This window comes from Sphingopyxis sp. Geo48 (assembly GCF_949769155.1).
Taxonomy (GTDB): domain Bacteria; phylum Pseudomonadota; class Alphaproteobacteria; order Sphingomonadales; family Sphingomonadaceae; genus Sphingopyxis.
The window spans coordinates 166,741-276,321 of the sequence record NZ_CATKPA010000003.1 but is presented as its reverse complement, the minus strand read 5'-3'; the positions used below and the strand labels follow the sequence as shown (position 1 = coordinate 276,321).

At 66.8% G+C, this 109,581-nt stretch carries 115 protein-coding genes (2 of these 115 cut by a window edge); 61 read left to right on the top strand and 54 right to left on the bottom strand.

Annotation, left to right across the window (positions count from 1 at the left end; translation table 11 throughout):
• The 5 genes from QOL79_RS12855 to QOL79_RS12835 form a co-directional block, all read right to left on the bottom strand.
• Window positions 1-942: the 5' portion of an enoyl-CoA hydratase/isomerase family protein gene (locus QOL79_RS12855; protein ID WP_283419848.1), read on the bottom strand. The gene continues 105 nt to the left of window position 1, outside the view; 942 of the gene's 1,047 nt are visible here — the first part of the coding sequence; the start codon lies at window positions 940-942; its stop codon lies beyond the left edge, outside the window.
• Complete coding sequence (locus QOL79_RS12850) at window positions 939-2,084, bottom strand: acyl-CoA dehydrogenase family protein (protein ID WP_283419847.1); 1,146 nt, start codon at window positions 2,082-2,084, stop codon at window positions 939-941. The genes QOL79_RS12855 and QOL79_RS12850 overlap by 4 nt, the downstream gene beginning before the upstream one ends.
• Window positions 2,081-2,482: a RidA family protein gene (locus QOL79_RS12845; protein ID WP_204992167.1), complete on the bottom strand. Its 402-nt coding sequence runs from the start codon at window positions 2,480-2,482 to the stop codon at window positions 2,081-2,083. The genes QOL79_RS12850 and QOL79_RS12845 overlap by 4 nt, the downstream gene beginning before the upstream one ends.
• Window positions 2,475-2,774 (bottom strand): I78 family peptidase inhibitor, encoded by a 300-nt coding sequence (locus tag QOL79_RS12840; protein ID WP_283419846.1) that lies wholly within the window; start codon window positions 2,772-2,774, stop codon window positions 2,475-2,477. The genes QOL79_RS12845 and QOL79_RS12840 overlap by 8 nt, the downstream gene beginning before the upstream one ends.
• A 100-nt stretch (window positions 2,775-2,874) precedes the next feature.
• Entirely contained in the window at window positions 2,875-4,380 is a 1,506-nt protein-coding gene (locus QOL79_RS12835; protein ID WP_283419845.1) for a CoA-acylating methylmalonate-semialdehyde dehydrogenase, read from the bottom strand.
• 97 nt (window positions 4,381-4,477) lie between these two features.
• Between QOL79_RS12835 and QOL79_RS12830 the strand changes: the two genes are divergently transcribed.
• From QOL79_RS12830 to QOL79_RS12800, 7 genes are all read left to right on the top strand, one after another.
• Complete coding sequence (locus QOL79_RS12830) at window positions 4,478-5,365, top strand: LysR family transcriptional regulator (RefSeq protein WP_283419844.1); 888 nt, start codon at window positions 4,478-4,480, stop codon at window positions 5,363-5,365.
• A 138-nt stretch (window positions 5,366-5,503) separates the two neighbouring features.
• On the top strand, window positions 5,504-6,709 hold the full coding sequence (locus QOL79_RS12825; RefSeq protein WP_283419843.1) for an efflux RND transporter periplasmic adaptor subunit: 1,206 nt from the start codon (window positions 5,504-5,506) through the stop codon (window positions 6,707-6,709).
• A gap of 6 nt (window positions 6,710-6,715) precedes the next feature.
• Entirely contained in the window at window positions 6,716-9,913 is a 3,198-nt protein-coding gene (locus tag QOL79_RS12820; RefSeq protein ID WP_283419842.1) for an efflux RND transporter permease subunit, read from the top strand.
• Complete coding sequence (locus tag QOL79_RS12815) at window positions 9,910-11,307, top strand: efflux transporter outer membrane subunit (RefSeq protein ID WP_283419841.1); 1,398 nt, start codon at window positions 9,910-9,912, stop codon at window positions 11,305-11,307. Before QOL79_RS12820 ends, QOL79_RS12815 begins: the two co-directional genes overlap by 4 nt.
• 152 nt (window positions 11,308-11,459) lie before the next feature.
• A complete protein-coding gene (locus QOL79_RS12810; RefSeq protein WP_058456367.1) occupies window positions 11,460-12,260 on the top strand; it encodes an ImuA family protein in 801 nt (266 codons plus the stop codon).
• On the top strand, window positions 12,172-13,701 hold the full coding sequence (locus QOL79_RS12805) for a Y-family DNA polymerase (protein ID WP_283419840.1): 1,530 nt from the start codon (window positions 12,172-12,174) through the stop codon (window positions 13,699-13,701). The genes QOL79_RS12810 and QOL79_RS12805 overlap by 89 nt, the downstream gene beginning before the upstream one ends.
• Window positions 13,698-16,985 carry an error-prone DNA polymerase gene (locus QOL79_RS12800; RefSeq protein WP_283419839.1) on the top strand — a complete coding sequence of 1,096 codons (3,288 nt, stop codon included), beginning with the start codon at window positions 13,698-13,700 and terminating at the stop codon, window positions 16,983-16,985. Before QOL79_RS12805 ends, QOL79_RS12800 begins: the two co-directional genes overlap by 4 nt.
• Window positions 16,986-17,216: 231 nt before the next feature.
• On the opposite strand, the gene QOL79_RS12795 is transcribed toward QOL79_RS12800, so the two are convergent.
• Window positions 17,217-18,038 carry a flagellin N-terminal helical domain-containing protein gene (locus tag QOL79_RS12795; protein ID WP_058456370.1) on the bottom strand — a complete coding sequence of 274 codons (822 nt, stop codon included), beginning with the start codon at window positions 18,036-18,038 and terminating at the stop codon, window positions 17,217-17,219.
• Between the two features lie 247 nt (window positions 18,039-18,285).
• Here QOL79_RS12795 and fliE point away from each other — a divergent pair, with 247 nt between their 5' ends.
• The 17 genes from fliE to QOL79_RS12710 are packed head-to-tail and all read left to right on the top strand — an operon-like array spanning window position 18,286 to window position 31,997.
• Complete coding sequence (fliE, locus tag QOL79_RS12790; protein WP_058456371.1) at window positions 18,286-18,630, top strand: flagellar hook-basal body complex protein FliE; 345 nt, start codon at window positions 18,286-18,288, stop codon at window positions 18,628-18,630.
• Window positions 18,631-18,633: 3 nt separating this feature from the next.
• Window positions 18,634-20,295, top strand: a complete 1,662-nt coding sequence (fliF, locus tag QOL79_RS12785; RefSeq protein WP_283419838.1) for a flagellar basal-body MS-ring/collar protein FliF — start codon at window positions 18,634-18,636, stop codon at window positions 20,293-20,295.
• Window positions 20,288-21,325 carry a flagellar motor switch protein FliG gene (locus QOL79_RS12780; protein ID WP_283419837.1) on the top strand — a complete coding sequence of 346 codons (1,038 nt, stop codon included), beginning with the start codon at window positions 20,288-20,290 and terminating at the stop codon, window positions 21,323-21,325. Before fliF ends, QOL79_RS12780 begins: the two co-directional genes overlap by 8 nt.
• Window positions 21,318-21,920, top strand: a complete 603-nt coding sequence (locus QOL79_RS12775; RefSeq protein ID WP_283419836.1) for a FliH/SctL family protein — start codon at window positions 21,318-21,320, stop codon at window positions 21,918-21,920. The genes QOL79_RS12780 and QOL79_RS12775 overlap by 8 nt, the downstream gene beginning before the upstream one ends.
• On the top strand, window positions 21,917-23,248 hold the full coding sequence (locus QOL79_RS12770; RefSeq protein WP_058456375.1) for a FliI/YscN family ATPase: 1,332 nt from the start codon (window positions 21,917-21,919) through the stop codon (window positions 23,246-23,248). Before QOL79_RS12775 ends, QOL79_RS12770 begins: the two co-directional genes overlap by 4 nt.
• Complete coding sequence (locus QOL79_RS12765; protein ID WP_058456376.1) at window positions 23,245-23,688, top strand: hypothetical protein; 444 nt, start codon at window positions 23,245-23,247, stop codon at window positions 23,686-23,688. The genes QOL79_RS12770 and QOL79_RS12765 overlap by 4 nt, the downstream gene beginning before the upstream one ends.
• Window positions 23,685-25,013 carry a flagellar hook-length control protein FliK gene (locus QOL79_RS12760; protein WP_283419835.1) on the top strand — a complete coding sequence of 443 codons (1,329 nt, stop codon included), beginning with the start codon at window positions 23,685-23,687 and terminating at the stop codon, window positions 25,011-25,013. The genes QOL79_RS12765 and QOL79_RS12760 overlap by 4 nt, the downstream gene beginning before the upstream one ends.
• 17 nt (window positions 25,014-25,030) lie before the next feature.
• Entirely contained in the window at window positions 25,031-25,648 is a 618-nt protein-coding gene (locus QOL79_RS12755) for a flagellar basal body-associated FliL family protein (protein ID WP_282949356.1), read from the top strand.
• Window positions 25,645-26,559, top strand: a complete 915-nt coding sequence (locus QOL79_RS12750) for a FliM/FliN family flagellar motor switch protein (RefSeq protein ID WP_058456578.1) — start codon at window positions 25,645-25,647, stop codon at window positions 26,557-26,559. Before QOL79_RS12755 ends, QOL79_RS12750 begins: the two co-directional genes overlap by 4 nt.
• Window positions 26,552-26,884 carry a flagellar motor switch protein FliN gene (gene fliN, locus QOL79_RS12745; protein ID WP_058456577.1) on the top strand — a complete coding sequence of 111 codons (333 nt, stop codon included), beginning with the start codon at window positions 26,552-26,554 and terminating at the stop codon, window positions 26,882-26,884. The genes QOL79_RS12750 and fliN overlap by 8 nt, the downstream gene beginning before the upstream one ends.
• Entirely contained in the window at window positions 26,884-27,165 is a 282-nt protein-coding gene (locus QOL79_RS12740; RefSeq protein ID WP_058456576.1) for a flagellar biosynthetic protein FliO, read from the top strand. The genes fliN and QOL79_RS12740 overlap by 1 nt, the downstream gene beginning before the upstream one ends.
• A complete protein-coding gene (gene fliP, locus QOL79_RS12735; protein WP_283419834.1) occupies window positions 27,155-27,955 on the top strand; it encodes a flagellar type III secretion system pore protein FliP in 801 nt (266 codons plus the stop codon). The genes QOL79_RS12740 and fliP overlap by 11 nt, the downstream gene beginning before the upstream one ends.
• 3 nt (window positions 27,956-27,958) lie before the next feature.
• Window positions 27,959-28,228 carry a flagellar biosynthetic protein FliQ gene (locus QOL79_RS12730; protein WP_058456574.1) on the top strand — a complete coding sequence of 90 codons (270 nt, stop codon included), beginning with the start codon at window positions 27,959-27,961 and terminating at the stop codon, window positions 28,226-28,228.
• Window positions 28,229-28,237: 9 nt separating this feature from the next.
• Window positions 28,238-29,020, top strand: a complete 783-nt coding sequence (gene fliR, locus QOL79_RS12725; protein WP_204992153.1) for a flagellar biosynthetic protein FliR — start codon at window positions 28,238-28,240, stop codon at window positions 29,018-29,020.
• A gap of 3 nt (window positions 29,021-29,023) precedes the next feature.
• Complete coding sequence (flhB, locus tag QOL79_RS12720; protein ID WP_283419833.1) at window positions 29,024-30,163, top strand: flagellar type III secretion system protein FlhB; 1,140 nt, start codon at window positions 29,024-29,026, stop codon at window positions 30,161-30,163.
• Between the two features lie 59 nt (window positions 30,164-30,222).
• A complete protein-coding gene (fliD, locus tag QOL79_RS12715) occupies window positions 30,223-31,593 on the top strand; it encodes a flagellar filament capping protein FliD (protein ID WP_204992151.1) in 1,371 nt (456 codons plus the stop codon).
• An 8-nt stretch (window positions 31,594-31,601) separates the two neighbouring features.
• Window positions 31,602-31,997 (top strand): flagellar export chaperone FliS, encoded by a 396-nt coding sequence (locus QOL79_RS12710; RefSeq protein ID WP_058456590.1) that lies wholly within the window; start codon window positions 31,602-31,604, stop codon window positions 31,995-31,997.
• Between the two features lie 129 nt (window positions 31,998-32,126).
• Here QOL79_RS12710 and QOL79_RS12705 read toward each other — a convergent pair whose 3' ends face one another.
• The 14 genes from QOL79_RS12705 to QOL79_RS12640 all read right to left on the bottom strand — a co-directional run bounded on the left by QOL79_RS12705 (window position 32,127) and on the right by QOL79_RS12640 (window position 42,940).
• Window positions 32,127-33,191 carry a sigma-54 interaction domain-containing protein gene (locus QOL79_RS12705; protein WP_283419832.1) on the bottom strand — a complete coding sequence of 355 codons (1,065 nt, stop codon included), beginning with the start codon at window positions 33,189-33,191 and terminating at the stop codon, window positions 32,127-32,129.
• A 181-nt stretch (window positions 33,192-33,372) separates the two neighbouring features.
• Window positions 33,373-34,230, bottom strand: a complete 858-nt coding sequence (locus QOL79_RS12700) for a flagellar motor protein MotB (RefSeq protein WP_283419831.1) — start codon at window positions 34,228-34,230, stop codon at window positions 33,373-33,375.
• Complete coding sequence (gene motA, locus QOL79_RS12695; protein ID WP_204992149.1) at window positions 34,230-35,093, bottom strand: flagellar motor stator protein MotA; 864 nt, start codon at window positions 35,091-35,093, stop codon at window positions 34,230-34,232. The genes QOL79_RS12700 and motA overlap by 1 nt, the downstream gene beginning before the upstream one ends.
• Before the next feature lie 91 nt (window positions 35,094-35,184).
• Window positions 35,185-36,015 (bottom strand): flagellin N-terminal helical domain-containing protein, encoded by an 831-nt coding sequence (locus tag QOL79_RS12690; protein ID WP_204992148.1) that lies wholly within the window; start codon window positions 36,013-36,015, stop codon window positions 35,185-35,187.
• Window positions 36,016-36,028: 13 nt separating this feature from the next.
• Entirely contained in the window at window positions 36,029-37,354 is a 1,326-nt protein-coding gene (gene flgK / locus QOL79_RS12685) for a flagellar hook-associated protein FlgK (protein ID WP_204992147.1), read from the bottom strand.
• Window positions 37,351-37,668, bottom strand: coding sequence for a rod-binding protein (locus tag QOL79_RS12680; protein ID WP_283419830.1), 318 nt, complete (start codon window positions 37,666-37,668; stop codon window positions 37,351-37,353). Before QOL79_RS12680 ends, flgK begins: the two co-directional genes overlap by 4 nt.
• A complete protein-coding gene (locus QOL79_RS12675) occupies window positions 37,665-38,774 on the bottom strand; it encodes a flagellar basal body P-ring protein FlgI (RefSeq protein ID WP_502957491.1) in 1,110 nt (369 codons plus the stop codon). The genes QOL79_RS12680 and QOL79_RS12675 overlap by 4 nt, the downstream gene beginning before the upstream one ends.
• 14 nt (window positions 38,775-38,788) lie before the next feature.
• Window positions 38,789-39,448, bottom strand: a complete 660-nt coding sequence (locus QOL79_RS12670) for a flagellar basal body L-ring protein FlgH (RefSeq protein WP_283419829.1) — start codon at window positions 39,446-39,448, stop codon at window positions 38,789-38,791.
• Window positions 39,429-40,217, bottom strand: a complete 789-nt coding sequence (gene flgG, locus QOL79_RS12665) for a flagellar basal-body rod protein FlgG (protein ID WP_058456564.1) — start codon at window positions 40,215-40,217, stop codon at window positions 39,429-39,431. Before flgG ends, QOL79_RS12670 begins: the two co-directional genes overlap by 20 nt.
• A 30-nt stretch (window positions 40,218-40,247) precedes the next feature.
• Window positions 40,248-40,991, bottom strand: coding sequence for a flagellar basal-body rod protein FlgF (gene flgF / locus QOL79_RS12660; protein WP_283419828.1), 744 nt, complete (start codon window positions 40,989-40,991; stop codon window positions 40,248-40,250).
• A gap of 34 nt (window positions 40,992-41,025) precedes the next feature.
• Window positions 41,026-41,856 (bottom strand): flagellar hook-basal body complex protein, encoded by an 831-nt coding sequence (locus QOL79_RS12655; RefSeq protein ID WP_058456562.1) that lies wholly within the window; start codon window positions 41,854-41,856, stop codon window positions 41,026-41,028.
• 24 nt (window positions 41,857-41,880) lie between these two features.
• Window positions 41,881-42,192, bottom strand: a complete 312-nt coding sequence (locus QOL79_RS12650; RefSeq protein WP_283419827.1) for a flagellar hook assembly protein FlgD — start codon at window positions 42,190-42,192, stop codon at window positions 41,881-41,883.
• Window positions 42,193-42,194: 2 nt separating this feature from the next.
• Entirely contained in the window at window positions 42,195-42,602 is a 408-nt protein-coding gene (flgC, locus tag QOL79_RS12645; RefSeq protein WP_058456560.1) for a flagellar basal body rod protein FlgC, read from the bottom strand.
• Window positions 42,599-42,940 (bottom strand): flagellar basal body rod protein FlgB, encoded by a 342-nt coding sequence (locus QOL79_RS12640; RefSeq protein WP_283420014.1) that lies wholly within the window; start codon window positions 42,938-42,940, stop codon window positions 42,599-42,601. Before QOL79_RS12640 ends, flgC begins: the two co-directional genes overlap by 4 nt.
• Before the next feature lie 278 nt (window positions 42,941-43,218).
• Here QOL79_RS12640 and QOL79_RS12635 point away from each other — a divergent pair, with 278 nt between their 5' ends.
• The 6 genes from QOL79_RS12635 (at window position 43,219) to QOL79_RS12610 (ending at window position 48,263) form a co-directional block, all read left to right on the top strand.
• Window positions 43,219-43,725 carry a flagella basal body P-ring formation protein FlgA gene (locus QOL79_RS12635; protein WP_283419826.1) on the top strand — a complete coding sequence of 169 codons (507 nt, stop codon included), beginning with the start codon at window positions 43,219-43,221 and terminating at the stop codon, window positions 43,723-43,725.
• Between the two features lie 170 nt (window positions 43,726-43,895).
• Window positions 43,896-44,192 carry a flagellar biosynthesis anti-sigma factor FlgM gene (flgM, locus tag QOL79_RS12630; protein WP_204992141.1) on the top strand — a complete coding sequence of 99 codons (297 nt, stop codon included), beginning with the start codon at window positions 43,896-43,898 and terminating at the stop codon, window positions 44,190-44,192.
• Complete coding sequence (locus tag QOL79_RS12625) at window positions 44,192-44,491, top strand: hypothetical protein (protein ID WP_058456557.1); 300 nt, start codon at window positions 44,192-44,194, stop codon at window positions 44,489-44,491. Before flgM ends, QOL79_RS12625 begins: the two co-directional genes overlap by 1 nt.
• A 79-nt stretch (window positions 44,492-44,570) precedes the next feature.
• Window positions 44,571-45,410: a transglycosylase SLT domain-containing protein gene (locus QOL79_RS12620; protein ID WP_283419825.1), complete on the top strand. Its 840-nt coding sequence runs from the start codon at window positions 44,571-44,573 to the stop codon at window positions 45,408-45,410.
• The gene (gene flhA, locus QOL79_RS12615) at window positions 45,410-47,527 is read left to right on the top strand and encodes a flagellar biosynthesis protein FlhA (RefSeq protein WP_283419824.1); all 2,118 of its coding nucleotides are present in this window, start codon (window positions 45,410-45,412) and stop codon (window positions 47,525-47,527) included. The genes QOL79_RS12620 and flhA overlap by 1 nt, the downstream gene beginning before the upstream one ends.
• Window positions 47,517-48,263: a sigma-70 family RNA polymerase sigma factor gene (locus QOL79_RS12610; RefSeq protein ID WP_204992138.1), complete on the top strand. Its 747-nt coding sequence runs from the start codon at window positions 47,517-47,519 to the stop codon at window positions 48,261-48,263. The genes flhA and QOL79_RS12610 overlap by 11 nt, the downstream gene beginning before the upstream one ends.
• 43 nt (window positions 48,264-48,306) lie before the next feature.
• Here the strand turns inward: QOL79_RS12610 and QOL79_RS12605 are convergent, their stop codons facing one another.
• The 4 genes from QOL79_RS12605 to QOL79_RS12590 are packed head-to-tail and all read right to left on the bottom strand — an operon-like array spanning window position 48,307 to window position 50,190.
• Window positions 48,307-48,804 carry a MarR family winged helix-turn-helix transcriptional regulator gene (locus QOL79_RS12605; protein WP_058456553.1) on the bottom strand — a complete coding sequence of 166 codons (498 nt, stop codon included), beginning with the start codon at window positions 48,802-48,804 and terminating at the stop codon, window positions 48,307-48,309.
• Between the two features lie 20 nt (window positions 48,805-48,824).
• Complete coding sequence (locus tag QOL79_RS12600; protein ID WP_058456552.1) at window positions 48,825-49,244, bottom strand: hypothetical protein; 420 nt, start codon at window positions 49,242-49,244, stop codon at window positions 48,825-48,827.
• 22 nt (window positions 49,245-49,266) lie between these two features.
• Window positions 49,267-49,644 carry a hypothetical protein gene (locus QOL79_RS12595; RefSeq protein WP_283419823.1) on the bottom strand — a complete coding sequence of 126 codons (378 nt, stop codon included), beginning with the start codon at window positions 49,642-49,644 and terminating at the stop codon, window positions 49,267-49,269.
• Window positions 49,645-49,692: 48 nt separating this feature from the next.
• On the bottom strand, window positions 49,693-50,190 hold the full coding sequence (locus QOL79_RS12590) for a response regulator transcription factor (RefSeq protein WP_283419822.1): 498 nt from the start codon (window positions 50,188-50,190) through the stop codon (window positions 49,693-49,695).
• 170 nt (window positions 50,191-50,360) lie between these two features.
• Here QOL79_RS12590 and QOL79_RS12585 point away from each other — a divergent pair, with 170 nt between their 5' ends.
• On the top strand, window positions 50,361-51,497 hold the full coding sequence (locus QOL79_RS12585; protein ID WP_283419821.1) for an aminotransferase class V-fold PLP-dependent enzyme: 1,137 nt from the start codon (window positions 50,361-50,363) through the stop codon (window positions 51,495-51,497).
• 208 nt (window positions 51,498-51,705) lie between these two features.
• Here the strand turns inward: QOL79_RS12585 and QOL79_RS12580 are convergent, their stop codons facing one another.
• Genes QOL79_RS12580 through QOL79_RS12570 form a run of 3 tightly spaced genes read right to left on the bottom strand, consistent with a single transcriptional unit; the run spans window position 51,706 to window position 53,326 of the window.
• The gene (locus QOL79_RS12580) at window positions 51,706-52,134 is read right to left on the bottom strand and encodes a thioesterase family protein (RefSeq protein ID WP_283419820.1); all 429 of its coding nucleotides are present in this window, start codon (window positions 52,132-52,134) and stop codon (window positions 51,706-51,708) included.
• 12 nt (window positions 52,135-52,146) lie between these two features.
• Window positions 52,147-52,593, bottom strand: a complete 447-nt coding sequence (locus QOL79_RS12575) for an acyl-CoA thioesterase (RefSeq protein WP_283419819.1) — start codon at window positions 52,591-52,593, stop codon at window positions 52,147-52,149.
• 13 nt (window positions 52,594-52,606) lie between these two features.
• Window positions 52,607-53,326, bottom strand: a complete 720-nt coding sequence (locus tag QOL79_RS12570) for a nitroreductase (protein ID WP_197410190.1) — start codon at window positions 53,324-53,326, stop codon at window positions 52,607-52,609.
• A gap of 104 nt (window positions 53,327-53,430) precedes the next feature.
• Between QOL79_RS12570 and QOL79_RS12565 the strand changes: the two genes are divergently transcribed.
• A complete protein-coding gene (locus tag QOL79_RS12565; RefSeq protein WP_282949345.1) occupies window positions 53,431-54,066 on the top strand; it encodes a TetR/AcrR family transcriptional regulator in 636 nt (211 codons plus the stop codon).
• On the opposite strand, the gene QOL79_RS12560 is transcribed toward QOL79_RS12565, so the two are convergent.
• From QOL79_RS12560 to QOL79_RS12535, 6 genes are all read right to left on the bottom strand, one after another.
• Window positions 54,056-55,534 carry an AMP-binding protein gene (locus tag QOL79_RS12560; protein ID WP_282949344.1) on the bottom strand — a complete coding sequence of 493 codons (1,479 nt, stop codon included), beginning with the start codon at window positions 55,532-55,534 and terminating at the stop codon, window positions 54,056-54,058. The genes QOL79_RS12565 and QOL79_RS12560 overlap by 11 nt on opposite strands.
• 1 nt (window position 55,535) lies before the next feature.
• Entirely contained in the window at window positions 55,536-56,720 is a 1,185-nt protein-coding gene (locus QOL79_RS12555; protein WP_283419818.1) for a serine hydrolase domain-containing protein, read from the bottom strand.
• A 110-nt stretch (window positions 56,721-56,830) separates the two neighbouring features.
• Complete coding sequence (locus QOL79_RS12550; RefSeq protein WP_283419817.1) at window positions 56,831-58,147, bottom strand: spinster family MFS transporter; 1,317 nt, start codon at window positions 58,145-58,147, stop codon at window positions 56,831-56,833.
• Window positions 58,144-59,424 (bottom strand): serine hydrolase domain-containing protein, encoded by a 1,281-nt coding sequence (locus QOL79_RS12545; RefSeq protein WP_283419816.1) that lies wholly within the window; start codon window positions 59,422-59,424, stop codon window positions 58,144-58,146. The genes QOL79_RS12550 and QOL79_RS12545 overlap by 4 nt, the downstream gene beginning before the upstream one ends.
• A 1-nt stretch (window position 59,425) precedes the next feature.
• Window positions 59,426-61,693 (bottom strand): TonB-dependent receptor, encoded by a 2,268-nt coding sequence (locus QOL79_RS12540; protein ID WP_283419815.1) that lies wholly within the window; start codon window positions 61,691-61,693, stop codon window positions 59,426-59,428.
• Window positions 61,694-61,890: 197 nt separating this feature from the next.
• Window positions 61,891-62,955 carry a GlxA family transcriptional regulator gene (locus QOL79_RS12535; protein WP_283419814.1) on the bottom strand — a complete coding sequence of 355 codons (1,065 nt, stop codon included), beginning with the start codon at window positions 62,953-62,955 and terminating at the stop codon, window positions 61,891-61,893.
• 134 nt (window positions 62,956-63,089) lie between these two features.
• Between QOL79_RS12535 and QOL79_RS12530 the strand changes: the two genes are divergently transcribed.
• Window positions 63,090-64,376 (top strand): TetR/AcrR family transcriptional regulator, encoded by a 1,287-nt coding sequence (locus QOL79_RS12530; RefSeq protein WP_283419813.1) that lies wholly within the window; start codon window positions 63,090-63,092, stop codon window positions 64,374-64,376.
• 55 nt (window positions 64,377-64,431) lie between these two features.
• A complete protein-coding gene (fdhD, locus tag QOL79_RS12525) occupies window positions 64,432-65,259 on the top strand; it encodes a formate dehydrogenase accessory sulfurtransferase FdhD (RefSeq protein ID WP_058456540.1) in 828 nt (275 codons plus the stop codon).
• Here the strand turns inward: fdhD and QOL79_RS12520 are convergent.
• Window positions 65,256-65,906: a DUF1345 domain-containing protein gene (locus QOL79_RS12520; protein WP_058456539.1), complete on the bottom strand. Its 651-nt coding sequence runs from the start codon at window positions 65,904-65,906 to the stop codon at window positions 65,256-65,258. The two genes, fdhD and QOL79_RS12520, sit on opposite strands and share 4 nt — an antisense overlap.
• Before the next feature lie 8 nt (window positions 65,907-65,914).
• Window positions 65,915-68,188 (bottom strand): FdhF/YdeP family oxidoreductase, encoded by a 2,274-nt coding sequence (locus tag QOL79_RS12515; RefSeq protein WP_283419812.1) that lies wholly within the window; start codon window positions 68,186-68,188, stop codon window positions 65,915-65,917.
• Between the two features lie 340 nt (window positions 68,189-68,528).
• Here QOL79_RS12515 and QOL79_RS12510 point away from each other — a divergent pair, with 340 nt between their 5' ends.
• From QOL79_RS12510 to QOL79_RS12480, 7 genes are all read left to right on the top strand, one after another.
• Window positions 68,529-69,269: an AcvB/VirJ family lysyl-phosphatidylglycerol hydrolase gene (locus QOL79_RS12510; RefSeq protein ID WP_283419811.1), complete on the top strand. Its 741-nt coding sequence runs from the start codon at window positions 68,529-68,531 to the stop codon at window positions 69,267-69,269.
• Complete coding sequence (locus QOL79_RS12505; protein WP_283419810.1) at window positions 69,266-69,673, top strand: DUF2147 domain-containing protein; 408 nt, start codon at window positions 69,266-69,268, stop codon at window positions 69,671-69,673. The genes QOL79_RS12510 and QOL79_RS12505 overlap by 4 nt, the downstream gene beginning before the upstream one ends.
• Window positions 69,670-72,258, top strand: coding sequence for a bifunctional lysylphosphatidylglycerol flippase/synthetase MprF (gene mprF / locus QOL79_RS12500; RefSeq protein WP_283419809.1), 2,589 nt, complete (start codon window positions 69,670-69,672; stop codon window positions 72,256-72,258). Before QOL79_RS12505 ends, mprF begins: the two co-directional genes overlap by 4 nt.
• Window positions 72,258-72,680, top strand: coding sequence for a PDZ domain-containing protein (locus QOL79_RS12495; protein WP_283419808.1), 423 nt, complete (start codon window positions 72,258-72,260; stop codon window positions 72,678-72,680). Before mprF ends, QOL79_RS12495 begins: the two co-directional genes overlap by 1 nt.
• Window positions 72,649-73,335, top strand: a complete 687-nt coding sequence (locus QOL79_RS12490; RefSeq protein ID WP_204992118.1) for a winged helix-turn-helix domain-containing protein — start codon at window positions 72,649-72,651, stop codon at window positions 73,333-73,335. Before QOL79_RS12495 ends, QOL79_RS12490 begins: the two co-directional genes overlap by 32 nt.
• Window positions 73,336-73,341: 6 nt before the next feature.
• Window positions 73,342-74,709 carry a sensor histidine kinase gene (locus tag QOL79_RS12485; RefSeq protein WP_283419807.1) on the top strand — a complete coding sequence of 456 codons (1,368 nt, stop codon included), beginning with the start codon at window positions 73,342-73,344 and terminating at the stop codon, window positions 74,707-74,709.
• 72 nt (window positions 74,710-74,781) lie between these two features.
• Window positions 74,782-75,426, top strand: coding sequence for a response regulator transcription factor (locus tag QOL79_RS12480; protein ID WP_283419806.1), 645 nt, complete (start codon window positions 74,782-74,784; stop codon window positions 75,424-75,426).
• Between the two features lie 194 nt (window positions 75,427-75,620).
• On the opposite strand, the gene QOL79_RS12475 is transcribed toward QOL79_RS12480, so the two are convergent.
• Both QOL79_RS12475 and QOL79_RS12470 read right to left on the bottom strand, forming a co-directional pair.
• Complete coding sequence (locus tag QOL79_RS12475) at window positions 75,621-76,670, bottom strand: ACP S-malonyltransferase (RefSeq protein ID WP_283419805.1); 1,050 nt, start codon at window positions 76,668-76,670, stop codon at window positions 75,621-75,623.
• Between the two features lie 145 nt (window positions 76,671-76,815).
• The gene (locus QOL79_RS12470) at window positions 76,816-79,020 is read right to left on the bottom strand and encodes a thiamine pyrophosphate-dependent enzyme (RefSeq protein ID WP_283419804.1); all 2,205 of its coding nucleotides are present in this window, start codon (window positions 79,018-79,020) and stop codon (window positions 76,816-76,818) included.
• Between the two features lie 166 nt (window positions 79,021-79,186).
• On the opposite strand from QOL79_RS12470, the gene QOL79_RS12465 reads away from it, so the two are divergent.
• From QOL79_RS12465 to QOL79_RS12430, 8 genes are read left to right on the top strand one after another with little or no spacing between them, the layout of a single operon-like run.
• Window positions 79,187-79,873: a DUF4129 domain-containing protein gene (locus QOL79_RS12465; protein WP_058456528.1), complete on the top strand. Its 687-nt coding sequence runs from the start codon at window positions 79,187-79,189 to the stop codon at window positions 79,871-79,873.
• A complete protein-coding gene (locus QOL79_RS12460) occupies window positions 79,870-81,102 on the top strand; it encodes a DUF4350 domain-containing protein (RefSeq protein WP_283419803.1) in 1,233 nt (410 codons plus the stop codon). Before QOL79_RS12465 ends, QOL79_RS12460 begins: the two co-directional genes overlap by 4 nt.
• Window positions 81,092-82,054, top strand: coding sequence for an AAA family ATPase (locus QOL79_RS12455; RefSeq protein WP_283419802.1), 963 nt, complete (start codon window positions 81,092-81,094; stop codon window positions 82,052-82,054). Before QOL79_RS12460 ends, QOL79_RS12455 begins: the two co-directional genes overlap by 11 nt.
• On the top strand, window positions 82,051-83,367 hold the full coding sequence (locus tag QOL79_RS12450; RefSeq protein WP_058456525.1) for a DUF58 domain-containing protein: 1,317 nt from the start codon (window positions 82,051-82,053) through the stop codon (window positions 83,365-83,367). The genes QOL79_RS12455 and QOL79_RS12450 overlap by 4 nt, the downstream gene beginning before the upstream one ends.
• Entirely contained in the window at window positions 83,364-84,380 is a 1,017-nt protein-coding gene (locus QOL79_RS12445) for a stage II sporulation protein M (protein ID WP_283419801.1), read from the top strand. Before QOL79_RS12450 ends, QOL79_RS12445 begins: the two co-directional genes overlap by 4 nt.
• Window positions 84,377-85,243 carry an RDD family protein gene (locus QOL79_RS12440; protein WP_283419800.1) on the top strand — a complete coding sequence of 289 codons (867 nt, stop codon included), beginning with the start codon at window positions 84,377-84,379 and terminating at the stop codon, window positions 85,241-85,243. Before QOL79_RS12445 ends, QOL79_RS12440 begins: the two co-directional genes overlap by 4 nt.
• Window positions 85,230-85,925: a nitroreductase gene (locus QOL79_RS12435; protein WP_283419799.1), complete on the top strand. Its 696-nt coding sequence runs from the start codon at window positions 85,230-85,232 to the stop codon at window positions 85,923-85,925. Before QOL79_RS12440 ends, QOL79_RS12435 begins: the two co-directional genes overlap by 14 nt.
• A complete protein-coding gene (locus tag QOL79_RS12430; protein WP_283419798.1) occupies window positions 85,922-86,419 on the top strand; it encodes a hypothetical protein in 498 nt (165 codons plus the stop codon). Before QOL79_RS12435 ends, QOL79_RS12430 begins: the two co-directional genes overlap by 4 nt.
• A 530-nt stretch (window positions 86,420-86,949) precedes the next feature.
• On the opposite strand, the gene QOL79_RS12425 is transcribed toward QOL79_RS12430, so the two are convergent.
• Entirely contained in the window at window positions 86,950-87,372 is a 423-nt protein-coding gene (locus tag QOL79_RS12425; RefSeq protein WP_282949317.1) for a hypothetical protein, read from the bottom strand.
• Window positions 87,373-87,479: 107 nt separating this feature from the next.
• Here QOL79_RS12425 and gyrB point away from each other — a divergent pair, with 107 nt between their 5' ends.
• The gene (gene gyrB / locus QOL79_RS12420) at window positions 87,480-90,023 is read left to right on the top strand and encodes a DNA topoisomerase (ATP-hydrolyzing) subunit B (protein WP_283419797.1); all 2,544 of its coding nucleotides are present in this window, start codon (window positions 87,480-87,482) and stop codon (window positions 90,021-90,023) included.
• Window positions 90,024-90,111: 88 nt separating this feature from the next.
• Window positions 90,112-90,495, top strand: a complete 384-nt coding sequence (locus QOL79_RS12415) for a septal ring lytic transglycosylase RlpA family protein (protein WP_058456518.1) — start codon at window positions 90,112-90,114, stop codon at window positions 90,493-90,495.
• Between the two features lie 12 nt (window positions 90,496-90,507).
• On the opposite strand, the gene QOL79_RS12410 is transcribed toward QOL79_RS12415, so the two are convergent.
• Window positions 90,508-91,446, bottom strand: coding sequence for a glutaminase (locus QOL79_RS12410; protein ID WP_283419796.1), 939 nt, complete (start codon window positions 91,444-91,446; stop codon window positions 90,508-90,510).
• 99 nt (window positions 91,447-91,545) lie between these two features.
• Here QOL79_RS12410 and QOL79_RS12405 point away from each other — a divergent pair, with 99 nt between their 5' ends.
• From QOL79_RS12405 to QOL79_RS12395, 3 genes are read left to right on the top strand one after another with little or no spacing between them, the layout of a single operon-like run.
• Window positions 91,546-92,019: a VOC family protein gene (locus QOL79_RS12405; protein WP_283419795.1), complete on the top strand. Its 474-nt coding sequence runs from the start codon at window positions 91,546-91,548 to the stop codon at window positions 92,017-92,019.
• A complete protein-coding gene (locus QOL79_RS12400; protein ID WP_283419794.1) occupies window positions 92,016-92,342 on the top strand; it encodes an ArsR/SmtB family transcription factor in 327 nt (108 codons plus the stop codon). Before QOL79_RS12405 ends, QOL79_RS12400 begins: the two co-directional genes overlap by 4 nt.
• The gene (locus QOL79_RS12395; protein WP_283419793.1) at window positions 92,339-92,806 is read left to right on the top strand and encodes an SRPBCC domain-containing protein; all 468 of its coding nucleotides are present in this window, start codon (window positions 92,339-92,341) and stop codon (window positions 92,804-92,806) included. Before QOL79_RS12400 ends, QOL79_RS12395 begins: the two co-directional genes overlap by 4 nt.
• 360 nt (window positions 92,807-93,166) lie before the next feature.
• On the opposite strand, the gene QOL79_RS12390 is transcribed toward QOL79_RS12395, so the two are convergent.
• The 12 genes from QOL79_RS12390 to QOL79_RS12330 form a co-directional block, all read right to left on the bottom strand.
• The gene (locus QOL79_RS12390; protein WP_283419792.1) at window positions 93,167-93,955 is read right to left on the bottom strand and encodes a COG3904 family protein; all 789 of its coding nucleotides are present in this window, start codon (window positions 93,953-93,955) and stop codon (window positions 93,167-93,169) included.
• 188 nt (window positions 93,956-94,143) lie between these two features.
• A complete protein-coding gene (locus QOL79_RS12385) occupies window positions 94,144-94,608 on the bottom strand; it encodes an SRPBCC domain-containing protein (RefSeq protein WP_502957490.1) in 465 nt (154 codons plus the stop codon).
• Window positions 94,609-94,626: 18 nt separating this feature from the next.
• The gene (locus QOL79_RS12380) at window positions 94,627-95,280 is read right to left on the bottom strand and encodes a glutathione S-transferase family protein (protein ID WP_283419791.1); all 654 of its coding nucleotides are present in this window, start codon (window positions 95,278-95,280) and stop codon (window positions 94,627-94,629) included.
• A complete protein-coding gene (locus QOL79_RS12375) occupies window positions 95,280-95,729 on the bottom strand; it encodes a hypothetical protein (protein WP_283419790.1) in 450 nt (149 codons plus the stop codon). Before QOL79_RS12375 ends, QOL79_RS12380 begins: the two co-directional genes overlap by 1 nt.
• On the bottom strand, window positions 95,716-96,213 hold the full coding sequence (locus QOL79_RS12370; RefSeq protein WP_283420012.1) for a VOC family protein: 498 nt from the start codon (window positions 96,211-96,213) through the stop codon (window positions 95,716-95,718). Before QOL79_RS12370 ends, QOL79_RS12375 begins: the two co-directional genes overlap by 14 nt.
• The gene (locus QOL79_RS12365) at window positions 96,213-96,632 is read right to left on the bottom strand and encodes a VOC family protein (protein WP_283419789.1); all 420 of its coding nucleotides are present in this window, start codon (window positions 96,630-96,632) and stop codon (window positions 96,213-96,215) included. The genes QOL79_RS12370 and QOL79_RS12365 overlap by 1 nt, the downstream gene beginning before the upstream one ends.
• Before the next feature lie 11 nt (window positions 96,633-96,643).
• Complete coding sequence (locus tag QOL79_RS12360; protein ID WP_283419788.1) at window positions 96,644-97,438, bottom strand: VOC family protein; 795 nt, start codon at window positions 97,436-97,438, stop codon at window positions 96,644-96,646.
• A gap of 235 nt (window positions 97,439-97,673) precedes the next feature.
• A complete protein-coding gene (locus QOL79_RS19605) occupies window positions 97,674-98,393 on the bottom strand; it encodes a DUF1428 domain-containing protein (protein ID WP_502957489.1) in 720 nt (239 codons plus the stop codon).
• 29 nt (window positions 98,394-98,422) lie between these two features.
• Entirely contained in the window at window positions 98,423-99,097 is a 675-nt protein-coding gene (locus tag QOL79_RS12345; protein ID WP_283419787.1) for a glutathione S-transferase family protein, read from the bottom strand.
• A 2-nt stretch (window positions 99,098-99,099) separates the two neighbouring features.
• Window positions 99,100-99,318, bottom strand: coding sequence for a DUF4287 domain-containing protein (locus QOL79_RS12340; RefSeq protein WP_283419786.1), 219 nt, complete (start codon window positions 99,316-99,318; stop codon window positions 99,100-99,102).
• Between the two features lie 13 nt (window positions 99,319-99,331).
• Window positions 99,332-99,772, bottom strand: a complete 441-nt coding sequence (locus QOL79_RS12335) for a VOC family protein (RefSeq protein WP_283419785.1) — start codon at window positions 99,770-99,772, stop codon at window positions 99,332-99,334.
• 11 nt (window positions 99,773-99,783) lie between these two features.
• The gene (locus tag QOL79_RS12330; RefSeq protein ID WP_283419784.1) at window positions 99,784-100,419 is read right to left on the bottom strand and encodes a TetR/AcrR family transcriptional regulator; all 636 of its coding nucleotides are present in this window, start codon (window positions 100,417-100,419) and stop codon (window positions 99,784-99,786) included.
• Between the two features lie 127 nt (window positions 100,420-100,546).
• On the opposite strand from QOL79_RS12330, the gene QOL79_RS12325 reads away from it, so the two are divergent.
• The 6 genes from QOL79_RS12325 (at window position 100,547) to QOL79_RS12300 (ending at window position 106,298) form a co-directional block, all read left to right on the top strand.
• Window positions 100,547-102,055: a YifB family Mg chelatase-like AAA ATPase gene (locus QOL79_RS12325; RefSeq protein ID WP_283419783.1), complete on the top strand. Its 1,509-nt coding sequence runs from the start codon at window positions 100,547-100,549 to the stop codon at window positions 102,053-102,055.
• Window positions 102,056-102,058: 3 nt separating this feature from the next.
• A complete protein-coding gene (locus tag QOL79_RS12320; RefSeq protein ID WP_283419782.1) occupies window positions 102,059-102,361 on the top strand; it encodes a DUF1905 domain-containing protein in 303 nt (100 codons plus the stop codon).
• Window positions 102,362-102,404: 43 nt separating this feature from the next.
• Window positions 102,405-104,177 (top strand): sensor domain-containing diguanylate cyclase, encoded by a 1,773-nt coding sequence (locus QOL79_RS12315; RefSeq protein WP_283419781.1) that lies wholly within the window; start codon window positions 102,405-102,407, stop codon window positions 104,175-104,177.
• A gap of 657 nt (window positions 104,178-104,834) precedes the next feature.
• Window positions 104,835-105,443 (top strand): hypothetical protein, encoded by a 609-nt coding sequence (locus QOL79_RS12310; RefSeq protein ID WP_058457413.1) that lies wholly within the window; start codon window positions 104,835-104,837, stop codon window positions 105,441-105,443.
• Window positions 105,391-105,978 carry an RNA polymerase sigma factor gene (locus QOL79_RS12305; protein ID WP_349306420.1) on the top strand — a complete coding sequence of 196 codons (588 nt, stop codon included), beginning with the start codon at window positions 105,391-105,393 and terminating at the stop codon, window positions 105,976-105,978. The genes QOL79_RS12310 and QOL79_RS12305 overlap by 53 nt, the downstream gene beginning before the upstream one ends.
• On the top strand, window positions 105,975-106,298 hold the full coding sequence (locus QOL79_RS12300; protein WP_283419780.1) for a hypothetical protein: 324 nt from the start codon (window positions 105,975-105,977) through the stop codon (window positions 106,296-106,298). The genes QOL79_RS12305 and QOL79_RS12300 overlap by 4 nt, the downstream gene beginning before the upstream one ends.
• 34 nt (window positions 106,299-106,332) lie before the next feature.
• Here the strand turns inward: QOL79_RS12300 and QOL79_RS12295 are convergent, their stop codons facing one another.
• From QOL79_RS12295 to QOL79_RS12285, 3 genes are all read right to left on the bottom strand, one after another.
• On the bottom strand, window positions 106,333-107,070 hold the full coding sequence (locus QOL79_RS12295; protein WP_283419779.1) for a hypothetical protein: 738 nt from the start codon (window positions 107,068-107,070) through the stop codon (window positions 106,333-106,335).
• A 2-nt stretch (window positions 107,071-107,072) separates the two neighbouring features.
• The gene (locus QOL79_RS12290; protein WP_283419778.1) at window positions 107,073-108,284 is read right to left on the bottom strand and encodes a toxic anion resistance protein; all 1,212 of its coding nucleotides are present in this window, start codon (window positions 108,282-108,284) and stop codon (window positions 107,073-107,075) included.
• Between the two features lie 64 nt (window positions 108,285-108,348).
• Window positions 108,349-109,308, bottom strand: a complete 960-nt coding sequence (locus QOL79_RS12285; RefSeq protein WP_283419777.1) for a bile acid:sodium symporter family protein — start codon at window positions 109,306-109,308, stop codon at window positions 108,349-108,351.
• Window positions 109,309-109,444: 136 nt separating this feature from the next.
• Between QOL79_RS12285 and QOL79_RS12280 the strand changes: the two genes are divergently transcribed.
• Window positions 109,445-109,581, top strand: partial view of a helicase HerA-like domain-containing protein gene (locus QOL79_RS12280; protein WP_502957488.1) — the 5' end (the start) only. 1,459 nt of this gene lie beyond the right edge of the window; the window shows 137 of its 1,596 coding nt (coding positions 1-137); its start codon is at window positions 109,445-109,447; its stop codon lies beyond the right edge, outside the window.

Genomic DNA, 109,581 nt, shown 5'->3' with positions numbered 1-109,581 from the left:
GTTGTCCTTGTCGACGATCAGCGCGCGGACGCCCTCGATGAAGTCGTGCATCTGGACGACGCGGGCGCCAATCGCATATTCCTGCGTCATCTCGGCCGCGAAGTCGTGCATCTCGCCGCCTTCCTTGAGCTGACGCAGCGCGACCTTGCAGGTCTGTGGCGACTTGCTGTGCAGCGCCGCGAGTTCCTTTTCCGCCCATTCGCCGCCATCGGCTTCGAGCGCGGCGAGGATATCCTCATAGGTGTCGCTGGCGAAGAGGCGGTTGATCTTGTCAATCTGGTGGGTGATCGCGGCGGGGGGCGCGGTGACCGACAGTTCGCCCAATATGCCACCGATGCGGTCGGGGTGCTGCGCGATGCGCTCTTTCGCCTCGGCGAGCTTCTCCGACGGCAGATAATGCGTCGCGAGGCCGAGCGCGAGGCAGTCCGCCCCGTCGAGCCGCGCGCCGGTGAGCGCGAGGAAGACGCCGACGCGCCCCTCGAGCCGCGGCAGATACCAGCCGCCGCCGACGTCGGGGAACAGGCCGATCGCGGTCTCGGGCATGGCGAAACGCGTATGCTCGGTCGCCACGCGATACTTCGCCGGCTGCGAAATGCCGACGCCGCCGCCCATGGTGATGCCGTCCATGAAGGCGACGACGGGCTTGGGGTAGGTGAAGAGCAGATGGTTCAGGCGATATTCGGTGTGGAAGAATAGCCGCGCCTCGATGCCGTCCTTCGCACCGCTTGTCGCAAGCATACGGATGTCGCCGCCGGCGCAGAAGCCGCGACCCTCGCTATGATCGATGATCACAGCCTCGACGGCGTCGGCCTCGCGCCACGCCAGCAGGGCATCGATCATCGCCTCGCACATCGGCAAGTTGAGCGCGTGGATCGCCTTCGGGCGGTTGAGCGACAGATGGCCGACGCGGCCCTCGACGCTGATCAGTACATCGTCCGTCATTGGCGCAACAGGTCCCTTCCGACGATCATCCGCATCACCTGGTTGGTGCCTTCGAGGATCGAATGGACGCGCAGGTCGCGCCAGAAGCGCTCGATCGGATAGTCCTTCAAATAACCATAGCCGCCGAACAGCTGCAACGCGTCGTTGACGATCTTGCTGCCGCTATCGGTCGCGAGCCGCTTTGCCATCGCCGAAAAGCGCGACTTGTCGGGGGCGTTCGCGGTGACTTTTGCGGCCGCCATGTAAAGCAAGGCGCGCGCGGCTTCGAGGTCGGTCGCCATGTCGGCGAGCATGAACTGGGTGTTCTGGAAGTCGGCGATCGGTTGCCCGAACTGCTGGCGGTCCTTGGTGTAGGCGATCGCTTCGTCGAGGCAGCGCTGTGCGCCGCCGAGCGAACAGGCGCCGATGTTGAGGCGCCCACCGTCGAGCCCCGCCATCGCGAAGCGGAAACCGTCGCCCTCGGCGCCGACGAGGTTTTCGACGGGCACGCGGCAGTCCTCGAAGATCACCTGCGCGGTGGGGGACGCGTTCCAGCCGAGCTTCTTCTCCGGCGCGCCGAAACTGAGGCCCGGCGTGTCCTTTCCGATGACGAGGCAGGAGATGCCCTTCGCCTTTTCCTCGCCCGTGCGGACCATGCAGACATAGATGTCGTTGACCCCGGCGCCCGAGATGAACTGCTTGGTGCCGTTTAGGATATAATGGTCGCCATCCTTCCTCGCGGTCGTCTTGAGCGCCGCGGCGTCGGAGCCCGACCCCGGTTCGGTCAGGCAATAGCTCGCGATCTTTTCCATGCTGACGAGGTTGGGCAGGAAGCGCGCCTTGATTTGGGCGCCGCCGAAGCGGTCGATCATCCACGCCGCCATATTGTGGATCGAGATATAGGCCGACGTCGCGGGGCAACCATAGGCCATCGCCTCCATGATCAGCGCTGCCTCGAGCCGGCCGAGCCCGATGCCGCCCGATTCTTCGGACACGTAAATCGCGCCGAAGCCGAGTTCGCCCGCGGCCTTCCACACGTCGACAGGATAGTGGCTTTTCTCGTCCCACTCGGCCGCGAAGGGCGTGATGCGGTCGGCGGTGAACTTGCGCGCCATATCCTGGATAGCGAGCTGGTCGTCGGTAAGCTGGAACTGGTCGGTCATGTCTCTGTCTCTAAAATGGCCTCGGCTTCGATTTCGACCTTCCACTCGGGGCGGATCAGCGCGGGGATGACGAGCATCGTCGACGCGGGGCGAATGTCGCCGAACATCGCGCCATGCGCGCGGCCGACGAGATCGGCGTCGGCGGGATCGGTAATGTACATGCGGGTGCGCACGACGTCGGCAGGCGAGCCGCCGAGCGCTTCGAGTGCCTCGCGAATGATCGTCAGGCAGCGCGCCGCTTGCGCGCCCGCGTCGCCCGGCGTCGAGGCACCGTCGGGCTCGATCGGCGCGCAGCCCGCGACGTCGATGCGGTTCCCCACCCGAACCGCGCGGCTGTAGCCATAGACGGGTTCGAAGGGCGAGGCAGAGCTGTGGTTGCGACGCGCCGGATCAGCCACAGGTGATGCGCTCGATCTTGTAGGCGTCGTCGTACATGATGTTCACGCGGTCCTGGCGGTAATCCATCGTCATCGCCGAGCGCGGCGGGCCCCAGCGCAGCGTGCGGGCACCGGTTGCCTTGAGTACCGCAGCGCCGACCTCGGGCGTTGCAGTCTGGCCGACGAAGGAAGTGCCGCTGTCGGCATTGCACGTCATCGGGTCAGCCGCGGACGCCGGTTCGGTTCCACCACCCATCGTGGCGCAGGCGGCAAGCGGCAGCATGGCGGCGGCGGCGGCAAAGCGAATATCCATGTCTGTTCTCCCCTGATGGCGCCGCCCCGATGGCGGCAGCGCAACCATAGCCCGGCCGCCCTCCCGCGTCGATGACGGGAAAGCGCCGAACCGGCCCGGCTTACCCCATCGTCGGGATGACGAAGGCGTTGCCGCCATCAGGCGAGCCGTCGGGCCAGCGCGCGGTGACGGTCTTGACCTTGGTCCAGAACTTCACGCCTTCCATGCCGTGCTGGTTGGTGTCGCCGAACGCCGACCGCTTCCAGCCGCCGAACGTATGGTACGCGACCGGCACCGGAATCGGCACGTTGATGCCGACCATGCCGACGTTGACGCGCGCCGCGAATTCGCGCGCCGCGTGGCCGTTGCGGGTGAAGATCGCGACGCCGTTGCCATATTGGTGCTTCGACGGCAGTTCGAGCGCGGTCTCGAAATCGGGGGCACGGACGATCTGGAGCACCGGGCCGAAGATTTCTTCCTTGTAGCTTTCCATGTCGGTCGTGACATGGTCGAACAGCGTCGGGCCGACGAAGAAGCCCTTTTCATGCCCCTGCAGCGTGAAGCCGCGGCCGTCGACGACGAGCTCGGCGCCCTCGTCGGCGCATTTCGCGATCCAGCCTTCGACCTTTTCCTTGTGCGCCTGCGTCACCACGGGGCCGTAATGCGCCTCGGCATCGGTCGACACGCCGACGCGCAGCGCCTCGATCGCAGGAACCAGCTTTTCGCGCAGGCGGTTTGCGGTGTCCTCGCCGACGGGAACGACGACCGGCAGCGCCATGCAGCGCTCGCCCGCCGAGCCGAAGGCGGCGCCGGTCAGATCGTTCACGACCTGGTCGAGATCGGCATCGGGCATCACGATGCCGTGGTTCTTCGCGCCGCCCATCGCCTGTACGCGCTTGCCGTTCGCGACGCCGCGATTGTAGACATAATGCGCGATATCCGACGAACCGACGAAGCTGACCGCGCCGATGTCGGGATGATCGAGGATCGCGTCGACCATTTCCTTGTCGCCATGGACGGTCTGGAAAATGCCTTCGGGCATACCCGCTTCGAGAAAGAGTTCCGACAGGCGCACGGGGACCGAGGGGTCGCGCTCGCTGGGCTTCAGAATGAAGGCATTGCCGACCGCGGTCGCGACGCCGCCCATCCAAAGCGGAATCATCGCGGGGAAGTTGAACGGGGTGATACCCGCGCCGATGCCGATCGGCTGGCGCATCGAATAGACGTCGATGCCCGGCCCGGCGCCCTGCGTATATTCGCCCTTCAGCACATGCGGGATGCCGCAACAGAATTCGATGACTTCGAGACCGCGCTGGATATCGCCCTTCGAGTCCGCGATCACCTTGCCATGCTCGGCCGAGAGCATCTCGGCGAGCTGGTTCATATTGGCTTCGACGAGGCGCTTGAATTCGAACATCACGCGCGCGCGGCGCTGCGGGTTGGTCGCGGCCCAGGCGGGCTGCGCGGCCTTCGCGGCGGCCACCGCGCGATCGAGGATGGCGCTGTCGCCGAGCGCGACCTGCGCCTGTACGCCGCCGTTGTTCGGGTCGAGGACATCGCCGAAGCGCCCGGAACCTCTTGCGCCGCCGCCGGCGCCGCCGACGATGTGGTGGTCGATCTGTCGCATATCCGAGTCTCCCGTATGACGTTGCCGCTGCCACAGACCAGTTGCGCCGCGATTGCAAGGGATAGACTTGCAGGCATATCCTGCATATTTGCAGCTCATGGACTGGGATAAGCTGCAATATTTCCTGTTCGTCGCGCGCCACGGCACGCTCGCGCGCGCCGGCGCGGCGCTGCATGTCGATGCGACGACCGTCAGCCGACAGGTCAGCGCGCTCGAGGCCGCGCTGCAGCAGACTTTGTTCGAACGCGCGCCGACGGGGTTCGTTCTGACCGCGGCGGGCCGGGCGCTCGTTCCGCACGCCGAAGCGATGGCGGCGGCGGCGGCGCGCATCCATTCGGCGCAGCCGGGCGGGTCGGCGCTGTCGGGGCAACTCCGCGTCAGCGTCTCCGAAGGGTTCGGCAACAGCTTCATCGCCCCGCGCCTGGGCAGTTTCGTCGCCGCGCATCCCGAGCTCGAGATCGACCTCGTCGCTTCGTCGGGCTTCCTCAACCCGTCGCGGCGCGAGGCCGATATGGCGGTGCTGCTTGCGCGGCCGCGCAAGGGCCCGCTGATCACGCGCAAGCTCGCCGACTACAGCCTCGGCCTCTACGCCCCCGCCGATCGCCCCGACTGGCAGGATGCGGTCGCCGCGGCACCGCTGTCGCGCGCGGGCATCCCGGTGATCGGCTATATGCCCGACATCCTCTATGCCCCCGAACTCGACTATCTGGGCGAGATCGAGCCGGGCCTCCGCGCGAACGTCCGCTCCTCGTCAATCCTCGCGCAGCGGCGAATGATCGCCGGCGGCGCAGGGGTTGGCGTGTTGCCCTGCTTCCTCGCGGGGGACGATCCCGCGCTGGTCCGCGTGCGCCCCGATCAGACGATCGCGCGCGCTTTCTGGCTTGCGCTCCACCGCGACGTCGCACCGCAGCCACGCATCCGCGCCTTTATCGACTGGCTCGACGTCGAGGTGCGCGAGAGCCGGGCGCTTCTCGTCCCCGCCTGATTGCCCGCGCATCCAAATTGTCGCACTTTGTCGCAAGTGCCTGAAAGCGCTTGCATGGTGCAATGCGATGGGCTGAATAGCCCGAATCCGACGCTTTGCTCCCCCGCCGGCCGGCCTAACCCGAGACGGATTTTTCGAATGACGATGACGAAGCCGCCGCTCCTGATCGGAGCCTTGTGCGCCCTGACGCTTTCGCTCGGCGCCTGTTCGGGCAAGGAAGACGAAGGGCGCGGCAACCGCGCCGCGCAGGTCGGCTATGTCGTCGTCCGGCAGGAGGCCGTTCCGCTCACCACGTCGCTCGGCGGCCGCACCGTCGCCTTCGAGACGAGCGAGGTCCGGCCGCAGGTGAACGGCATCATCCGCCGCCGCCTGTTCACCGAGGGCGGCTTCGTGCGCGCCGGCCAGCCGCTCTACCAGATCGACGCCAGCCTCTACCGCGCCGCGGTCGATCAGGCGGAGGCAAACCTCGCCAGCGCGCGCGCCAGTGCGCAGGCGGCCGACGAGAAAGCGAAGCGTTTCGAACCGCTCGCAAAGATTCAAGCGGTCGCGCAGCAGGATTACAGCGACGCGCTCGCGCAGGCACGCAGCGCGCGCGCCGCGGTCGCGCAAAATGCCGCCGCGCTCGAAACCGCGCGGATCAACCTGCGCTACACCAGCCTGTCGGCGCCGATCAGCGGGCGTATCGGGCGCAGCCTGGTGACGCCGGGCGGGCTCGCGAGCGCGAACCAGGCGACCCCGCTGGCGGTGATCCAGCAGACCGACCCGATCTATGTCGACATGCAGCAATCGAGCGCCGACCTCACGCGCCTCCGTCAGGCGCTGGCGAGCGGCGGGGTGACCCCCGGCAGTACCTCCGTGCGGCTGAAGCTCGAGGACGGCAGCGATTATGGCTTCGCCGGCACGGTGCAATTCTCCGAAGTCACCGTCAACGAAGGCACCGGCACCGTGACCCTGCGCGCGCGCTTCCCCAATCCGCAGGGGCTGCTGCTGCCCGGCATGTTCGTGACCGCGCTGTTCGATCAGGCGATCAATCCGACCGCTATTCTGGTCCCGCAAGCCGCGGTGCAGCGCGACTTCGACGGATCGGCCTTCGTCTATCTGGTCGGCAAGGACAACAAGGCGGCGCGGCGCAAGATCGTCGCCGAGCGCACCGTCGGCCCGAACTGGGTCGTCACCGACGGGCTGAAGCCCGGCGACAAGGTCATCACGCAGGGGGTCGGCAACCTCAAGGCAGGGGCGCCGGTCAAGCCGGTTCCGGCGAGCAGTCCGCAGCGGTTGGGGACACCCGCTGGCAAAGCTGCGGACGGGGGCTCGGATAAGGGCGCTGCGGCGAAAGGAAACTAGCCCCCCATGTCGCGTCTCTTCATCGACCGGCCGATCTTTGCCTGGGTGCTGGCGATCATCGTCATGCTCGGCGGGCTCGGCGCGCTGCGCGCGCTGCCGATCGAGCAATATCCCGACATCGCCCCCGCGCAGGTCAACATCCGCGCGACCTATCCGGGCGCCTCCGCCGAAGCGATCGAGAACAGCGTCACCCAGGTGCTCGAGCAGCAGCTGACCGGGATCGACGGCCTGCTCTATTTCAGCTCGCAGTCGAGCTCGCGTGGGCAGGCGACCATCACCGCGATCTTTGCCAAGGGAACCGACCCCGACATCGCGCAGGTGCAGGTGCAGAACAAGATCGCCTCGGCGATCTCGCGCCTGCCGGCACAGGTGCAGAGCCAGGGCATCCGCGTCACCAAAGCCAATTCGGACACGCTGCTGCTCGTCGGCGTCTATGACACCACCGACACGCGCTCGTTTCAGGACGTGTCGGACTTCCTGTCGTCGAACATCCAGGATCCGCTGTCGCGCGTCGAGGGGGTCGGCGACGTCAACGTCTTCGGTTCGCCGCACGCGATGCGCATCTGGCTCAACCCGCAGCGGCTCGCCGCGGTGTCGCTGATGCCCGGCGATGTCGTCACCGCGATCACCGCCCAAAATGCCGAGGTCGCGGCGGGCGAGGTCGGCGGCACGCCGGCGCCGCAAGGCCAGATGCTCAACGCGACGGTCACCGCGCAGTCGCGCCTCCAGACCGCCGAGCAGTTCGAGAATATCGTGCTGAAGACGCTCCCCGACGGATCGAGCGTGCGGATCAAGGACATCGCGCGGGTCGAGATCGGCGCCGAAAGCTATGCGACGATCGTCCGCATCAACGGTCATCCGGGCGCGGGCATGTCGATCTCGCTCTCGCCCGGCTCCGACGCGCTCGAGACCGCCGACCGCGTCAAGGCGCGGATGCAGGAACTCTCGGCCGACTTCCCCGACGGCCTCACCTACAGCTACGCCAACGACGCGACCGCCTTCATCAAACTGTCGGTGAGCGAAGTGCAAAAGTCGCTGTTTGAGGCAATCCTGCTCGTCATCGTCGTGATGTTCGTCTTCCTGCAAAGCTGGCGCGCGGTGCTGATTCCCGCGATCGCGGTGCCCGTCGTGCTGCTCGGCACCTTCGGCGTCTTTTACATATTGGGCTTCAGCATCAACACGATGACCCTGTTCGGGCTGACCCTTGCGATCGGCCTGCTCGTCGACGACGCGATCGTCGTCGTCGAGAATGTCGAGCGGTTGATGGAAGAGAATCCCGGCATGTCGGCGCGCGAGGCGACGATCCAGTCAATGAAGGAGTTGCAGGTCGCGCTGATCGCGATCGCGCTCGTGCTGTCGGCGGTGTTTCTGCCGATGGCCTTCTTCGGCGGCTCGACCGGGGTCATCTATCGCCAATTCTCGGTCACGATCGTCTCGGCGATGGCGCTGTCGGTGCTCGTCGCGCTGATCCTGAGCCCCGCGCTGACCTCGACCTTGCTCAAGCCCCCGCAGCATGGCGACGTGCCCGAAAAGCCGCACCGTTTCCCGCGCGCCCACGCCGCGATGAAGCGCGCGCAGGACGGCTTCAACAATTGGTTCGACCGCTCCGTGAATGCCTATGTCGGCAGCGTGACCAAGGTCGTCGACCGCAAATGGCTGTTCCTCGGCATCTATGCGCTGATCCTCGCCCTGCTCGCGGTGATGTTCCTGCGGCTGCCGAGCGGCTTCCTGCCCAACGAGGATCAGGGCCGCGTCCAGATCCAGTTCCGCCTGCCCGCCGGCGCGACGCAGGAACGCACGCTGCAGGTGCGCGACCAGATCGAGAAATATCTGCTGACGCAGGAAAAGGCGAATGTCGGCGCGCTCTTCCTCGTCGCGGGCGGCGGCGGGGGCGGCGGCGCGGTCGGCCAGAATACCGGTCAGGGCTTCATCAACCTGGTCGACTGGGACAGCCGGCCGGGCAAGGAAAATACCGCCGACGCGATCGCCGAGCGCACGCGCAAGGCTTTGTCGGGAATCCGCGATGCGCAGGTATTCGCGCTCGTCCCGGGCGCAGTCCGCGGGCTCGGCGATGCCTCGGGCTTCACGATGGAGTTCCAGAACCGCAGCGGGATGAGCCGCGATGAGTTCGTGGCGGCGCGCGAAAAGCTGCTCGCCGCGGCCAGCGCCAATCCGAAGCTCACCTCGGTGCGCCTCTCCGACCTTCCCGACGTCGCGACGCTCAAGATCGACATCGATTCGCAGCGGCTCACCGCTTACGGCCTCACCAACAGCGACGTGAACAACACGCTCGCGACCGCGTGGGGCGGCCGCTATGTCAACGACTTCATCGACAAGGGCCGCGTCAAGCGCGTCTATGTCCAGGGCGACGCGCAATATCGCGCCAAGCCCGAGGATCTCGGCCAGTGGTATGTCCGCTCGTCGAACGGCGAGATGTCACCCTTCTCGGCCTTCGCCGACCTCGGCTGGTCGACGACGCCCAGCAGCACCTCGCGCTTCCAGGGTGTCCCCGCCTTCGAAATCTCGGGCCAGCCCGCCCCCGGCACCAGTTCGGGCGAGGCGATGGACGAGATGGAGCGAATGGCGAACGAAATTCCCGGCACCAGCGTCGCCTGGGCTGGCTCCTCCTATCAGGAACGGCTGTCGTCGGGGCAGGCGTCCTTGCTCTATGCGCTGTCGCTGCTCGTCGTCTTCCTCTGTCTCGCGGCGCTTTACGAAAGCTGGTCGATCCCGCTCGCGGTGCTGCTCGTCATTCCGCTCGGCCTCGTCGGCTCGGTGTTTGCGGTGACGCTGCGCGGGCTCGAGAATGACGTCTATCTGCAGATCGGCCTGCTCACCACGATGGGGCTAGCGGCGAAGAATGCGATCCTGATGATCGAATTCGCCGAGCAGGAAGAGAAAAAGGGCAAGCGCGTGATCGAGGCTGCGGTCGAGGCGGCGCGCATCCGTCTCCGTCCGATCCTGATGACGAGCTTTGCCTTCATCTTCGGTGTGCTACCGCTTGCGATTGCGACCGGCGGCGGCGCGAACAGCCGCGTCGCGATCGGCACCGCGGTGATCGGCGGGATGCTGACCGCCGCGCTGCTTGCGATCTTCTTCATCCCGCTCTTCTTCGTCCTCGTCCGCCGCGGCGTTCGCGACGGGCTCGCGGCGCTGCGCCAACGGTTCGGCAAGAAGGACGGCGGCGCGGAGGTGGCGGCATGAATCGCGCCTCGCTCCTGATCGCGGCCCCGTTGCTCCTCGCCGGCTGCTCGCTCACGCCGAAGACGGTGCTGCCCGCGCCGCCGGTGCCGCAGAGCTGGCCCGCGGGCGACGCCTATCTGCTCCAGAACGAGGCGGCGCTGCCGGTGCTGTCGTACAAGACGGTGTTCACCGACGCGCGGCTACAGCGCCTCGTCGAACAGGCGCTGGTCAACAACCGCGACCTCCGCGTCGCCTATGCCAATCTCGCCGCCGCGCGGGCGCAGGCGCGCGTCAGCCGCGCCGGGCAGTTCCCCGAACTCGGCGTCAGCGCGGGCGCGGGCTATTCGGACAATGGAGGCACGGGCAGCGGGAGCGGCGATTTCTCGCTGCGCGGCGGGATTACCGCCTTCGAACTCGACCTGTTCGGCCGGCTCGCCAACGCCGCCGAATCCGACCGCAACAGCGCACTCGCAACCGAGGCGGCATCGCGCACCGTGCGCCTCGCGTTGATTGCGGACCTTGCGAGCGCCTGGGCCACCTATGGCGCCGACCGCGACCTGCTCAAGATCGCCGAGGATACCGCCGCCAACGCGCGCGAAAGCGTCCGTCTGACCAGGGCGCGGCTCGACGGCGGGGTCGCGCCGCGCACCGACCTCAGCCAGGCCGAACAGATCCTCGCCACCGCCGAGGATTCGATCGCACAGCAGAAAACCCGGCTCGCGCAGGACGAGAATCTGATCCGCCTGCTCGTCGGCGCCGAGTTCGACCGTGCGCAGCTCCCCGCTGGCCTCGCCGAAGTGACGCCGGGGATCGTCCAGCTTCCCGCCGGGGTCAGCTCGGAAATCCTGCTTCGCCGTCCTGATGTGATCGAGGCCGAATATCGCCTGCGCGCCGCCAATGCCGATATCGGCATCGCGCGTGCGCGGCTGTTCCCGACGATCTCGCTCACCGGGCTGCTCGGCTTCGCGAGCGACGCGCTCGGAAGCCTCTTCGACAGCGGATCCTTCAACTGGTCGGTCGGCGGCGACGCCAGCGCGACGATCTTCGACTTCGGCGGCCGCCGCGCCGGGGTCGATGTGACCAAGGCGCAGCGTGATGCCGCGCTCGCGAGCTATGAAGGCGCAATCCAGACCGCCTTCCGCGAGGTCGCCGACGCGCTCGCGGTGCAGGGGACGATGTCGGAACGCGTCCGCGCCGCCGCTGCCAATACCGAAGCCGCCGCCGATACCGCGATGCTCACCGACGCCCGGTACAAGGGCGGCGTTGACAGCTTCCTTTCCAGCTTGGATGCCCAGCGCAGCCTCTATGCGGCACGGCGAAGCGAGATCGGGACGCAGTTGCTGCTCGTGAGCACGCGCATCGCACTGTTCCGCGCGCTGGGTGGGGATAGCAACGCGGGCGTTACGGCGCCCTAATAGCCTTTCGTCACCCCGGACTTGATCCGGGGCCCATGCTTCGTCGGCGGAATGGATGCCGGATCAAGTCCGGCATGACGAAATGAGCAATGGTTGACTCAACTTGACAATCGCCCCCGCTCGCGCGCTAATAGAACAAATCAGGAACATATATGCACGAGTCGTCCCAATCTCTCGCCGGGTTGCGCAAGCATATCGCCCGGCTGGCCGCCGATGGTGGCCAGACAAGCCGCCCGGCCGAGGGCTGGCTGGCGAGCGGACATGCGGGCTTCGACGCCGCGCTCGGCGGCGGGTTCGCGGTCGGGCGGACGCATGAATTTTTCGCCGCCGACGCGCTCGACGGGACGAGCGCCGCGGCCTTCGCTGCGCTGCTGGCGCTGCGTACCCCCGGCAAGATGCCGCTGATCTGGCTGCGCACCGCCGACGCCGGAGGGCGCGCCGGGCATATTTACGCCCCCGGAATCGCCGAACTCGGCGGCGACCCCGACCGGCTGCTGCTCGTCGAGACTCCCGATCCCAAGATGCTGCTTGCCTGCGCGAACGATGCGATCCGCTGCGCCGGATCGGCGGCGGTGATCGTCGAGAGCTGGGGGAAATTCCCCTTGCTCGACCTCACCGCGGGCCGCCGTCTCGCGCTCGGCGCGCGCGATGCAGGCACGACCCTGTTAATGCTCCGCCTCAACGCTGTCCCCGCACCGAGCGTCGCCGAAACGCGGTGGAGCGTCGCCGCGGCGGCGTCGCGCGAACTTGAGGCCAATGCGCCGGGCGCCCCCGCCTTCGACCTCGAACTGCTGCGCTGGCGCGCCGGCCCCGCGGGCGGCCGCTGGCGACTGGACTGGAACCATGACAACAAAAGTTTCGGGCATGCCTGCGGGGAGCCGGCGCTATCTGGCGCTGTTCTTCCCGTACCTGCCCGCCGAGCGGCTTTGCCGCACGGCGCCGCGGCCGCCTGACGCCCCGCTGGTCTTCACCGAGAAGATACGCGGCGCACTGCGCATCGCGAGCGTCGACCCGGCCGCGCAGGCGGTCGGACTCGCCGTCGGCATGCCGCTTGCGGACGCGCGCGCGCGGGTTCCCGAGCTGATCGCCGTCCAGCACGACCCGGTCGCCGACCACGCCTGGCTCGACCGGCTCGCCTTGGGATGCAACCGCTACACGCCGCTCGTCGCGCTCGACGCTCCCGACGGGCTGATCCTCGACATCGCAGGCGCCGAGCATCTGGCAGGTGGCGAGGCGAGCCTGATCTTCGATGCCGAAATGCGTCTGTCGCGGCTCGGCATGAGCGTCCGCCACGCCTTCGGCCCGACCGCCGACGCAGCGCGTGCGCTCGCGCGCTACCAGACGCGCCCCGCCCCGGACGAAGCCAGCGCGGTCCGCCGACTGCCCGTGCTCGCGCTCGAACTCGGGCCCGAGGCGACGACAGCACTCGTTCGCGCGGGACTGAAGACGATCGGCGACCTCGCGAGCCGCCCGATGGCGAATATCGCCGCGCGTTTCGGCGCCGGCGCCGCGATGGCGCTCCGCCGTATTCTCGGCGACGCGCCGAGCCCGCTCGACCCGCGCATCGCGCCGCCGCCGGTCGCGGTCGAACGCCGCTTCGCCGAACCGATCGGCAGCACGGCGCATGCGACCAAGGTGCTGGCCGAACTCGCGAACGAAGCGATCAAGGAGTTGCTCGATCGCGGCAAAGGCGGCCGCCATTTCCGCGCGACCTTCTTTCGCAGCGACGGGCTGGCGCGCGGCATCGATATCGAAACCGGCCATGCGACCCGCGACGCGCGCCTCGTCATGCGGCTGTTTGCCGAGCGGATGGACGGGCTTGCCGACCCGCTCGACCCCGGCTTCGGCTTCGACATGATCCGCCTCACGGTGCCGCGGCTCGACCCGCTCGGCGCCACGCAGCTGAAACTCGAAGGCGGCGAAGTCCGTGAAGCGGCGATGGACGAGCTCGTCGACCGGATGACGACGCGGCTCGGGCGGCGACGTGTCAAAAAATTGATAGCCGAGGACACGCATATCCCCGAACAGGCGCAGCTCGCGCTTCCCGCGATCGACGCGCCGCAACCCGCGCCCTGGATCGCGCCCGAACCCGGCGAACCCCCGACACGCCCCTTCCACCTCTTCGACCCGCCGCAGCCGATCGAGGTGATCGCCGAGGTCCCCGACGGCCCCCCGCACCAGTTCCGCTGGCGCCGCGCGACGCATGCGGTGCGCCGCTACGAAGGCCCCGAACGCATCGCCGCCGAATGGTGGCGCCGCCGCGACAATGGTGGGCTGACACGCGACTATTACCGCGTCGAGGACGTCCACGGCCGCCGCTACTGGCTCTTCCGCCACGGCCTGTACGACGAAAAGCCCGACCCGCGCTGGTATATCCACGGGGTTTTCGCATGAGCGACGAGTCCGCTGATCCTGGCTTCGCGGAACTGGTCGCCGCGACCAACTACAGCTTCCTGCGGGGAGCGTCGCATCCCGCCGACATGGTGGCCGAGGCGATCGCGCTCGGCATGACCGGCATCGGCATCGCCGATCGGAATAGTGTGGCCGGGGTAGTGCGGGCATGGGCTTTTCTGAAAGAGCTGCGGGTCAAAAATCCCGGGGCAGTAGAGGGCTTCCGGCTCGTGGTCGGTGCAAGGCTCGTCTTCGCCGACGGCACGCCCGACATCGTCACCTATCCCGTCAGCCGCCACGGCTGGGGCCGACTGACCCGCCTTCTGTCGATCGGCAATCTGCGCACGCAAAAGGGCAGCTGCATTCTCGAACTGGGCGACCTGCTCGACCATTGCGAGGATCTGCTACTGATCGCGATGGAGGGGGATGAGGAATTGCTTCGCACCCTCAAACGCAAACGGCCGAAATCGGTCTGGCTGGCCGCCACAATGCCGCTGTCGGGTGCCGACACTCGGCGCTTGGCCGAACTCCAACGCTTATCGGCAGCGACAAATGTCCCGCTGCTCGCCACCAATGACGCCTTTTATGCGACATCCGCCCAACGCCCGCTTCACGACATCATCACCTGTATCCGGGAAGGCGTGACCCTTCAGAAGGCCGGCAAGCGACTCCGCGCCAATGGCGAGCGCCATTTGAAAGCGCCTGCCGAAATGAAGCGACTGTTCGCACAAAGCCCGAAGGCGATTGATGCCAGCACCAAGCTGCTCGCCCGCATCAATTTCGACCTCGAAGATTTGCGCTACGAATATCCGCACGAGCCGGTGCCGCCGGGCTGGAAGCCGTTCAACTATCTCCACCATCTGGTGAAGACAGCCGCGGAGAAACGCTATGGCGCACCGCTGAAGCCCAAAATCCGCAAGATGATCGGCAACGAACTCCGTCTGATCCGACGGCGGAATTATGTCTATTATTTTCTGACCGTTTACGATCTTGTCCGCTTCGCACGCGCGCAGGAGCCGCCGATCCTGTGTCAGGGGCGCGGATCGGCCGCCAATTCGATCGTCTGTTTTCTGCTCGGCGTCACCTCGGTCGATCCGGACGAGCACAAGCTGCTCTTCTCCCGCTTCGTCTCGGCCGAGCGTGACGAACCTCCCGACATCGATGTCGATTTCGAACATGAGCGGCGCGAGGAGGTCATTCAGTATATTTACGACCGCTACACGCGCGATCGCACCGCGATTGCCGCAACCGTCATCCACTATCGCCCGCGCAGCACGATCCGCGAGGTCGGCAAGGCGCTGGGGCTGAGCGAAGATGTCACTGCGCGGCTCGCCGACACGAGCTGGGGAAGCTGGGGGGACGAGGTGCCCGTCGAGCGGCTGGTCGAAGCAGGGCTTAACCCGCACAATGGCGAAATCGAGCGCCTGCACCGCTTTGTAAGCGAACTGCTGAAAGCGCCGCGCCATCTGTCGCAGCATGTCGGCGGCTTCGTCCTCACCGAAGGGCGGCTCGACGAACTGGTCCCCATCCATAATGCCGCGATGGAGGATCGCACCTTTATCGAATGGGACAAGGACGACATCGACGCATTGGGACTGATGAAGGTCGACGTGCTCGCACTCGGAATGCTCACCTGCATCCGCAAATGCTACGACCTGATGCGCGAACATGGGCTGGGCGACCACACGCTGGAGCTCGACATCGATTCCAAGGATCCGGCCGTTTACGACATGCTGTGCAAGGGCGACAGCATCGGCGTCTTTCAGGTCGAGAGCCGCGCGCAAATCAATATGCTCCCGCGTCTGCGGCCCCGGAAGCTCTATGATCTGGTCGTGCAGGTTGCGATCGTCCGTCCCGGACCGATCGAGGGCGATATGGTGCATCCCTATCTGCGCCGCCGGAACGGGGAGGAGGAGGTCGAGTATCCCTCGCCGGCGCCGCCTCACGATCCGAACGAGCTTAAGGAGGTGCTGGGTCATACTTTTGGCGTGCCACTCTTTCAGGAGCAGGCGATGAATCTGGCGATCACCGCCGCCGGTTTTACGCCCGAAGAGGCCAATGGACTGCGGCGCGCGATGGCGACCTTTCGCAATGTCGGCACGATCGACAATTTCCGCGACAAGATGGTCGGCGGCATGGTCGCGCGCGGATACAAGCAGGATTTCGCCGAACGCTGCTTCAAACAGATCGAGGGTTTCGGCAGCTATGGCTTTCCCGAAAGCCATGCCCAATCCTTCGCTCGGCTCGTCTATGTCTCGTCATGGATCAAACATTACCACCCTGCCGTCTTCGCCTGCGGCATCCTCAATTCGCAACCGATGGGTTTCTACGCCCCCGCGCAGCTTGTGCGCGACGCGCGCGATCATGGCGTCGAGGTGCGCGCGGTCGATGTCAACGCCAGCGGTTGGGACAATAGTCTCGAACGGCGCGATGATGGCAGCCTCGCTCTCCGGCTCGGTTTCCGGCAGGTCGACGGGTTTCGCGAGGAGTGGGCGAAGGCGATCGCCGATGCGCGCGCCACCTCGGCTTTCACTTCGGTCGAGGAACTCGCGCGCCGCGCCAACCTGCCCTCGCGCGCGCTGCGCCTCATCGCCGATGCCGATGCGTGCCGGTCGATGGGGCTCGACCGACGGCCGGCGCTGTGGGATGCGCGGCGCGTGCGGCAGGGGGTGCTGCCGCTGTTCGGCGCCGCCGAGGCGAATGAACTGGGCTTCGAGGAAGACGCACAGCTGCCGCCGACCCCGATGGTCGAGCATGTGCTCACCGATTACCAGACGACGCGGCTGTCGCTGAAAGGCCATCCGATGGCGTTCCTGCGCGCCGACCTGGCGCGCGAGGGCATATTGAGCGCTACCGAGGTCGCGGCGGCCAAGAACGGGGCGATCGTCCGCACCGCAGGCGTGGTGCTGGTCCGCCAGCGGCCGGGCAAAGGCAATGCGATCTTCATCACGCTCGAGGACGAGGGCGGGATCGTCAACATATTGCTGTGGGCGCGCCATTTCGAACGCTATCGCCGCGCGGTGATGGCGTCGCGGCTGATGCTCGCCGAGGGCGAAGTGCAGCGAAGCAAGGAGGGTGTCATCCACCTAATGGCAACGCGGATCGTCGACCGCACGGCAATGCTCGACGCGCTTGGCGACGACCGGCGTTTCGTACCCGACCTTTGCCGTGCCGACGAGGTCAAGCATCCGCAAGTGCCGCGCGGACGGTCCGAAGGCGACTATGCGCAGCGCCACGGCCATCCGCGCAACGTCCGCATCCTGCCCAAGTCGCGGGATTTCCATTGAAGAGCTTTGTCCCGGCTGACGCCGGGAACGGTTCCAGCCCGCTCCCCCTCCCAGCCTCCCATAGGATACGATGTCGGGAGGCTGGGAGGGGGAGCGGGCTGGAACCGCGCCTGTTTCGGTCACGCCGAAACAGAATACAAAGATGCCCCGGCTGTGGGGAGCCGGGGCATCGGATCAGGCCAATAAAGGGACCAACCAAAGTTGGCCTGAACTGTTTGCGATGGTTATCTTTTAGCCGCGGAGCAGGTTCATCACGCCCTGCGCGCTCTGGTTCGCCTGCGCGAGCATCGCGGTCGACGCCTGCGACAGGATCTGGGCAGCGGCCAGCTTGGTCGATTCCGCCGAGAAGTCGGTGTCTTCGATGCGCGAGCGCGATTCGTCGAGGTTGGTGACGCGGGCCGACAGATTGTCGACGGCCGCGGTCAGGCGGTTCTGCTGCGCACCGAGGTTGGCGCGTTCGCCGGCGACCGTGGTGATCGCGGTGTCGAGCGTCGCCAGCGCGCCGGTGGCACCCGCCGCAGTCGCAACCGACAGAGCGTTGACGCCGAGCGTCGTGGCGGTGAGGTTGCCGATCGTGATGTTCACGACTTCGGTCGAGTTGATGCCGGTCTGGATGTCGAAGCCGGCGGCAACGCTACCGTCGAGCAGCTTGTTGCCGTTGAAGGTCGTCTGCGTCGTGATATCGCCGATCTGCGAGATCAGCGCCGTGACTTCCTTCTGCACCAGCGCGCGGTCGGCGTCGGCCAGCGTGCCGTTCGAGGCCTGCATGGCCAGTTCACGCATACGGACGAGGATGTCCGAAATGCTGGCGGCGCCGCTGTCGGCGGTCTGAGCGAGCGAAATACCGTCGTTCGCGTTGCGGATCGCCTGCGTGAAGCCCTTCGAAGCGGCGTTCATGCGGGTTGCGACGGCGAGGCCGGCGGCATCGTCCTTCGCGCTGTTGATGCGCTTGCCCGACGACAGGCGTTCCATCGCCTGCGACTGCATGCGCTCGGCAACACGCGAGCTGTTCTGGGCGCGGAGCGCGCTCACATTGGTGTTGATGACAGTCATGTTGTTCCTTTCCGGCCTCGATGGCCATTCCCGTGATGTGAGGGCTCGAGGAGCGGTCACGGATGCAGTAACGGCGGGCGGCGGCGGCGATTAAGCCGGCGTGTCAAAAAAATGCCGAAGGCAGCGTTAAGCCTGATCCGCATTCATATATCCTGCTGGAAAAGTGCCATAAAATTTTTTGGCACGCGCTTTGCATTACTCTTTGGGCGTGCGGTCGACCGCTGCGCACCAGGACGGATGAAAGCTTATGAGCACGATTGACCCGAGCCGGCTGTTGCAGATGCGCAGCACGATTCTCAATCAGAACCAGGCGCTGCAGCGCGCCGCGGGCCGCGGTGCCGCGGACGGCATCGAGGGCGGCGTCGGGGGAACCCCCGATTTCGGCGCCGCCATCAGCAACGCCCTGCAACAGGTCAACAACCAGCAGGCAAAGGCCAGCGAACTCAGCGAAGCCTATGAGCGCGGCGACACGCATGACATCGTCAGCGTGATGATCGAGCGCCAGAAGGCCTCGCTGGGCTTCGAGACCACGCTGCAGGTCCGCAACAAGCTGCTCTCCGCCTATCGCGACATCATGAACATGCCGGTATAATCCATGGCCGATACCCAGACCCTCGTCCCCGTCGATCCCACCCCGAACCGCCTGCCGGTCCCCGGCCTCGGCGGCCGCTTTGCGCCGGTGCAGGATTTCGTCCGCCAGCCCGCCGTGCAGCGCGCGCTGCCGATGATCGCGACCAGCGCCGCCATCGGTATCGCCGCGCTCGCCTATTTCATGACGACCACCGCCCCGCAGGCCCAGCTCTTCGCCGGGCTCGACGACAGCGACAAGGCGGCCGTCGCCGACGCGCTGCAGTCGCAGGGGATCGCGCACGCGATCGATCCGACCACCGGATCGCTGACCGTCGACGCCGACAAGCTCTATCAGGCGCGCATCGCGCTCGCCGGCCAGGGTCTGCCCAAGGCGCAGCCGAGCGGCGACAGCCTGATCGCCTCGCTGCCGATGGGATCGAGCCGCGCGATCGAAGGCGAAACGCTGCGCTCGGCGCGCGAGGCGGACCTCTCGCGCACGATCGAGACGATCGACGCGGTCAAGGTCGCGCGCGTTCATATCGCCGCCGCCGAACCCAGCCTCTTCGTCCGCGAGGACAAGCCCGCGACCGCATCGGTGATGCTGACGCTGCAGAACGGCCGCTCGCTTTCGGACGGGCAGGTCCAGGCCATCCGCTTTCTCGTCGCGTCGTCGGTTCCCGGAATGAACGCCGACGAGGTGCAGGTGATCGACCAGCGCGGGTCGCTGCTGAGCGACGGCGTGTCGAACGCCGACATGAAATCCTTCCAGCTCCAGACGCAGATGGAGGAGCGCTTCCGCCGCGCGCTCGACACTTTGCTCGGGCCGATGCTCGGCGCCGGCAACTATAGCGTCGAGGTCCACGCCGATGTCGACATGTCGGAAAGCCAGGCGACGCGCGAAAGCTTTCCCAAGGACGACCGGGCACTGACCAGCGAACAGGTCACGCGCACCGTCAGCGGCGAAGGCAATGCGCCCGCCGTCGGCATTCCCGGCGCACTTTCGAACCAGCCGCCGCAGGCGTCGACCGTCACCGACACCGCGCCGCTGCCCTCGGCACCGGGCGCGCCGGCTCCGACGCAAACGAACAGCAACGAGAATGCGACCCGTGCCTATGAGGTCGGCCGCGAGATTTCGGTCACGCACCAGCCGCAGGGCCAGCTTCGCCGCGTTTCGGTCGCGGTCGCGCTCAACCAGGGCAAGAAGGCGCTGACGCAGGCCGACATCGCGAAAATCGATGCGCTGGTGAAGGGCGCGGTCGGTTATGACGCGACGCGCGGCGACCAGGTCGCGATCAGCCAGCGTCCATTCGCCACGGTCGAGGACGCGGCCCCCGCTTTCTACGACGCCCCCTGGTTCCTGCCGCTGCTGAAGCAGGTCGGCGCGGTGCTCGCCGCGATCCTCGCCTTCTTCTTCATCGGGCGGCCGATGATCAAGGCCGCGAAGACGCGCGCCGTCCAACGCGCCGAGCGCGAGACCCAGCTCGAAGAGACGCTGCTGGCGGTCGCCGACAATCAGGCGACGCGCGCCGCGAGCCAGCGCCCGAGCAACGAGATCACGCTCGAGATGATCGAGGCGGCGCCGAGCTATGAGGCACGCGCCAACCTTGTCCGTGCCTTTGTCCGTCAGGACTCGGCGCGCGCCGCGCTCGTCGTCCGCCAGCTGATGCAGGAGGGTGCCCGTGGCTGACGAAATCGACACCCTCGACAACCCCGTCAGCGCCAAGCCGACGATCGAGGGCGCCTCGGCCGCCGCGATTTTGCTGATGCTGCTCGACGAAAGCGAAGCGGCGACGATCCTCAAGCATCTCGATGCCGACGAGGTTCGCCAGCTCGCGCGCTCGATGTTCGACTCGGCGAACGCCAGCGAGACGCAGATCGACCTCGCACTCAGCCATTTCGTGTCCGAAAGCCGCAACGTCAGCGCGCTCGCCGTCGGCGCCGACACGCGCATCCGCACCGTGATCCACGAAGCGGTCGGCAACGTCCGCGCCGACAACATCCTCGCCGCCGTCGCGCCGCAGTCGAGCGCCGCGTCGCTCGAAATGCTGCGCTGGATGGACGTCGATGCGATCAGCGCGCTGCTCGCCAACGAACATCCGCAGGTCGGCGCGCTGATCCTGTCGGTGCTCGTTCCCGATGTCGCGGCGCGCGCGATCGAGACCCTCGACGAGGCGCTGCAGTCCGAACTGGTCCTGCGCGCGGCGCAACTCACCGCAGTTCCCGCCGCCGCGATCGAAGATCTCGAATCGGTCCTCGCCGCCGCCAATGTCAGCGGCCAGCGCGTCGCGAAGCAGCCGATCGGCGGCCCGAGCGACGTCGCGAAGATCATGAAGAAGATGCCGAAGCAGCTCAGCGAACGTACGATCCGCGCGCTCAAGAAGCAGGACAAGCTGCTCGCCCAGATCATCGAAGAGGAAATGTTCATTTTCGAAAACCTTCGCGATCTCGATGCCAAGAGCCTCGGCACCGTGCTCCGTTCGGTCGACGCGGCGCAGCTCGCGATCGCGCTCAAGGGCACCGACGCCGATATGGTCGACCGCTGCCTCGCCACCATGTCGAAGCGCGCGTCGGAAACGATCCGCGACGAAATGGCGGAGATGACGATGGTCAAGCGCGTCGACGTCGACGAGGCGCAGAAGGCGATCATGCAGGTTGTGCGCCAGATGGCGTCATCGGGCGAGATCATGATCGCGGGCGCCGGAGACGATTATGTCTGACCGCGCCGCCGAAACCACCGCCATCTCGCTGGCCGCCGTCATGGCGCAGAGCCGCGGCTTCCGCCCGATGCAATTCGGCATGGCGCGCGCCGCCGAGATCGTGCCGGTCGAACGCTTCGATGCCGAAGGAGCCCCCGCCGACGATCCGTTCGCGCTCGGCTTGGCCGAGGGCCAGCGCCTCGCCGAAGCGGGCTTTGCGATCGAACGCGACCATCTGCTCGCACTCGTCGCCGGCGCCGAGGCGCTGCAGGACGAACCGAGCGAGGAGCTTGCGCAGCTCATCGCCGAAACGGTCGAGCGGCTCGTCCGTCAGATCGTCGAAAGCGCGCCGATCGACGGCGACTGGCTCCGCGCGCAGGCCGAAACCGCCGCGGCGATGGTCGCCGAAGCCGACAAGGCGCGCACCCTGTGGGTCAATCCCGCCGATGCCGCGCTGCTGATGGACGCGCCGATCGCGCTGCCGATCGAAGCCGATCCGTCGATGACGCGCGGCACCGTGCGCATCGAAACCTCGGCCGGCTGGATCGAACATGGCCGCGCCGTCTATTTGAACGAATTGCGCGCCGCGCTCGGCAGCGACGGACCCGCCGCATGACGCGCCGCCTCGCCATGACCGCGCAGCAGCTTCTGACGCCCGTCGAACTCGGCGACGCGAGCCCGCGCCGCATCGGCACGCTCGTCGCGCACGAAGGCATCATGCTCGAGGTGTCGGGTTTCCCTCAGCCGCTCGGCAGCAATGTTCGCATCAAGTCGGCGAACAATGACTATGTCTATGGCGAGGTCGTCGGCTTTCGCGGTCACCGCAGCCTCGTCCTGCCGTTCGACACTAATATGCCGCTCGTCACCGGCGCGCCGGTCGAGCCGCACGGCGCCTCCTCGATGGTCACCGTCGGCAAGGCGCTGCTCGGCCGCATTATCGATGCGCAGGGCAATCCGCTCGACGGCCGCCCGCCGGTCAAGTCGCATTTCCAGTGGCCGCTCGCCGGCCGCAAGGTCAATCCGCTGCGCCGCGGCCGCGTGACCAGGCCGCTCAACATGGGCGTGCGCGCGATCAACGGCCTGCTCACCGTCGGCGAAGGCCAGCGCGTCGCGATCATCGCGGGCTCGGGCGTCGGCAAGTCAGTGCTGATGGGCCAGATGATCGCGGGTACCGAATGCGACGTGATCGTCGTCGGCCTGATCGGCGAGCGCAGCCGCGAGGTCAGCGACTTCGTCGAAACCAAGCTGCCGCCCGCGGTCCGCAAGAAGTCGGTCGTCGTCGCGGTTCCCGCCGACCATCCGCCGCTGCTGCGCCTCCGCGCCGCAATGCGCGCAACCGCGATTGCCGAAAGCTTCCGCGCCGACGGCAAGAAGGTGCTGCTGCTGATCGACAGCCTGACCCGCGTCGCGCACGCGCAGCGCGAGATCGGCCTGACGCTCGGCGAACCGCCGACGATGAAGGGCTATCCGCCATCGACCTTCGCGCTGATCCCCTCGCTCGTCGAGCGCGCGGGCAACGACAATGCGACCGGCGGCTCGATCACCGCGCTCTACACCGTCCTTGCCGACGGCGGCGACATCGACGACCCCGTCGTCGACTCGGCGCGCGCGATCGTCGATGGTCACATCATCCTGTCGCGCCAGCTCGCCGAACAGGGCGTCTATCCCGCGATCGACGTCGCCCGGTCGCTGTCGCGCACGATGGCCGATTCGGTCGATCCCGACCATGCGCTCGCCGCCGCCCGCTTTCGCCAGCTCTGGTCGGCGTATGAAGAGAATCGCGATCTGATGCTGATGGGCGCTTATGTCGCCGGCGCCGATCCGGTGCTCGACGAAGCGATCGCGCGCCGCGCCGACCAGCTCGCCTTCGTATGCCAGGCCGCCAGCGGCCAGATCGATTTTGCCTCCTCCCGCCAAGCCCTGATTGAAGGATTTTCCGCATGAACGCCCGCACCGCACGCCGCAAACGTATCATCCGCGTGCGCACCGTCGAACATCAGATGGCGGAAGCCAATCTCGCGCGCGCTACCGGCGAGCTCGCGAGCCTCGTCGAACTGTCGAAGCGTCTCGAAACGCTGCGCGCCGACCTCGCGATGGCCAAGGGCGAAGTCGCGGGCCGCGCCCTCAACACGATTGGAGAGCTCGGGATGCGGCTCGACATGGCGAAGGAAAATCTCGTCGCGCCGCTCGTCAATGCGAGCAGCCGCCGCGACCAGGCCGGAGTCGTGGCGCAGAGCGCGATGGTGAAGGAAGAATCGGCGGTTCGCCTCTACGAGCGCAGCCGCCTGTCCGACGTGCGTGAGCAGGAACGCCGCACCGACGCGAACCGCCCGCATCGCCGCCGCGCGATGAGCCTGCGCCTGCTCGACGGCGGTGCGGCATGATGGCCTCGCTTCCCCAGACCCCGGCGCACCACGGCGTCGCCTCGATCCTCGCCGCGCTCGGCGCCGCCGCGCCCGCGAACGAGAGCGGCGTCGATGGCGGTTTCGGCCAACTTCTCGCGAATATGCCGACCGCGACATCGGCCGCACCGGTCGCCGCCAATCTCTTCGGCGCCCAGACTCCCGTTGAGTCCGGCGCCCCGGCCGCGCTGCCGGTCTTCGTCGTATCTGCCGACGCCAACAGGTTGCCCACCCCCGCAACGACCCCCGCAACGCCCTCCGCCCCGCCCGCGGCGGCACTGTTCGGGCTGCCGCAACTCGCCGTCGATACACCGGTCGACGCCGCGCTTCCGGACCAGCCGACCGTCAAGGTTCCGACGGCAGCGACTGCCGAGGCGGCCTCCACCGCCGATGCCGCTGCAGCGGCCGCCAGCCTGCTGATCGCGGCCGCCACGCCGGTCAAGGCGGCGACCCCCGCGAACGACAAGGCCGCGCCGACCGCGCAGGACGAAACCGACGGGTCCGTCGATGGCGCAGCAGGGACCGCCACGCCCGCTCCGGTCCTTCCTCCGGTCGCTGTGACCGTCGAAACGCCGGCCGTCGCCACCGTGATCGCCGCCTCGATGCCTACAGCGGACAAGACGGTCGCAGAAAAGGTTTCGAAGCCTGCCGCGCCCACGTCGCCGTCGCGCGCGGCCGACCCGGTGCTGCCGGCGGCTGCAGGCAAGGCCGCCGAGACCGCACCGACCCAGCTCACCACCGCCGTCACCGTCGAACCCAAGGCCGCCAAGCCGGTGGTCGATGCCGGCGCCTCGATGGCCGTGCTCTTCGCCCAGCCCGACCTCCAGGGGGCCGCGCCGCTGACCGAGGCCGCGAAGGCCGCGCCGGTCGCCGAGCGCGTGCTCGACACCGCCAGCGACGACCAATGGATCGCGCAGCTCGCCGCCGACATCGCAGCGACCAAATCCGACAAGGGCGAACTCAGCTTCCGCCTGATGCCGCGCCATCTCGGCCGCCTCGATGTGTCGATGCTGGCGGGCGACGAGGGCGTCACGCTGCGCCTCGACACGCAGCATGAAGCGACCGCGACGATCGTCCAGACCGCACAGCCGCGCCTCGTCGAGGATCTGCGCCAGCAGGGCGTGCGCGTCGCCGAAGCGCAAGTGACGCACACCCCGGCCGACGCCGGGCGCCAGCAGATGCAGCAGCACCAGGGTCAGGGCCGCGGCCCCGCCCCTGATGCGAGCCACCTCATCGAAACCGCCGCCGAGCGGCACGACAGCGAAACCGACGAACGCACCGCGGGCCACCGCGGCCGCTTTGCCTGACCAGGAAGGACCTGACCATGAGCAAGGAAAAAGCCCCTGAGGGCGCCGAACCCAAAAAGGGCGGCAAGATGAAAAAACTGCTGATGCTTGGCATCGGCGGCACCGCGCTGATCAGCGCGGGCGCGGGCGCCGGCATCTATCTGGGCGGCGGCCTTGGCGGCCATGAAGCGAAGCCCGAGGATCATTATCCGAAGCTTGTCGTGCGCACCGAGGGCGAGGAAGCCGCCGCTGCCGAAGGCGAAGAGGGCAAGGAACCCGCGCCGAAGGTCGGCACCGTCTCGGTCCCGAACGACCGCTTCAAGGTCGATCCGCGCAAATATGAGATCACCTATTACCCGATGACCGATGCCTTCACGACCAACCTCGCCGACGGCTCGGGCTTCCTGCAGGTCGGGATCAGCCTGTCGACCTTCTACGACGGCAAGGTGATCAGCAACATCAAGCGCCAGCAGGTGCCGATCCGTTCGGCGGTACTGATGGTGCTCGCCGAACAGGATCCGGCCCTGCTATCGACCTCGCAGGGCAAGCAGCAGCTCCAGCGCCAGCTGACCAATGCGATCAACGACGTCCTTCGCGACAAGGAAGGCTTTGGCGGGATCGACAATGTCTATTTCACGAGCCTGGTGATCCAGTGAGCCTCGAACCGAAACCCGTCGACACCTCGGCGAAGCTGGCGGCCGACGCAAAGGCGTCGCTGCTGCTCCGCAAGGCGGAGGACAGCTATGCCTTCCCGGTGCTCGACAGCGTCGGCAACCAGTTCGCGCGTAGCTTGCGCGATCTTGTCCGTGCGCTGGGCGCGCCGACGGTCAATGTCGAACGCGCGCCCGCGGTGCAGATGCGGTTCGCCGACTGGTGTCAGGAAGTTTCGCCGGGCCTGTTCTGGCGCTATCACGCCCCGCCCCTCAAAGGTCCGGTGCTGCTCGCCGCGACGCGCCCGCTCGTCCTCCAGCTCGTCGATATCTTCTATGGCGGCAAGGGCCAGCTCGGCAGCGAACGCGAAGAACTGACCGACGCCGAAGAGCGTTTCGCCGCGCGCCTCGGCCGCGACATGGGCATGCAGCTCGCCGCGGCGTGGAAAGCCGGGATCGAACCCGAACTCGACTGCGTCACCAGCGATCCTGCAAAGCTTGCGGCGGTCCGCGCCGACGACGAGCTGCTCGTCCAGCGCTTCACGCTCCGCGGCGGGGTTTTCGAGGGCCGCACCATTCTCTGCGCCTATCCGCAGGCCGCGCTGCGCGGAATCGCCGGCGCCGACCCTCTGCCCGAGATGCGCGATGCGCCCGCGATCGACCCCGAATGGACCGCGACTCTCAACAAGGCTCTCAAGACCGTGCGTCTTCCGGTGCGTTCGGTGCTCGCGCGCCCCGAGATTCCGCTCGTAAAATTATTGTCGCTAGAGGTCGGCGATATCATTCCGTTAACCATTCCGCGCAATGTTCCGGTAACCGTCGCCGGCCGCAGTTTCGCGTCCGGCAGCATCGGGGAAGCCAATGGGAATGCTGCCATCATGATTGAGACTATCGAAAAGGGATCGGACCATGACTGACATGAGCGAAGCCCCCGGCCGCACCGACCGCCGCGACAGCCGGACGATCGCCGGCGCGCCCAATTTCGACCTGCTCGCGGGCGTCTCGCTGCGCGTCTCGGTCGAGGTCGGATCGACCTCGATGACGCTCGCCGAACTGCTCGCGCTCTCCGACGGCAGCGTCGTCGAACTCGACCGCGCCGCGAACGAACTCCTCGACATCTATGCCAATGGCACGCTGATCGCGAAGGGCGAGATCGTCAGCGTCGACGGGCGATACGGCATTCAGGTCGCCGAACTCGTCGCGCCCGACCGCGGCATCGCGGGATTCGAGCGGAGAGGCTGATGTTCGAATATATTCTTCGGCTGCTCATCCTGCTGCCGCTCGTCGGCGGCATGGCGTGGGGCAGCCTGTGGCTCTGGAAACGCGTCCAGATGGGCGTGCCGTTGACGCCCGGCGGCGCCAAGCAGGCGCGGCCGGTCGAAATGATCGGCGTGCTGCCGCTCGGCCCCGGCACCAAGCTCGCGGTCGTCGAATTCGCCGGACAGCAGATTCTGCTCGCGGTCTCGCGTGGCAATGTCACCCGCCTCGCCGACAACAGCCAGGGCGACTTCCATGTCGGCTAAGACGCCCGTCAAGGGATTGACGCCGCGTGCCCGCTGGCTGCGCCGTGCCGCGATTGCGGGCGGCATCGCGCTGCTCGCGGCGGCCGCGCCTGCGCTCGCGCAGGAAGCCGAGGCGAGCGGGCTGACCCGCGCGGTCAACGAAATCGGCGGCAACGGCCGCCCGCTGTCGTTGTCGCTGCAAATCCTCGTCCTGATGAGCCTGCTGACGGTGCTGCCGTCGCTGCTCCTGATGATGACCAGCTTCACGCGCATCATCATCGTGCTGTCGATCCTGCGCCACGCGCTCGGGCTCCAGCAGACGCCGCCGAACCAGGTACTCGTCGGCCTCAGCCTTTTCCTGTCGCTGTTCGTGATGCAGCCGGTGATCAGCGAGGTGAACCGCGTCGCGATCGAGCCCTATGGCCAGGAACAGATCGATATCGGCACCGCCGTCACCCGCTCGGGCGACGCGCTGCACGGTTTCATGATGACCCAGACGCGCAAGTCCGACCTGATGATGTTCGCGAAGATCGCCAAGGCGCCGACCTATGCGAGCCCGAAGGACGTGCCCTTCTCGATCCTGCTGCCCGCCTTCGTCACCAGCGAGCTCAAGACCGCCTTCCAGATCGGCTTCCTGATCTTCCTGCCCTTTCTCGTCATCGACCTGATCGTCGCCTCGGCGCTGATGTCGCTGGGCATGATGATGCTGTCGCCGACAGTCATCTCGATGCCCTTCAAGCTGTTGCTCTTCGTCCTCGTCGACGGCTGGGCGCTGACCATGGGCTCGCTTGCCTCCTCTTTCGGGACATAGCCGGTGGAAGCCGATTATTTCGTCGGACTTGCGCAGCAATCCCTTTGGGTACTCGCGCTCGCCTCGGCGCCGATCCTCATCCCGATCCTCGTCGTCGGCGTGCTGCTCGGTATGGTGCAGGCGGCCACCTCGATCAACGAACAGACGTTGAGCTTCGTGCCCAAGCTGATCGTCACCGCGATCTGCCTCGCGATCTTCGGCAGCAGCATCCTCGTGCTGCTCACCGATTTCACCCGCGACTTGTTCGCGGAGATCCCGAATCTGGTCCGCTAGGGCCGCCCGATGGTCCCGGCCGAAATCCCGAATGTCGAAGCGATGCTCCAGCTCTGGATGCTGGGGATGATCCGCCCCGGTGCGGCCTTCATCGCCGCGCCGGTGTTCGGCGCCGCCAATGTGCCGGTGCAGCTTCGCCTCGTCATCGCGCTCGCGGTCGGGGTTCCCGCCGTTGCCGCGTCGGGGATGACGCTGCCGCCCGAAGGCATTGTCTCGGTCCCCGGTTTCCTGATGATCGTCGGCGAGGTCGTGATCGGCCTCGCGATCGGTTTCGTGCTCCAGATGGGGCTCGCCGCCGCGCTGCTCGCGGGCGAAACGATCAGCAACACGATGGGCCTCGGCTTCGCATCGATGGTCGATCCGCTGAGCGGCACGTCGAGCAGCGTCGTCGGGCAATTTCTCTCGATGCTCGCGACCGCGCTCTTCCTTGCCGCCGACGGGCATCTGCTGCTGATCCAGATCATCGTCGACAGCTATAATGCGCTGCCCCCCGGCAACGCCTTTCCGTCCTTCTCCGCGATTGGCGGGTTGCTGCGCTTTGCGAGCCTGATGTTCGCCGCCGGGCTGACGATCGCGTTGCCGGTCGGCTTCGTGCTCGTGCTCGTCCAGATGATCATGGGCGTGATCGGACGATCGGCACCCGCGATGAACCTGTTCGCGGTCGGCCTGCCCGCGACTTTGCTCGCCGGCGTCATCCTGCTCGGGATCGCGACCCCAGCAATGGCCGAGGCGATCGCCCGTTTCCTGTCTGACGCGCTCGACATGGCGCGCGTCCTCGCGGCGGGGCGCTGAGCCATGGCGGGAACGACCGAACGCGACCAGAAGACCGAACAGCCAACCGCCAAGAAGCTCGCCGATTCGGCGCGCGAAGGCGATGTGCTGATGTCGAAGGAGCTCGCGACCGCGCTGATGATGCTCGCGGGCGCCGGATGGCTGTTCGCCGCGGGCGGCTGGCTCGTCCAGTCGGCGGGCGAGCTGTTGAAGCGCGGGCTGACGCTGGGCGCCGACGACGTCGCGCATTTCGCGCCCGGCGAGGCGCTGATGCGCAACGGCGTCGAGATCCTGTTGCCGCTTTCGAGCCTCTTCGCGCTTGCGCTCGTCGCGAGTGTCGCCGCCCCGGCGATGCTCGGTTCGCTCGGTTGGCGTGGCAAGGCGATCGCCTTCAAGGGCAACCGGATGAACCCGCTTTCGGGAATCAAGCGCATCTTCGGTCCGCAAGGCCTGATCGAACTGGTCAAATCGCTCGCCAAGGTGCTGCTGCTCGGCACGATCGGCTATTGGCTCGTCGCGAACAGCCTGCCCGCGATCATGTCGATGGCGCAGGCCGACCTCAACGGCGCGATCGGGCTGGCGGGCAAGTCGGTCGGCCATGCGATGCTCGCAATGGCGGGCGGCCTCGTCGTCATCGCGCTGATCGACGTCCCCGCGCAATGGTATCAGCGCAGCCGCCGCCTGATGATGAGCAAGCAGGAGGTGAAGCAGGAGATGCGCGAATCCGACGGCGCTCCCGAGCTCAAGCAGGCGCAGCGCCAGCGGCAGCACGAAATCCTGAGCGGGTCGGCGCGCAAAGCGGTGGCCGAAGCGACCGTCGTCCTGACCAACCCGACCCATTTCTCGGTCGCGCTCCGCTATCGGCCCGGCCAGGATGCCGCGCCGGTGGTGGTCGCGCGCGGCCGCGGCGACGTCGCGCTGTCGATCCGCGAACTGGCGCGCGGCGCCCGTGTGCCAATCCTCGAATATCCGGCGCTGACCCGCGCGATCTACTTCACCGCGCGCGCCGGGCGGGCGATCCCCGAGGAATTGTTCGTCGCGGTCGCGACCGTCCTCGCCTTCGTCTTCCAGCTCGAACGCGCGGTCGCCGAAGGGCTCTCGAAGCCATCGGTCGATGTGCCGCCGTCGCACCGCTTCGACCCCGAAGGCCGCCGACAAAATTGATCCTTCGGCGCTTAAGACACCGGAATTCCGGCCGTTAAGAAGCTCGAAGGATATTCGTCATGGTTACATCGATCGCCTCTTCGCTCGGCGCCGGGTCGGGAATTGACATCGCAAAGCTGGTCAGCGACCTGTCGTCGGCATCGCGCGAGCCGAAGGTCGCGCGTCTAGGCGGCCTGATCACCGCCAACACGGCGCGGATCAGCGCGGTATCGCAGGCGCGGTCGGATCTTGTCGGCTTTGCCGATTCGCTTGAACAGATGATTTCCGACGGGTCGCTGCGGAGCAAGCCGACAGTGTCGGACGAGAGCGTCCTCTCCGCAACCGCCCGCGCGGGCCTGCAGGCCGACAAATTCGCCGCAACGATTGTCGTCAACAGCCTTGCCCGCGCCCAGAGCAGCTATTCGGGCGTCGTCGCCGACAAGACGGCAGCGATCGGCACCGGCACGATGACCCTGACCGTCAACGGGGTTGCAAAGACGATCACCGTCGGCGCGACGAACAACAGCCTCGAGGGGCTCGCCACCGCGATCAACGCCAGCGGCGCCGGCGTGACCGCGTCGATCATCTCCGACCAGGGCGGCAGCCGCCTGATCCTGAAAGGCGCGACGGGCGCCGCCAACGCCTTCACGCTCACCGCCGACGGCGGCGCCGATCCGGGGCTTGGCGCCTTTGCGACCAATGGCGGCCTCTCGGTCGGCCAGACCGCCGCGAACGCCGAATTCACGCTCGACGGCGTCGCCTTCAGCCGCGCGTCGAACACGATCGACGACGTCGTGCCCGGCATATCGCTGACGCTCAAGAAAGCCGCTCCCGGTCAACCGGTCGACCTTGGGGCGAGCCGCCCGCTCGATCTGATCAAGCAGACCGTTGGCGACTTCGTCGACGTCTATAACCAGCTCAAGAAAAGCCTGCAGGCGGCGTCGAAACTATCGGGGGCAACGACGGGCCTGCGCGAGCTCGAACGCGAGCTCAATACGCTCGTCACCAAGGTGCTCACCAGCCATGGCAGCATCAACCAGCTCTCCGACATCGGCGTCTCGACCACGAAAGACGGGACGCTGACGCTCGACAAGGTCAAGCTCGACGCGGTGCTGGCGTCGGACGCCGGCGCGGTCGAGGGGTTGTTCAATCCCCTTCGCGACGGCACGCACAATCCGGTCAGCGACCCGGGCATCGCGGGCGCGCTCGACGCAATCCGCGACAAGGCGGTGGCGACCGACGGCGCGATCGGCCGGCTCGAGAAATCGCTGGCCGACAAGGGCACCTCGCTGTCGAAGGAACTCGAAAAGGTCGAGACGCGCGAAGCGGCGTACAAGGCACGGCTCGAGAAGCAATATTCGCAGCTCGACGTCAAGCTGAACGCCTTCAAGGCGACGCAGGCCTATCTCGAGCAGCAGATCAAGCTGTGGTCCAATTCCAATAACGATTGATGGTACCGATGACGACCGCCACCGCCTCGACCGTCCGCGCGACCGGACTCTATCGCCGCCTGCAGAACGAAAGCCGGGCAAACGCGGCAGACCCGATCGAACTCGTGACCATGCTCTATGACGAGCTGGAGACGGCGGTGGGCGTACTCGCGGCGATGGTGCGCCAGGGGCAGCGCGTGTCGGCGACCGAACCCGCGCACCGCGCCCGCGCGATCCTGATCGGCCTCGACGTCGGGCTCGATCACGAGAATGGCGGCGACGTCGCCGAGGCACTCGCCCGCGTCTATCGCAGTATGCGGCGCAAGCTCGACAATGCCGTCGCCGCGAACGATGCCGAAGAGCTCGACGAGCTGCTCAAGGGCATCGTCACCGTCAGCTCGGCCTGGCGTCAGCTGCGCCAGTAATGTCTCTCGACCCTGAAAAGGGTTCGGCACCGGCCGCTTCCCTGCTGCCGCCAAAGGTGGGGACAGGCGTCAGAGGGAGGAGTGCGGCCGGTGCCGAATTCAGCGGCGCCGAAACTGGTGGGGTAGTTATCAGGCGGCCTGCTGCTGAACTCCATATTTGCGCATCTTCTCGATCAGCGTCGTGCGCTTGAGGGTCAGGAGGCGTGCGGCCTCCGAGATGATGCCGTCGGCGAGGTCGAGCGCATTGTGGATCTGTTCGAGCTCGATGCTTTCGATTTCGCGCTTAAGGTCGATCGGGCGGCCCGGAGCCGGCGTTTTGGCGAAGGGCATCGGTGCCGACTGTTCGTCGCCGCTGGTTGCGGTGACGGGAGCGGCGGGACGCGGCGCGAAAGCCGCGGTCGGGTTCAACAGGATGGCGACATCGTCGGCGCCGAGCGTTTCGCCGCCATAGAGCACGCTGGCGCGCTCGACGAAGTTCCTGAGTTCGCGGACATTGCCCGGCCAACGATGCTGCATCAGCACCGCGAGCGAAGCGTCATCATAGCGGCATTTGGTTTCGCCGGGCATGTTGCGCTGGAAATGGCGGATCAGCGCCGGAATGTCCTCGACCCGCGCCGCGAGGCTCGGAACCTGCAGGACAACGACGCCGAGGCGGAAGAAAAGATCCTCCCGGAAGCGGCCGTCTGCAATCGCAGTGCCCATATCCTGGTGGGTCGCCGAAATGACGCGGACGTCGACCTTCTTCATCTCGCTGCTGCCGACGCGGACGATCGTCCGGTCTTCGAGCACGCGGAGAAGTTTGACCTGCATGTCGAAGCGCATGTCGCCGATTTCGTCGAGGAAGAGCGTACCGCCCTCGCTGGCTTCGAAATGCCCGATGCGGCGGGCGTGGGCGCCGGTGAAGCTGCCCTTTTCATGCCCGAACAGCTCGGATTCGATGAGGTCGGCGGGAATGGCGCCGCAGTTGATCGCCGAGAAGGCCCTGCCCGAACGGACGCCTTCATCGTGGATCGCGCGGGCGACCAGTTCCTTGCCCGAGCCCGAGGGGCCGCAGAGCATGACCGATGCATTGGAGCGGGCGACCCGCCGGATCATTTCGCGAAGCTGGACCACCGCCGGGCTGTGCCCGATGATCAGCGCCTCAAGCGCCGAGCGATCCTCCCCATTCTGTCCAACAGTCTGCCCCACGGTCATTTTCGTCTCCACCGCGCCCCCCATTCGGCGCCCTCTTGATGGAGACAGAAATTGAGGAAAATGGTAAACGAATGATTATCCAAATTAACACAAGCCATTGAAAATAAAGCATTATTGCCATATTGGCAGCGATGTTGGCGCAATTTGGATGTTTACGAATTCCAATGCTGCCAGATTGGCTCTATTTCTCGTCCCCGACCCGCCAGCCGAGGGTGATCGAGATGCGACGGTTGCGCGGATCGAGCCGGTCGACAGGGTTATAGGGCTCGCGATCGGCGACTCCTTCGATGCGCGCGTAGCGGCTGCCGTCGACCCCCCGATACTCCAGGAAGTTGCGAACCACCTCGGCGCGGTCAACCGACAGGCGCCAGTTGTTCATGCCCGTTTTCGCCGACCAGGGCGCGGCATCGGTATGGCCGCGGATCATCACCCGGTTCGGGGTCTCGGCAATCGGCTTGGCGATCTCGCTGAACAGCTTCGCGCCGGCGGGCGTCAACTGGCTGGTGCCCATTGCGAACATCGAGAAGTCGGCATCGTCGACGACGTCGATGCGCATCCCCTCGGTCGTCACGGTGAAGCGCAGGTTGCGCGCCAGGCGCTTGAGCTCGCCCTTCTTCTGGACCCGCTCCATCATCGATTTCGCGACCTGCGCGAATTTTTCCTTCTCGCGCTCGCGCCCCGCCGCTTCCTTCGGGCCGCCGACCGCGTCCTTGGGGATGGTCAGCGAGCGCGTGCCCGTCTGGCCCGCGCGGTGCGGATAGCGGTCGGCCGAGACGATCGAATCGCCGCCGAACAGGCTTGCGCCGCCGGCGCTCTCCTGCTTGGTCTTGACGATCGTCGGCGCGAAATAGTCGGCGAGCGCCTTGCGCTGCTTCTCGGTCGTCGCGCCGAGCAGCCACATCAGCAGGAAGAAGGCCATCATCGCGGTCACGAAGTCGGCATAGGCGACCTTCCACGCGCCGCCGTGGTGGCCGCCATGGGCTTCCTCGATCACCTTCTTGACGATGATCGGCCGGACGAGGTTGGGACGCGCAGCCACTACCGCCCTCGCATTCCGTCGAAGACTTCGGCAAAGCTCGGCTGGTTATGGTGATCGACACCCGAGCGCGCCGCCTCGATCACCAGCGGCTGCGGATGGCCGTGGAGCGACGCGATGATGAGCTGCTTCACCGTGTGGTAGATGGCGGCGTCGCTTTCGATCACCGCCTTGGCGCGGTTCGCGAACGGGCCGACGAGACCATAGGCCAAGAGTACGCCGAGGAAGGTGCCGACGAGCGCCGATCCGATCATGCCGCCGAGGATCGCCGGCGGCTTGTCGATCGAACCCATCGTCTTCACAACGCCAAGCACTGCGGCGACGATGCCGAGCGCGGGCAGCGCGTCGGCGAGGCCCTGCAGCCCTTCGGCGGGCTTCAGCGCATGGTGGCGATGGCTCTTCAGCGCATTGTCCATGACATCCTCGACCGCGTGCGGATCGAGCGTACCCGACGACACGACGACGAGGCGCAGCGTGTCGCAGATCAGATGGACGAGCGTGTCGTCCTTCAGAAGCCTGGGATACTGCTGGAAGAGCGGCGAAGACTTGGGATCCTCGATGTGCGGCTCGACCGCGACCGGCCCCTCGGTCCGCATCATCTTCATGAGCGTCGAGACGAGCAGGATGACGTCGAGATAGTCCTGCTTCTTGTATTTCGGGCCCTTGAACACAGCACCAAGACCGCCGCCGAGCGCTTTCAGCTCGGCACCCGAATTGCCGATGATCAGCGAGCCGACCGCGGCACCGCCGATGATGAGCATTTCGTGGGGTAGTGCGTGCATGACTGGGCCGAGGTTGCCGCCCGTCAACGCAAAGCCCCCGAAGACCAGCAGGATCAGTACGACGATGCCGACGACGGGAAACATGCGCGCTCAACTCCGTTCGGGCTGGCAGCCCGGAAAATTCAGGGGACGTCTATTAAGCTTAACGGCAGCCGGCCGGAGAAATTGAGACCGCTCAGTTCAAAAGATCGAACATTGTCTGCCGGTTGATCTTGGCGAAGGCGGCCTGCGCGGCGCTGAGCGTCAGATCCTGGGCGTTGAGAAGCGCGATCGCGCTCTCGAGATCGGTGTCCTCGACCGACTTGCGTTCGTCCGCGATCTCGATCCCCCGCGCCGCAAGCCCTTCGCCGATCCGTTCGAGCCGCCCGGCGGCGAGGCCGATGACGGCATTCTGGTTGGCGACATGATCGATTGCGGCGGTCAGCGTGTCGAGACCGGCGGTCATCGCGGGCTTGTTCCCGGCTCCGACCGCGGTCGCGACGTCGCGGAGGCTGGTCGACAGGCTGTTGCCGCCGATGACGAAGACATCGGCTGCCGACGGCACCGCCGCGAAGCTGACGTCCGAATCGAACCGGATGACGCGCGCGTTCCCGGAGGCGAACAGCGGTTCGCCGTTCGAATCGCGCGTTGCCGCCAGCCCGTCGATTTCGTCGGCGATCGCGTTCAGCTCGGCGGCGATCGTCGCCCGGTCGGCGGGCGCCAGCGTGTCGGTCGAGGCCGAAAGCGTCAACTCCCGCGCGCGTGTCAGCAGTCCGCTGACCGACTGGAGCACGCCGTCGGCCTGCGCGGTCTGCGCTTCGGCCGATTTGATATTCGCCGCCCAGCTCGCCATGCTCGCCTGCGTCGTGCCGATCGTCTGGATGCGGCGCGCGGCGACGGGATCGTCGGACATGCGCTGGAGCCGCTTGCCGGTCGAGATCTGGATCTGCGTCCGTTCGAGCGCCTCGGCGAGCTTGCCCTGGCGGGCGATTTCGCGGGTCATCTTGTTGCCAACGGCGTTAATCATCTTGTCCGCCCCCTTAAATCGAGCTCAGCAGCGTCTGCATCGTCTCGCGCGCGACCTGGATCGTGCGTGCCGCGGCCGAATAGGCCTGTTGGAAACGGATCAGCTCCGACGCTTCCTTGTCGAGGTCTACCTGGCTGACATTGTCGCGTGCTGCGGCGGCCGCGTCGGCGCGCGTCGCCGCCGCCGCATCCTGCGCGCGCGCCGAAGCGGTCGCCTGCGCCTGCGTCGCCATATGCCCCGACCAGACCGTCTCGGGTCCGGTCGCGCCGCGCATCGTGCCGAACGCCAGCATATTGCCGTTGGTGCTCGTCGCATTCGCTGCGGCAACCTGTTCCGGCGTAAGGGTCGTTGCAGTGAGCGTCGCAGCGCTGGTGCCGGTGAAAAGCGGCTGCCCGCCCGCGCCGTTCGCGTCGATGCCGGCCTGGTGCGCCGCGTTGAGCTGGCTCGCGAACTGCGCCGCCATCGTGTCGAGCCCGGCGCGCTGATCGGCGACATGGTCGGACGCCTGCGCGAACCCGGCAAGCTCGCCGGTGGCGGTCGCGAAGGGCGAACCGCCGACCGAATAGGAAAGGCGCCCGTCCGCCGCCGTCGTGACCGCGATCGGGGTGACTACACCGCCGCCGACGAGCAGGTCGCCGCTGCCCGCGACGCGCAGCGTCACCGCGCCGTGCGTGTCGAACGTCGCGCTGACCCCCGCCTGCGATGACAGCTGGTCGAGCAGCCGGTCGCGCTCGTCGAGCAGCGCCGCCTCGTTGGTCGAGCCCGGCCGCGCCTTGCGCAGCCCGACGTTGATCTGTTCGAGCGCGGTCAGATTGGCATTGAACTTGTCGACACCGGCTGCTGCCGCGCCCGAAACGCCGTCGGAAAGACCCGACAGCTGGCCGGCCGCCGTGCGGAAACCCGATGCGACGTCGTCGACCGCCTGCAGGAACTGGCTGCGCAGCGTCTTGTTCGACGGATCGGCGGTCAGCAGGTCGGCTGTCGTGTAAAGCTTGTTGAGTGCGGTCTTGATGCCGTTGGTGTCGTCGCTCAGTGCCCCCTCGACGCGGTTCATCCAATCGAGCTTGGTCGCCGCTCGCTCCGAATCGCCGCCCGAGATGCGTGCATCCTCGATCAGCCACTGGTCAACCGAGCGCACCACGCCCTTGATATTGACCCCGCCCGGGGTGACCGACCCGCTGTAGAGCACCATGTTGCTGCCCGCAGGCACCTCGCCGAGCTCGAGCCGCCGCCGCGCATAGCCCGGCGTCTGGGCGTTGGCGATATTGTCGCCGACCATCGAGAGCGCCTTCGAATAGGCGCGCAGCCCCGTATAGCCGATGCTGAGAAGGTCGCTCATTGGACGCCTCCGCCAAGCGACGTCGGACCGCCGCCGAGACCGCGGAACTGACGCTCGACCATGTCGGCGATGCCGAACTGGCGAAGCGCCGCCATCGCATCGGCGGTCTTGGCGTCGGCCATCTCGCGGAAATTGTCGGTCGCGCTCGACCCGAAAATGTCGTCGGCAAGCTTCGCCTGCCGCATCGACGCCATCAGCTGGCGCAGGATCACGGCCTCAAAAGCCTCGGCCGCCTTGCGCAGCCCGCCGTCGCCGCCGCCGGCCGCAGCGGGCGTGGGCGTCGGCGCACGGGTGGAGGAAATGGGCGTCGTCATATGATCACCAGTTCCGCAGTCAGCGCGCCGGCCTGGCTCAGCGCTTCGAGGATGGCGACAAGGTCGCCGGGAGGGACGCCCATGCGGTTGATCGCATCGACGAGCTGCGAAAGCGAAGCCGTGGGCTTGATCATCATCACCGGGCGATACTCCTGGTCGACGCCGATTTCGCTCGACGGCTCGATCGCGGTCTCGCCGCGGCTGAACGGCGCGGGCTGCACCACCGTCGACGATTCCTTGATCGAGACGGTCAGCTTGCCCTGCGTCACCGCCGCGGTCCCCACGCGAACCGCGCCGTTAATAACGACCGTTCCGGTGCGGGCATTAACAATGACTTTCGCGGGCGGTTCGGCGCGGATTACGTCGAGATTCTCGATTCGGGACATCAGACGCATCCGCTCGTCGCCGCCACCCGAGGCGCGGATCGCGATGCTGGCGCCGTCGATCATGACGGCCGAGCCCGGCAGCGCCTGATTGATCGCGTCGGTGACGCGCTTTGCATTGGTCGCGTCGAACTGGTGGAGGTTGAAGGTCAGCTGGTCGGTCGCGGTGAACCCTGTATCGACCGCGCGTTCGACCGTCGCGCCGCCGGCGATGCGGCCGCTCGACGGCACATTGACCGTCAGCTTCGATCCGTCGGCGGCATCGACGCCGAGCCCGCCGATGACGAGATTGCCCTGCGCCATCGCATAGATCTGGCCGTCGGCGCCATAGAGCGGCGCGAGCACCAGCGTGCCGCCGCGCAGACTTTTCGCCTTGCCGATCGCCGACACCGTGATGTCGAGGCGCTGGCCGGGTTTCGAGAAAGCGGGCAGCTCGGCGGTGATCATCACCGCCGCGGCATTCTTGAGCGCCGGGTTGACCCCGGCGGGCAGCGTCAGGCCGAAGCGCGAGACCGCGCCCTTCATCCCCAGCGTCGAATAGTCGAGGCTGTCGTCGCCCGTCCCCGCGAGGCCGACGACGATGCCGTAACCGGTGAGCTGGTTCGCGCGCAGGCCCTGGAACTGGCCCATATCCTTGATCCGTTCGGCCTGCGCCGGCGCGGAAAAGCCAAGGCTCGCCAGAAGCAGCAGGAAGAAAGTGATGAGGGTCGGACGCCTGGTCACTGGATTATCCTCTTTCAGAACGGGCTGATGATCGAGAAGAAGCGCTGCAGCCAGCCTTGCTTGCTGGCGCGCGCGATCTCGCCCTTGCCCACGTAGCGGATGTTGGCATTGGCGACGCGCGTCGACAGGACGCGGTTGTCGGGACTGATGTCGATCGCGCGGACGATGCCCGAAATCTGCACACGTTCGTCGCCGCGGTTGAGCGTCAGCAATTTCTCGCCCTTCACCAGCATGGTGCCGTTCGGATAGACAGCGGCGACGGTCACGCTGACCTCGCCCGACAGCGCGTTCGACTGCGACGCGTCGCCCTTGCCCTTGAACTGCTGTGTGCCGCTCGCGCCGACATCGCTCGGGTCGAACAGCGAGAACGGGCCGGTCGCGGGCGGCGTCAGGCCGATGCTGCCGTCGCGCTGGGTGTTGGCGGCGTTGCTTTTCGTCGCTGCGGTGCGCTCGACGAGCTGGATCGTGATGATGTCGCCGACCTGCCCGGCGCGTCCGCCCGAGGTGAGCGGGGTGTAACCGCTCTGGAAGATCGCGCCATTCGACGGCGGCGCGGGCGGCGGCGGGGGCATCGACACCGAAAAGGCGTCGGGCGCGACCTTGTCCTTCGCGGCCGCCGGAGCCGCCACAAGCGCCAAGGCGATCAGGCCGAGTTTAGAGAGTCTGCGCGGCATTTTTCATCATCTCGTCGGTGGCCGAGATCATCTTCGAATTGACCTCATAGGCGCGCTGCGTCTCGATCATGTCGACGAGTTCCTCGACGACATTGACGTTCGATCCTTCGAGCATCCCGCCGCGCAGCGAGCCACGGCCTTCCTCGCCGGCGCCGCCGACGAGCGGCGCGCCCGAGGCCTGCGTCTCGACGAGCAGGTTGTTGCCGATCGCCTGCAGCCCCGCGGGGTTGGAGAAGCGCGCGATCTCGATGCGGCCGAGCTCGGTCGCGCCCTCCTGTCCCGGCACGCTCGCCGACACGGTGCCGTCGGCGCCGATGGTGATGCTCGACGCATCCTCGGGGATCTGGATTTGCGGCTGGAGCGGCTTGCCGTCCGAGGTCACGATCGTGCCGTCGGGCGAGCGGCCGAAGTTGCCGGCGCGGGTGTAGCCGATGCGCCCGTCGGGCATCTGCACCTGAAAATAGCCGGCACCGTCGATCGCAACGTCGAGGCCGTTGCCGGTCGTCGCGAACGTGCCCTGCGTATCGATGCGCGCGGTGCCGCTGAGCGCGACACCGGTGCCGAGGTTGAGGCCGGTCGCATAGCGGTTTTCCGCTGTCGACGGCGCACCCGGCTGCGTCATCATCTGATAGCTCAGCGTCTCGAAGCTCGCGCGGTCGCGCTTGAAGCCCGTCGTGTTGACGTTGGCGAGGTTGTTCGCGATCACCTGCATCCGGAAGCCCTGGGCATCCAGACCGGTCCGCGCGACGTGAAGGGCACCGAAGCTCATCTTTGTTCTCCTTAACGGGGCAACTGCATCTTAACGGGGCAGCTGCATCAGATTGGCCGTCGCGCTGTCCATGTCGCGCGCGTCGGTGATCATCTTGAGCTGCGTATCCCAGCTCCGGCTCGCCTCGATCATCTCGACGAGCGCAGTGGTGGCGGCGACGTTCGACCCTTCGATCGAGCGGGTGACGAGCCGTGCCTCGGGGTCGTCGGGAAGAATCCCGCCTCCCTTCACGCGGAACAGCCCGTCGATCCCCTTGACGACATCCGAACCCGCCGGGGTCGCGAGCCGCAGCCGGTCGACCTCCTGCGGATTCTGCGGGTCGCCACCGTTCGGCACGACCCAGATCCGGCCCTCGGCATCGATGCTGATCGAGTCGGCGGGCGGGATCGTGATCGGCCCCTGCGCGCCCTGTACCGGGCTGCCGTCGCCGGTCGTCAGAAGGCCGCTCGGCGACAGCTGCAGGTCGCCGCGGCGGGTATAGGCTTCCTCGCCATTTTTCGCCTGAACGACGAGCAGCGCATCGCCCTGTACCGCGACATCGAGATCGCGGCCGGTCTGGGTGATCGTCCCCGCCTTCATATCGGCGCCGAGCACCTCTTCCGAGGCGACGGCGCGCGTATCGAACCCCTCGCCTTTCAGCCACAGCGACTGGGCCTCGGCCATGTCGGCGCGGAAACCCGGGGTCTGGGCGTTGGCGAGATTGTTCGCGATCGCCGTCTGCCGGGCCATGCTGCCCCGCATCGCGGTCAGGCTGGTGTAGATGAGGCGGTCCATCTGGATACTCCCGGCAGGCGGTCAGTCGCGCGTCTTACGTGCGCATGTTGATGACGGTCTGGGTCAGCGTCGAAGCGCCCTCGATCGCCTTGGCGTTCGCCTGGAAGTTGCGCTGCGCGGCGATCAGCATCACTAGCTCCTCGGTGATATCGACGTTCGAGCGTTCGAGCGTCCCCGAGCGGATCGTGCCCATCGGGCCGTTGGTCGCGGCATCGATCGTCGGCGGTCCGCTTTCGCCGGTGGACTGCCAATGCGCATCACCGATGGGGCGCAGGCCCTCCATCGCGGGAAAAGTCGCCATCGCGACCTTGCCGAGCACCTGGTCTTCGCCGTTCGCAAAGGTCGCCGTGACGAGGCCGTCGAGGTCGACCGAGACGTTGATCAGCGAGGCCGTCGGATCGCTCGGTGCACCATCGGGCAGAACGAAGTCATAAGCGCCGGCGAGCGTGCGGTCGGTGACGTTGCCCGCAGCATCGACGGGAAGCAACTGGAGTTTCTGGCCGGTCGAATCGATGACGGTGCCATCGGGCAGCGGCGAGAAAGCGCCGTTCCGCGTATAGGTGACCTGGTTGCGCGGCGGCTCGCCCTTGACGATGAACAGCCCCTCGCCGACGATCGCGAGGTCGAGCGTCTTTTCGCTCGTCTCGTACGACCCCTGGGTGAACTGCTGGGTGATCCCGATCAGGCGCTGGCCCTGGCCCGCGACGGTTTTCGACGACTGCGTCGGCGACGAGGCGAAGATGTCACCGAATTGCGCCTTGCTGCGCTTGAAGCCGATCGAGTTGGCGTTGGCGATATTGTTCGAGATGACCGACATGTCGGTCTGGGCGCCCTTGAGGCCCGAAAGCGAAGTATAGAACGACATGGACTTATCCTTCCTGCGAAATGATTAGGTGGTCGGAGTGGCCGGCGGCGTCGCCGGGGGTGTCTGGGCGGCCTTGATGTCCTTGAGCAGCGCGGTCTGTGCCGCGAGCTGTTCGGAAATGCTCTTCAGCACCGTGTTGGTCTCGCTGACCCCGGCAAGGCTCGAGAATTGCGCCATCTGCGCAACCATCTGTTGGTTATCGACCGGGTTGAACGGATCCTGCTGCGACAGCTGCGCCGTCATCAGACGCAGGAAGTCCTTCTGGTCGAGCTGCTGGCCCTTGAGCTGCGTCGGCGAGTAGTTCTGATACTGTGTACCAATGGAATCGACGGCCATGATTATTGTCCCAACCGCAGCGTTTCGTTGATCAGGCCCTTTGCGGTTTCGAGGACCTGGACATTGTTCTGATACTGGCGCGCCGTCTCGACCATCTCGACCAGCTCGGCGGCGCTATCGACCGCCGCCTCCCACACATTGCCGTCCTTGTCGGCGAGCGGGTTCGACGGATCATGGCGCTTCGAGGGCGCCATCTTGCCCGTCGTGACCTGGTCGACCTGCACGGTCGCGCGGCCCTGCGCGTCCATCACGGTGCGGAACACGGGTTTCAGCGAGCGGAAGGCTTCCTTCTCGCTGCCCGCGACCGTCCCCGCGTTGGCGAGGTTCGAGGCAGTGGTGTTGAGGCGAACGAGCTGCGCCGACATCGCGCGGCCCGAAATATCGAAGACCGAGAAATTGCTCATCGTCATTCGCCCTTGATCGCACGCGTCAGCGTGTTGACGCGGCCCTGGAGGAAGGAGAGGCTCGAGCGATAGGCGAGCGCATTCTCGGCGAAAGCGGTCTGTTCGGTCGCCATCTCGACGGTGTTGCCGTCGAGCGAGGGCTGGACGGGCACGCGATAGGCGATCGCGCCTTCGGTCGAGGCGCCCTGGCTTGCAAGGTCGAGCGCCTTCGAAAAGTCGAGGTCGCGCGCCTTGTAGTTGGGCGTGGCGGCGTTGGCGATGTTCGACGCGAGCATCATCATGCGCTGGCTGCGCAGCTGGAGCGCCGTCGCGTGCAGGCCAAAGAGCTTCTCGGTTGCCATCATCATCTTCCCTTGCTTGCCGCGGTGGACGGGCTGGCCGGCCGGCGCGGGCACGCGGAATAACACCAAGGCATGATGCAATCGCCGTGCCAAAATCTATTTATCTTTGTTTTTCAAATATATGCGCCGGTCGCTCGATCATCCGCCGCGGCCCCGGACGGCAGCTCGTCAAAAGATTGACGTGGCGCTGTGCCACCACACGGAATTCCGCGGGAAACCCCGACTGGCACGCATCCTGCAGTTCGATTCCGTGGAATTTTGGACCAACAAGGATTGTCGCCATGACCCGCATGATCGTCGCCTGCCTTGCCGCAAGCCTGACCGCACTTCCCGCTGCCCAAGCACAGCAGGCGATGCAGGACTGGCAGCCCATCGACGCGATGGCACAGGCCGTCGCCAATGCGATGGGCCGCGCCGCCGTGCCGATCGATCGCCGCATCAAGCTTGCGCGCTGCCCCGAACAGCCGGCCGTCACCGCGCTCGACGTTCAGACGCTCGCCGTCCGCTGTGCGCCGCTCGGATGGCGCCTGCGCGTCCCGCTCACCGGTCCGGCGGGCGCGGCGCCCATGCAAGCAGGCTTTGCCGCCCCCGCGGCGACGGCACCCGTCGTCCGCCGCGGCGACAATGTCCGCGTGACAATCGAAAGCGAGACTTTCACGGTCAGCTATTCGGCCATCGCGACGCAGGACGGCCGCCTTGGCGAGACGATCGCGCTGCGCGGCAATGACGCGAAAAACATGTTGAGCGCAATCGTCACGGGCCCCGGCCGCGCGCGGATGACCGACTGACACGCTTCACACGACCAAGCCCCACTGGCCCGGCTGCGTCGGCATTCCGACACGCCGGGTTTCTTTTTTCATTTTTTCGGTAACCACCCCTTAATCTCCGGACGCGCCGTCCGTTAAAGCCTTGTGAGACGCATCCGCCGTTCGTTCGGGCGGGGCAGATGGAGGCAGCTATGTCGAGTGACGGCAAGATCGGACAGGTGGGCGGCGTCAGCCGCACGGCCCCCGTGCGCAAGATCGCAGACAGCACGCTTGCGGCTGGCGCGACGCCGCTTCGCACGGCCGCGCCGGACGCGCTGGCGGGCGCCAGCCTGATCCGCATCGCGAGCGACCTCGCATCGATGCCGCCGCCGGTGGACAGCGCACGCGTCGCCTCGCTGCGCACCGCCATCAACCAGGGCGGCTACCGCGTCGACGCGGCGACGATCGCGCTCGCGATGCTGAACTATGCACAAGGGCGCACCGAATAATGCCGATCGAGGATGTCCAGGCCAAGCTCGACCTGCTGGTCGGCGCGCTCGACGGGCAGGACGCCGGCGCGATCATCGCCGCGACCGAGGAACTGGCGACGGCGGTGATCCTGTTTCGCGGCGCCGCGATCCCGGCGGGCAGCGAAGCCGAGGCGCGGACGCTGATCACCCGGACGCTGGCGCAGCTCGAAGCCGCCGCGATGCGGATCAACCTGCTCAAGGACTGGACGCGTCAGAGGATTGACATGAACCATGCGATCCGCGGCACCCGGCCTCGAGGGCTCGCCTTAACCTACTGACAAACCGTATTTTCCGGCCAGCTTCCGGAAAATGGCACGATGATTGCTTTTGGTTCCCTGAAAGAGCGGAACCCAAGGCATGAACCTGATCAACCCTTCTGCGACACCTGCTCCTGTTTCCGGGGCGCCCGGCGCCGTTCCCGTACTGGATGCCGTGCAGAATGCATCGGCGCGAACCGGGGTCGATTTCGACTATCTGGTCGATGTCGCGCGGGTTGAAAGCCGTTTCAACCCGACCGCCAAGGCACCGACCTCGTCGGCGCGCGGGCTGTACCAGTTCACCAGGCAGACCTGGCTCGCGACTTTGCATCGCCACGGCGCCAACCATGGGCTCGGCTGGGCCGCGAATGCGATCGGTAAGGATGCATCGGGGCGGTTCAGCATTGCCGACCCGATGCTGCGCGACCAGATCCTCGGTCTGCGCGACGACCCTGTTGCCGCGTCGAACATGGCGGCGGCACTGACCTCCGACAATCAGGACTATATCGAAAGCCGCACCGGGCGCGCCGCCGAGCCGGTCGACCTGTATCTTGCGCATTTTCTGGGGAGCGCGGGCGCCGCCCGCTTCCTCGGCGCGTGGAGCGACAATCCCGACCAGCCCGGCGCGACGATGTTGCCCGACGCCGCAGCAGCCAACCGCCCGGTCTTCTACAACGCCGACGGCAGTATGCGCAGCCTCGGTGAAATCCGCGAATTCTTCCGCGCCAAGCTCGAAGCCGATGGCGGCGCCGGCATGATGCCCGGCCTGCCCGCTCCGACCTCCGGCTGGCGCATGCAGATGGCGAGCGCCAGCGGCGCCAATGGCGGCGGGCGCCCGCCGCTCCCGATGATGGATATCCAGCCCATGCCGAAGAAATTGTCGATGGACTTCGCCGCGAGCGCGTATCGCCGCCTCGCCTCGCTGGGGGGGGGCGCCTGATGGGCGACCTGAAACTCGGCAACTGGCCCCGCATCGCGGGCGCCGCGGCCTTGCCCGCGGCGATGTTGATTCTCGTCGCGCTGATGGTGATCCCGGTATCGCCGATCCTGCTCGATATCAGTTTCGTCGCCAACATCATGCTCAGCCTCGCGATCCTGATGGTGGCGATGCAGGCGTCGAAACCACTCGATTTCTCGTCCTTTCCGACCGTGCTGCTGCTCGCGACGCTGTTCCGCCTGTCGCTGAACGTCGCCTCGACGCGCGTGGTGCTCGTTCACGGACACCAGGGTACGGCATCGGCGGGGCATGTCATCGAGGCGTTCGGCCAAGTGCTGATCGGCGGCGATTATGTCGTCGGGTTGTTCGTCTTTTTCGTGCTGATGATCATCAACCTGGTCGTCATTACCAAGGGTGCGGGCCGTGTCTCCGAAGTGTCGGCACGCTTCACCCTCGACGCCTTGCCCGGCAAGCAGATGGCGATCGACGCCGACCTCAACGCCGGCCTGCTCACCCCCGACGAAGCGAAGGCGCGCCGGCAGGAAGTGGCGACCGAAGCCGACTTCTATGGCTCGATGGACGGCGCCTCGAAATTCGTGAAGGGCGACGCCGTTGCCGGCTTGCTGATCCTGTTCGTCAATATCGTCGGCGGGTTGATCCTCGGCATTTTCAGCCACGGCCTCTCCTTCTCCGAGGCCGGCAGCACCTATGTCACGCTCGCGATCGGCGATGCACTCGTCGCGCAGATTCCCGCGCTGCTCCTCTCGATCGCCGCCGCGGCGATCGTCACCCGCGTTTCGTCGCCGCACGATCTGTCGGGCCAGATCGGCAGCCAGTTCGCTTCGCCGCACGTGTGGTTCGCGGTGAGCGGCGTGCTTTTCGTGCTCGGCCTCGTCCCCGCGATGCCGCAGTTGCTGATCCTTCCCGCCTCGGCCATCGCCGGCACGATCGGCTGGCAGCTGCGCAAGGCCGCACAGGTCGCCGAAGCCGCCCCGCCGCCCGCCGCGCCCGCGCCCGACCCGCACCATATCGAATGGGCGGACGTCAGCGACGTCGGGCCGTGCCAGCTCGAAATCGGCTATGCGCTCGTTGCGCTCGTCGACGAGCGCAAGGGCGCGCCGCTGATGACCCGCATCACCGGTATCCGTCGCCAGCTGTCGAAGGAGCTGGGTTTCGTGATCCCGCCGGTGAAGGTCACCGACGACCTGTCGCTGCCGGGCAACGCCTATCGCATCGCGGTTGCCGGGGTGATCGTCGGCGAGGACGAGGTCTATCCCAATGAGATGCTCGCGCTTGACGCCGGCGACCTCGTCACCACGGTACCCGGCCGACCGTGCAAGGATCCCACCTTCGGGCTCGACGCGCTGTGGATTCCCAAGGCGTCGCAGAATGACGCGATCGCCGCGGGCTATACCGTCGTCGATCCGTCGACGGTCGTCGCGACGCACCTCAACAACAGCATTGTCGCCTCCGCGTCCGAGCTGTTCGGGCTCGACGATGCGCAGGCGTTGATCGACAATCTGAAGACGCATTATCCGCAGCTCGCGCAGAGCCTGAGCCCGCAGGGCTATGCGCTGCCGCGCGTCGCCGCGCTGTGCAAGGCGCTGCTCGTCGAGCGCATCCCGCTGCGCGACTTCCGCAAGATAGCCGAGGCGATGGTGGCGATCGCCGGCCAGCAACTGGGCGATGCCGACCTGATCGAGGCGGTGCGCCAGCGCATCGGCGCGCTGATCGTCCAGACGATCGTGCCCAGCCGGATGCCGCTGCCCGTGGTGACCTTCGCCCCCGAGATCGAGGTGCTGCTGAACCAGGCGGTCCGCGCTAATCCGGGTGCCGAATGGCCGTTCGAGCATGGCATGGCGATGAAGATCATCGAACAGATCGGCGACGCTGTCGAACCGCTGCTGCTCTCGACACGCAGTTTTGCGCTCGTCGCCTCGCCGCTCTGCCGTTCGGCGCTGTCACGGCTGGTACGAGCGACCTTCCCCGACGTCGCGGTCATTTCATACCTCGAAATCCCGGCAAACAAGGCGACCGAGATCGTCGCGACGATCGGCGCCGAAATCCCGCGCCTGAACGCTCCCGATGCCCAGATGAAGGACGAGCCCCATGAAAACTGAGCCCGCCGATCAATTTGCGGCGGCCAAGGCCCGCGCTCCGCGCCTCGGCGGTTATGGCGAGAGCGCCGAGACGCTGATCGAGGAATATGCGCCGCTGGTGCGCAAGATCGCCTGGCAGGTGCATTCGCGCGTGTCGCGCACGAGTGACCTTGAGGATCTGATCCAGGTCGGCCTGATGGCCTTGATCGAGGCGAGCCGGACCTATGAGGAGCGCGGCTTCGCCTTCACCACCTATGCCACTACGCGCATTCGCGGCGCGATGATCGACCAGCAGCGGCGCGAGGCCGATGTCGGGCGTTCGGCGATGGCGGCGGCGCGGCGATTGCAGCAGACGCGCGCCACGCTCGAACAGAAGCTGATGCGCGCGCCAACGGCGGCGGAGATGGCCGAGGCGTTCGGTCTCTCGGCCGAGGACTATTTCGCACTGGAAAAGAGCGCGACGCACGGCCGCTCGACGTCGCTCGACGAGCTCGTCGACGAGGGGAGCTTCCTCTTTGCCGACGACCGGCCGGGCGCCGGTGAAGCGATCGAGCAGGACGGCCTGCTCAGGGCATTGCAATTATGCGTCGGCCGGCTTGGCGAGCGCGAACAGATGATCCTGCAGCTCTATTTCTTCGAAGAGCTGAATCTGCAGGAGATCGGGCTGACGCTTGACGTCAGCGCGGCACGCGTCTGCCAGATCAAACGCGATGCGATGGCGAAGATCGAACGGATGATGCGCGACATGACCGAATGAGGCCGGCGGCGGGAGGGGTGTGCCGCCAACCTCACCCCGGCAATCACGCGGCGCGGGTGTACCCGTTGCGCATCGCCGTACCGAATTTCTCGAAATAGCTGGCCATCTTCTCGGTGCCTGCCTCGGTCAGGCGGACGAGCGATCGACGACGATCGCGCTCGTCGATCGACCGTTTGACGAGACCCTGCGCTTCGAGCGCCGCGATCATCCGCAGCCCCGACGACAGGGGAACGCCCGCGCCGGTCGCAAGGTCGCTGGCGCTGAGCGTGCGGCCGTTCGCGTTAGCGAGCATGAGGTCGAGCATCATGTCCCACGTCGGCCCGGACATTTGCGCGGTGCCAAAGTGCGTCCGGCGCATTCGCCGGACCTGGATGCTGAGCGCGAGCTGGTCGACCAGCCGCGGCTGCGCCTCGGCTGTCGGCAGGACGAAGCCTGAAACCGCCGCTTGCGCCTGCTCGTCGCCACCCTTCGCCAGCATGTCGTGAATCTGGTCGATGCGCGAGCGTATTTCCGCAATTTCCTGATTCGAGAATTGCTGCATGTATCAAGACCCCTCGGGCACTAAATTCGAGCCCTGGTATCCTCTCTCCGTCTGGTCGAACCCGATGCGTACAGAATGACAAAAAGGATCGGGTAAGAGATATACATTGAAAGCAGCGCGTAGGGACGCGCCAATATCTCCGAAAACATCAGCTTCTGGACGTGACCGAAAATGGCGATCAACTGCCATCCGGTTATCCAATAGGGCCAGAAACGCTGCGTTTTCAACGCGATGACCCAGAAGCTCGCCAAGGCGACGACGTCTATCGCGAAGATACTATATTCAATATGCGACCAGTTCGGTTTCGGTGCCAGAACGGTGGTGCAGACCGAGGCGAGCAATGCGGTGTACGCTGCCCAGCGTTCCAGGGGGCCGCCGCGCCACATCGCGACGGCCACCGTGAGCAGCAGAACCCCATAATAAATCGCCACGGTCCACATGTGGTTTGGTCCACCCAGTTGCTTAGGAAGCCTTCGCCAGCGGGAAGTGCGCGATCTCGGCCATGCCGCGATCTTCACCTGCCTCGACGAGCGACGCTTCGGGCGGCTTGACGCCGGCACCGAACATGCGCGTGCCAAGGCCCACCTGCTTCTGCGTCGCGGTGAGCGCGATGTGCGCGTCGGTCAGCAGCTGGCGAACCTCGCCCGCGGCGGCCAGCGCATTGGCAACCTTAGCCATCGCTTCCTGGCCGACGATCGCCGACATGTTGATATCGCGCCGGGCGGTCGGTAGCGTCGCCGCGAGCTGGGCGATGCGGATCATCGTTTCGTCGATGGCGTCTTCGGCCTCGTGGAGTTCGGAGGCGATCTTCTTCGCCGCGGAAAGTCGTTCGTTCAGCATGTCTTCGGTCCTTGAAAGCGAATGCCGACGGTTTCCCCCCCGCAGCATTCAGGTCAAAACACGACCAAGACCAACAAGGATCGAATAGAGAGCGGAAAATGCCAATATGGTCGCGAAGGCGATCAGGATCGGCCAGATAATCCTTTCCATCAACCCGTGCCGGTTGGCCGGCTGGGACGCGGTAGGAAATGGCGAACCGATGTCGAAAAGCCGCCGGATCGAACTGCGCCCCGCACCGGCTTCATCGGCGGGGACGGCATCGCCTAGGTCGAACAATTGATATGTCAAAGGCTGATATGGCGTAACCTGGTCGAATACACCGTTACGAGCCAGGATCGTCGCGGCCTCTATTCTGTTGGAAACATTAAGTTTTTTTAGGGCGCGCCGCACGCGCTCGTCGACCGTATGCGGCGAAACATCCATAATGCGAGCGATTTCCTTGGAATTTTTGTGCTCGAAAACATGCCGCAACGTTTCAATTTGCGCGGCCGAAAGGAAGCTGATGTAATTGTCTGGATCACCCTGCACGCCTTGGCAATAGAGCATCAGGGGTCGAAATCAAGTTACGCGGAAGCATGATTCGCGTATCATGTTACCCTAAAGTCATCCGGCGAACAGTTTCGCAAACGGGCCTACCGTGAACGCAAATTCTGGCTTTGATCAGCCCAAGCAATGGTTCGCTGCGCATACCGGACGGGACTGCTAGAGCATCGCGCATGCCGAACCTCTCCTGTCGCGCCCTTTTCGACATCCCCGACGATGTCGCCTATTTCAACACCGCGTATAATGCGCCGCTGCTCCGCGCTTCGCGCGACGCGCTCGTATGCGCGGCAGGCGCGAAGTTGCGGCCTTGGGAGCGCGCCCCCGCGGATTTCTTCGCCGATGCCGAAACCCTGCGCGACGTCTCCGCGGCGCTCTTCGGCACCGCCGCTGAGAACTTCGCCATCGTGCCCGCCGCAAGCTATGGCATCAGTACCGCCGCGCGCATTCTCGAGCCGCGGTTGCAAGCGGGCGACCATATCCTGGTGGCCGCGCAGGAATTCCCGTCGAATATATTCCCCTGGCAGCGGATCGCCGCCGAGCGCGGCGCGGCCATCCGGACCGCCGGGCGTCCGGCCGATGGCGACTGGACGCGGGCGGTGCTCGCCGCACTCGATCGGTCGGTCCGTATCGCCGCACTCTCGGCGTGTCACTGGACCGACGGCGCCACCTTCGACCTTGTCGCGATCGGCGCGGCATGCCGCGCGAACGGTACGGTCCTCGTTCTAGACGTCACCCAGTCGCTCGGCGCGGCGCCGCTCGACCTCGCTGCCGTACGGCCCGACTTCATGGTTGCGGCAGGCTATAAATGGCTGCTTTGCCCCTATGGCTTTTCGCTGCTCTACGTCGATCCGCGTTGGCACGGCGAACGTCCGCTCGAGGAAAGCTGGCTGGCGCGAAGCAATGCGCAGGATTTCACGCGCCTCGCCGATTATTGCGCCGAGTATCGCGCCGGCGCGCGGCGGTACGACGTCGGCGAGACCTGTGTGACGACCGTGTTGCCGGGCGCGATTGCGGCGCTTCGTCAGATCGAACAATGGGGGATTGCGGGTATCGTGGCGCGATTGGGCGCGATCACCGACCGGATCGCGGCCGCCGTCGCGCCGCTCGGCTACGAAATATTGGCCCCGCACTTCCGCAGCCGGCACATCCTTGGCTTGTCGGTTGCCGGAGACCCGCAGGACCTGATCGGGCTTCTGCGTGCGCGCAACATCCATGTCAGCCAGCGCGGGGACGCGATCCGCATCGCGCCGCACCTGCATGTGACGGACTCCGACGTCGATCGTCTGATCGAGGCGCTCGCCGGCGATTAGTCGCGCATAAGGCCGGGACGCGCGGCAAAAGCGCGGACCGATGCCGGCGCAGACCAAAATGTCGCCCGAAATCGCGCGGGCTCTTGCATGCCGCACGGGAAGGTTTTGGGGCTATTCCTTGGCCGTGCCGGACGAGAAGGCGGACCAGAATCAACGCAAACGGGATCAACCCCGCATGATGCAACGCCCGATAATGCCGTGCGCTTTCCTATCCCGTCACCCCGCCCGACGCCAGCTTTGCCGAAGTCCGGGCCGAGAATGCGGCGCCATCGATGACGGCACGCTCGTGAAACCCTTCGCCGATCAGATGGGCTTCGTCGGAACAACAAACCCGGAAGCGAAGCTTGCGCCGTTCGAGGGCCTCGAGCACCACCTCGGCGGTCACACGCATGCCAACCGGCGTCGCCGCGGCGTGACTGATATCGACATGCGTGCCCACCGTCGCTTCGCCCTCGCCCAGATAGGGCGCCAGCGCCTCGATGCAGGTCGCCTCGACAAAGGCGATCATATAGGCGGTCGCAAAGACCGGCGGCATGTTCGCCATGACGCCGAGCGGCAGCGGGATTTGCGGCACCGTCAGCTTTGCGTCGACCATGATCGTCGACCGGAACGACAAACCGATGGGTGGGGGTCTCATCTTCGTCTCCTTCTACACCGGATCGGCTGTATGCCCTCCGATCATCGCTGCCGCTCGGCAACGAATATCCTCTTCGAAAGCGCACGCCTTACGCAGCGCCGTGTCGAGGTGAACCCCGGTGATCGCCGATGTAGCCGCGAGGATGCCGTCGGTCGTCCGGACCATCGAATGCTCGAATCGCAGCACCTTTTCGCGCACCTCGACGAGGCGCGAGGTGATGGTGACCGTGTCACCCGCAACCAGCTCTCGCAGATATCGCGTCGTCTGTTCGACCGCCGCCATCCCGCGTCCGTTCGCGGCCAGATAGGCCTGCGTTAGGCCCAGTTCGGCAAAGAGGTTCCACGTCGCTTCGTCGAATTTTCCGGTGTACCACATGACGTTCATGTGGCCCATCTGATCGCAGTGCCATGGATAGACGACGCCGCGGTAGCTCAGCACTTGCGGGGATTCGTCGGTCATTCGGGTCTTGTCCTCATTCACAAAAGGTGGCGAAATCCTCGATCGGGGCGCGGCCCAGATCGAGGTTGTTTTCGGGCGCGGCTTCGTCGGCCCAGCCGAGCGACATGCCGCACACCAGCATCTCGCCTTCGGGGATGCCGAGTTCGGCGCGGATCACGCGGTGGAATTGACACCAGCTCTGCTGCGCGCAGGTGTCAAGGCCGCGCACCTTGGCGGCGAGCATGACGTTCTGCAGGAAGCAGCCATAGTCGAGGAAACTGCCGAGTTCGAGTGCGCGGTCCATCGTGAAGATGATCCCGACCGGCGCATCGAAGAAGAGGAACTGGCGCGCCATCGCGCGCATCCGGCCGTTCATGTCGTCGTGCGCGATGCCGAGTGCGGCGCCGAAGGCCGCCCCGAACGCCATGCGACGCGCAAGGATCGCCTCGGGAAACTCGGTGGGGTAATATCTATACTCTTCTTCCTGCGGCTGCGGGCCGCTGGCGAGCAAAGCGTCCACCGTCGCAGCGCACAACCGGTCGCGCGCGGTGCCGGTGACGACCCACGCCCGCCACGGCTGGATGTTCGTCCCGCTCGGCGCATAGCGTGCCACGTCGAGGATATCGCGAACCATAGCCGCTGGCACCGGGTCTTTGCGGAAGCGGCGGGCGGCATGGCGTGCTCTGATCGTCGCATCGACCATGTCGGTGGCGCCTTCGACGGAGTGCGGTTTCAATTCGGCGGCGGCAAGCATCGGAAATGTCTCCTGAGCGCATAATGTATAGTGGACGCTATACATTGATTCGTATTAAATGTAAAGTGATTGCTATACTTCCGGGGTTCGACGTGACCGAAACGATGAAAAGGGGTGATGCGAAGCGCGCGGCGCTGATCGAGGCGGCGGCGGCGCTGCTGATCGAAAAGGGGCTCGCCGGAATGACGACACGCGAGATCGCCGAGCGCGCGAAGAGCACGGAGCGCACATTGTTCAAGCAGTTCGGCAGCAAAGAAGGGCTGCTCACCGAAGTGCTCGACCGCGTCGCGATCGAACAGCTCGACCAGTCGCTGTTCATGCAGCTCGAGACCGACCCGCCGCGTACGTGGGACGACTTCGAGCAGTGGAACCGGGCGGTGATCGTCGAGCGCGCGAAGGCGCAGGGCACGGGATCGGACGCCGGCCGCATGTTTCTGGTCGAAATCCTTCAGAATCCGACCTTCAAGGCGCGCTACAGCCCGGTGTGGCTGTCGCGGCTGTGGCGACCGCTTGTCGCTTGTCTCGACAGGCTCAAAGCGGACGGGGCGATTGCGGCCGATGCCGACACCGCTTTTCTCGCGCGCTCTTTCCTCAGCCTTCATCTCGGCTATCTGGTCACGCGGCTCAACATCGCTCCGGGCCCCCATTGGGACAGCGAACGCGATGCGGCGCAGCTGGCCGCTCTGTTCCGCGCCGCCGCCGAACGCCCCCAGCCGGGCCACCGCGCGGTCAGGCGATAACCGTCGCTGCGATCCGCGCTTCGCGAAGCGCGCTCCGCCGCACCTTGCCGGCATCGTCGCGTAATTCCTCGGCGGTGAATTCAATCGAGCGCGGCATCTTGTAGCGCACCAGCCGGTCGCCGAGGAATGCGAGCAGCGCGTCCGCGTTCGGCGTCCGACGCGCGGCGGGGTCGGGACGCACGATCGCGTGGACGCGCGCGCCCATATCGTCATCGGGCAGACCGATCACGACCGCGCATTCGACGCCCGGATATTCCATCAACGCATTTTCGATCTCGGCCGGATAGATGTTCGCGCCCCCCGAAACGATCATGTCGGTGCGCCGGTCGGCGAGATAGAGATAGCCTTCTTCATCGAGCCAGCCATGATCGCCGATCGATTCATAGCCTCCCCCCGCCTGCTTCGCCGCGGCGCCGAGATAGTGATAGGTTGAGCCCAGACCACCCGGCGGGAGCAGGAATATTTCGCCGATCTCGCCCTGCGGCACCGGCTGCCCGTCCTCACCGAGAATGCAAATCTCGCACTCGACGGCGCGGCCCACCGAGCCCCGATGCGCCAGCCATTCCTCGCCGCTGATCACCGTCGCTCCCTGGCGTTCGGTGCCGCCATAATATTCCCAGATCTTCTCGGCCCCGATCCAGTCGATCCATTCCTGCTTGAGCCACGGCGGCATCGGTGCCGCCATATGCCACACCCGTTCGAGCGACGAGAGATCGGCGCCCGCGCGAACTTCGTCGGGAAGCTTCGCGATGCGGTTCATCATTGTCGGGACGAACACGACCCACGCGACCTTGTGCGATTCGATCAATGCAAGCGCCTGCGCCGCGTCGAATTTGGTCATGCCAACCAGGCTGTTCCCGCGGCCCAGCGCGATGTGCGAGAATGCAAAGGGGGCATTGTGATGGCACGGACCGGGGTTCAGCACGACCTTGCCCTCGGGCAGCCCCATCGCCGGCGCGACCGACAGGTCGACGACACCGGGCTGATGATCGACGATGATTTTCGGCCGGCCTGTCGATCCGCCCGAGGGCATCGCTTTCCAATGTTTGGGAACCCGCGTCGGAAAGGGAAGGTCGCAGCCGCCGTCGAGCCCGAACGAGACGGGCATCGCGTCGATCGCGAACGCCAGCGTTGCATCTGCCGCAATGATCAACCGCGGGCGGGCAAGGGCGACGATCGCCTTGATCTCGGCGAGCGGCAGCTTTGACGAGACGACGCACGGCGTGGCGCCGCATTTCCAGATCGCGAAGGTCAGCTCGTACAGCGCATTGCCGTTCGGCAGCGACAGCATGACGATATCGTCGTCGCGGACTCCTTGCGCGGCAAGCGCCCAGGCGCGCCGGTTCGCGCGCCGTTCGAGCTCGGCCCATGTCATGACCTCGCCATTATGTTCGAGCGCCCAGCGATCGGGGCCGAACTGGCGCGCATAGTGGCCGGGAACATCGCCGATCGGAAGCAGGTCGCCCACGTCAGCGCCCCAGGCTCTGATAGGCCGCCTCGATGATGCGGCTACCGCGGACCGATTCGCCCGGGCCTTCGACGAAGCGGTTCATCACGAAGGCGACCGACATGCGCTCGTCGAAATCGACAAGGCAGGACGAGCCGCCCTGGCCGCCCCAATAGGCGACGCGGTGCCCCGGACGATTCTGGCGCAGCGGCGATTCGAGCGCGAAGCCCATGCCCCATTTGACCGGCAATCCAAGGAGCAAATCGATGCCGTCGGCCTGCACTTCGAGCGCCCGCAAGCGCCCGGCATCGGACAACAGCGTGACGCCGTTGGCGCTGCCGCAGGCGAGCGCCGAATGGACCGTCGCGACCGACCGCGCGTTCCCCTGCCCGTTCGCAGCGCCGATTTCGGCGCGTCGCCAGTCGCTGGTCGTCGCGAGTCGGGGGTTGAGGACCGGATTGAGTCCGACACGCTCGGCGATTGGATTGCCCGATGGCAATTGCTTCGGCGTCGCCTGGACGAAGCTGGCGATGCGATGATCCTCGCTGGCATCGATGCCGATATGATAATCAGCGCCAAGCGGACCCGCGACATGGTCCGCGAAATAGCGGCCGAGCGTCTTGCCGGTAATACGTTCGATCACCCCGCTGATGAGATGCCCCTGCGTGATCCCGTGATAGCCCGACGCAGTACCCGGTTTCCACCAGGGCGCCTGCGCAGCAAGCAGCGCCGTGCTTTTTTCAAGGTCATAGACGTCGGCCCAGCTGACATCTTCGGTCCATCCGGCGAGGCCCGACGTATGGCCGAGCAGCCAGCGAACGGAGATTTCAGCTTTTCCTTCGGCCGCGAATTCGGGCCAATATCTGGCGACCGGCGCGTCGAGATCGAGCTCGCCGCTGTCTGCGAGGACGAGCGCCGCCATCGCGGTCATCGTCTTCGTCGTCGAATGGGTCGTAATGATCGTGTCGCGATCCCAGGGCCGATCGAAATCGGCGTCGAAATAGCCACCCCAGATGTCGACGACCGGTTCCCCGTCGATGAACACCGCGACCGACGCGCCGACGTCCTCGCCCATCGCGAAGCTCATCTCGAGCGCCTGCCAGACCGGCTCGAAACGCGTGTCGCAATGCCCCTTGATCTTCGCATTATCGATATGCGGATAGCTTTCAGGCGCCGTCGACATCGACGGATTCCACTTGGCAGTCACGTGTCGTCTCCCATTGCGCCGCGCATCCAAGCGGGCGCTATCCGATCGAAAGCTGGCTCGCGGGGGCTGCCGCCGCCACGCCAATCACCCGACGCTTTTTGCCAAAGCGGTCACGCCTCGAAGTCGCGCACCAGCGCCGGGCGACCCGCCCAGAAGGCGACCGCCGCCAGCGGACCGCCGATTGCCGACCAGGCGAGAGCGAGGCGCAAGCCGTCGGCGCCGCCGATCGCGTCGCTGAGGATGCCGACGCTGAGCGGCCCTACTCCGAGCGCGACGAAGTTGACGATCAGGAACAGCACGGCAGAGGTCGTCGCCCGCATCCGCACGGGCACGATGCTTTGCGCACCGGCCAGCACCGGCGCCATCGCAAAGCTCGATATGACGATCCCCAGCGAGAGGAAGCCGAGCGCGGTGAGCGGCGCGGCGATCATTGCTGCTGCGACGAAGCAAGGGGTGCTCGCAAGCGAAGCCAGCGCGGGGACGCCGAGGTAAGCAGCGGGGTCGCGCGCGCGCAGCCGATCGGCGATCATTCCGCCGACGATGACCCCCAACGCGCCGGCTGCTCCGAACGCGAGGGCGAGCATGGCGCCGACGACGCTCGTCGCGCCGAGGCCGGGACTGAAGCGCGCAGCCAGCGCCTCGAGTTCGGGCGTGTGGTTGCGGATCAGCAGCGAACCGAAAAAGGCACCGAAAGCGAGCGTCGTCGTCGAAACGAAGGACGAACCCGTGACGAACATCCAGAAGCTGAACTTGCGCCCGAGCACGCCGAGCGCCTCGCGCGCCGACGGCACCGCATCGTCGGCGCCGATCGCGGGCCGCGGATCGCGCAGCGTGAACAGCATCAGGAGCGCGAGGACAATACCGGGGAAACCCGCGAGTACAAACGCCCAGCGCCAGCCGAAAGCGTCGGCCGCAATCCCGCCGCACGCAAGCCCGATCAGCGCCCCGAGCGGCTGGCCCGAACCGACGAGCGCGAGCGCTCGGGCACGCTTTTCGGGCGGCGTGATGTCGGTGACGAGCGCATGCGACGCGGGGCCGCTTCCGGCCTCGCCGACCCCGACCAGGACGCGCGCGACGAACAACTGGACAAAGCTCTGCGCCGCACCGCAGACCATCGTGAACAGACTCCACAGCGCCATGCAGCCGCCGAGCAACAGCGGCCGCCGCATCCGTTCGGCGAGCCGCGCGAGCGGCAGCGCCATCGTCGCGTAGAAGAGCGCGAAGGCGAGCCCGGTCATCAGCCCGATCTGCGTATCCGATAAACTGAGATCGCGGCGGATCGGTTCGACGAGGACGTTGAGGATCTGGCGATCGACGGCGCTGAGCGTGCTCGCGGCGAGCAGGAGCGCGAGCGCATAGCGGTGGCCGCCTGCCTGTGCCGGAACCATCGTGGCAACCTTTTCCATGGGGAGATCGGGTGTGCTCATCGCGCGCTCCCCGCACGCAAGGCTTCATAAACGAAGCGCGAGAAGGGCGCAAAATAGGGTGCGGGCGAGTTGATGGTCTGGGTGAAGAAGACCGCCGCGAGCTCGAGTTCGGGATCGACCCAGAAACGCGTTCCCGCCGAGCCGCCGAAGCTGAAGCTTCCCTGCCCGCCTGCGTCCCTCGCAAGCTCGGGTTCACGCACGACGACAACGCCCATCCCCATGTCGAGGCCGATGCCGCGTTCGTCGAGCGGCATCTTCATCATGGCATGTCTGCCGAGCCGGTCGATGACGCGTCCGCGGCGGAGTTCGGCGACGCTTTCGGGCTTCAATACGCGCGCCTCGCCGAGTGCGCCCTTTCCGGCAAGCATCATCGCAAAGCGCAATACGTCGTCGACCGTCCCTGCGAGCCCCGCGCCGCCGAGGTCAGCGCCCGGTTGCCGCGTCACGTCGAGTGGATGGAAGGTCGGACCGCCCGGCCGCGGAAAGCGCATCGTCGTGCATTCTTCGAGCCCGCCGGTGAAGGGCTGCGCAGCGTAGAGCTGGACCAGCCGGTGCTGCTCGTCGTGCGGCACGAAAAAGCCGGTGTCTGTGGCGCCGATCGGATCGAAGAGATACGTCTTCAGAAAATCGGCATAGCGCATCCCGCTGACGATCTCGACGATCCGGCCGAGGACCGCGAGACCCTCGCTGTAGTTCCACGCCGTGCCGGGTTCGGCGATCAGGGGCAATGACGCCAGCTTGTCGACATACTCCGCGAGCGTCGGCTGCTGCGCCTCGCGTGTCCCTTCCTGCAGGCCGTTCGCAAGATAGAAATCGGGGACGAGCCCAGCGAAGAAGCCCGAGGTCAGCCCCGACATATGCGTGACGAGATGTTCGATCGTGATCGCCGTCCTGGCCGGAGCCAGCCCCGTATCGGTCCAGACCTTCATGTTCGCGAAGGCGGGAATATAGTCGGCGACCGGATCGTCGACACGGATCAGCCCCGCCTCGACGAGAATCATCGCCGCGACCCCCGAATAGGCCTTGGTCAGCGACAGCAGCCGGTAGATGCTGTCGGCCTCTATCGGCCGGCCGGTCTCGCGATCGGCCCAGCCCATATGTCCGCGGGCGAAGACCTGACCCTTGCGCGCCAGCGCATAGGCCATGTTGGGCATCAACCCGCCCCCGACCATTTCGCCATAGAAACGATCGATACGGCCGAGCGCGTCGGGACAGAAGCCCGCCGAGCGCGCGTTGCTTGTCGGCAATTGCACGGCGGGCTCCAGCAAGGTCGCCATTTTAGAAGGTCGCGCCGAAGCGAACGCCCCAGGTGCGTGGCGGCAGATAGGTGCCACGCGGCAGGAAGAGCGCGAAGGAGGGGTTCGTCTCCTTGTCCGCGGCGACGTCGTTATTCTCCAGATTGTCGACATAGCCGGTGACCGAGAAGCGCTTGGACCGGTCGGTCCACACGATGCGCGCACCGCTCCGCCAATAGGAGCCGATGACATAGGGCTGGTCGTTGAACGGCCGCGTGAACTGCTTGCCGACCCAGGAGGTGTTGAAGCGCGCCGTCAGCGTGCCGACCGACCCCAGATCGAAGCTCTGTTCGAGCCCACCGCTCAATTTCCATTCGGGCGAACGGGTGAGGCGGTTCCCCGCAACATTGATCGGACAGGCGGTCGCCGGCGGCACGGGCGTGCAGGCAAAGGGCGTTCCCGTCGCCAGCGGATTGGTTTCGTCGACCGACGAGAAATCCTTATATTTGGCGCTGAGGTAGGTGAGCGCGAATTCGAAGCGGGTCCGGTCCACCGGCTCGGCGTTGAATTCGACCTCTACCCCTTTCGATACCGCCGAGGCGGCGTTTTCGAGGAAGCTCACCCCGACCGGCGGGCGGCGATATTCCTGCTTGTTCTTGTAATCGTATCGGAAGGCCGAAAGATTGAAGGTGACGCGCCGGTCGAACCACTGGCTCTTCAGGCCGATCTCGACTGCGTCGACCGTTTCGGGGTCATAATCATTGCCGTTCGAGCCGCCCGCCTGGTAGCCGCCCGCCTTGTAGCCGGTCGAGTAGCTGCCATAGAGCATCAGGTCGCTGGTCGGATACCAGTTGACGCCGAGCTTGTAGTTGAACTGGTCCCAATGCTTTTTGTACGGCCCCGAATGGATCGGTCCGCCCGTCGCAGGGTCGAACAGCCCCAGACCCGGCGCAAACGTATCTTCCTCGAGCCGCTTCTTGTCGTATGTGTAGCGCGCACCCGCAACGACCTGCAGCTTGTCGGTGAGATAATAGTCGGCCTGACCGTAGGCGGCGTAGGACGAGCTGTCGAAGACGTTGGGCCCGAAGGTCAGGATCTGCCCGTTCGGGATGATCAGCCCCAGATAGTTGAACAGGACGGGCAGCGTATATTGCGAGTTTTCGCGATAATAGAAGAGCCCGCCGACCCACGAAAGCGGCCCATTGCCGTTGGAGGCCAGCTGCAACTCCTGCGTAAGCGTCTCGAAATCGAGCGTGATGTCCTGTTCGGCAATGTTCAGCGGCGACAGGTCGAGATCGAAGTCCAGATTCTTGAGGCTGTTGTTGCTGTACCCGGTAATCGACTTCAGCGTCGCGAAGCCGAGATCCCAGCTGGTATCCGCGAAGAATCCATAAGTCACATCTTCCTTCGTGGGATCGATGTTGAAGGCAACGACCTGGCCATCGGCTATCGAAGGGTTCACCGTGGTCGCCGCCGCCGGGTAGAGTGCGTAGATGAGTGGCGACCAAGTGTAGGGCGCCTGCGGGCTGAGCGTCGCCGACGTGCTGTCGTCATGATAATAGAAGCCGCTGACATTGATCTGGAGCCGCTCGGACAGGTCGAAGGACAATGCGCCGCGGATGCTCGTATAGTCGCTGTCGTTGAGGTCGCGGCCGGTGACGATGTTCGTGATATAGCCGTCGCGCTTTTCGTTCGACAATGCGAGCCGGAAGCGCAGCCGATCGGAGATCGGACCGCCGACGGCCGCCTGGAACAGCCGCTTGTCATAATTGCCGAGCGTCAGCGACACGCTGCCCTCGAACACGTCGCTCGGCTTCTTGGTGATGATGTTCACCGCCCCGCCGACGGCATTGCGCCCATAGAGCGTGCCCTGCGGCCCGCGCAGCACCTCGATCCGCTCGATGTCGAACAGGTCGCGGGTCAGGAAGCTGCCCGCCTGGAGATAATGACCGTCCATGTTGAGCGAGACGCCGGGATCGCCGCCGATCACCGGATTTTCCGCTCCCACGCCGCGCAGGATGAGGCGCGAGTTGTTGAGCGTATTCGCCGACATCGTCAAACCGGGGGTCGAATATTGAAGATCCTCGATGGTGCGAATGCCGCGCATCTCGAGCTGCTTTTCGTCGAGCGCGGTGATCGCGATCGGTACGTCCTGCAGCGACTGCGCGCGCTTCTGCGCGGTCACGACGATTTCAGTGTCGCGGCTGTCGGCAGCATCGGCGGTGTCAGCCGCTTCGGCGGCTGCCGCCTGCGGAACAAGCGCCGCGACGGTCGCGAGCAACAGGAATTTCTTGTGCGAAAAGGCACGCATATCACCACTCCCCAAAGTTTATCGGTTTCGCGGGATGGTGCGGCGAGCAAGGCCTGGCGACAACGCCAACTATCCGACCTTTTGCGCCGAAGACATGGCGCAAATGCGTCGATTCCGGGGGCATGGCGACCCACCGGGGAAAGCCGACGAAGCTATCGGAAAAGGATCGCGCCAGCCCGGCGCCAAGGCGTTGCCGGTCAGGCCGCGACGGGTGTTTCACGACATGTCGCGCGAAACTCGCGCGGCGCCTTGCCCATGTGGCGCAGAAATACGCGGCGAAACACGTCGGCCGACGAAAAGCCGAAGCGATGCGCGATGCATTCGATCCGCCCGTCGCCCGCTTCGAGCGCCTGCCGCGCCGCCTCGACGCGCATACGCTCGACCGTCTTGGCAGGGGAGCTGCCGACGACTTCGGTATAGCGGCGCACGAAATTGCGCGTGCTCATGCCGACATGCGCCGCAAGCTGTTCGAGGCGGAGATCGGCGCCGAGATTGTCGGCGATCCACTGGTGCAGCCCGTCGAAGATATCCTCCTCGACCGATTGCGCGCGAAGCAATGTGCTGATCTGCGGCTGGTCGGCGCCGCGCCGGTTGACGACGACGAGCTGGCGCGCGATCCGCATCGCGACGCCGCGCCCCAGATCTTCCTCGACCATCGCGAGCCCGACATCGACTGCCGAGCTGCTGCCCGCCGCCGTCCAGAACCGGCCGTCGCGGACGAAGGTGGTGCCATGCTCGACCCGCGTTTCGGGATAATCGGCCTCGAGCGTCGCCGCGACGTCCCAACGCGTCACCGCGCGCCGACCCTCGAGCAGACGCGCCGCGGCGAGCAGAAACACCCCGCCGCCTGTCGCGCAGACGCGCCGCGCGGCGAGGGAATGGCGCCGCATCCACGCCAGCGTTCCGTCCTGCACGCTCCAAGGGACGATCCCTGCGCCGCCGGGAATGATCAGCGTATCGATCGGGTCTGCGGGATCGGGCTCGCCGAGTTTCTCGGTGACGACATGGCCGCCCGAAATCATCCGTACCGTTCCGGCGGAGGGCGCGACGATCGAGAGCCGGTACGGCCATTCGTCGCCGAAAATGAGGTCGGCGGGCTTCCCGCGCCCCAGGATTTCGCTGGCGCGTGCAAAGGGTTCGCTGATCCCGAATATGTCTAGCGCATTCGCGCCGTCATAGGCGAGAATCGCGATCCGCCGGGCGCGGACGGGTTCGCAGGCGGCGAGCCCCGCGTCGGGTTGCCTTTTCCTGCGGTCGTGCATGGATGTGTTCATCGCTTGCAGCCTGTTTGCTTGCACCTTACTCCCGCAGCAATTAATATCACAAAATATCCTTTATGCAATGAAACGAAAATAAATAGGGCAAGCGATTGGATGAACAGGTAAATTCTCCCGCGATGGCGAAGGACGGAAGCGCGCCCAAGCGCAAACGCGGCGCGCCGCGCAAGGCGACTCGCGGGCAGGTGCTCGACATCGCGACGCGGCTGATCAACCGCCGCGGCGTCGTCGCGACGCTGCTCGCCGACGTCGCGCGCGAGATCGGGGTGACGCGCATGGCGATGTACCAGCATGTCGCCGACCGCGAGGATCTGGTCTTCCAATGCTATGTGCAAAGCTGCGACCGGCTCGACGACGAGGTCGCGCAGGCGGCAAGCACCGCGGGCGGCGCGATCGAACAGATACGCGTGATGCTCCGGCGTCTGCTCGGCCCCGAAGCCCCCGCGCTGTGCGCGATCGTCGAGCCGGGCCTGCTGCCGGAGGATAAAAGGCGTGAGGTCGAACGGCGGTTCGACGCGGTGATCGCGCGCATCGTCGCCCTGCTCGACGCCGGGCATCGCGACGGGATCGTGCGCGCCTGCGATTTCGAGATCGTCGCGCGTGCACTGATCAACACGCTCTTCTGGGCGCCGCTTGCCATGCTGTGGAACCGGCGGCGGCTCGAGATCACCGGTCCGTCGATGCTGCAATCGGCCGAGTGCCTGTTTTTCCACGGCTGGGCGAGCGATCGCAGCGCGGCGGTCGATTACCGGCCGCTCGATATCGAGTCGTTGACCAGCCCGGTCGCCGATGCGTTCGATCGTGCCGCCGTAGGCGACGCGAAGCGCGAGCGGATTCTGGCCGCGGCATCGCGCCTCTTCAACAGCAAGGGAATCGATTCGACGACGCTTGAGGACATCGCGGCCGCCATCGGGGCGACCCCACGCACCCTCTATCACAATGTCGGCGACAAGGAGACTTTGGTCGCCGAATGCTATTTCAGGATGATGCGGATGGGCATCCATCTGCAATCGGCGGCGTTCGATCAGCCGGGGCCGAAATTGCCCGGCTACATCGCCTTCCAGAAAGCCTGGGCGCTGACGCAGATGCGCGCGGACCTGTCGCCGCTGATGCCACTTGCCGGTTTCGAAATGCTTAGCGCGAAGCATCAGGCGCGTTTCTATGGCTACGCCGACGAGCTCACGGTGCTGACGCTGGCGCACGTCCAGCAGGGCGTCGTCGATGGGAGTATGCGGCCGATCGGCACCTTCGCGACGGCACTGCAAGCGGGCGTCCTCGGCTGGCTTGCGCGGGCGAGTTATACAGATGCTGCCCAGCAGGAACATGTCGCGCGCGAAATCGCGATGCTGCTCGCGGTCGGGATCAGGGCGATCGAACGCGAGCCGGCCAACGCGGTGCATTTCTGACCGGCATGTTCCGCTGGTCCGCGCGCGGCGCGCCGCCTATAGGCTGGACCCTATAATGAGCGCGCAGGACAGCAAAGCCGGCCCCGTCGGCGCATCGACCACCGACCGCGGCGTCCGCCGGATCGGTCTTGCCGAGCGCGGCGATTCGGACCTGACGCGCGCGCTCGCGATCGAGGCGCCGGTGTCGGTCGAGGTCTCCGGCATCGGCTACGCGGTGATGATGGCGACCCCCGCCGATCTCGAGGACTATGCGCTCGGCTTCGCGCTCGCCGAGGGGCTGGTCGAGACGCCCGCGCAGCTCACCAAGATCGGCGTCCACCCGATCGAGGGCGGCTGGGCGCTACGCCTCTGGCTCGCCCCCGATCGCGCGCATCTGGCGCTCGAACGCGCGCGCCGCCGGGTCAGCGAAAGCAGTTGCGGCCTGTGCGGGATCGAGAATATCGAGGCGGTGCTGCGCCCGCTGCCGAGCGTCATCGCACACATCGACGTCGACCGGTCCGCGATCGCGCGGGCGCTCGCCGCGCTCGCCGATCACCAGCCGCTAGGCCGCGCGACCGGCGCGGTTCATGCCGCCGCCTTCTGTACGCCGGCGGGCGAGATTCTCTGCGCGCGCGAGGATGTCGGGCGGCACAATGCACTCGACAAACTGGTCGGCGCCCTCGCGCGCGCGGCGATCGATCCGGCGGGCGGCTTCATCCTGCTCTCGGCGCGGTGCAGCTATGAGCTGGTCGAAAAGACCGTGCGCGCGGGCTGTCCGATGCTCGTCACCATCTCGGCGCCGACCAGCCTCGCCGCCGAACGCGCCGCCGCCGCCGGACTGACGCTCGTCGCGCTCGCGCGCGCGGATTCGGCATTGTTGATCAGCGGCGGACCGATAGCTTAGGGGCCACCGAGCGCGTTCACGGTGAACGCCAATATCCCCATGTTGAACACGAACGCCGCCATGCAATGGCCGAGCGCGACGCGGCGCATATGCGCGCCCGATATGGTGACATCGGAGGTCTGGAAGGTCATGCCCAAGGTGAAGCTGAAATAGAGGAAGTCCCAGTAACCGGGTTCCTTGACCCCCGGCACCTCCAGCCCGCCGCGATCGCGACCGCCCTCCTGCAGATAATAGAGATGCGCATAATGGAGCGTGAATACCATGTTCGCGAACAGCCATGCGAGCAGGAGGGTCGCGACGATCAGCACGATATCGCCGCGATCGAGTTTTTCGGGGCTCGCGATCAGCGTCCCGACGGCGAACAGGACGACGAGCGACAGCAGCACCGAGATCGCGAGCAGGCCGGCGCGGTTCGCGTCATTGTCGACGGCGCGACCTCGCATTTGCTCGGCATCGGAACGCAGCAGCGTCAGCGACGCGGCGAGGAAGACGAGCGCCCCCGCGTCAAACCCCATGAGCAGGGCCGTCCGGCTCCCATCGCCAAGTGCCGCCAGCGCGCCGGCGACGCCCGCAAAAACCGCGGCGAAGAGAAGGAAGCGGACCGGCGCGATGTGCCGGCCGACGGCGAGCTTCGCGCGACGCGACATCGGTGGCGTCAGCCCGCCGCCGCGACGATGCGCACGGGGATCGACTTCGCGGCGGGACAGCCGCTGACGCGATCGTAATGATCGAGCGGCAACAGCGGATTGAGCTCCGGATAATAGCCCGCGAGCGATCCGCGCGGCATCGGATAGTCGACCAGCGTCAGATCGCCCACGCGCCGGTCGATCCCGTCGGCGGCGATCGTCTCCAGCGCCACCTTCGCCCCCGCCGCCAGCCCGCGCGCTTCGCGGTCCTCGGCGTTGACGAACAGCACCATCCGGTCGTTGTACACGCCGCGATAGCGATCGTTATAGCTGTAGATCGTCGTATTGAACTGGTCGTGCGAACGGATCGTCGAGAGCCGCAGCATCGCGGGATCGTCGACCGGCGGATCGACAAGAAGGCCTGGCAGGATCTGGAAATTCGCCTTGCCGTTCGGCGTGAGCCACACCAGCCGGCGCGGCGCAACGTCGAGATGAAAGCCCATCGGCGCCTTGATCCGTTCCGAAAAATCCGAATAGAGCGCCGGATAGACCTCGGCAATCTTGTCGCGGATGCGGTCGTAATCGTCGATATAGCCCGCCCAGTCGACGCGGCTTGCGGGTAGCGCCGCCATCGCGATGCGGCACACGATCTCGACCTCGGGCTTCAGGTCGTCACTCGCGCGGTCGAGCACCCCGCGCGAGGCGGTGACGTTCGACATCGAATCCTCGATCGTCACGAACTGTTCGCCCGCCGCGGTCTCGATCCGCTCCGACCGCGCGACGACGGGCAGGATCAGCGCGTCCTTGCCGTGCACGAGATGCCCGCGGTTGAGCTTCGTCGCGATCCCGACGGTCAGGTCGAGCGAGCACATCGCGTCGTAGGCGCGTGTCGTGTCGGGAATCGCGCGGACGAAATTGCCGCCGAGCCCGATGAAGACCTTCGCGGTGCCCGCGAGCATAGCCTCGACCGACTCGATCGTATGATGCCCGTTCTCGCGCGGAGGGTCGAAGCCGAAGACGCGCTGGACCTGGTCGAGATAGGCCTGTGTCGGCTTCTCGTCAATCCCGACGGTACGATCGCCCTGCACGTTGGAATGGCCGCGGATCGGCGAAATGCCCGCACCCGGCCGCCCATAATTGCCCTTGAGCAGCAGGATATTCGCGACCTGCTGGACCAGCTGCGACCCGAACTGGTGCTGCGTCAGCCCCATGCCATAGCAGATGATCGTCGCCTTCGACCGGATATAGATCTCGGCGCAGCGGCGGATCTGCTCCTCCGATATGCCCGATACCGCGACGATTTCGGCCCAGTCCTGCGCCAGTATGTCGTCACGCAGCGCTTCGACGCCCACCGTATGCTCGGCAATGAAGGCGCGGTCGAGGACCGCCTCGCCCGCGGCCTCGCGTTCGAACATGACGCGCATCATGCCCTTGAGGAAAGCAAGGTCGCCGCCGATCCGGATATGGACGAATTCGCTGGCGATCGGCGCCGATCCGAAGGTCGCCATCTGCACGACGTCCTGCGGCTCGGTATAGCGCATCAGCGCGCGTTCGGGCATCGGGTTGACGGCGACGATCGGGACGCCGCGCTTGTGCGCATGAAACAGCTGCGTCATCATCCGCGGCGCGTTGGTGCCGGGGTTCTGTCCCATGACGAAGATCGCCTCGGCATGATCGAAATCGTCGAGGATCACGGTACCCTTACCGACGCCGATCGCAGGGGGCAGCCCGCGGCTCGTCGGTTCGTGGCACATGTTCGAGCAATCGGGAAAATTGTTCGTGCCATATTCGCGCACGAAGATCGAATAAAGGAACGCCGCCTCGTTCGGGGTCCGGCCCGAGGTATAGAATTCGGCCTGATGCGGGCTTTCGAGCGCGCGCAGGTGCGATCCGATCAGCGCGAAGGCATCGTCCCAGCTCACCGGCACATAATGGTCGCTTGCCGCGTCGTAGCGCATCGGTTCGGTCAGCCGGCCCTGCATCTCGAGCCAATAGTCCGACTGCTCCATCAGCTCGGATACGCTGTGCTGCGCAAAGAAATCGCGCGTCACACGGAACTTCGTCGCCTCATGCGCCAGCGCCTTCGCGCCATTTTCGCAGAATTCGAGCTTCTTGGTGCAGGTCGCGTCGGGAAAGGCGCAGCTCGGGCATTTGAAGCCGCCCGGCTGGTTCATCGACAGCAGCGCGCGCGATCCCTTGGTGACGACGCTCTGTTCGAGGAGCACCTTCGCCGTCGCCGCCGCCGCGCCCCAGCCGCCCGCCGGGGCGTTATAGGCCTGATAGCGGGCTTTGCCGTCGGCCATCGCGTCATCTCTCCCGAACCAGAACACCTCGACCGACTAAAGCACAGCGCGGTGCGCATGACCATGCAAACGATGGTGTGATTGCCCGAAGCGGGCAGGCGATCCATCGAAAAGCGGCCAGCCCCCGGGGCGGGGGGCTGGCCGGATGCAGGCGGGCCGGGATCAGCGGGTGCCGGGTGAGACCCCGGCCAGCCTGCGGTTCGGGTCGCCGAAGGAGCTCAATCGCCTTCGACCCCTTGCTTCTAGTCCCGCGCGGCCGTCACCCGGATGGCCGGCACATGACAATATCGTAATCCGCGCGTCAGCTTGCGGAGGCGCACGACAGCCTATGAAGACCCTCATGACAAGCAAGATGGGCACAAGACGATGGAGACGGGCGGGGCTGCTCTTGCTCCTGCTCGCGCTTCTCGGCGCCGGCCTCGGCTACGTCTGTCTCGGCTATTATCGCCACACTATCTTCCACGACCTGCCCGCCGCCGGAGCCGGCCCGGCGGGCCCGGCGATCGTCATGCTTTCGGGTGACATGGGCGACCGCGTCGGGATGACGCCGAAGGTCGCCGCGCGGCTCCATGCGCGCGGTTATGCAATTGTCACCGTCAACAGCCTGTCCTTCTTCGCGCCCCGTCGCACCGCGGCCGAAGCAAGCGCGCTGGTCGCGGGCGCGATGCGCCGCGCAATGGCGCTCGGTCGCACCGATGATGTGGTGCTGATCGGCCAGTCGTTCGGCGCCGACATGCTCCACGCCGGCCTTGCCGACCTGCCGGTCGCCGCGCGGCGCCCGATTCGCGCCGTCATATTGGTGGTTCCGGGGCACGACATCATTTTTCGCGCTTCGCCCGTCGAACTCGCGGGACTCGAAACCCCCGACGCGCTCGCGCTGCCGACCGCCGCCCGGCTGACCTGGGTTCCGGTCACCTGCATCCATGGCGCCGAGGAGGCGAGCAGCCTCTGCCCTGAACTTTCCATGCCCAATGTCCGGCGCGTCACGCTGCCCGGCGGGCACCGGCTGGACTTCGACGACGCGGCGCTGACCGCAGCGATCCTGCCCGCAATCCATCAAGCGAAGGACGATCGATCATGAAGATGATGGCGCTGGCCCTGATGCTCGCCGCCTCGACGGGACTGGCCGCGGGCGCCGCCCCGCACCCCGCCGCGAGCCCGATCGGCCTGTGGGAGAACCCCAGGGGGACATTGCTTGTCCGGACGCGCTTTTGCGGACAATTGCTCTGCGGCAATATCGTCTGGGCGAGCCCGAAGGCTATGGCCGACGCACGCGACGCCGGCGTAAATGCGCTGCTCGGAACCGAGCTGCTCAGCGACTATCGCAGGAGCGGCGCCGCGCGCTGGACGGGCCAGGTCTATGTCCCTGACCAGGGGCGCCGCTTCTATTCGACGATCGAGCAGAAGGGGCCGGACGCCATCCGCATCTCGGGCTGCATCCTCGGCGGCCTGCTCTGCAAGCGGCAGGACTGGACGCGCCGATGAGCTGGATTTTCGGCTGGCCCCGCGCGCACAGGCGCACGCTCGCGATCCTCGCCGCGCTGCTGGTTGCCGCGCTCGGCTTCGCGGCCCTTTTCGGCCTGCTCCATTCGGTACGCCCGCACGCCATCCGCCACGCCTTCGACGCGCTGTCGGCGGCGCAGATCGCGGGGGCGCTGGCGCTCACCGCGACAAGCTATCTTCTCCTCACCCTCTACGACAGTTTCGCGCTGCATGTGCTCGGCAAGAAGCTTACGTGGCGCACGGCGGCGCTCGCCAGCTTCACCAGTTACACGCTCAGCCACAATCTCGGCCTCGCGCTGCTCACCGGCGGGTCGGCGCGCTACCGCGTCTATCGTGCCGCCGGACTCAGCGGCGGCGAGATCGGCAGCGTCATCGCGCTCGCCAGCCTCGCCTTCTGGAACGGCGTGATCCTGCTTGCCGGCCTCGCCGCGGCGACGAGCACGCAGATCCTGCCCTTCTTCGACTTCGGCCTGTCGCTCCACTGGCTGCACCTCGCCGGGATCGCGACAGTGACGATCTGCCTGATCCCGCTCCTGCTCCGCCATTTCGGGTTGCGCGCGATCGAGATCGGCGGCTGGCGCACGCCGATACCCGGTCCGGCGATGAGCGCGGCGATGACGCTTGTCGCCGCGCTCGATCTCGCCGCTGCCAGCGCCGCGCTGTTCATCCTGCTCCCGGCGCCCGATCCGGCCGCCTGGCCGCTCTTCTTCCTCGGCTATGCGCTCGCAATCATCGCCGCGCTGATCAGCCATGTGCCGGGCGGGCTCGGCGTGTTCGAGGCGGTGGTGATTGCGATGGTGCCCGGTGACAAGGCAGAGCTGCTCGCGGCGCTGCTCGCCTACCGCGTCATCTATTATCTGCTGCCGCTGCTCCTCGCCGCGCTGCTCCTCGCCTGGCACGAAAGCCGCGCGTGGCACGGACCGGCGAAGCAACTCGCCGCTGCGGGGCAGTCGCTGCTGCGCGAGCTGGCGCCGCCGCTGCTCGCCGCCCTCGTCTTCGCCGGCGGTCTAATCCTCCTCCTCTCGGGATCGACCCCGGCGGAGGCGGCGCGGATGCACGACCTCAAGCATTTCCTTCCGCTGCCGTTCGTCGAGGCCTCGCACCTTGCCGCGAGCCTTGCGGGCACGCTTCTCCTCTTCCTCGCGCCCGGGCTGCTCCGCCGCCTCGACGGCGCCTTCATCGCGACGCGCGCCTTGCTCGCCGCCGCGATACTCTTCTCGCTCGCCAAGGGGGGCGATTATGAGGAGGCGCTGATCCTCACCGGCATCGTCGCCGCGCTCCAGTGGAGCCGCGCCGCCTTCTACCGCCGCACCGCGCTGATCGACGCGCCATTGTCGACCGGTTGGATCGCCGCCGCGCTGACCGCGATCCTCGCCTCGGCCTTCGCGGGCTTCTTCGCCTACAAGCATGTCGCCTATTCGGGCAGCCTCTGGTGGCAGTTCAGCCTGAACGGCGACGCGCCGCGTTTCCTGCGCGCACAGTTCGGCATCGCGGTGCTGCTCGCGGGCCTCGCGCTCTGGCGGCTCCTCGCGCCGTCGGCGCGCTCGGCGCGATCAAGCGCGGTCAATTTCGACCAGATCGCGCCGGCGCTGGCGCTGGCCGAGCAGACCGACGCCTTTCTGGCCTACACCGGCGACAAGCGCTTTCTGCTCGCCGACGAGGGCGATGCCTTTCTGATGTACCGCGCGCAGGGCGCGAACTGGATCATGATGGGCGACCCGGTGGGCAATGAAGCGCGCTGGTCGGACCTGCTGTGGAAACTGCGCGAAAGGGCCGATGCGGCGCAGGGGCGCATCCTGCTCTATCAGATCGGCGCGCGCTGCCTGCCCTATGCGATCGACTTGGGCCTTTCGATCGTCAAATATGGCGAGGAAGCGCGCGTCGAGCTGGACGAATTCACGTTGGCCGGGCCGCAGGCCAAGTCGCTGCGCCATGCCGAGCGACGCGCCCTCGCCGATGGCGCCGAATTCGCGATCATCCCCGCCGCCGAGGTGCCCACGCATATCGCCGAGCTGAAGGCCGTGTCCGACGACTGGCTCGCGGCGAAGAAGCAGCGCGAAAAGGCGTTCAGCCTCGGCAGTTTCGACGCCGCCTATATGGCATATTTTCCGTGCGCGGTGGTCCGGATCGACGGGCGGATCGTCGCCTTCGCCAACATCCTCGCGACCGAGAATCGCGCCGAAATGTCGGTCGATCTGATGCGGCACGTCGAGGCCATCCCCTATGGCGTGATGGATTTCCTGTTCATCCGGTTGATGGAATATGCGCGGGCCGAGGGCTATCGCCGCTTCACGCTGGGGATCGCGCCGCTGTCGGGAATCGACGGGCGCAAGCTGGCCCCGGTGTGGGCGCGCGGCGCAGCCTTTCTCTTCCGCCATGGCGAGATGCTGTACGGCTTCGAAGGCCTGCGCAGCTACAAGGCGAAATTCGCGACGCACTGGGAACCGCGCTATATTGCCGGGCCGCGCGGCATGGCTTTCGCGCAGGGCATGGCGGCGGTCCATCATATCGTCAGCCGTCCACCCACAAAGACGAAGGCGCGGCCGCCCGCGCTTGCGCTGGCCTGATGCACGCCGTGCGCCCGCGCCCCATGCCCCCCGCCGGTGCCATGCTGATCATGCTGGCGGCCGTCGTTGCGCTGGCGGTGCATCTGGCCGCCGCGCCGCGTCCGGGGCCCGGCGGTCAGCTTCCGGGCCTGACCTTTGAGCCCGAGCGCGCGGCGCCGCACGCGCCGCTAGCGCTGGTCGTCACCAGCGTGCAGGACGGCAGCGCGGCGGCGCAGGCCGACATCGCGGCGGGCGACGTGATCGACCGCATCGACGGCAAGCCGATCGCATCGGTCTCTGCGGTCGCGCGCGCGGTGAAAGGCGACGCGGCAAGGGGGGTCGACCTCCATATTCGCCATGCAGGCGAGAGCCGCTATAAGCATCTGCCGCCCACCCGCGTGAAGGAACCGCATGTCCCAGAAAATACTCGTCGTCGAGGATGACCGGACGACCGCGGACTTTATCGTCAAGAGCCTGACCGGTGAAGGATTCGTCGTCGACCATGCCGCCGACGGGCGCGACGGGCTGTTCCACGCGACCGACGGCAGTTACGACGCGATCGTCCTCGACCGGATGCTGCCGGGGATGGACGGGATGGCGGTTCTCGCCGCCTTGCGCGCGGCGAAGGTCGCGACGCCGGTCATCATCCTCTCGAACCTCGGCGCGGTCGATGCACGCGTCGAGGGGCTGACCTCGGGCGCCAACGACTATCTGGTCAAGCCCTTCGCCTTTTCGGAACTGCTCGCGCGGCTGAAGCTGTTGATCGCCAAACCGTCGGGCGGAACGCAGGTCGAAACCATCCTCGCGTGCGAGGATCTGGAGATGAACCTGCTCAATCGCCGCGTCACGCGGGCGGGCAGGCGGATCGAGCTCCAGCCGCGCGAGTTTCGCCTGCTCGAATATCTGCTCCGGCACAAGGAACAGGTCGTCACGCGCACGATGATGCTGGAGGGTGTGTGGGAATATCATTTCGACCCCGGCACCAATGTCGTCGACGTCCATGTCAGCCGCCTGCGCCGCAAGGTCGACGACGGCTTCGACAAGCCGCTCGTCCACACGATCCGCGGCGCCGGCTATATGCTCGGCAAGGCGGGCTAGGCGCCAATGCGGCGGGGGTTCTTCCAGTCAACGACGGTGCGGCTCGCGCTCGCGTTGCTGCTCGCGCAGGTCGCGGCGCTCGCGCTGGGGCTGACGGTCATTCATCGCTTCACCGCCGCGACGATCCTTGCCGACGCGCGCACCGCGGCCGAGGTCGCACGCGACGATTTCGCCGAGGAATATCGGCAGGAGGGTGAGGCCGGCCTCGTCCGTGCGATCCGCGACCGGCTCGCGGCGCGTGACGACCGCAATTTCGTCGTGTTGCTCAAGGGTCCGGGCGGGGGGGCGATCGTCGGCAATCTCAAGCAATGGCCCGCGACGCTCGGCGACAACGAACGCTGGCGGCGGATCAGCCTGTTCCGCGAGGGCGGCACGGCTGCCGAGGAGATGGGACTGGTCACGCGGCGCCTGGACACCGGCCATGTCCTTCTAACCGGGGAAGTGCTCGAGGCGCAGGCACAGCTCGCCCGGGCGAGTCAGGCGGCTTTTCTCTATGCGCTTGCCGCCGGAATCCTGATCGCGACCGTCGTCGCCGCGCTCGCGGCGTGGATATTGTCGCGGCGGGTCGACGCGTTCGCGCGCGCCGCCTCGGCCATAGCGTCGGGCAAGCTCGATGCGCGCGTCGAGCGCGACGAAACCGGCGACGCCTTCGACCGGCTCGGCACCTCGATCAACGCGATGCTCGACCGGATCGAGGCGCTCGTCGGCGAGCTGCGCATGGTCACCGATTCGATGGCGCACGACCTCCGCTCGCCCGTCTCGCGGATGAAAGCGACGCTCGAACAGGCGCTCGGCCGCACGCGCGACCCGAACGCGATCGCCGCGCTCGCCGGCGCGATCGACGAGGCCGACAGCCTGCACCGCCTGCTCGACACCGCGCTCGAGATCAGCCGCGCCGAGGCCGGCATCGGCCGCGACCAGTTCGCCCGCTTCGCACTCGCGCCGCTGCTCGACGATCTCGCCGAAGTCTATGGCCCGCTCGCCGAGGACGAAGGCTTCGCGATCAGCGTCGACGCGCCCGCCGAGCTCGAACTGATCGCGCACCGCGAAATGCTGCTCCGGGCGCTGTCGAACCTGATCGACAATGCGCTGAAATATGCCGACGGCGGATCGGCGATCCGGCTGTCTGCGGCACGGGACGGAACCGACGTCGAGATAAGGGTCGCCGACGACGGCCCCGGCATCGCCGAGGAGCAGATCGGCGAGGCGGCCAAACGGTTCGTCCGCCTCGACCCCGCGCGCGGCGGCTCGGGCGCCGGGCTCGGGCTCTCGCTCGTCGAGACGATCGCCCACATGCACGACGGTCGGATGACGATCGCGCGGGCCGACCCGTACGGCACCATCGTCACGCTGCGGCTGCCCGTCGCCGCCTGATCGCCTCATATCGGCGCCGAAGCCGAGCGGATCGCGCTGGGCTTCGGCGGCTGGGCGCGCCAGCCTGGGCGCGTGAACCAGAGCGGGGGCCATATCCATCTGATCCTGCCCGAGGCGGTCGAGCGCGCGGCGTGTTTCCGCACGCTTGCCGAGCCCGGCGGCCGGATCGTGCGCAGCTTCGCGAGCGCCGACGCCTGGCTGGAAGCGGGCGCCGATGCCGACTGCGCGATCCTGCTCTTTCATTGGCAGCAAGCAGGACGCGTCAGTGGCGAGACATTGCTCGCGCAGCTCGCCGGACGCGCCGATGTCACGATCTTCGTCGCCGCGAGCCGCCTCGGCATCGCCGATGCCCGCGCGATCCTGCGCGGCGGCGCGCATGATTTGCTCCCCGCTCCGCTCGACCCGCGCCTCGTCCGCCGCACGATCGACGAGGCGATCACAAGCTGGCAGGCGCGGCGCGACGCGCTCGCGATGCACCGCGACGCTGAACTGCGGCTAGCCGCACTGACGCCGCGCGAGCGCGACATATTGGAGGCGATCGCTGCGGGGATGGGCAACAAGGCGATCGCCCGCCGCCTCGACCTCAGCCCGCGCACGGTCGAAGTTCACCGCGCGAACATCATGCGCCGCGCCGGGGCGGGCAGCGTCGCCGAGCTGCTCCGCCTCGCCTTCACCGCCGAGCTGGCGCGCGGGAACCCTCTCCATTTCGGTGCATGAATCCCGATCGGCACCGCCGGATCGCCGCACAGGTGCCTATAAGGAGGATGAACGGACGACCGCCGCTGAGTTGGTCCCCATCGGCACCGCCGTTCTCCCTCGTGGCCGAACCCCACCAGGCCACGGATCCCAAGCGGGCCGGCGGAGAAAGTTCCATCTCCGCCGGCCCAATTTCTGTGGGGTGACCCCGATTTCTATCGACTGACCAACGTGCGCTGCTCAGGCCGTCCCATCGAGAGCAGGATCGGGTCGGACGCCTGCCGCACCACGAAATCGGCCTTGCCGGCCATCCCCTGCCATTCGATGCCGATCAGCGACTGCGCGATCGCACCGCCCAGCGTGTCGCCGGGGCCGGGCAGGATGATCACGTCGGGCGCGAACTCCTTGACTGCGACCTGCACCGACAGCGCGAAGTCATAAGGCGCAAGAATCTGGTGGCCGAAGGTATAATCCCAGATCGCGCCCGGGTCGCTGGAGAAGCGCCGCCAGATATGCCCGCGCCCGTCGACCATCGGGATTGCAGGACCGCCGAACAGCGACGGAGGCAATTCGGCCTTCGCCTTGTCCGAGCTGCCGAACATCAACGGCGTGTGGAAAGGGCCGTGACCCGCGAGACGCAGCGGATCGCGGCCGGGGGTTTGCGGCGCTTCGGCGAGCAGTGCGGCAAGACCTTCCTCATTCCCCGCAAGGACGAGCATCCCGGCGAGGTCGATCGACAAGGCGAGATCGTGACCGGGGCGCGCAGCGATATTCGCGACGAGATCGAGTAACTGGTCACGGAGGCCCGGGACGGGCCGCCAATCCTCGTCGACCACCTGAAGCAATATCTGCCCGCCGGGGCCGTGCGTCTGGCTGTTGAGGCCCATCGCGTTCGAAATGCGAAAGCCATCCTCGATCGACACCGCCCCGCCGAGCGCGAGCGCGCTGTACCAGCCCATCGAATTGCCCGCGACCGCGACGATGTCGAATTTGTCGCGATCGATGCTCAGCCAGTCGAGTGCGGTGGCGGCATAGATCAGCGGCGCCGCGACATCGCCGCGCATATGCGTCGCGACGCTGAAGCGATCGGCACCGTCGAGCTCGGTGACCGTTGGCTGGCTGCGCTCGCGGCGCTGCGCGTCGAAGTTTGCAATGAGTTCGGCGAAGCGTGCGCGGTGGAGCCGCGCAATGCTGCCGAGCTCGCCCTTGCCATAGGTGCCGCGGCCGGGCGCGACGACGAGCGCGGTCTTGCGGTTGCGTCCCATCACTTCCCCCTCTTCGAAAAGCCCTCGTGCCCCTGCCAAGGCAGGGGCCCATCTCCCACGGCCGCAATCTCGTGCGAGCGGCGATGGACAAGGACAGCTTCGGTGATGGGCCCCTGCTTTCGCAGGGGCGCGTGCTGAAAAGGCGTCATTGCGCGAGCAGCTCCTTCGCGGCCGCCACAATGCTGTCGCGGCTCGGCAGGGTCAGCGTCGCGGCTTTGCCGAGCGGGATGAAGCTGTCTTCGGCGGCGATGCGCGCGAGTTTCTTGCCCGGCGTGCGCTCGACGAATGTCGCCATCAGCGCCTCGCTCTGCGAGCCGGTGATGCGGCATTCGTCGACGATCAGGATGCGCTGCGCATCGCCCACCGCGGCGACGAGCTTGTCCTCGTCGACCGGGCCGAGCCAGCGCAGGTCGATCACCCGCGCCTTCACGCCATCGGCCGCGAGCAATTTCTCGGCCTGCCGCGAGAGATAATATCCATTGCCATAGGTCACGATCGCAAGGTCGGTGCCGTCGCCATGGATGCCAACGTCGCCGAGGCGGATTGGTGTGCCTTCGCCCGGCGCTTCATAGGTGCTGGTCCACAGGCCATCTCCCTCCTCGTGCAGGTCGCGCGTCATGTAGAGCGCGATCGGTTCGACGAAGACGACGACACGCTGCTCCTCGCGCGCCAGCCGCACGCATTCGCGCAGCATATGCACGGCATCGCGCCCGTTCGACGGCACCGCGAGGATCACGCCCGGAATGTCGCGGAAGACCGCGAGGCTGTTGTCGTTGTGGAAATGGCCGCCGAAGCCCTTCTGATACCCGAGCCCCGCGATGCGGATGACCATCGGGTTGGTGTACTGGCCGTTCGAGAAGAAGCTCAAGGTCGCCGCTTCGCCGCGGATCTGGTCCTCGGCATTGTGGACATAGGCGAGGAACTGGATCTCGGGCATCGGCAGGAAATCATTGTGCGCCATGCCGATCGCGAGCCCGAGGATCGCCTGTTCATCGAGCAGGGTGTTGATGACGCGCGCCGAGCCGAAGCGCTGGTGGAGTTTCGCGGTGACGTTATAGACCCCGCCCTTCGGCCCGACATCCTCGCCCGCGACGACGATCTCCTCGTGCGCGAGCATCAGGTCGGCGAGCGCCCACGACAGCAACCGCGCCATGTGCATCGGCTTGTCCATCTGCCCCGCATCGCTGCCGAACAGCGCCTTGCGGTCATCGGCCGACGGCGTGTTCGGCCGCGCGACTTCGCGCGTCGGCGGGATCAGGCTTTCCATGACATGCGCCGAGGTCGTGATCTTCGGCCGCCGGATCGCGGCCTCGGCTTGCCGCGCCAGGGTCGCGCCGATCTCCTCATAGGTTTCGGCAATCTCGGCCGCGGTCATCCAGCCCTGCTGCACCATCAGGGCCGCGCCGGCGAGCAGCGGATCACGCGCCTCATCGGCCTCGATCAGCGCTTTCGGCAGATAGGCGCCCTGCACGTCCGACCCAGCATGGCCGTAGAGCCGCACCGTCGCCATGTGCAGGAACACGGGCCTTCGCGTCCGGCGCGCATAATCCGCCGCCGCCTTCGCCCCGGCATAAGCCGAAGCAAGGTCGGTGCCGTCGCACTGGATATAATGCAGCCCCGCGCGGTGGCGGAACTGCGCCTCGATCCAGCCCGTCGGCGTGCGCGTCGAAATGCCGATCCCATTGTCCTCGCACAGGAAGATCAGCGGCATCGGGGTGCCCTGGAATGCCGCCCAGCCCGCGGTGTTGAACGCGCCCTGCGCGGTCGAATGGTTTGCCGAGGCGTCCCCGAAGCTGGTCAGGACCACCGCATCGTCGGGAAGCGGCAGGCCCTTGCGCCCGAGCCGCCGCGCAATGCCGATCGAGAAGGCCGCGCCGACGGCTTTCGGCAGGTGCGACGCGATCGTCGAGGTTTGCGGGGGGATGTTGAGCGGCTTCGACCCGATCACCTTGTGGCGCCCTCCCGAAATCGGATCCTCCGACGAGGCTGCGAAGCTGAGCAGCATGTCCCATGTCGCGCTCTCGCCGGGCAACTGACGCGCCCGGTGGAGCTGGAAAGCGTTCGAGCGATAGTGGAGGAACGCCATGTCGGTGACGCGCAGCGCAGCGGCGACAGCGGCATTGCCCTCGTGCCCCGACGAGCCGATCGTGTAGAAGCCCTCGCCGCGCGCCTGCAGATGGCGCGACAGCCGGTCCATCTGGCGGCTGGTGAGCTGCGACAGGAAGATATCGGTCGCCTCCGCCCGCGACAGGCCCGCCGCAGCCGGATCGGGCGCATCGGCGCGGCCGGGCAAGCGGCCTTCTGTCAGCGCGCCGAGGAATTTTTCATGCACTGCCTGCGCCGCGTCCACCGACTTCCTCCATTAGCTGGGCCATATGGTTGCACGCGCAACTACCGGCCGCCTACCGGCGCGCTAGAACGGGGCAGTTTGGCGCGCAAGCATCTCTTGCCTTGCTGCGCCGCCTCGCGCTACCACCTTGATCGATGACGCATCGGGGCGGGGCTCTCTTCTCAACATGATGTCGCTGTGGATCGCCCAGGCGTCTGCAGCGACGGCCGCATCCGATGAGGGATGGCTTGTCGACCCCGAACTCGTCGACCCGGCCTATGGCCAGACGATGGCCGGGGGCGAGATCCAGACGGGTTTCCCGCCGCCACCCCCTCCGCAGCCCCAACAACCGCAATGGGATCTCGGCTGGCTGCGCGATTTCTTCGAATGGAGCGCCCCGGCGCTGAAGCCCTTGATGTGGATCGGCGCCGCGGCGCTGCTCCTCCTCATTCTCTATCATTTCGTCCCCGCCTTCGCCGACTGGGTCGACAATCTGCGCTTCGGGCGCAAGCGCGGCGGTATCGAGGAAGAGGCGCTGGGCGAGGCCGAAGCCGGCGCCGCGCGCGCGCGGCTCGCCGACGCCGACGCGCTTGCCGCCGCGGGCCGCTTCGCCGAGGCGGTGCACCTGCTGCTCTATCGCAGCGTCGACGACATCAGCGACCGCCGCCCCGGACTCGTCCGCCCGGCGATGACGTCGCGCGAGCTTGCCGGCGCGCACGACCTGCCATCGGTCGCGCGCCATGCCTTCAGCCGGATCGCGCGCGCGGTCGAGATCAGCCTGTTCGGCGGCCGCGCGATCGACGAGGGCGCGTGGACAGAGTGCCGCAGCGCCTATGCCGAGCTGACCGTGCCGCAGAACTGGGCGCGGGCATGAGCGGCACGCGCGCGAATGACTCGGGCTTCAACCCGCTGTTGATGGCGGCGATGGTGGTGGTCGGCGTGGTCGCGTTCATCGCGCTCTGGGCGCTGGTCGCGCTCGGCCCGCAATTGTCGAGCGGCAACGACGGCGGCGGCCATTCGCTGTCGAAGGCGGCGCCCGGCTTTGCGGGGATCGTCGACCTGCTCGAACGGTCGGGCGCGCATGTCGAGCTGCGGCGTCATATCGGCCCCGGCGCCGCGTCGGCCGACGAGCCGCTGCTGATCCTCACCCCGACGCACCAGACCACGCCGGCCGAGATCGAGGAATTGCTCAATCAGCGCGGACGCCGCGCGCTCGTCGTCCTGCCGAAATGGCAGACGATGACGATCCCGGGGCAAGCGAAGAAGCCCGGCTGGGTCGGCCAGGGCTTTCCGGTCACCCCGGACACGGCGCTGCTTCCCGAAAGCCAGTTCGGAAAGGTCCGCATTCGGGCGCCGCAAGCGCGCGCGCAAACCGTCCCCGCGAACGTCGCCGGTCGGCCCTTTGCAGCCTATCTCCCCGACAATGCGCAAACGGTCGACGGCGACGGAATCATTCCGCTGATCGCCGGCGCGAACGGCGGCGCGGTGCTGGCAATGGCGAAGGAGCGTGATTTCTACATTCTCGCCGATCCCGACCTCATCGACAATTTCGCCTTCGCATCGCGCGACAAGGCGCGCGCGGCAGCAATGCTGGTCGATGCGGTCGGTGAGGACGCCGACACCGACAGCGTTGCCTTCGACCTGACGCTCAACGGCTTCGGCGGCGGGCGCTCGCTGCTGCGCTTCGCCTTCGTCCCGCCCTTCATCGGCATCACGCTCTGCCTGATCGCGGCCGGATTGCTCGCGCTGTGGCAGGCGTGGGTACGCTTCGGCCCGGCACTGAAACGCGCGCGCGCGATCCCGATCTCGAAGGAAGCGCTGATCGCGAACAGCGCCGACCTCGTGCGGCAAGCGCGGCGCGAACTCGACGGCGCCGACGCCTATGTCGCGAGCCAGCGCCTCGCGATCGCGCACCGCCTGCACGCGCCGGCGGGGCTCGATAGCGAGGCCACCGACGCGTGGATCGACCGGCGACTGAAGCGCGGCGGCGACCTGTTCTCGGCGATCGCGCGGCGCCTGCCGTTCGCGCGCAACCGGCATGAATTTTTGGAGGGCGCGCAGGCGCTGCACGACATCAGGAAGGAACTACTCCGTGACGGCTGACATCGAGAGCGTGAGGGCGCTGGGCGCCGCGATCGAGGGCGAGGTCGCCAAGGTCGTGTTCGGGCAGGGCCCGCTGACCCGCATGGTGACGATCGCCTTGCTCGCCGGCGGGCATGTGCTGCTCGAAGGCCCCCCGGGCACCGCGAAGACGCTGCTCGCACAGGCGTTCGCGCGGGCGGTGGGGCTCGACTTCGGGCGCATCCAGTTCACCCCCGACCTGATGCCGGGCGACATTCTCGGTTCGAACCTCTTCAACTTCCAAACGTCGAGCTTCACGCTGACCAAGGGGCCGATCTTCACCGAGCTGCTGCTCGCCGACGAGATCAACCGCACCCCGCCGAAGACGCAGGCCGCGCTGCTCGAGGCGATGCAGGAACGGCGCGTGACGATCAACGGCGAACCGCACGCGATGAGCCCGCGCTTCACCGTCCTCGCGACGCAAAACCCGATCGAGCAGCAGGGCGTCTATCCGCTGCCCGAGGCGCAGCTCGACCGTTTCCTGTTCAAGCTCGTCGTCGACTATCCCGACGCCGCCGAGGAACGCCGCATCGTCGCCGACCATGGCGGGCGCTTCAAAAGCCCCGCGGTCGCCGATTTCGGCGTGACCAAAATTACCGACGCCGCCGCGATCGGCGCCGCGATCGACGCGATCGCGACGGTGCGCCTCGCCGAAGAGGTCGTCGACTATATCGTCCGCCTGATCCGCGCGACGCGCGCCAGCGCCGACCTCGAATGCGGCGCAAGCCCGCGCGCCGCGACGATGCTTGCGCGCGCGTCGAGCGCCGCCGCCGCGCTTGAGGGCCGCGACTATGTGATCCCCGACGATGTCCAGCGCCTCGCCGCGGGCGTGCTTCGCCATCGTGTCATCCTGTCCGCCGCGGCCGAGATCGAGGGCCGCAACGTCGAGCAGGTGATCGCCGACATCGTCGAGCGCGAGGACGTGCCGCGTTGATCTATCCGACCCGCCGCGCGATCTATCTGCTGCTGCTCGGCGCTCCGCTGGCGCTGGCGCTCGGGCTCGTGCGGCCGGAGCTGTGGGTGATCGCGCCCGCTTGGATAGGCCTCCTTCTCTTCGGCCTGCTCGTCGACGCGATGCTCGGCGCGAACCCGCGCCGCCTCGCGCTCGATGCCACGATGCCGCACCAGGTCGGCGTCGGCGATCCGTTCGACCTGCGCCTCGTCGCGAAGGCCCCCACCGTCCCGCGCCGCGCCGAGATTGCGCTCGCGCTCGACGAGCGGCTCGCCCCCGGCGGGCGTCTTGCGGGCGAGATGCGCCGCGCGAGCGACGCCGAGGCGCTCGTCCGCACGCTGCCGCTTGCAGCGTCGCGGCGCGGACAGGCGCTCGTCGAGGCGCTGTGGGTCCGCTGGGCCGGGCCGCTCGGTCTCGTCTGGAAACAGCGCCGCTTCGCGCTCGATCGGGCGATTTCAGTCGTCCCCAGCCTGCGATCGGTGACCGAAGAAGGCAGCCGCCTGTTCCAGCGCAACAGCTGGTTCGGCCTCCGCCAGCAGCAGCTTCGCGGCGAAGGCAGCGAATATGAATCGCTCGCCGAATATCAGCCGGGGATGGACCGCCGCGCGATCGACTGGAACGCCTCGGCGCGCCACATCAAGCTGCTCGCCAAGGAATATCGCGTCGAGCGCGACAACCGCGTCGTCCTTGCGATCGATGCCGGGCGCACGATGGCCGAGCCCGTGGGCGGGATGCCGCGCGTCGACCGCGCCGTCTCGGCGGCGCTGCTGATGGCCTATGCGGGGCTCAAGCTCGGCGACCGCATCAGCTTCTTCTCCTTCGCCGCGAAGCCGCAGGCGCTGACCCCGGCCTATATGCATATCCACGACTTCCCGGCGCTGCAGCGCGCGGCGAGCCTCATCGACTATGCGCCGGTCGAGAGCAATTTCACCCTTGCGCTGTCGACGCTGTCGGCCGAGCTCAACCGCCGCTCGCTGATCATCCTGTTCACCGAATTCACCGACGCGACGAGCGCCGACCTGATGATCCGCGCCGCGGGCCGGCTGGTCAGGAAGCACCGGCTGCTGTTCGTCGTGATCCGCGACGACGAGGTCGAGGAGGTCGAGCGCCGCCGCCCCGAAAGCGCATCGGACGTCACGCGCGCCAATGTCGCCGCGGCGATGCTCCGCGACCGCCAGCTCGTCATCGCGCGGCTCCAGCGTTTGGGGGCGGACGTGATCGAGGTGCCCGCCGACGCGATGGGCGCCGCGGTGGTCGAGGCCTATCTGGGCATCAAGCGGGCCGGCAGCCTGTGAGCGCGGCCGAGCTTCCCTCTTTCTCCACCGGCCGCTTCCGTGCCGAGCGCGAGGCCGACTGGATCGCCTTCGACCTGCTGCTCACCAAGCTCGAAAAGCGCGGCGCCAAGGCGCTGACCAGCGAGGAATTGCTCCGGCTTCCGATCCTCTATCGCGCGACGCTGTCATCGCTCTCGATCGCGCGCGCGACGAGCCTCGACAAGGCGTTGCTCGACCATCTCGAGGCGCTGTCGATCCGCGGCTATTTCCTCGTCTATGGCGTCCGCGAAACGCGCTGGAGCCGGATCCGCCGCTTTGTCCTTTACGACTGGCCTGCCGCGGTGCGCGCGGTGTGGAAGGAAACGCTGATCATTTCGCTGGTGATCATCCTCGGCGCGCTGACGAGCTGGTCGCTCGTCGCGCACAATCCCGAATGGTATTATAATTTCGTCGACGAAAGCATGGCGGGCGACCGCGACCCGCGCGCCACGGTCGAGTTCCTGCGATCGACGCTCGGCCACGGCAAGGACGGGGGCGGAGAGGAAAGCGGGCTCCACGTCTTCGCGACCTTCCTCTTCACCCATAACAGCCGCGTATCGATCATGTCCTTCGCGCTCGGCTTCGCCTTCGGCGTACCAACGATGATGCTCGAATATTATCAGGGCATCGGCCTCGGCGCGATGCTCGCGGTCTTTTCGTCGAAGGGTCTCGGGTTCGATTTCGGCGGCTGGCTGTTCATCCACGGCACCACCGAGCTGTTCGCCGCTGCGCTGTCGGGCGCGGCGGGGTTGCGCATCGGCGCCGCGGTCGTCTTTCCGGGTGCGCGGTCGCGGCTGGAGGCCGCGGCGCAAGCGGGCAAGACCGCGGGCAAGGTGATGGTCGGCGTGATCCTGATGCTGCTTGTCGCGGGGCTGCTCGAAGGCTTCGGACGCCAGCTGATCACCGACACGATGCTGCGCTATGGCATCGGGACGGTGATGCTGCTTTTCTGGCTCGGTTATTATTACGTCCCGCGGCGCGGAGACGTCGCATGACCGCCGCGACGAACGCGCGGATGCGCAACGCGAGCGCGAAGAAGGTCCGCGAATTCGTGACCCCCGAAGGCGTCGACCTGCAACTCAGGATCGCCAGTTCGGGCTTGCGGCTCGGGGCGCTGATCGTCGACCTGCTCGTCATCACGGTGATGCTCTTCGTGTTCAACCTGCTGGTGGACTGGATCAGCCACGCCACTCCGCGCGACATCGCCTTCATCATCTGGATGCTCGGCGCCTTCGTGCTCCGCACCTTCTGGTTCATCGGTTTCGAACTCGGATCGCGCGCCGCGACGCCGGGAAAAAGGCTGATGGGCATCCGCGTCGTCGCGCGCGATGGCGGGCGGCTCACCGCCGACGCCGTGGTCGCGCGCAACCTGATCCGCGAGCTTGAACTGTTCCTGCCGCTGATGATGCTCGGCATCGGCACGGCGGAGGATATGGTGTCGGGCTGGACCGTCCTCGCCGGGGTGATCTGGTCGCTGACGCTCAGCCTGTTCCTGCTGTTCAACCGCGACCGGATGCGGATGGGCGACCTAATCGCGGGCACCTGGGTCGTGATGGCGCAGCGCGCGAAGCTCGACACCGACATCACGACCGCCGCCGAGGCCGACGCGATGCAGTTCAGCGACGCCGAGCTGTCGGTTTACGGCATCTTCGAACTGCAGGAACTCGAACGCATCCTGCGCGGCCGCGACCCGCGTGCGATGCGCGAGGTCGCGGACACGATCCGCGCCAAGATCGGCCGGCCGGTCGCCGAAGAGGATGACGTGTTCCTGCTTTCCTACTACCGGCAACTCAAGGCCCGGCTCGAACGCGGGCTGCTGTTCGGCAAGAGACGAGAGGATAAATATGCCAGCGAATGAGGCTGTATCGGTCACCGAAGCGCTTCACCGGCGCCGGTCGGTGCGCGCCTTTTTGGACAAACCCGTCGATCCGGCCGTCCTCGAGGCGATCTTTGCCGCGGCGCAGCGCGCGCCGTCGGGCGGCAATCTCCAGCCCTGGCAGGCGGTGGTGCTGACCGGCGCGCCGTGGCAGCGGGTGAAGGATGCGGTCGCGGCGCGGATCGCGATGGGGCGCGAGGGCTATCAGCCCGAATATGACATCTATCCGAAAGGCCTGACCGATCCGTGGGAAAGCCGCCGTTTCGGCGTCGGCGAGGCGCTCTACGCCTCGCTCGGCATCCCGCGCGAGGACAAGAAGGGGCGGCTCGCTCAATTCATGGACAATTACCGGGGTTTCGGCGCACCGGTGATGCTTTTCCTCCATTGCTCGCGCATCATGGGGCCGCCCCAATGGTCGGACATGGGGATGTGGCTGCAATCGGTGATGCTGCTGCTCGTCGAACATGGCCTTGCCAGCTGCCCGCAGGAATGCTGGGCGATGTACGGGGCGACGATCCGCGAGACGCTGGACCTCGGCGAGGACCAGATATTGTTCACCGGCCTTGCGATCGGCCATGCGAACGAGGATGCGGCGGTGAACCAATGGCCCGTCCCGCGCGTCGGGCTGGATGAAGTGATTGATTGGCGAGGGTTTCGAGAATGAAGATCAGGCGGGCATGGACAGGCTTCGGCATCGCGGCGGCGACGCTGTTGGTCGCGGGCTGCGCCGCCGTGCCGAAGGCCGAGGCCCCGCCGCCCGCGCTGAAGCCTGCCCCTGCCCCGACGCCCCCGCCACCCGCGCCCGAGAAATCGTGGGAGGATCGTGCCCTCACCGCCGGCGCGTGGCGCTATGACGCGGGGAGCCGCACCGCGAGCTTCGTCCAGAGCGGCAACCCCGGCCCGCTGCTCTCGCTTGCCTGCAGCGGCGGCAGCATCCGCCTGACCTCGGGGCTCGACGGCGATGTCGCGCTGCGCACCAGCGCCGGCGCCGACCAGATCCGCTTCGACGGCGGCAGCGCGAGCGTCCCGAGCGGCGACGCCCGGCTCGACCGCATCGCCTTCAGCCGCGGCCGCTTCGCGCTCGAAGGGACGACCGGCGCGCTGACGCTGCCCGTCCAGTCCGAAATCGGCCGCGCGATCGAGGATTGCCGGGGCTAGAGGGCGGCCTCTGCTTTGGCGGAGGATATCCGGGATGCCTTCGTTCGCCCTCGCGGCCTGGATTTTTCAAAGTTCAGGAAAGTTCAGCCCATTGCATCGCCCGTTGGGGACCGGGGGTGTTCCGAACGCCATTTATCCGCGTCGCCGCGTCGATCCCCCAAGCGAGAGCGTCGGGTGAAGGCTGACACGGCGGGATAATGTAGGAAAGGCTTATTGGAAGGCGATGGCGGCTTTGGGGTGGTTTCCAGACCTTCGTCATCCCGGACTTGATCCGGGATCCATTGCAGCGCCGAAGTCGTGGACCCCGGATCAAGTCCGGGGTGACGATGAAGGATAGGTCGCCTTCCGGTCGGGAAGCAGCCATGCCCCTAAACCTAAAATATCCGCTTTCCAGCAGTATCGCGCCATGCCGACTGCATCGCTCGGCGCTTTGGAGGCGGCACCTCCCCCGGATGGTCGGCTATCGCACCACGCGTCAGAGTGGCAAACGCAACGGTTCTGGTACGACCGGCCGTCTCGCTCCTGTCGCCTCAAGCCCCCAAACGGACCGTCCCGCCCCTGATCCAGCCCCAGCGGCACGGGCCCTGATATTCGCGCGCGTTCTGCACCGACTTGCCGACGCCGCACATATCCTCGTCGGTGCCGGGGGCGGCGAAGACGATGCCGAACCACGCGTCGTCGTCGGTCGCCTCGCACACCGAGACCTTCGCGCCGCCCGCGACCTTTGCCTTGACCGCGCGCGTTTCGCCCGGCGCCCAATAGACGTCGGTGCCGCCGTCCTTGACGCGGCTGATGCTCGAACAGGCGGGCAGGCTCGGCCCTTCGGTGCCGATCATCACCGCGCGCGTCGCCAGCGGTTCGCCCGCCACCGCCGGGGCATTGTCGGCGGGGGGCGCAGGCTGGCTGCAGGCGGCGAGCGAGAGGGCGAGAAGCATCGAGAGAGTCTGTTTCATGGACCCGAAACTAGCCGCCGCGCCGCGGCTGTGCAACGGCCCTTCGGAATCGCCCGAGAGGCGCATTTTCGCTTGGGTTTTACCTCCCCCGACCCTATATAATCGATATGACAGAGCCCAGCGAGAACAGCGCGCCCGAAAGCGCCTCGAAACAGCCCAACACCAACGCCTATGGCGCCGATTCGATCAAGGTCCTGAAGGGCCTCGACGCGGTGCGCAAGCGCCCCGGCATGTATATCGGCGACACCGACGACGGGTCGGGCCTGCACCATATGGTGTTCGAGGTCAGCGACAATGCGATCGACGAAGCGCTCGCGGGCCACTGCGACCTCGTCCTCATCACCTTGAACAGCGACGGATCGGTCAGCGTCGAGGATAATGGCCGCGGCATTCCCACGGGCATCCACGCCGAGGAAGGCATTTCGGCGGCGGAAGTCATCATGACCCAGCTCCATGCGGGCGGGAAGTTCGAGAATACCAGCGACGACAATGCCTATAAGGTTTCGGGCGGCCTGCACGGCGTCGGCGTCTCGGTCGTCAACGCGCTCAGCGAATGGCTCGAACTCACGATCTGGCGCGACGGCGAAGAGCATTGGATGCGCTTCGAGCATGGCGACGCGGTCGCCCCGCTCAAGGTCAACGGCCCCGCCCCGGCGGGCAAGAAGGGTACGCGCGTCACCTTCATGGCCTCGACCGAGACCTTCAAGAATGTCACCGAGTTCGACTTCGAGAAGCTCGAGCATCGCTACCGCGAGCTCGCCTTCCTGAATTCGGGCGTGCGGATCAAGATCGTCGACGCGCGGCACGCCGAGCATGTCGCGCACGATCTTTTCTATGAGGGCGGCATCGCCGCGTTCGTCAAATATCTCGACCGCAACAAGACCGCGCTGCTGCCCGATCCGATCGCGATCAGCAGCGAACGCGACGGCATCGGCATCGACGTCGCGCTCGAGTGGAACGACAGCTATTACGAAAATGTCCTCTGCTTCACGAACAACATCCCGCAGCGCGACGGCGGCACGCACCTCGCAGCCTTCCGCGCCGCGCTGACGCGGACACTCAACGGCTATGGCGAAAAGTCGGGGATGCTGAAGAAGGAAAAGGTCAGCCTGACCGGCGAGGATATGCGCGAAGGCCTGACCGCGATCGTCTCGGTCAAGCTGCCCGATCCCAAATTCTCCTCGCAAACCAAGGACAAGCTGGTCTCGTCGGAGGTGCGCCAGCCGCTCGAAAGCCTGATGGCCGACCGGATGACCGAATGGCTGGAGGAAAATCCGGCCTATGCCAAGGCGGTGATCCAGAAAGTCATCGACGCCGCCGCGGCGCGCGAGGCAGCGAAGAAGGCGCGCGAGCTGACGCGGCGCAAGGGCGCGATGGATATCGCGAGCCTGCCCGGCAAGCTCGCCGACTGCCAGGAACGCGACCCCAGCAAGTGCGAACTGTTCCTGGTCGAGGGCGATTCGGCAGGCGGATCGGCGAAGCAGGGCCGCGACCGGCATGTGCAGGCGATCCTGCCCTTGAAGGGCAAGATCCTGAACGTCGAGCGCGCGCGCTTCGACCGCATCATCTCTTCGAAGGAAGTCGGGACGCTGATCCAGGCGCTCGGCACCGGCATCCGCGACGAATTCAACATCGAGAAACTGCGCTATCACAAGATCGTGATCATGACCGACGCCGACGTCGACGGCGCGCATATCCGCACCTTGCTGCTCACCTTCTTCTATCGCCAGATGCCCGAGATTATCGAAAACGGCCATCTCTACATCGCGCAGCCGCCGCTCTACAAAGTCGCGAAGGGGCGGAGCGAAGTCTACCTCAAGGACGACACCGCGCTCGAAAATTATCTCGTCGATGCCGGCATCGACGCGCTGCTGCTCGAAACCCCGGGCGGGGCGCGGTCCGGCAACGACCTGCGCGAGCTGATCGAGCATGGCCGGCGGCTGCGCGCGCTGATGCGCTATGTGCCGCGCAGCCTGAACCACGGGCTGGTCGAGGCGCTCGCCTTTGCCGGCGCGCTCGACCCGAACCTCGACACCGCGGGGCGCCACAGCGCCGCCGCGACGTCGGCGACGTGGCTCAATGCCGCCGAGCGCGCGCTGACGGGGGGCGGCGAAGCGGTCTGGACCGTCGAGGCGGTCGAGGGCGGAGGCTACACGCTCGAGCGCCGCTGGCGGGGGGTAAGCGATCTCCATGCGGTCGATGCGGCGTTCCTGCAAAGCCAGGAGGCCCGCCGCCTGCACAAGCTGGCGAGCGAGCAGGCCGAAACCTATGCCCGCCCCGGCCGCCTCGTGAAGGCGAGCGGCGCGGCGGCGGTCGAGGTCGAGGCGACCGAGGGCGACGAGGAGGATGTCCCCGCAGCTTCGCCCGCCAAGTCAAACCCGGTGACGCGCCCGTCCGAACTGCTCGACGCGATCTTCGCGCACAGCCGCAAGGGGCTGTCGATCAGCCGCTACAAGGGGCTGGGCGAGATGAACGCCGAACAGCTTTGGGAAACGACGCTCGACCCGGCGCACCGCTCGCTTTTGCGCGTCAGAACCGAGCAGGCCGACGTCGCCGACGGCATTTTCGAGCAGCTGATGGGCGACGAGGTCGAGCCGCGGCGCGACTTCATTCAAACCAATGCCTTGAGCGTCGCCAACCTCGACGTCTGATCGCGGATTCGGCCCAGCGCGGCGCGGACGGCTTGCGCGAGCCGATCCGCGCTGGCTAGGGACGCGTACCCAACAGGGGAGGCTGAATATGCGGCGCTTGATGGCGATAGCCCTGCCGTTGCTGCTGGCGGTGCCGGCGGTCGCGCAAGGGCAGGACGGCAGCGACGACACCGAAATCGGCAGCGGATTGGCGAGCTATTATGGCGACGAACTCGCTGGCAACCGCACCGCGAGCGGCGAGCGTTTCGACCCCGCCGGCTTCACGGCCGCGCACCGCACGCTCGCGTTCGGCAGCAAGGTGCGCGTCACCAACCTCGCCAACGGCAAGAGCGTCGTCGTGCGCGTCAACGATCGCGGCCCGTGGGGCGGCGGACGCGTGATCGACATCAGCCACGCCGCGGCGAAGGAAATCGGAATGCACCGCAGCGGCACCGCGCGCGTGAGCATGACGCTGGTCGACGGCGCCGACTAGGCCCGCCCGGCGTCAGCCGACGCTCGAATCGAACACCGACCAGCCCGCCGCATAGGCAAAATGTTCGAGCGCGATCGCGCCGACGAGCGACGTCCCGGCTTCGTTGAGGCCGGGCGACCACACCGCGATCGATCCCTGCCCCGGCGCGATGCAGAGGATGCCGCCGCCGACCCCGCTCTTGCCGGGCAGACCGACGCGGAAGGCGAATTCGCCCGAATTGTCATAGTGACCGCAGAGCATCATGATCGCATTGATCCGCCGTGCGCGGTGCGGCTCGATGATCTGCTCGCCGGTCAGCGGATCGCGGCCCTCCAGCGCAAGGAAAAGCCCCGCCTTCGCAAGCTGGCGGCAGGTCATCGCGATCGCGCACTGGCGGAAATAGACCCCGACCGCATCTTCGACCGGATGGCGCAGATTGTCGAACGCCCGCATGAAATAGCCGAGGCTGCGGTTGCGCGCGCCCGTCTGCGATTCGGAGGACGCGACCTCCAGGTCGATCGCGATGCTGGCGTCGCCGGCGCGGGCGCGCAGAAAGGCGAGGATTTCCTCGACCGTGGCATCGCCGTCGCGGCCGTCGATCAGCCGGTCGGTCGTCGCGATCGCGCCGGCGTTGATCAGCGGATTGCGCGGGATGCCGGCTTCGCTTTCGAGCTGGACGATCGAGTTGAACGCGCTGCCCGATGGCTCGCGCCCGACGCTGTCCCACAAGCTGCTTCCGACGCGGCGAAGCGCGAGCGCGAGCGTGAAGACCTTTGACACCGACTGGATCGAGAAGGGAATATCGGCATCGCCCGCGGTGTGAACCGTGCCGTCGGGAAGCGCGAGCGCGAAGCCGAAGCGGTCCGGATCGACCTTGGCGAGCGCCGGGATATAGTCGGCAACCTTGCCCTGCCCGCGGTGCCGCAGGGCGACGTTATAGGCTTCGGCGACGCAGCGGGCGAGATCGGTCATGCGCTTTTCCTAGCAACTTCATTCGCGATTGCATGTATTTTCATTTTTTGGCAAATATTATACATGGGTGAAATTAATTCACGACTCGGGAGACGAGACATGGCCGACCATCCGCGATCGAAGGGGCTTTCGAGCGCCGTCTGTTACAAGGACAGCAAGGCGGCGTTCCGCTGGCTGGAGGAGGCGTTCGGGTTCGAGCCCGTTTTCGTGCTGCTCGACGAGCAGGGCAATCTCGCGCACAGCGAGATGGAATATGGCGCGTCGACGATCATGGTCGGCAATGAATGGTCCGACGATCATCGCAGCCCCGCGAACCTCGGCGGCAAGAACACGCAGACGGTGCATGTCCAGCTGGGCGCGGGCGAGGATATCGACGCGCATTGCGAGCGCGCCCGCTCCGCGGGTGCCGACATCATCGCGCCGCCCGAGACGCAATTCTATGGCGACCGCACCTACCGCGCGAAGGATCCGGAGGGGCATATCTGGACCTTCGGCGTCACCGTCGAGGAAAAGACCTCGGACGAATGGGATGCCGAGGGCGGCTTCACGACGAAGACGCGGCTCGACGATTGAGCGCCGCGCTCGACCGGATGCTGGAGGCGCTCGCCGACCCGAAGCGGCGGCGCGCGATCGAACTGCTCGGCCAGCGGCCGCGGAGCGCGGGCGAACTGGCGAGCGAGCTCGGGCTCGCGCCGCCCGCAATGAGCCGCCATCTGCGCGCGCTGAAGGCGGGCGGACTCGTCGAGGACGGGCATCCCGACTTCGACGCGCGCGTGCGCATCTATTCGGTGAAAGACGGCGCGACCGACGAGCTCAAGCGGTGGCTCGCCGAGACCGAGGCGCTGTGGATGCACCAGCTTGGCGCGTTCAAGCATCACGTCGAGGACGGGAAATGAGCGCCGCCGTCATCGTCGCGCTGCGTGTCGGGGCCTCGCCGCGGGCGGCCTTCGACGCGTTCACCGACGGAATCGGCCGCTGGTGGAAGAGCCATCCGCTATTCCCGCTGTCGTCAAAGGGCGACGGGACGCTTCGTTTCGACCCTTCGGGGCCCGGCGGCCGGCTGGTGACGCGCTTTGACGATGGCGAAGAGTGGGAAATCGGCCCGGTGCGCCACTGGCTCCCCGGCGAGCGGCTCGCCTTCGGCTGGCGCGTGCCGAGCTTCGCACCCGACCAGGCGACCGAGGTCGAGGTGCGCTTCGAGGCGGTCGGCGCCGACACGCGGGTGACGGTCGAACATCGCGGCTGGGATGCGATCCCGCAAAAGCATGTCGCGCGGCACGGGTTCGAGCTGATGCTGTTCCAGCGGCGCCTCGGCGAGCATTGGCGCGGGTTGCTGAAAGGCATGAGCCAGAAGCTCTAGCAGGATGTCGGCTTTGGGGTGGATTCCAGCCTTTCAATTCTCGTCATGCTGAACTTGTTTCAGCATCCATGGACTTAGCGTTCGTCCGGCGCGGCGCTTAAGGAAATGGCGGACCACGGATCCTGAAACAAGTTCAGGATGACGACGCTAGAAATGTCAGCTTCCGGTCGTATGCGGTCATTCGTCATCCCGGACTTGATCCGGGATCCACCGCAGCGCTGAAGTCATGGACCCCGGATCAAGTCCGGGGTGACGATGATGGTTAGGGCGGCTTCCGGTCGAAACCGGTCATCGAAGCCAGATCGGCCGCAAATGTCCGCTTTCGGCCGACAGCCTTCCCGTGCGTAGCGGTGCGATAACTCAGTTCAGCGTGACGAAGCGCGCCATGTCGTCGCGCGTCAGATAGCGGACATCGTCGAACGGGGTGCTGTTGGTAAGCGCATAGAAGGCGCGTGCCTTGGCATCGTCCATGCCCATTTCGCGGTAATAGCTCAGATATTCGGCGTGGACGGGGTCGTTCGCGGGATAGTCGTTCGCCTCGCGGCCGGTGTCGTCGGCCCAGCTGTGGACGCCGAATTCGGCGTCGGGCGCGGCGCGGCGGGTGGCGCCGGCGAGCCAGAGTTCGACCGCACCCGAGCGGACCGAGCCGCCACTGGGAACGACGGTTTCCAGCCCCGCGCGGCGGACGGCGCGCGCGAGGATCAGATTCGCGTCCTCGTCGAGGCTGCCGGGGCAGTCGATCATTTCGAGGCGCTTGAGGTTCGGATAGGCCGCGAGCATCGCGGCGAACTGGCGCGGCGTCGCCGAGGTGACATCGCCCGCCATGCGGACGGTGGCGTCGTCGACCACCGCGAACGGGCCGAACTTCGCCCTGGCGTGGCCGAGCGCCCTGAGCGTGCCCGAAGGGGCGTAGCGGCGCGTGGCGCCAATCTCGGTGTCGGTATCGGCATCGTCGGCGATCGCTTCGTCGTCGAAGGGCGCGGCCTGTTCGTCGATAGTGTCGTCGTCGAAGCCGGTATCGGCGGCCTCATAAGTCCAGGTCACCGTCGTCGTGACGACGATCTGCTGCGCCTGCGCGGGGGCGAAGGCGAGGATCGCCGCCAGCGCGGCGACGATCAGGGTGCGGCAGAGAGCGGCCGGTGAAACCATGGCGCTGCTTTCGCGCGCGCGCGGCTTCCAAATGGCAAAGCAACAGAGTCAGCGCGGTGTTAACCGCATTGCGGGACGGATGGCGTCCTCCAGATTCCGCTCGTGTCGAGCGAAGTCGAGACACCGGGCAGCATGGCGCCATTCCGATAGGCCTCTCGGCTTCGCTCGATGCGAACGGGAGGTGATGGTTATTCGGCCTCGCAGAGCGCCTTCAATTGCTCGGCGACCGCGCCCCAGCCGGAGGTGAAGCCCATCTCCTCATGCTGTTTCTGCGCCTCGTCGGTCCAGTGACGCGCCCAAGCTGTATAGCGCGTGCCGCTGCCGTCGGGCGCGATCTCCCAGCCGCCGATCATGAAGGGCGTCGCGGGCGCCATCCGCCCGTCGGGTCCTATCATCACCGCGTCGGTCGATACGAAACGCACGCCGGGGACGACCTCAAGGAAGATGCCGTCGCTCGGATGCGCTTCGCCGTTCGGGCCGTGCATCGTCATCGCGGAGCGCCCGCCGGAGCGCCAGTCCTGCTCGATGATCTCGGTCGTCCACGGCTTCGGGCACCACCATTCGGTGATCCGGTTCGTCATCACATCCCACACTTTTTCGGGTGCGGCGTCGATATAGATGTCGACGGACAATTCGCGGGGTTCGGTCATCATGGTCTCCTGAGGGGAAGGTCAGTCGCGGTCGGGGGCGCCGAGCGGGAAATAATGGCGATAGGGACGGGCGCCATCGACCGCGCGCGCGACCGATGGATGCGCGAGCAGGCGGGCGCGATAGGCGCGCAGATTCTCGTACGTCTCGGGAATCTGGTGGACCCAGTCGGCATAGAAGAGCGACGGCGCTGCCGCGCAATCGGCGAGGGTGAAGCCATAGGGGGTCGCCCAGCCGCCGCCCGCGAGTTCCCTGTCGAGCCAGGCGTAGATGGTGTCGAGCTTGGCCTTCGCGCCGTCGACGATCGACTGCACATGACCGTCGGGGCCGCGGATCGCGTCGTTCACGACTTCCTGCATCTGGCCCATCACATGATTGTCGAAGATGCGGTCGAACAGCCGGACCTTCAGTGCGGCGTCGAAATCCTCGGGGATCAGCCGCGGTTCGGGAACGAGACGGTCGAGATATTCGATGATGATCGACGCCTCGAACCAGGGCTGGCCGTCGTGGACGATCAGCGGGAATTTGCCGATCGGCCAATGCGCGCGCAGTTCCGGCCCATGCTCGGGAAATTCGGGATCGACGTTGCGATATTCGAAATCGATGCCCTTTTCATAGAGCGCGATCTGCGACTTCCAGCTGTAGGAGGAGAAGGGGTGGCCATAGAAAATCAGCATCAGCGGGCGTCCTTGCGGGTCAGCCATGCGAGCGGCAGACCGATGAAGAAAATATGCGGAAAGAGCGCGACCGCGCCCTTGACGAGGTCGGCCGGCGGGAAAGGCGCGCCGAAACGGAGCGGCAGGACCATCGCGTTCATCACCAGATAAAGGCCGAAACCATAAAGAGTTCCGGTCAGCCACCACGGCTGACGCAGCGCGGGCATGCGGCGCGCCGAGAAGAACCAGAAGGCGACCATCGCGAACATGATGGCAAAATGCGTCGCAAGTCCCGCGAGCGCGCCGCCTAAGCCCCAGTCGCTCGCGCCGTCGCCGAACGGTCCCTTGGCGACGCCGCGGAGCATCTGGCCGGGATTGCTCCCCGCGAGCACGCTCCACACCGCCGCGTAGCAGATGTCGAGCGTGCCGCAGAGCAGCCAGGCGAAGAGGAGCGGGCTACGCCGCGCCAACCGCTTCGCCCCGGATCGCGGCCTCGATCGTGGCGACGTCGATCTTCTTCATCGTCATCATAGCCTCGAAAGCGCGCTTGGCGGCGGCCTGATCGCCGCTCGTCATCACGTCGGTCAGCGCGCGCGGGGTGATCTGCCACGAAATGCCCCATTTGTCCTTGCACCAGCCGCACATGCTTTCCTGCCCGCCGTTGCCGACGATCGCGTTCCACAGCCGGTCGGTTTCTTCCTGCGTGTCGGTGTGGACCTGGAAGGAAAAGGCCTCGCTATGCTTGAAGGTCGAGCCACCGTTGAGGCCGATGCACGGATAGCCGAGCACGGTGAAGTCGACGGTCAGCACATCGCCTTCCTTGCCGCTGGGGTTGTCGCCGGGGGCGCGGTGGATGCCGCCGACCGCGCTGTCGGGAAAGGTCGCGGCATAGAAGTTCGCGGCTTCCTCGGCGTCCTTGTCGTACCAGAGGCACAGCGTTGCTTTGTTCAACATCATTTCTCTCCTTTGATCGGCCCGCCGATCGACCAGAGATGGCCGAACGGATCCTTCACCTGGGCGTAACGGTCCCCCCAGAAAGCATCGTGCGGTTCGAGCGTCGACGACGCGCCCGCGTCCATCGCGCGCCGGTACCAGCTGTCGGTGTCGTCGACGTGGAGATGCAGCGTCACGCCGGTCGGCGCGGCCATCGCGTGGCCGGTATATTCGGGGAAATCGTCGTGCATCATCAGCGACGCGCCGTTGATCGTCAGATGCGCGTGCATCAGCCGCACGCCATCCTCGGCGGGCATCCGCATATTCTCGGTCGCGCCGAACGCCTTGGCGTAGAAGTCGATCGCTTCGCTGCCGCGCTTGTCGGGAATCGCGATATGCGGGGTCAGGCCGGTGGCCGGAGTCTGGGCGGGGTTTGCCATTGCTTTTCTCCCTATTTCTTCGGGCCGACGAGGCCGAACGCGGCGCCCTGCGGGTCGATGCCGTTCATCGCATATTCGCCGCCGGGGATTTCCATCGGGCCGTTGGTGACGGTGCCGCCGTTCGCGGTCACTGCCGCTTGCGCGCGGTCGATATCGTCGACGCCGATGTAAAAGCTCCACATCGATGCGGGCATGCCGGGCATCAGCGGCATCACCGCGCCGATCCCGACGTCGCCGCGCTGAAGGAAGCGATACGCGCCCATCTCGCCCATATCCATCGCGCCTTCCTGCCCCCAGCCGAAGTGGCGGGTGTAGAAGGCGGTCGCGCCGTCGGGATCGCTGGTCGCGAGCTCGTTCCAGCGGATGTGCTGCGCCTCGGTGACCGAAAAGAGGTCGCTCTCCATGCCTTCCATGCCCTCGGGAGGCTTGGGGGCCATGACATAGAAGGGCGCGCCCTGCGGATCGGTGACCATTGCGATGCGGCCGACCGGAATGTCCGACGGCGGCATCTGCACGCTGCCGCCGTCGGCCTTGATCGCGTCGACCGCGGCGTCGACGTCGGCGACGTGCAGATAGCCGATCCACAAGGGCCGCGCGCCGCCCGCGATCATGTCGGCATTCAGCGCGAGCACGCCGCCCGCGTTGCCGCCGTCGCTGCGGCCGATCATGCGGTAATCGATATCGCCGGCGGCGGGGTCACGCTCGGACGCGATCGTCCAGCCGACGACCGCGCCATAGAAGCGCGCCGCGCCCGCCGGGTCGGGGGTCATCAGTTCGTACCAGATGAAGTTCGATGCTTGCGTCATGATCGGGTTCCCTTTTTCCAAATGCGGCATCTTCTTGATCCTCCCTGCGGCAAAGCCGTGGGAGGGGGGTGCGGGGTTGGATTGCCCCGGCAGTCCAGGTCCAGTCCGGGGGGCTGGACGACCCAGCACTCCGCGGAGCGGATGGTGGAGGGGCTTGCGAGGCTTGCGCCGAAGCCCCTCCGTCAGCCCTGCGGGCTGCCACCTCCCCATCGCTTCGCGACAGGGAGGATTTGCTTCAGGCCATCACGATCGGCTCGAAACCGCCGTAGATCATGCGCTTGCCGTCGAAGGTCTGGTCGTTCGGATCATGCTGCATCCGTTCGTCCTTCATGAATTTTTCCCAGCCGGCGGTGCGCGTTTCCTTGTCGGGCCACTCGACCCAGCTGAAGACGACGGTTTCGCCGTCCTGCTTGTGCGCGGCGCGGTTGAAGTCGGTGACCTTGCCGTCGGACACATCGTCGCCCCACGCCTCGACCACGCGCGTCGCGCCATAGTCGCGGAACACCGCCGACGCCTTGTCGGCCATCGCGCGATAGGCATCCTTGTTGCCGTCGGGGACGGGCAAGACATACCCGTCGGCATAGCCGGTGGTGCCGGCAGCATGGTCGTCGACGATCGAGTCGAAGCCGCCGATGATCATCCGCTTGCCGTCGAACGGCATCTCGCCGCCCATCGCCGCCATGCGCGGATCATTCATCATCTTTGTCGTCGCGGCGTCGCGCGTCGCCTTGTCGGGATATTCGAACCAGCTGAAGACCACGGTCTCGTCGGGCTTGGCCTGCACGGCGCTCTTGAAGTCGTTGAGCTTGCCGTCAGGGACGTCGTCGCCCCAACATTCGACCATGCGCGCGACGCCGAATTCCTTGAACAGCGGCGCGGCGTCGGCGGCATGCTTGCGATAGGCTTCCTTGTTGGCGGTCGGCACCGCGAGCACAAATCCTTCTACATAGGTCATCTTGTCTCTCCTTAGGGGGGTGGGAGTTTTCAGGCCGCGGGTGGACCCGCTTCTTCGCTGAAGGCGTCGAGCTGCGCGGCGAGCGCGCGCTGGAAGGCGGGGCGCGCGAGGCAGCGATCGAGATAGGCTGCGACGCGCGGCTGTTCGGCGACCAGCCCGGCCTCGACCGCCTCGCGCAGCACGGTCGCCATCGCGATGTCGGCGACGGTGAATTCGCCGACGAGATAGGGCTCGTCGCCGATCGCGTCGTTCAGACGGCCAAGGCGGCCCTGGATGAATTCGATCAGGCTCGGGCGGCGAAGCTTCGCCCATTCCTCGTCCTTCGCGAACAGGTCGACATTGCCGAGTTCGAACAGCATCGGTTCGACGCTGTTATAGGCGGCGAACAGCCAGGCGAGCGTATTGGCGCGCTGCTGCGGATCGCGAGGCATCAGCCGCGCGTCCTTCTCCGCAAGATGGAGCAGGATCGCGCCGCTTTCGAACAGGCGGATGCCGCCGTCGTTAAGCACGGGCACCTGCCCCCACGGCTGGAAGAGGAAATGGTCGGCGGGGCGGTTGATCGCGCTGATCAGATGCTCGGCATAGTCGAGCCCGATTTCCTCGCACGCCCAGCGCGGGCGGAGGTCGCGGACGAAGCCGCGCGCGAAGTCGGGCACCCAGTCGAACGCGGTGACTTCAAGGCTGCTGTCGGGGTTCACCGGCATGGCTAGTTCCTCTTCCCTTTGATATAGGCGACGATCGACATCGCGTGGCCGTGGCCGAGGTCGAAATCCTGCTTCAGCCAGTCGATGACCGCGGTCGCCTTGACGCCGGGGGCGAGGCCGTTTGCATCGGCCAGCCCCTTTTCGGTGGCGATAGCTTTCAGATCTTCGGCCGATTTGCCGGTCTTCGCCTCCACATTGTCGAGATAGGCCTGGAAGCTCATGTGCCCGCTCCCGTCAGGCGGCGACTTCGGGGACGGGCGCTTCGCCGTTCGCGACGGCGGGGTCCATCCAGAAGGGGCCCCAGACATGGCCATCGGGGTCGAGGATATCACGGCCGTACATGAAGCCATGGTCCTGTACCGGGTTGATGTCGGCGGTGCCGCCGGCCCTTGCGGCGGCCTCGGCCATCGCATCGACCGCTTCGCGGCTGCCGAGCGCGAGCGCGAGCGACACCTCGCTCGACCCCGCCGGCGCGATCGGCCGGTCGGTGAAGCTCTTCCACTTGTCGTGGCTGAGGATCATCACGAAGATCGTGTCCGACCAGACCATTGCCGCGGCGGTGTCGTCGGTAAAGCGCGGCTCGTTGGTGAAGCCGAGCGCCTCGTAAAAGGCCTTCGACCTTTCGAGATCGGCGACGGGCAGGTTCACGAAGATCATCCTGGGGGTATCGGACATCGGCTCTCTCCTCAATCTCGCCCGAATAGCATCCGGACGTAACGCTTCAGATGGGTGACGGTCCCGCGCGCAATCGCCGGGTCGTTCGTGGTTTTCGCCAGGACGAAGGCGCCCTGCAGCACCGACTGGACATGCTGGGCGAGGCCGATCGCGGTGACGTCGTCGGGGACGCCATAGAGATCGATCGCCGCCTGGATGTCGGGGGCGAGCGCCTCGCAATAGGCGTTGATGCTGGCCTCGCACGCGGCGCGGATGCGGTCGCTCGTCGCATAGGCCTCCTGCACCATCGTGCCGACGAAGCAGGTATAGTCCTCGGTCGGGCCGTCGAGCATCGCCAGGCGAAAATCGATATGGCCGAGCAGGCGGTCGAGCGGATCGCCCAAGCGGTTGTGCGGGGCGAGTTCGAACATCGGCCGCGCGCGCTCGGTCCAGCCTTCGGCCGCGGCGACGCCCAGCGCTTCCTTCGATTCGAAGTGATGGAAGAAAGCGCCCTTGGTGACGCCCGCGACCGCGCAAATCTCGTCGACACTCGTCGCGGCATAGCCCTGCCGCCGCACCGTCGCGTGCGCGGCAGCGATCAGCGCGGCGCGCGCGCTGCCCCGCGGGGCGCGGGTCTTGCTGGCGGCGGGGGTTCGAGTCGTGGTCATGCGAATTGCCATACCGACCAGTTGGTATGTTGTCAAACGCCGATCGGCGAATTGCGCCAAGGCGGCGATAAATTGACTCGACCTTCCCGCGACTTGGCCTAAGAAGGCACGGGAACAAAGGGGGATCATGGTCGCAATCGTCTCAACCGTCGCCTATCTCGGCATCGATGCGCGCGGGGTCGAGGTGCAGTGCCAGATCACGCCCGGCATGCCGCGCTTCGTCGTGGTCGGCCTGCCCGACAAGGCGGTCGGCGAGAGCCGCGAGCGCGTGCGCGCGGCGATCGCCGCGATCGGCCTGTCGCTGCCGCCGAAGGTGATCACGGTGAACCTGTCGCCCGCCGACCTGCCGAAGGAAGGCTCGCACTACGACCTGCCGATCGCGCTCGCGCTGTTGGGCGCGATGGGGGTGATCGATGCCGAGACGCTGGCGGGCTATGTCGTCGTCGGCGAGCTCGGGCTCGACGGGCGGGTGGCGGCGTCGCCCGGCGTGCTGCTCGCCGCGATTCACGCGGGCAGCGTCGAGCGCGGACTGATCTGCCCGGCGGCGCAGGGACCCGAAGCAGCGTGGGCCGGAAGCGTCGAGGTGCTCGGGGCGCCCGACCTCCTGTCGCTGCTCGCGCATTTCAAGGGGCAGGCGATCCTGTCGCCGCCGGTGCCCGGCGAGGTCGAGGCCCCGGTGCGCGCCGCGGACCTTGCCCAGGTCAAGGGGCAAGAGACGGCGAAGCGCGCGCTTGAGATCGCGGCAGCGGGCGCGCATAATCTGCTGTTCAGCGGCCCGCCCGGATCGGGCAAGTCGCTGATGGCGGCGTGCATGCCGGGCATATTGCCCGAGCTGACCCCCGCCGAAGCGCTCGAAGTGTCGATGATCGCGTCGGTGGCGGGCAGCCTCGAGGGCGGGCGGCTCGTGCGCGCGCGCCCGTTCCGCGCGCCGCACCATTCGGCGTCGATGCCCGCGCTCGTCGGCGGTGGGCTGCGCGTCCGTCCAGGCGAGGTCAGCCTCGCGCATCTTGGCGTGCTGTTCCTCGACGAGCTGCCCGAATTCCAGCGCGGCGTCCTCGACAGCCTGCGCCAGCCGCTCGAAACCGGCGAGGTCAGCGTCGCGCGCGCCAATGCGCATGTGACCTTCCCGGCGCGCGTGCAGCTCGTCGCGGCGATGAACCCGTGCCGCTGCGGCCACCTCGGCGACCCCGCGCTCGCATGCAGCCGCGCGCCGCGCTGCGCCGCCGACTATCAGGCGAAGCTGTCGGGGCCGTTGCTCGACCGCATCGACCTGCATGTCGAGGTCGAGGCGGTGCGCGCCGCCGACCTCGTCCTGCCGCCCCCCGCCGAGGGCAGCGCCGAGGTCGCGGCGCGCGTCGCCGCGGCGCGCGATATCCAGACCGCGCGCTACGCCGATCACAAGGCGCGGACCAATGCCGAGATCGACGGCGAGCTGCTCGAAGCGGTCGCGACTCCCGACGAGCCCGGCCGGCAATTGCTCGCGCAGGCGGCCGAAGCGATGCGCTTGTCGGCGCGCGGCTACACGCGCATCCTGCGCGTCGCGCGGACGATCGCCGATCTGGCGGGAACGGAAAGCACCGGCCGCATCCACATCGCCGAGGCGCTGAGCTATCGGCGGCAGGCGCCACGGAACTGACGGATGGACGACGAGATTGCGTTCGAGGCCGAAGTGATCGAATGGCGCGGCCCCGCGCCTTATCTGTTCGCGGTCGTGCCCGACGCGCATGTCGCCGACATCCGCTATGCCGCGCTCACCGAAAGCTATGGCTGGGGGGTCGTGCCGGTGGTCGCGCGGGTCGGGTCGACCGAATTCACCACCTCGCTGTTCCCGCGCGACGGCGGCTATCTGGTGCCGGTCAAGGTCGCGGTGCAGCGCGCCGAAGCGATCGGTCGCGGCGACCGGATCGCGGTCCGGCTGCGCGTCGGGCGGCCGCGCGGCTGACGCCGGTAAAGATTTTCGAAGATTTTCATGCAATAGGAGGCACATGACTGCGGGGGGCAATCTGTGGACGATGCTGCGCGGCCGCCTTGTGCCGGGGCTGGCGATGCTCGTCTGCGCCCTGTCGGCGGCGCCGTCGCACGCCGAAACGCTCAAAGTGGGTGCCCCGCTTTGCCATGCGCAAAGCCCGCTCGCCCGGCCCGATGCCGGTCTTCGCTCGCTGGTCTTTTCCTGCGCCGGCTCGCCCGCCGGATACCATAAGGCGAGCCTCTGGCTGCGCGCCGCGCCGGAGCGCGGGCAGCGCTGGCGCGGCGATGCCGCCTTGATGATCCACCAGTCGCGCTTCGACCGGCTCGCGGTCGCCTTCACCTATGCCGACGGGCAGACCCGCTGGCAGCAGGTGCGGCAGGGCGACTATGGCTCGCACTGGCGCGCGGGCGGGCAGATATTGTTCGAGGCGCCCGAGCGGACGGTACCGCTGACCGCGGTGACAATGCGCTTCGACCGGCTGGCGAGCGTCGACCTGCTCCGCGCGCGCCTGATCCCGAAGGGGGACGCGATCGTCCAGTCGACCGGCATGGCGATCGCGATCGGCGCGGCGCTGACCCTGCTGCTCGTCAGCGGCATCTACAGCCTGTCGCTCGCGGTCGCGGTCCGCCGCTCCTATCTCGCGTGGCAGGCCGGCTGGTCGGCGACGATGCTGCTGTGGGGCGCGGTCTGGTCGCAGGCGCATCTCGGCCTGCTGCCGGGGCTCGCCGGCACCGCGTCGGCCAAGATCGGAACCTTCCTCGCCTGCCTCGCGATCGCTATCGCCACCGCCAGCGCCGTGCTCGCCATCGACGCGCGGCTCGTGGCGCGGCGCCTGCGACTGCCGGCGCTCGCGCTCGGCGGGTTCGTCGGCGTCGTCGGCGTGCCGCTGGCGCTGATCCGCAGCGAAAATCTGGCGTGGTGGGGCGATCTGCTGGGGCTGGTCATCCTCGCCGATCTCGCCGCCGTCGCCGCCTGCCTTGGTATCGCCTGGCGGCGCGGGTCGGTCGAGGCGCGCGATTTCCTCGCCGCCTGGTGCCTGCCGATGGCGGTGCTTGCCTTCATCCACATCGTCGATGTCGACGACAGCCTGTGGGGCGGCGGGTCGAAGGTCATGGTCCTGCTCGCCGCGACCTGGCAGGCGCTGTGGCTGTCGGCGTCGGCGACGCGGCGACTCTCGCAGCTGCGGATCGAGCGCGACCGCGCGCGCGCGGCGGAGGCCTTTGCGCAGCAGCTCGCGCGCCGCGATCCGCTGACCGGGCTGCTCAACCGCCGCGGCTTCGTCGAGAGCGTGACCCCGCTGCTCGACCGCGCGCACGCCGATGATCTGGCCGCCGCGCTGCTGGTTGTCGACATCGACCGTTTCAAATCGATCAACGACGTCCATGGCCATGACGCGGGCGACGCCGTGCTGTGCGAGGTCGCGCGCCGGATCGAGCGCTGGGAAGGGCCGATGTGCTCGGTCGCGCGGCTCGGCGGCGAGGAGTTCGGCCTGCTGACCGTGGGCATGGAAGGGATGGTGCTGGCGCGCTTTGCCGAGAGCGTGCGGCGCGGCATCGCCGCCTGCGACCACAGCGTCGTGATCGGCGAGGGGAGTGTGACCGCGAGCGTCGGCGTCGCCGAAGTGCGGCCCGCAAGCGATTTCCAGCAGCTCTACCGGCTCGCCGACGAAGCGCTGTACGACGCCAAGCGCAGCGGGCGCGACTGCGTCGTCATCCAGCGCTGCCTCAACGACCCGCCCGGCGAAGCGCCCGGCGAAGCGCCGGGCCGCGAGGCCGCGCTTTCGAGCTGAGACGCGGATCGCGCCGAAACGCCGTGTCGGGGACGTCATGTCGATCGCGGGGTGGCGCGACGGGGTTCGGTCATCGGCTCCCCTCGGTGCCGATCTGGATCGGATGACAGGAAGCGACCGTTATGTGCCCTTCGCTCCTCCCTGTGGCGCAGCCATGGGGAGGTGGCAGCGCGAAGCGCTGACGGAGGGGCAATGCCGCCACCGTCGCGGCCCCTCCACCACCGCCTAAGGCGGCGGTCCCCCTCCCCATCGCTGCGCGACAGGGAGGATCGCTCCATCATCGTCATCCCGGACTTGATCCGGGATCCAGCGCGGCGTTGAAGTCGTGGACCCCGGATCAAGTCCGGGGTGACGAATATTGGGATTCTACGCCATTTCGGACATTGGCGAGACCAGGTGGCGGCGCGCACGCTTGTACTGGAACGATCACCTCCTGCCCCCAACCAAAATTGGGCCCGAATAGCCGTGGCCCAAAAAAATATCGCCCGGCCTGCATCCGATTGGCGCCGCGACGCCGTCCAGTCGATGATCGGCGCGATGCCGGTCCTGGCGGCGGCTCCGCGCGGGCTCGGCTTGCGTTCCCCGGCGCAGCCGTCCCGCCTTGCCGGGAGCCGCCGCCTGTGGTTTCACACGCCCCGGGCGTGAAGGAGAAAGAGAATGAGCTATTTGCTTGCCGCCGCCGCCGCCACGGCCGCCGCGGTTCCCGCCGCGCCGGTGCCCGCCGCAAGCGTTACCGTGCCGGTCGCGCCGGGCGAGGTGATCAGCGCCGCCGACGTCGCCGCCTATATCGATCCGCGCGACATCGCCTCGTTCATGCCGCCGCCGCCGCCGACCACCGAGCTGGTTGCGGTAAGCGACAGCTTCTTCAACCTGCTCGAGAATATCACGATGGTGGCGCTGTTCGTGATCGGCTTTTTCCTGCTCGCGCGGCTGCTCCATGCGTGGATGCTGCACCGTTCGATCCGCCGCGCACTCGAGGCGAAGTCCGACGCGGCGCTGCCGATGATCGACAAGCTCAACAAACCCTACGAGCAGCTTGGCATCGGGTTCGGCAAGTCGGGCGACGCGCCCGGCGACGACCGCAACGGGCTGGTGCTGCTGGCGATCGGGCTTGCGATGGCGGGCTTCGGGCTGATCCAGGGGCATGAGCAGCTGATCCGCCTGTCGGCGGGCGCCGCGCTGTTCCCCGCCTTCGTCGGCGCCGCGCTGCTCTATCGCCGCCGCCTCGCGCGCGCGGCCGCCGCCGAGGAGCGCGGCGCTGCGTGACGGTGAAGTTGCCGCGGATGCCGATTGGGCGCTCAACCAGCGCGTTGCCGGGGGAGATCGCGCCGCTTTCCAGCTCCTCGTGCTGCGGCACGAGGGGCGATTGCGGAGCTTCCTGTCGCGCGTCGCGGGGAGCGATGCCGACGACCTGGCGCAGGAGGCGTTGGCGCGCGCCTGGACCCGCGCGCGCGATTATCGGGGGCAGGGCAGCTATGGCGCGTGGGTCATGGGGATCGGCTGGCGGCTGTTCCTCGACCAGCGTCGCACGGCGCGGCGGCGCGAGGGGCTGGCGGCCGGCGAAGATGTCCCGACGTCGAGCGATCCGCGGCCGGCAAGCGACGCCGCGATCGACGCCGAACGCCTGCTCGCCGGCTTGTCGCCGCAGGAACGCGCCGCGCTTACCCTGTGCTTCGGCCATGGCTGCTCGCACGGCGAGGCGGCCGAGATCATGGGGGTGCCGCTCGGTACGCTCAAATCGCTGGTCTTGCGCGGGCGCGCGAAGGCGCAGAAGATGATCGGCGAAGGAGGCGCATCATGACGCAGCCCGACGAGGCTTTCGATGCGATGCTGGGCGCGGTGCTGGCACCACCCGAGCGGCCGGGCGACCGCGCGTTTCTGGTCCGTGTCGAGCACCGGATCGACGCCGAGGCGGCGCTGGCGCGCGCCGAGCGCCGCTTCTGGAAGAGTTTCGGTTTCGAGGCGCTGGCGATCGGCGCGTTGCTCGCGGCGCTGTGGCTGCTGTCGTCGTCGGACCTGCTCGCGCCGCTCGCGGGGCCCGCGCACTGGGGCCTTGCGCCGCCGCTGCTGCTGGTCGTCGCGCTGTGGTTCGCGGGGACGCAGCGGCTGCGGCGGCTTTAAAGGCGATCGCGGGCTTCGCGCTTGGCAAGCGGCGCTAGGGCCGGTTGTCCTGGAGCGGTTCCTCGCCCTCGATTCCCTGATATTTGAGCTGGAGATAGCGTTCGCGCGTCGCGAGCTTGTCGAGTTCGCCCGCGGCGAGGCTGCGCGCAGCGTCGCCGATTTCGCGTTCGAGCATAGTGAGCCCGCCGACGAGCGTTTCGTCGGGGGTGCGCCCGGCATGCGCTTCCTTGCGGAGGCCCGCGGGAATGCGCTGGTAGCCCGCGACGAGTTCGGGCAGGTCTTCGCCGACGAGCTTGCGGATGTTCGCCGCCGCCGGGCTCGACGCGTCGAGCGTCTGGAGCTGCGGCGCGAGCAGGTCGAGCTGGACGCCGATGCCGTCGACGAGCTGGCGCGCCGGCGCGGGGAGTGCGGGGCGCTGCGCCTCGAGCCAGATCTCGGTGCGGCCCGCGAGCTGTCTGAGGTCGGCCTTGGGCAAGTCCTGCTGGCGCGGCTCGGGAAAGGGCGGCCATTTGCCGAACAGCACCGCGACGCCGATCAGCAGCACGAACAGCGCGAGCAGGCCGGTAAAGCCCAAAGGCTGGATCAGCGCGCCGAACAGCGCCGCGCCGATCAGCACGATGCCGCCCGCGACGAGGACGCGGCCGAGCTTCCTGTAAAGATGCTGGCGGCGCAACGCGACGCTCTTGGTGCCGATCGGGCGGCGCCGCTCGCGCGACCGTTCGATCGCCGAGGCGGCCGAGAGCCGGACCTGATCGACTTCGCTCATCGACATCGTCAGCCCTCGATCGCGGCGAGCGGGCTGCCCTCGCCGCCGACGCTCGCCTGCGCTTGCGATGCACCCTCGGCGCGCGCGATATAGCCTTTCGACTTGGCGACCTCGCCTTCGAGTGTGGTCACGGTCGTCTTCATCGTGTCGAGCGCCTTCAGCTTGAAGGTGTCGATCGCGTCCATCGTGTCGTAGATATTCTGGAACGCGCGCTGCAGCGTTTCCATCGGGATGGTGCTCGATGCCGCCTGCTCGTGGATGCGCGCCGTGTTGTCCTTCAGCATCTTCGACGTGCCGTCGATGATGTTCGCGGTCGTGGTGTTGAGCGCCGTGATTTGTTCGAGGACGAGTTTCTGGTTCGTCATCGCCTGCGCGACGGTGATCGCGGTCTTCAAGGCGCCGACGGTGGTCGTCGAGGCGCGGTCGACCCCCTTCACCAGCTCCACATTATTCTTTTTGACGAGGTCGAGCGCGAGATAGCCCTGCACCGTAACCGCCATCTGCGTGAGCAGATCCTGCGTGCGCTGGCGCGCGTAGAAAAGCGCGTTTTCGCGGATGATCTTCGCCTTGGCGGGATCGCTGCCGTCGAGCTCGGTCGCCTTCGCCTCTAGCCGCTCGTCGAGCGTCTTGGCGATGTGGATCATCTGTTCGAGCTTGCCCATCGATTCCCACATCTTGCGGCGCTCGACGTCGATCGCGGCATTGTCCATCAAGAGCTCGTCCTTGCCGTTCGACAAGGCGGTCAGGATGCCGCCGATATGTGTCTGCGCGCTGCGGTACTGCGCGAAATAATTGTTGATCTTGCTGCCGAAGATCTTGTCGAGGAAGCCGCGCTTGCTGAGCAGCTTGCCGTTCGCCGAGGGGTCGAGGCGTTCGACCGTGGTACGGAGTTCGATGAGGCTCTGGCCGATGTCGGTGTCGCGGTCCATCGCGCGGATCGGGCGGTCGAGGAACCGGTTGCTGTGGCTCGCCGCCTCCAGCATTTCCTTGCGGCCCATGTTGGTGATCTGGTCGACGCGCTTGCCAAATTCGGGCGAATTCTCGTCTTGCGCGACGAGGTCGTCGATGAAGCCGTCGACGCGCTCCTCGAGCTTCGATTTCTGTTCGCCCGACAGCGGGACAAGGCCCGCGGCCTTTTCGGGCGCGACGGCGGGGACGGGTTCGGGCGGCGTCAGCGTCAGTGTTTCGGGTGCGGTGGCCGTCGCGGTCTCTTCGCTCATTCCTGTTCCTTCCAACCCCTATGCCGCCAAACTATATGGCATGCAGTCCTGTGTTATTCAAGCACTACACCTCTTGGCGCCGCGCGAGCACGGGCGCGATCCACGCCGAGAGGATCAGCTGCGCCATATGATAGACGAGGATCGGGACCAGCACCATGCCGGCGGTCGCGGGCGGGAAGAGCGTCGCGGCGAGCGGGGCGCCGACCGCGATGCTCTTTTGCGCGCCGGAGAAAAGCAGGGTGATGCGGTCGGCACGGGCGAGCTTCAGCAGCCCGCCGAGCGCCCAGGCGCCGCCAAACGAGAGCGCGAGCAGCGCGGCGACGGCCGCGAACACGATGCCGATCTCGCGCCCGTCGAGCAGGCCCCAGATGCCCGCGACGACCGCGGCCGAGAAGGCGACATAGACGGCGATGGCGATCGCGGTGCGGTCCATGACAGTCGCGAGGCCGCGGTTCGCGAGCACCCACGGGCGCAGCCAGCGCTGGACGAGCTGGCCGGCGATGAAGGGGAGCAGCAGGATCGCGACGATGCGCAGCGCCCCTTGCCCGTGAATCGCACCCTCGGCGCCTGCAAGCGCGGCGAAAAGCAGCGGCGCGGCGGCGACGCCGGTGAGGTTGAGCAGCGCGGCGGCGACGACGCTGGCGGCGACATTTCCACCGGCGAGGCTCGATGCGGCGGTCGCCGACTGGACTGTCGAGGGCAGAATGCCGAGGAAGAGGAATCCCAATGCGAGGGTGGCGGGCAGGACGGGCGCGGTCGCCGCCTGCGCGGCGAGGCCGAGCAGCGCCATGACGCCGAAGCAGAAGGCGAGCGCGCTGCCCTGCAGCTTCCAGTTTCGGATGCCGTGGAGCACCTCGTCGCGCGGCAGGCGGACGCCGTTCAGGAAGAAAAGAAAGACGATCGCGGCGGTCGACAGCCCTCCCGCCACCGGCACCGCGGCGCCGCGCACCGGCAGCAGGCTGGCGAGCAGGATCGTCGCGAGCAGGACGGGGACGAAACGGTCGGGGAAGAGGCGCGAAAGCATCGGGGCCAGCGATGGCGCGATGCGGCGGGGTTGGCAAGGCTTGTGGCGCGCGCCCGTCGCGCGCGGCTTTGCCGATTGCCTGACCTTGTCCGCCGCACTAGACCATTGATCGGGTGCCCGAATGGAGGAATGCAGAGTGAGCGACGGCAGCGAAGCGACCGAAATCTACATCGGCCTCGGCGGCGGCGGAGCGCCCGACGGGCCACGCCAGTCGCTGGTGCTGAAGCGTGCGAACCGCCACGGGCTGATCGCGGGCGCGACCGGCACCGGCAA

What these genes read in the sequence shown, in the direction of transcription:
- QOL79_RS12850 (WP_283419847.1), bottom strand. Translation starts at nt 2,084, where the DNA reads ATGACCGACCAGTTCCAGCTTACCGACGACCAGCTCGCTATCCAGGAT.
- QOL79_RS12840 (WP_283419846.1), bottom strand. Translation starts at nt 2,774, where the DNA reads ATGGATATTCGCTTTGCCGCCGCCGCCGCCATGCTGCCGCTTGCCGCC.
- QOL79_RS12835 (WP_283419845.1), bottom strand. Translation starts at nt 4,380, where the DNA reads ATGCGACAGATCGACCACCACATCGTCGGCGGCGCCGGCGGCGGCGCA.
- QOL79_RS12830 (WP_283419844.1), top strand. Translation starts at nt 4,478, where the DNA reads ATGGACTGGGATAAGCTGCAATATTTCCTGTTCGTCGCGCGCCACGGC.
- QOL79_RS12825 (WP_283419843.1), top strand. Translation starts at nt 5,504, where the DNA reads ATGACGATGACGAAGCCGCCGCTCCTGATCGGAGCCTTGTGCGCCCTG.
- QOL79_RS12820 (WP_283419842.1), top strand. Translation starts at nt 6,716, where the DNA reads ATGTCGCGTCTCTTCATCGACCGGCCGATCTTTGCCTGGGTGCTGGCG.
- QOL79_RS12815 (WP_283419841.1), top strand. Translation starts at nt 9,910, where the DNA reads ATGAATCGCGCCTCGCTCCTGATCGCGGCCCCGTTGCTCCTCGCCGGC.
- QOL79_RS12810 (WP_058456367.1), top strand. Translation starts at nt 11,460, where the DNA reads ATGCACGAGTCGTCCCAATCTCTCGCCGGGTTGCGCAAGCATATCGCC.
- QOL79_RS12805 (WP_283419840.1), top strand. Translation starts at nt 12,172, where the DNA reads ATGCCTGCGGGGAGCCGGCGCTATCTGGCGCTGTTCTTCCCGTACCTG.
- QOL79_RS12800 (WP_283419839.1), top strand. Translation starts at nt 13,698, where the DNA reads ATGAGCGACGAGTCCGCTGATCCTGGCTTCGCGGAACTGGTCGCCGCG.
- QOL79_RS12795 (WP_058456370.1), bottom strand. Translation starts at nt 18,038, where the DNA reads ATGACTGTCATCAACACCAATGTGAGCGCGCTCCGCGCCCAGAACAGC.
- fliE (WP_058456371.1), top strand. Translation starts at nt 18,286, where the DNA reads ATGAGCACGATTGACCCGAGCCGGCTGTTGCAGATGCGCAGCACGATT.
- fliF (WP_283419838.1), top strand. Translation starts at nt 18,634, where the DNA reads ATGGCCGATACCCAGACCCTCGTCCCCGTCGATCCCACCCCGAACCGC.
- QOL79_RS12775 (WP_283419836.1), top strand. Translation starts at nt 21,318, where the DNA reads ATGTCTGACCGCGCCGCCGAAACCACCGCCATCTCGCTGGCCGCCGTC.
- QOL79_RS12770 (WP_058456375.1), top strand. Translation starts at nt 21,917, where the DNA reads ATGACGCGCCGCCTCGCCATGACCGCGCAGCAGCTTCTGACGCCCGTC.
- QOL79_RS12765 (WP_058456376.1), top strand. Translation starts at nt 23,245, where the DNA reads ATGAACGCCCGCACCGCACGCCGCAAACGTATCATCCGCGTGCGCACC.
- QOL79_RS12760 (WP_283419835.1), top strand. Translation starts at nt 23,685, where the DNA reads ATGATGGCCTCGCTTCCCCAGACCCCGGCGCACCACGGCGTCGCCTCG.
- QOL79_RS12755 (WP_282949356.1), top strand. Translation starts at nt 25,031, where the DNA reads ATGAGCAAGGAAAAAGCCCCTGAGGGCGCCGAACCCAAAAAGGGCGGC.
- fliN (WP_058456577.1), top strand. Translation starts at nt 26,552, where the DNA reads ATGACTGACATGAGCGAAGCCCCCGGCCGCACCGACCGCCGCGACAGC.
- QOL79_RS12740 (WP_058456576.1), top strand. Translation starts at nt 26,884, where the DNA reads ATGTTCGAATATATTCTTCGGCTGCTCATCCTGCTGCCGCTCGTCGGC.
- fliP (WP_283419834.1), top strand. Translation starts at nt 27,155, where the DNA reads ATGTCGGCTAAGACGCCCGTCAAGGGATTGACGCCGCGTGCCCGCTGG.
- fliR (WP_204992153.1), top strand. Translation starts at nt 28,238, where the DNA reads ATGGTCCCGGCCGAAATCCCGAATGTCGAAGCGATGCTCCAGCTCTGG.
- flhB (WP_283419833.1), top strand. Translation starts at nt 29,024, where the DNA reads ATGGCGGGAACGACCGAACGCGACCAGAAGACCGAACAGCCAACCGCC.
- fliD (WP_204992151.1), top strand. Translation starts at nt 30,223, where the DNA reads ATGGTTACATCGATCGCCTCTTCGCTCGGCGCCGGGTCGGGAATTGAC.
- QOL79_RS12710 (WP_058456590.1), top strand. Translation starts at nt 31,602, where the DNA reads ATGACGACCGCCACCGCCTCGACCGTCCGCGCGACCGGACTCTATCGC.
- QOL79_RS12705 (WP_283419832.1), bottom strand. Translation starts at nt 33,191, where the DNA reads ATGACCGTGGGGCAGACTGTTGGACAGAATGGGGAGGATCGCTCGGCG.
- motA (WP_204992149.1), bottom strand. Translation starts at nt 35,093, where the DNA reads ATGTTTCCCGTCGTCGGCATCGTCGTACTGATCCTGCTGGTCTTCGGG.
- QOL79_RS12690 (WP_204992148.1), bottom strand. Translation starts at nt 36,015, where the DNA reads ATGATTAACGCCGTTGGCAACAAGATGACCCGCGAAATCGCCCGCCAG.
- flgK (WP_204992147.1), bottom strand. Translation starts at nt 37,354, where the DNA reads ATGAGCGACCTTCTCAGCATCGGCTATACGGGGCTGCGCGCCTATTCG.
- QOL79_RS12680 (WP_283419830.1), bottom strand. Translation starts at nt 37,668, where the DNA reads ATGACGACGCCCATTTCCTCCACCCGTGCGCCGACGCCCACGCCCGCT.
- QOL79_RS12670 (WP_283419829.1), bottom strand. Translation starts at nt 39,448, where the DNA reads ATGCCGCGCAGACTCTCTAAACTCGGCCTGATCGCCTTGGCGCTTGTG.
- flgG (WP_058456564.1), bottom strand. Translation starts at nt 40,217, where the DNA reads ATGAGCTTCGGTGCCCTTCACGTCGCGCGGACCGGTCTGGATGCCCAG.
- flgF (WP_283419828.1), bottom strand. Translation starts at nt 40,991, where the DNA reads ATGGACCGCCTCATCTACACCAGCCTGACCGCGATGCGGGGCAGCATG.
- QOL79_RS12655 (WP_058456562.1), bottom strand. Translation starts at nt 41,856, where the DNA reads ATGTCGTTCTATACTTCGCTTTCGGGCCTCAAGGGCGCCCAGACCGAC.
- QOL79_RS12650 (WP_283419827.1), bottom strand. Translation starts at nt 42,192, where the DNA reads ATGGCCGTCGATTCCATTGGTACACAGTATCAGAACTACTCGCCGACG.
- flgC (WP_058456560.1), bottom strand. Translation starts at nt 42,602, where the DNA reads ATGACGATGAGCAATTTCTCGGTCTTCGATATTTCGGGCCGCGCGATG.
- QOL79_RS12640 (WP_283420014.1), bottom strand. Translation starts at nt 42,940, where the DNA reads ATGATGGCAACCGAGAAGCTCTTTGGCCTGCACGCGACGGCGCTCCAG.
- QOL79_RS12635 (WP_283419826.1), top strand. Translation starts at nt 43,219, where the DNA reads ATGACCCGCATGATCGTCGCCTGCCTTGCCGCAAGCCTGACCGCACTT.
- flgM (WP_204992141.1), top strand. Translation starts at nt 43,896, where the DNA reads ATGTCGAGTGACGGCAAGATCGGACAGGTGGGCGGCGTCAGCCGCACG.
- QOL79_RS12625 (WP_058456557.1), top strand. Translation starts at nt 44,192, where the DNA reads ATGCCGATCGAGGATGTCCAGGCCAAGCTCGACCTGCTGGTCGGCGCG.
- QOL79_RS12620 (WP_283419825.1), top strand. Translation starts at nt 44,571, where the DNA reads ATGAACCTGATCAACCCTTCTGCGACACCTGCTCCTGTTTCCGGGGCG.
- flhA (WP_283419824.1), top strand. Translation starts at nt 45,410, where the DNA reads ATGGGCGACCTGAAACTCGGCAACTGGCCCCGCATCGCGGGCGCCGCG.
- QOL79_RS12610 (WP_204992138.1), top strand. Translation starts at nt 47,517, where the DNA reads ATGAAAACTGAGCCCGCCGATCAATTTGCGGCGGCCAAGGCCCGCGCT.
- QOL79_RS12605 (WP_058456553.1), bottom strand. Translation starts at nt 48,804, where the DNA reads ATGCAGCAATTCTCGAATCAGGAAATTGCGGAAATACGCTCGCGCATC.
- QOL79_RS12600 (WP_058456552.1), bottom strand. Translation starts at nt 49,244, where the DNA reads ATGTGGACCGTGGCGATTTATTATGGGGTTCTGCTGCTCACGGTGGCC.
- QOL79_RS12595 (WP_283419823.1), bottom strand. Translation starts at nt 49,644, where the DNA reads ATGCTGAACGAACGACTTTCCGCGGCGAAGAAGATCGCCTCCGAACTC.
- QOL79_RS12590 (WP_283419822.1), bottom strand. Translation starts at nt 50,190, where the DNA reads ATGCTCTATTGCCAAGGCGTGCAGGGTGATCCAGACAATTACATCAGC.
- QOL79_RS12585 (WP_283419821.1), top strand. Translation starts at nt 50,361, where the DNA reads ATGCCGAACCTCTCCTGTCGCGCCCTTTTCGACATCCCCGACGATGTC.
- QOL79_RS12580 (WP_283419820.1), bottom strand. Translation starts at nt 52,134, where the DNA reads ATGAGACCCCCACCCATCGGTTTGTCGTTCCGGTCGACGATCATGGTC.
- QOL79_RS12575 (WP_283419819.1), bottom strand. Translation starts at nt 52,593, where the DNA reads ATGACCGACGAATCCCCGCAAGTGCTGAGCTACCGCGGCGTCGTCTAT.
- QOL79_RS12570 (WP_197410190.1), bottom strand. Translation starts at nt 53,326, where the DNA reads ATGCTTGCCGCCGCCGAATTGAAACCGCACTCCGTCGAAGGCGCCACC.
- QOL79_RS12565 (WP_282949345.1), top strand. Translation starts at nt 53,431, where the DNA reads ATGAAAAGGGGTGATGCGAAGCGCGCGGCGCTGATCGAGGCGGCGGCG.
- QOL79_RS12550 (WP_283419817.1), bottom strand. Translation starts at nt 58,147, where the DNA reads ATGAGCACACCCGATCTCCCCATGGAAAAGGTTGCCACGATGGTTCCG.
- QOL79_RS12545 (WP_283419816.1), bottom strand. Translation starts at nt 59,424, where the DNA reads ATGGCGACCTTGCTGGAGCCCGCCGTGCAATTGCCGACAAGCAACGCG.
- QOL79_RS12540 (WP_283419815.1), bottom strand. Translation starts at nt 61,693, where the DNA reads ATGCGTGCCTTTTCGCACAAGAAATTCCTGTTGCTCGCGACCGTCGCG.
- QOL79_RS12535 (WP_283419814.1), bottom strand. Translation starts at nt 62,955, where the DNA reads ATGCACGACCGCAGGAAAAGGCAACCCGACGCGGGGCTCGCCGCCTGC.
- QOL79_RS12530 (WP_283419813.1), top strand. Translation starts at nt 63,090, where the DNA reads ATGGCGAAGGACGGAAGCGCGCCCAAGCGCAAACGCGGCGCGCCGCGC.
- fdhD (WP_058456540.1), top strand. Translation starts at nt 64,432, where the DNA reads ATGAGCGCGCAGGACAGCAAAGCCGGCCCCGTCGGCGCATCGACCACC.
- QOL79_RS12520 (WP_058456539.1), bottom strand. Translation starts at nt 65,906, where the DNA reads ATGTCGCGTCGCGCGAAGCTCGCCGTCGGCCGGCACATCGCGCCGGTC.
- QOL79_RS12515 (WP_283419812.1), bottom strand. Translation starts at nt 68,188, where the DNA reads ATGGCCGACGGCAAAGCCCGCTATCAGGCCTATAACGCCCCGGCGGGC.
- QOL79_RS12510 (WP_283419811.1), top strand. Translation starts at nt 68,529, where the DNA reads ATGACAAGCAAGATGGGCACAAGACGATGGAGACGGGCGGGGCTGCTC.
- QOL79_RS12505 (WP_283419810.1), top strand. Translation starts at nt 69,266, where the DNA reads ATGAAGATGATGGCGCTGGCCCTGATGCTCGCCGCCTCGACGGGACTG.
- mprF (WP_283419809.1), top strand. Translation starts at nt 69,670, where the DNA reads ATGAGCTGGATTTTCGGCTGGCCCCGCGCGCACAGGCGCACGCTCGCG.
- QOL79_RS12495 (WP_283419808.1), top strand. Translation starts at nt 72,258, where the DNA reads ATGCACGCCGTGCGCCCGCGCCCCATGCCCCCCGCCGGTGCCATGCTG.
- QOL79_RS12490 (WP_204992118.1), top strand. Translation starts at nt 72,649, where the DNA reads ATGTCCCAGAAAATACTCGTCGTCGAGGATGACCGGACGACCGCGGAC.
- QOL79_RS12485 (WP_283419807.1), top strand. Translation starts at nt 73,342, where the DNA reads ATGCGGCGGGGGTTCTTCCAGTCAACGACGGTGCGGCTCGCGCTCGCG.
- QOL79_RS12475 (WP_283419805.1), bottom strand. Translation starts at nt 76,670, where the DNA reads ATGGGACGCAACCGCAAGACCGCGCTCGTCGTCGCGCCCGGCCGCGGC.
- QOL79_RS12465 (WP_058456528.1), top strand. Translation starts at nt 79,187, where the DNA reads ATGATGTCGCTGTGGATCGCCCAGGCGTCTGCAGCGACGGCCGCATCC.
- QOL79_RS12460 (WP_283419803.1), top strand. Translation starts at nt 79,870, where the DNA reads ATGAGCGGCACGCGCGCGAATGACTCGGGCTTCAACCCGCTGTTGATG.
- QOL79_RS12440 (WP_283419800.1), top strand. Translation starts at nt 84,377, where the DNA reads ATGACCGCCGCGACGAACGCGCGGATGCGCAACGCGAGCGCGAAGAAG.
- QOL79_RS12435 (WP_283419799.1), top strand. Translation starts at nt 85,230, where the DNA reads ATGCCAGCGAATGAGGCTGTATCGGTCACCGAAGCGCTTCACCGGCGC.
- QOL79_RS12430 (WP_283419798.1), top strand. Translation starts at nt 85,922, where the DNA reads ATGAAGATCAGGCGGGCATGGACAGGCTTCGGCATCGCGGCGGCGACG.
- QOL79_RS12425 (WP_282949317.1), bottom strand. Translation starts at nt 87,372, where the DNA reads ATGAAACAGACTCTCTCGATGCTTCTCGCCCTCTCGCTCGCCGCCTGC.
- gyrB (WP_283419797.1), top strand. Translation starts at nt 87,480, where the DNA reads ATGACAGAGCCCAGCGAGAACAGCGCGCCCGAAAGCGCCTCGAAACAG.
- QOL79_RS12415 (WP_058456518.1), top strand. Translation starts at nt 90,112, where the DNA reads ATGCGGCGCTTGATGGCGATAGCCCTGCCGTTGCTGCTGGCGGTGCCG.
- QOL79_RS12410 (WP_283419796.1), bottom strand. Translation starts at nt 91,446, where the DNA reads ATGACCGATCTCGCCCGCTGCGTCGCCGAAGCCTATAACGTCGCCCTG.
- QOL79_RS12405 (WP_283419795.1), top strand. Translation starts at nt 91,546, where the DNA reads ATGGCCGACCATCCGCGATCGAAGGGGCTTTCGAGCGCCGTCTGTTAC.
- QOL79_RS12395 (WP_283419793.1), top strand. Translation starts at nt 92,339, where the DNA reads ATGAGCGCCGCCGTCATCGTCGCGCTGCGTGTCGGGGCCTCGCCGCGG.
- QOL79_RS12390 (WP_283419792.1), bottom strand. Translation starts at nt 93,955, where the DNA reads ATGGTTTCACCGGCCGCTCTCTGCCGCACCCTGATCGTCGCCGCGCTG.
- QOL79_RS12385 (WP_502957490.1), bottom strand. Translation starts at nt 94,608, where the DNA reads ATGATGACCGAACCCCGCGAATTGTCCGTCGACATCTATATCGACGCC.
- QOL79_RS12380 (WP_283419791.1), bottom strand. Translation starts at nt 95,280, where the DNA reads ATGCTGATTTTCTATGGCCACCCCTTCTCCTCCTACAGCTGGAAGTCG.
- QOL79_RS12370 (WP_283420012.1), bottom strand. Translation starts at nt 96,213, where the DNA reads ATGTTGAACAAAGCAACGCTGTGCCTCTGGTACGACAAGGACGCCGAG.
- QOL79_RS12365 (WP_283419789.1), bottom strand. Translation starts at nt 96,632, where the DNA reads ATGGCAAACCCCGCCCAGACTCCGGCCACCGGCCTGACCCCGCATATC.
- QOL79_RS12360 (WP_283419788.1), bottom strand. Translation starts at nt 97,438, where the DNA reads ATGACGCAAGCATCGAACTTCATCTGGTACGAACTGATGACCCCCGAC.
- QOL79_RS19605 (WP_502957489.1), bottom strand. Translation starts at nt 98,393, where the DNA reads ATGACCTATGTAGAAGGATTTGTGCTCGCGGTGCCGACCGCCAACAAG.
- QOL79_RS12345 (WP_283419787.1), bottom strand. Translation starts at nt 99,097, where the DNA reads ATGCCGGTGAACCCCGACAGCAGCCTTGAAGTCACCGCGTTCGACTGG.
- QOL79_RS12340 (WP_283419786.1), bottom strand. Translation starts at nt 99,318, where the DNA reads ATGAGCTTCCAGGCCTATCTCGACAATGTGGAGGCGAAGACCGGCAAA.
- QOL79_RS12335 (WP_283419785.1), bottom strand. Translation starts at nt 99,772, where the DNA reads ATGTCCGATACCCCCAGGATGATCTTCGTGAACCTGCCCGTCGCCGAT.
- QOL79_RS12330 (WP_283419784.1), bottom strand. Translation starts at nt 100,419, where the DNA reads ATGACCACGACTCGAACCCCCGCCGCCAGCAAGACCCGCGCCCCGCGG.
- QOL79_RS12325 (WP_283419783.1), top strand. Translation starts at nt 100,547, where the DNA reads ATGGTCGCAATCGTCTCAACCGTCGCCTATCTCGGCATCGATGCGCGC.
- QOL79_RS12320 (WP_283419782.1), top strand. Translation starts at nt 102,059, where the DNA reads ATGGACGACGAGATTGCGTTCGAGGCCGAAGTGATCGAATGGCGCGGC.
- QOL79_RS12315 (WP_283419781.1), top strand. Translation starts at nt 102,405, where the DNA reads ATGACTGCGGGGGGCAATCTGTGGACGATGCTGCGCGGCCGCCTTGTG.
- QOL79_RS12310 (WP_058457413.1), top strand. Translation starts at nt 104,835, where the DNA reads ATGAGCTATTTGCTTGCCGCCGCCGCCGCCACGGCCGCCGCGGTTCCC.
- QOL79_RS12300 (WP_283419780.1), top strand. Translation starts at nt 105,975, where the DNA reads ATGACGCAGCCCGACGAGGCTTTCGATGCGATGCTGGGCGCGGTGCTG.
- QOL79_RS12295 (WP_283419779.1), bottom strand. Translation starts at nt 107,070, where the DNA reads ATGTCGATGAGCGAAGTCGATCAGGTCCGGCTCTCGGCCGCCTCGGCG.
- QOL79_RS12290 (WP_283419778.1), bottom strand. Translation starts at nt 108,284, where the DNA reads ATGAGCGAAGAGACCGCGACGGCCACCGCACCCGAAACACTGACGCTG.
- QOL79_RS12285 (WP_283419777.1), bottom strand. Translation starts at nt 109,308, where the DNA reads ATGCTTTCGCGCCTCTTCCCCGACCGTTTCGTCCCCGTCCTGCTCGCG.